This window comes from Dehalococcoidia bacterium, from assembly GCA_025060295.1.
Classification (GTDB): Bacteria; Chloroflexota; Dehalococcoidia; order Lucifugimonadales; family HRBIN23; genus HRBIN23.
The window spans coordinates 114,908-227,067 of the sequence record JANXCH010000011.1 but is presented as its reverse complement, the minus strand read 5'-3'; the positions used below and the strand labels follow the sequence as shown (position 1 = coordinate 227,067).

Below are 112,160 nucleotides of genomic sequence, written 5' to 3'. Positions count from 1 at the left end.
CCTGTGGCCAGAAGGGCGTAGGTCTTGGGGTCGTCCAGGGGTATGGCGGTGAGGTCCACCTCCAGGCCCCGTTGCTGGCGCACCAGGTCGCGCGCCTTCTGCAGGATGGTCAGGTTAGCCAGGCCCAGGAGGTCCATCTTCAGCAGGCCCAGGCGGGCGATGGGGTCCATACTGTATTGGGTCATGGCGATGCCGTGCTCTTGGCCGCGCACGGGGCGCTGCAGGGGCACATATTCCGTCAGGGGCTCCCCCGTGATGACGACCCCCGCAGCGTGGGTGCTCACATGGTGCACCAGACCCTCCAGGCGCTTGGCCGTGTCCAGCAGGTCGCGGATGATGCTGTCCTGGTCATAGAGCATCTGCAATTCGGGTTGGGCCTGGAGGGCTTCGTCCAAGGTGCGGGCGCGGGCGGGAATAAGGCGCGCTACCCGGTCCACATCGGCGTAGGTGAGGCCCTTCACCCGCCCCACATCCCGCACGGCGGCCTTGGGGCCCATCGTCCCAAAGGTGATGATCTGGGCCACCTGCTCCCGCCCGTAACGGCGCACCACATACTCCAAGACCTCGGGGCGCCGGTCGTCCTGGAAGTCCATGTCAATATCGGGCATCTCTTTGCGCTCCTCGTTGAGGAAGCGCTCAAAGACCAGGCCGTATTCCAGGGGGTCCACATCGGTAACTCCCAGGCAGTACAGCACGAGGCTGGCGGCCGCCGACCCCCGCACCCCATAGAGGATGCCCCGCTCGCGGGCGAAACGGGTGATATCCCACACCACCAGGAAGTAATTGGCGAAGCGCGTCTTGCGGATGACCTCCAGTTCATAGGCCAGGCGCTGGCGGTAGGCCGCAGGGGCGTGGGGTTTACGCCGTTCCAGGCCCTCAGCGCACAGGCGTTCCAAGTAGGTCTGGGCGTCGAGACCGTGGGGGACGGGGAAGTGGGGGAGGCGCAGGCCGCCCAGCCCCACATCGGGAGGCTGGCACTGCGCGGCGATGCGTAGGGTCGCCTCCACCGCCTCGGGCAGGTCGGGGAACAGGGCGGCCATCTCCTCGGCGCTCTTCAGGTAGAAGGAATCCCCCTCCATCTTGAGGCGCTTGGGGTCCTGGAGGGTGGTGCCCGTGTGGATGCAGATGAGAATCTCTTGCAGCGGAGCCTCGTCGGGGGTGGTGTAGTGGGAGTCGTTGGTGGCCACCAGAGGAATGCCCATCTCCCGGGACAAGAGGCGCAGAACAGGGTTGACCTTGTGAAGGTCAGCAACGCCGGGGTGCTCCTGGATTTCCAGGTAGTAATCCTCGCCGAACACCTCCCGATACCATCCCGCCACGCGGCGGGCGGGCTCAATGCCCCCCTCCAGGATGGCGCGGGCCAGTTCGCTGTTCAGACACCCCGACAGGCACACCAACCCCTCCCGATGCCGGACGAGGAGGTCTTTATCAATGCGGGGCTTATAGTGGAAGCCCTCCAGGTGGGCTTTGCTCACTAGGTGGATGAGGTTTTTGTAGCCCTGGGTGTTTTTGGCCAGCAGGGTCAGGTGGAAGGGGCTTTTCTCCTCGTTCCCCCGGCTGTGGCGCGAGGTCTTGGCCACATACACCTCACAGCCGATGATGGGCTTGATGCCCGCCGCTTGGCATTCCAGGAAGAACTCTATGGCTCCGTAGAGGTTGCCGTGGTCGGTGAGAGCCAGGGCGGGCATACCCAACTCTTTGGCTCTCCGCACCAGGTCCCGGATGCGGGAGAGGCCGTCCAGCATGCTGTATTCGGTATGGGTGTGCAGATGGACGAACATGGGCACAGCACCTAGCCCTATTATAGGGAGAGGGAGCACCTACGCCTATGGCCGACCAGACCGGAACACAGGCCTCTAGCCCCTCGGCGCTGCCCCCTGAAAAGGCCTTGACCGCCGCCGAAGCCCTCTTGACATTGGACGGGAGGCCTTTCCTGGGAGGACGCCTGCGGGTGGAGGTGGGGCCGACCAATCGGGTGGGGGCCCACTACTTTCGCCTGTGGTGGCTCACACCCAGCGGGGAGCCGACCCATCCCCCCCTGGTGGAGGGTCTGCACCACCGCGGCTCTTACCCCGCTACCAACTGGGTGGAGGTGATGACTTTGCCCTCTGTTGTGGAGGGGGCGGGGGTGCGCTTGGCCCTGGAGGGGGAGGCGCTGGTGGCCCTTTTGCGCCTGCTGCGGGCGCTCCTGCCCCCGGGGGGGCACATCATGGTGGAATACGAAGCCCCCCACCGTGCCGACACCCGCCGCGCCCTGGAGCGGGGCACCCCTCCCGAGGCTACGCCCCTGGGCCAGGCACTTCTCCAGGCGGGCTTCACGGGAGGCTTCCGCGACTGGTACTTCGCCGAGGGGTGGGCGGAAGGCCCGCGCAAACTCCAGGCCTTCCTGCCCTTCACGAAGCGCTAGGCCTGTTGACAATGTTCTCGGCGCACGGGCAGAGGGCCCCCGTGCTTTCGGTGCCCTTCGAGCCGGGATAAGACGGCCCCCTGAACGGAAGGTCAGGCCCGTGCCCCTTCCAGCGGGGCCATTCCCCTTCAGGTAGGACTTTCGGTGCTGGCCTTTCGGCCCTCTGTCTTTGTCCGTCTGGGTGGGGACGCCTATCCCTCAGGCCTTCTCTGCCCTTCGCCTGGGGAGGCCGATGCTAGACTTTTCCCGGGAGCGTGTGTTACACTTATCACAAGGATACGCTTGACAATGCCCAGCGCTAGGGCCCATTTTCCCTTTGTGTAGCGACACTGGCAGTGGGCATAACATAAGGAGGCACAATTATGCTTCGTCTGGCCCTTATTGGACTTGCCGTGGGTGTGGTGGTGTTCCTGACGGCATGCGGTGGAGGGGGCGCTGCTCAGCCCGCCCCCACACCAACCCCGCGCGCTGGGGTTACCCCTGCGGCGCGCACGCCTACTCCCGCTCGCACCGTGGCCGCTGGGGATGTGAACCGAGGCAAGCAAGTGTACGCGGGCACCTGTGCCGTCTGCCACGGCCAGAACGCCGAGGGGGTACAAGGGTTGGGTGTGGACCTGCGCAAGAACGAATTCATTCAACGCCTCACCGATGCCCAACTGCTGGACTTCCTGAAGGTGGGCCGCGCCGCCGACGCTCCCGATAACAGGACCAAGGTCGCCATGCCCCCCAAGGGCGGCAACCCCGCCCTCACCGACCGCGACCTGCAGGATGTCATCGCCTTCCTCAGGACTCTGCAGTAACGGCTGGTTCCCCCTCAAGGGGCACGCCCGCCAGGATGCCCGCCCCCTTTACCACCAGGGTGGCATAGGAGCCGGGGGGAAGGGCGAAGGCGATTCTTACCTTCCAGCGTCCGGGGAAGCGGTCATCGGGCTGGGCCTCCCCCACCCTCAGGTCGGCGGGGAACAGGAGCAAGGGGCGCTCCCCCCGCCCCAAGTAGGCGTGGGTGAGGTGGCGCGCTTTCAAGTCCTTCAGGGCAAGCCCCTCCTGGGCAAGGGTTTCGGCCATACTCCGCTCGGCTTGGTGGTCGGGGAAGGACATCTTGTGATGGGGAAGGGGGAGACTCATCTTCCGTAGGCGTTCCCGCAGGTCTGGCTCCCAAGCCTCATACAGGGGAAGGGCACACCCGGCAATGGTCAACCCCTCCACAACCGCACCTGTGGGTTCCAGCAGAGCCCGCAACCACCGCCCCACCGCACAGTTCCATAGCCACGCCTGGTAAGCGGAGAGAAACAGGGAGAGCAAGGCAGGGGCGATGCGGTCGACTGCCTGACGGAAGGCGGTGGGGTGGTCCTTCAGGTAGGTGAGGACGCTCCGCAGGGGCCCCCGAGGGGCGTGGGGCAGAAGGCGCTCCCACTGCCCCCAGTGCTGGCGCGCCAGGGTCTTGAAGGCGCGCACCCGCCTGCCTTCTCCCGGCAGGGGGGTGGCTAAAAAGAGGCGGAGGGCCTTCTCGCCGTCCCCGAGGAGCAAGGCTTTGCCGATGCACCCCTCCCCTGGGACGCAAGAGCCGAAGCGTTGGCTGTCAAAATAGTTGGGGAGGCCCTCTCTGGGGCGCCTTTCCAGGGCTGAGCGCAGGCGGGGGACTTCGTCTTGGCCCAGGTGGCGCAGGGTCAGGGTGAAGGCGTTGCCCTGCAGGTCGTGGGGCGAGAGGGGACGGGGTGCCCGCCCCACCCTTTCGGCCTCCCACCCCTCCCCGCGAAGGTGCGCCGGCCCCTCTCCCCGCACCGAGGCGAACTGGACGGCCACGGCTTGCCGATCCTTCTGGGCGGGGAAGACCACGTCCCGCCGCGAGAGGCCTAACCCCTGGGCAAGCCCTGCCTGCACCGCCAGGGTGGTAACGCCTACCTTGCGGATGCGGTACAGGGTGAAAGGGCCGGGAGCAAGGGGCAGGGCGATGCGCTCCTCCACGTAAAAGTCGTCGGGGCAAACCTTGAGGCGCACGCCCTCCCCTTGGGGCCGATGGATGGCGGCCTACTTGATGGCCTGGGGGTTGATCGGGGAGCCGACTGCCCCCGTGATGGGCAGGGGTGGGGCGCAGAAGAACATCGCATAGCGTCCGTCCTTGGCGCAATCCTCGGCCAAGGCGTCCAGGTCAAAAATTTCCCCCACCAGCAGGCCCATGTTGGGGATGGCGACCACGTGCCAGGGCTGGCGCACATCGGGCACCTCGTTGGGGCGCACCTCCACCCCCCAGGTGTCGGCGCAGACCGCTGCGACCTCCTTCTCGTAAATCCAGGGGATGGTCAAAAGGGAGAGGCCCGGCGCATCGCCCCCGGCGTAGTCGCCCCAGTCGCCCCGGGCGCGGCAGAGGGTGATGTGGCCCGTGCGCACCAGGAGGAAGTCGCCGCGGCGCACCTGCACCCCTTGCTGGCGCAGGCAGGCGTCCAGGTCTTCGGGATAAATAGGCGTCCCAGGCTCCAGCCAGCGGACGCCCTTACTGCGGGGGATGTCCAAGAGCACGGCACGCCCCACGATCCGTGCCCGCATCTTGTCAATGGAGTTTTTGGCGGCACCCTGGGCGGTAACCAGGGCGGCGGAGCGCCCGTTATACATCATCCCTTTGTAAAAGATGTGGGCCAGGCTGTCCCACTGGGTGGCACATTGCAAAGGCATGGTTACGATGTCATCACTGCCGGCCATAATGGGGGGTTCGCCCCCTTCGCCAGAGGCCAAAGCATCCGTCCCCGTGCGGAGCATGGTGTGGACGGGGTTGAAACGGCGGGTGTAGTGCCCGGGGCGCTGGGGGCCCAGGTGGTTAAAGTCAATAGCCAGGCTGAAGACCTTCCCGTCCCGTATGAGTGTGGCCGCCTCTCGCACCGTGTCCGGAGTAACGAAGTTAAGGGTGCCCAGTTCGTCCTCGGGGCCCCAGCGCCCCCAGTTGCGATACCGCTCGGCCAACTGCACCACAAAGGAACGGTCAAAAGTCGGCATACTCCCCCTCCTGGTAGTTGTCCTAGCCTAGCACAGTCTAATCCATGCCACCTAGCCACCGTAACACAGGCATGAGGCCCCGGTAGCACAGGTAGGAGATCCAGAGGTTCTTCACCAGTTTGCCACTGAACACCAGGGGATAGAAGAGGTGCAGGGGGTAGCGCAGGCTCCCCGCCGTAATGCCCACGATGTCAAACAGGGGGTTGGGGATGATGCAGGCCAGGAACAGCACCAGCCCCCCGCGGTAGCGCATCCAGGCGTAGAAGCGCAGGTAGTAAGGGTGCTTCTCCACCAGGGTGCGCCCCCCAATGCCGGCCAGGTAACCGCTGGTCTCGCCAATGGCCTCTCCCGCCGCTGCCAAAGCCGCCACCGCCCACAGGTTCAAGGCCAGCACCCCCGCCCCCGCACACACCGACGCCAACCCCGGTATGGGCACGAAGATGGACGCCGCCCCCACCAAACTCAGCAGGAAGATGCCCGGGTATGTGGCGGTGCGGATGGCCCAGAGGAAGTTGCGAAAGATAATCGCCCCCACGATGATGAGCGCTACAACCACCAGGGCCACTATGCGCTGAATCCGCTCGCGGCGGGTTGTCCCTGTCAAGCGGAGCAGGGCGATCCACTGATAGGGGCGCACCATACGTGGAGGCTCCGTGCCCTATGCTAGGGCGTGGTATGCCTCTGGTCAAGGCATAGGGAACCGCCCAGACCTGTCCCCCCCTACACCGGCCACCCCTCTTTCCGCCAGCCCATATCCCAAAACATCCACTCCAGGGTGCTGGTGATGACGAAGTGGTGGCGCATGGTCTCCCGCTGGGCGTCGGTGAGGGTTTCGGCGAGGGCATCGGTTACGGCGATGGTTCCCCGCACCACCTTCTCGTATTCGGTGCTGGCGTAGGTATCTATCCAGCGCTGGTACAGGGGCTTGGGGGAGCCCCGCCTCTCCAACGCCTTCCCCACCTCCAGGTAGATCCAGTAGCAGGGCAAGAAGGCGGCCACCCCTTCATAAAACGGGCGCTCATAGGCCACCCGCAGAAGGTAGGAGGTATACAGCAGATTGGTGGGGGCCAAGGGGGTGGCATACACCTGCTCCGGGGTCAGCCCCCAGTGGGCGAAAAAGGCCTCGTGCAGGGCACGCTCCACCTGCAAGGCGTCGCGGGCGTCCTGGGCGAACTTCATGAGCCAGGCATCCTGGGGGGCTTTGGCACCCAAAAGGGCCAGGCCCCGGGCGAAGTCCCGCAGGTAGAGGGCGTCCTGCACCACATAAAAGCGGAAGGCCTCTTCGGGGAGTGTGCCGTCCGTCAGGCCCTGCAGAAAGGGATGGGCCAGGATGCGCGAAAAGATGTCCTCTATGCTCCGCCAGAGGGTTGTGCTGAAGGCCATCGCCCACCTCCTGTGCTGTGTGGGGGGTGCGGGGTGCTCCAAAGTGCTATAGTAGTCGCAAAACCGCTTCTGCCCAAGGGGGGAGCCGTGAAAATCACTGGGCTCACCGTTCGGTTGGTCAAATGGGAGGCCCCGCCCTACCGTTCGGGGCGCAACACCTTCGGAGGGGTGAAGCAGTTGGGTGTTCTGGCCGTTCACACCGATGCAGGCGTGGAGGGGTATGCTTTCCTGGGCTCCCCACGCCAGGGGGCGGACGCCTTTGTCGGCCCTCTGATGGAGTTCCTAAAGCCCCTGGTAGTGGGGCGTAACCCCCTGGACATCGGGGCCCTCTGGGGGGAGATGTGGCGTTTGAACCGTGTCGTCTCCACCCAGGCCATCGGCGCAGTGGATATAGCCCTGTGGGACATCGCTGGGAAGGTGGCGGGCCTGCCCATTCACCGCCTGCTGGGCACCTGCCGGGAGAAGGTGCCCGCCTACGCCAGCTCCCCCTCCTGGCCTCGGGTGGAGGACTATGTGGAGGAGGCCCTGCGCTTCCGCGCCCGGGGGTGGACGGCTTACAAAATCCACCCCCATGGCAACCCCCAAATGGACATCGCCATCTGCCGCGCCGTGCGCCAGGCCGTGGGCGATACCATGACCCTTATGCTGGACTCCATGTGGGCCTACACCTACGAGGACGCCATTCGGGTGGGACGCGCCTTGGAGGACCTGGACTACTACTGGTACGAGGACCCCCTGGCCGAAGAGGACATCTACAACTACACCAAACTCTGCCAGAAACTGGACATCCCCATCATGTCGGTGGAGTGGGTGCCTGGGCGCTTCTACGGGACGCCCATCTGGATTCTGCAGAAGGCCACGGACATCCTGCGGGGGGATGTGGCGGTGTCGGGGGGCATTACCCCCTTGCTGAAAATCGCCCACCTGGCCGAGGCCTTCCGCATGAAGTGCGAAATCCATCACGGGGGCAACTCCCTCAACAATGTGGCCAATCTGCATGTGATCATGGCTATTCCCAACTGCGACTACTACGAGCACTTCCCCTCCACGGGGGCCAACGAGTTCGGCCTGGTGGAGGACATCCGTGTGGACAGCCAGGGCTATGTCCACGCCCCCACCAAGCCTGGCCTGGGCTATGAGATCGATTGGGAGCGCATCCGCCACGCCACCCTGCAGGTTCTGCAATAGGAGGTGCGTCGTGTTCAAATGGATTGACCACATCGTGGTGGCGGTGAACAACCTGGAGCAGGCAGTGCAGGACTATGAGAAGCGCCTGGGACTGAAGCCCACAGGGGAGGTGGGCAAGGCTCATCCCCACCTGGGCCTGCGCAACGCCTACTTCTACCTGGGCACCTCGGGGCGCTTCATTGAACTGGCCGAGCCCCTCGGCCCCGATACCCCCCTGGGGCGCACCCTCCAGCGGCGGGGCGAGGGGATTCACCTGGTGGCCCTGGCGGTGGAGGACCTGGCCCAGGCCCGCGACGCCCTCAAAAGCCGAGGAGTGCAGCTCATTGAAGCCGGGGGACTGGTGTTCATTCACCCCAAAGACACCCACGGCATCCTGTTCCAACTGGTGGAGCGCAAGGGGGAAAAGTAGGGCTTCTTGCGGGGGGTGGCCAGGATTTCCGGTGCACAGGCAGGGGCGGACGTTCTAGCGCACCAGGCGTTGGAACACCGTAGCCCCCAGCACCCCCAGGATGGAGAGGGGCACCGCAAAGCGCACCAGCCAGGTGCCCGACCACCCCACAAAGCCCCTCTGCACATCGGTTACCATCAGGCGCGTGGGGGCGAGCCACCCCAGCACCACCGCCGTTGCCAACACCCCCAAGGGCAGGAGCACCAGCCCCGTCAGGTTGTCCAGGATGTCCAGCACTGGGGCACCCGCCAGGCGCAGGCCGCCACCACTGTAACTGAGGGCGCTGGGCAGGCCCAGAAGCACCAGGGCCACCGCCACCAGGGGCAATGCGCGCCGCCGGGGTACCCCTATCCCCTCCTCTAGGCCCACCAGCGCCGTCTGCAACAGGGAGACCGAAGGGCCAATCCCCGCAATGCCCAACAGCAGGTAGAACAGCCCCGCCACCACCTGCCCCGTGGCCCCCGAAAACTGGCGGAACAGGTGGGGCAGAGTATCAAAGGCCAGGCCGGGGCCGGCCGCCGGCTCCCCGCCGTAGGAGAACACAATGGGGAACACCACAAACCCCGCCAGCAGGGCCGCCGACGCATCGGCCAGCACGATCCACAACGACGAGGAGGCGATAGGCTCCTTCTCCTGGGCGTAGGATCCGTAGGTAATCATCACCCCCATCCCCACACCCACCGAGAAGAAGACCTGTCCGAAGGCGGCGGCCCAGACCAAAGGATCGGCCAACGCCGAGGGCTTCGGGTACAGGTAAAAGACGATGCCCTCCCTCCAGCCTGGTAGGGTGGTGCAGAACACGGCCAGGCCCAGCACCAGCAGGAACAAAGTGGGCATCAGGATACGGCTGGCCAGTTCAATGCCCCGGCGCACCCCCAGCCCCACAATGCCCACCGTAACCCCGCACAGCACCAGGAAGAACAGCACCGAGTTGTAGCCGGAGGTATACGCACCGAAGGCGGGGAAGGAGCCACCCAGGCTGTGCACCAGGTAGCCCCACGCCCAGCCCACCACCACCAGATAGTAACTGAGAAGCAGGAAAGACGAGAAGGCGATAAAGGCCCCCACCAGCCCTGCGACGGGGCGCACCGCCCGGAAGGTGCCCACCACTCCCTGCCGAAAGCGCCTGCCCCCCGCCAGTTCCAGCATCAGGATGGGCAATCCACACAAGGCGATAGCCAGGAAGTAGGGCACCAGGAAGGCCCCGCCCCCGTTCATCCCCACCAGGTAGGGGAAACGCCACAGGTTCCCCACCCCGATGGCGGAGCCGATGGTGGCCAAAATGAAGCCCAGGCGGGACGACCACCGCTCCTGGGTAGAAGGCTTCTGCCCCTGCACGGCCTAACCCCGAGGCAGGCCCAGACCCCGCATGGCGATGATGTTCCTCTGCACCTCGCTGGTGCCTGCCCGAATGGTGTGGGAGAAGGAATCGGCCCATTCCAGTGCCAGGCGTCCGTCCCAGAAGGCCCACTTGGAGCCTTTGTCCAGAATCCCATACAGCCCCACCATCTGCACCCCAAAGGCGTAAATCTGCTGGGCCGTCTCGCTCCCCATCAGTTTGGAGAGGGACGCCTCTTTGTTGGGCACCTTCCCCTGGGACTGGAGCCACGCCACCTCATAGGCCACCAGGGTGCCCACCCGCACGCTGATGGCCAGATCCGCCAAGCGGTTGCGCACCAAGGGATTAGCACTCAAGGGCTTTCCCCCGAAGTGTGCCTCCCGCGCCAGTTCGGCCAGTTCATCCACCGCCCGTCGGTTGGAGGCGTGGCGCCCCACGCCCGACCGTTCAAAGTCCAAGGTTGTGGCCGCCACATACCATCCCCGGTTCTTTTCTCCCACCAGGTAGCGCTTGTTCACCCGCACCCCGTCAAAGAACACCTGGTTGAAGTAGTGCACCCCGAACATGTTCAGGATGGGGCGCACCGTAATGCCCGGGGCGTTCATGTCCACAATGAAGGCGCTGATGCCCCGATGCTTTTCGGCCGAGGGGTCGGTGCGGGCCAGCAGGTAGCAGTGGGTGGAGCGATGAGCCCCGGAGGTCCATATCTTGGAGCCATGGAGGATAAAGTCATCCCCGTCCTCCACCGCCCGCATCTGCAACGAGGCCAGGTCGGAGCCGGCTCCCGGTTCGCTGAACCCCTGGCAGAACAGGATTTCCCCGCGGCTGATGCCCGGCAGGAACTCCCGCTTCTGCTCCTCGGTGCCGTAGATCATCAGGGTCGGCCCCACGATGTGAGTGCCCGTGCTCACATCCCGGGTGGGCACCCGCCAATAGGCCGTCTCCTCCTGGTAGATGACCTGCTCCATCACGGAGCGCCCCTGGCCCCCGTATTCCTTAGGCCAGTGGAGGGTCAGCCATCCCCGTTGGGCCATCTTGGCCGTCAGCTGGCGAATGAAACGCCAGTTCTCTTCCACAAAGTAGGAGTCGGGGTCTATCCCCCGCCAATCGGGCGGCAAGACCTGGCGAAAGAACTGGCGCACCTCTTGGCGGAAGGCCTCCTGTTCGGGGGTGAAGCGGAAGTCCATGCCTGCCTCCTGGGCGCTCGCCCTGGTGGGGAAGCGTCTCCCCTGCTATCATAACACCAGTCCACACAGGAAGGAGGTGCGTGTGCATCCCGAGCAGAAGCTGCGCGAGATGGGCCTGACCTTGCCCCCACCCCCCACGCCTGCCGCCAACTATGTAACCGCCGTGCGCACGGGGAACCTGGTGTTCCTGGCTGGGCATGGCCCCCGCCGCCCCGATGGCACCTACATCACGGGCAAGGTGGGGCGCGAGATGACGGTGGAGCAGGCCTACGAGGCTGCCCGCCAAGTGGGCCTCAACCTGCTGGCCAGCCTGAAGGCTGCCATCGGCGACCTGGGCAAGGTGAAGCGGGTGGTGAAAGTGTTGGGGATGGTCAACGCTGACCCCTCCTTCACCGAGCACCCCCGGGTCATCAACGGGTGCTCCGACCTGTTCGTGGCCGTGTTCGGCGACAAGGGGCGCCACGCCCGATCCGCTGTGGGCATGGGGAGCCTCCCCTTCAACATCCCCGTGGAGATTGAGGCCATCGTGGAGGTGGAGGGCTAGGCCCCTCTCCTCTTGCCCCCGCCTCCGCTAGAATGGTGGGGTGCACACACCCTCAGGAGGAGATGCGCTATGGGAAGCCGAGCCGTTTTCCTTGTCCCCCCGGGGCATCCCTGGGCAGAGCGGGCCAAACGCCTGCCCGCCGACCTGGGCGTGCAGATTGTAGATATGACCCTTCCCGACGACCAAAAGGCGGCCCTCTGCAAAGACGCCGAGGTGCTGGTGCTGGGGGTGTCGGAGATTTCCCCAGACTTCGTGCGCCGTTTGCCCCGCCTCAAGTACATCCAACTCCTCTCGGCAGGGTTTGACCGCATGGATGTGCACACCATCTCCGAGATGGGTATCCGCATCTGCAACAACTCGGCGTCCATCGCCCCGTCGGTGGCCGACCACACCATCATGCTCATGCTGGCGTGCCTGCGCCACCTCATCCCCTCCTGGAAGAGCGTCCAGCACCGCCGGTGGGCGCAGGAACTGCAAGGCCTGGACAACCGGGAACTGACAGGGAAGACCATCGGCATCGTGGGGTTTGGGGCCATCGGGCGGGAGGTGGCCCGCCGCCTGCGGGGGTGGGATGTAACCGTGCTGTACCACGACATCGTTCCCGCCCCGCCCGAGGTGGAGCGGGACCTGCGGGTGCGGCGGGTGCCTCTGGAGGACCTCCTGCGCCAGTCGGACATTGTGACCGTCCATGTGCCCCTGAACCGGCGCACCCGGGGGATGATCAACGCTTCCTTCCTCTCCCTGATGAAGCCCACCGCCATCCTGATCAATACCAGCCGCGGGGAGGTGGCCGACGAGCACGCCCTCCTGCAGGCGTTGCGTCAACGGCGCATAGCGGGGGCGGGTTTGGATGTGCTGGCTCAGGAGCCTACCCCGCCCGATAACCCCCTGCTGGACCTGGACAATGTGGTCATTACCCCCCATCGGGCCGGCCCCAGCGTTGAGGTGTGGGAGCGCACCCTGGCCTTCCTCACCCAGAACCTGCGGCGCATGCTCAACGGCCAGGAGCCCCTGTCAGTCATCCGTATCCAGGACTAAAGCGGGCACGGGGCAGCCCCGAGCTTGCCCTGTGGAAAGGAGCCGAGGGATGGCGCAGCGAGAGGTGCCCGAGAGTATCCTGGAGCGCTTCCGCAAGGTCAGCACTGCGACGGTGTTCACCGCCCTTTGGGAGCGGGGCTACCAGCGGGTGCTCATGGAGGAGGTCTACTCCCTGACGCCGGGCCGGCGAATGGTGGGGCGTGCCCGCACTCTGCGCTTCTTGCCGTGGCGTCCTGACCTTGCGCAGGAGGTGCGGCGCGGCCCGGACTCCCCCGAATATCAGGCCATGCAGGCCTGCGGGCCGGGGGATGTGTTGGTGATTGACGCAATGGGCATGCCCTATTGCGCCGTGGGGGGCGATGTGAAGTTCCTCTACCTAAAGATGCGCCGGGCCGAGGGCCTGGTAACCGACGGGGCCATCCGCGACCTGGAGGGGGTGGGGGCCTATGGCTTCGGCATCTTCGCCCGCCGGCGGACGCCCGGCATCGGCCTCCCCTATGGCGACCCCTACCAGGCGGGGGTGGATATCCAATGCGGGGGGGTGCTGGTGCGCCCAGGGGATGTAATCGTGGCCGACGACGACGGGGTGGTGGTCTGCCCGGCCCACCTAGCCGAAGAGGTGGTGGCCTGGTGCGAGGAGCACAAGCAGGTGGAGGAGTGGATCAAGGGGCTGATTCAGAAGGAGAATGTGCCCCCAGGCACATACTACCCCCCCACCGAGGCGACAGTGCGCCTATTCCGAGAGCGGCGCACAACGATGCCCTAGCAGGGTAGCCTTCGGGCGTCCTGTCGCCCCCTCCCCAAGCCGTTGACACTCGCCCCAAGCGATTGCTAGAATTTCTATGTGGTGTTACGAAAACCACCTGCTTCGGGAGGGAGGGGAACGGTGCCGATCTACGAGTATGTCTGCGAGAGCCGCGCCTGTTCCCATCACTTTGAGCTGCGCCAGAGTTTTGACGCCGAGCCTATAGCCACCTGCCCTGTCTGCAATGGCCGTGCCCGGCGGCGCATCAGCCCCGTACCCATCATCTTCCGGGGCAGTGGGTGGTATGTAACCGACTACGCCCGGAAGAACCCCACTCTCTCTTCGTCGGAAGAGTCGTCCAAACCGAGCAACGGGGCCTCGGGCACGGCCGAGGCCAGCAAGGCCGACACGGCCCCCTCCGCCGCCAAAACCTAACTGCCTGTGCGTGCCCTTGTCCAACGCGTCCAGCGCGCCTGCGTCTCCGTCGGCGGGGAGACGGTGGGGGCCATTGGGCCGGGCCTGGTGGTGTTCCTGGGGATTGGCCAGGGCGACACTTTGGAGGACGCCCGCTACCTGGTGGACAAGGTGCTTACCCTGCGGGTGTTCCCGGATGCCGAGGGGCGTTTCCACCACTCGGTGCAGGAGGTGGGGGGCGGCATCTTGGTCATCAGCCAGTTCACCCTTTATGCCGACACCCGCAAGGGGCGACGCCCTAGTTTCACCCAGGCAGCGCCCCCCGCCGAGGCGCAACCCCTCTACGAGCAGGCGGTGGCCTTGTTCCGCCAGAGCGGGCTTGCGGTGGCCACAGGGCGCTTTCAGGAGCGGATGCTGGTGGAGGTGCACAACGACGGCCCCGTCAGCATCCTGATAGACAGCGCCGACCGCCTGAAGCCCAGGGGATAACCCCGCGCCCGAAGGATACTGCGGGCTTTCACCCGCTACCCGAGCAGAGCCGGGAGCAGGGTGCCCCACCCAGCCAGGAAGAGGATGCCCAGCACCAGGCTGAACACCCCCGCCACCACCCCCAGGGCGATGTAGAGCCAGCGCCGTCCCTGGGCACCCAGGAAGCCCATCGTGGTCGCCAGGGTAATGAGAGAGTTGGAGATCACTAGTCCCAGGGTGAAGGTGAACAGGAGCACACTGCCGGCTCCAGCGGCGCTGACCCCGGCCACCGAGGCCAGCAGAAGGGCCTGGCTCCCTGTTTCGGCCCCGATACCGTGAATCATGCCGATGTTCCAGGCCATCAGGGGGCCGGGGGTATCTATGGGCTGGCCCCCGCCCACGGGGACAACGGCAGGTTGACGCCGCAGGAGGGTTGTGAGGCGCCGGTAGAGCGCCCGTGCCCCCGCCAAAAGGAGCATCCACCGACTGCGCAGGCGAAACTCTTGGGGGCTTTGCCAGAGCGTCCAGAAGATCCACGCCCCCAACACCACCAGGGTCGCCCCCACCACCCGCTCCAGGTAGGCGTCCACCCACTCCGGGAGAAGGGTGCCGAACCACAAGGCCAACAGGCCCAGTACCACCACCACAAAGGCATGCCCCAACGCATACAGCGTCCCGATGATAAAACCCCGCAGGCGCGTAGGCTGGGCACCCGTGAGGTCGGCGATGGCAGCGATGTGGTCCCAGTCGACGCCGTGGCGCAGGCCCAAAAGGAGCGTCCCCAGGGCCAGTAGAAGCAGGCTCTGTTCAGGCATCGGCTCTCCTTGGGGAGGCGGGGGAGGCGCTATGAGCCAGGCATTCTTGGCAGAGGCCCTGCAGGGTAAAGTGGGCCATATCGGCCTGGAAGCCGTATTCCCTCCGAACCTCTTCCTGAAGGGCAGCCAGGAAACGGGTAGACATATCCCATGTGCTCCCGCAGGCGCGGCAGACCATATGGTGGTGGCGTTGGCCCTCCCGCACCAGTTCGTAGCGTGTTCCCTGGGGAGTGGCGATCTCCATCACCAGCCCCAAACCCTTCAGGAGGTTGAGTGTGCGGTAGATGGTGGCGATGTCGATATAGGGGTAAACCTTCTGCACCCGGGACAGCACCTCCTCCGCACCCACATGCCCCCCCGCCTCGGCGATAGCCTCCAGCACCATTAGGCGTTGGGGGGTGAGGCGGCGTCCTGTCCCCTTGAGGGTCTCCAGGGCCGCGCTGTGTCCACCCATCTCCGCCTCGTGCAACGATGTGCAATTGCACTATAGGGTTGTGGCAGGGCATCGTCAAGGGGCAGGGGGGGACCCCCCAGAGCGAGAAGGTGGCTGAGGATGGTGCCCAGCCTGCGCCCCGTGTGTTCGCACCTGCGCGCACAGGGTGCGCCCCAAGGGGCGCGACACCCTAGCGGAAGCGGGGCATCACCCGCCGGGCGAACAACTCCATCCCCCGCAGGGCTTGGGACAAGGGCATCCCCGGCCAGTGCATGCGGAAATGGGCGGAGCCGATGCCCAGTTCCGCATAGCGCTCCAGGACACGGGAGCAGTCGTCGGGGGAGCCGATTATGAAGCGGTCCTGGGCCAGGGCGTCCAGGCGCGTGCGGAAGGTCTCCTGGCCGGGAAGGGCCTTGTCCTGTCCCCACTGGGCGTAGGCCTGGTATTTGCCGTAAATGTAGGGCCCCACCTCCTCCCAGGCCTGTTGGGCGGTGGGGGCGCAGTAGAGCTCCCGCCCCATCGGGAGAGGGATGGTGGGGTCTTTCCCCGCCTCTTGGGCAGCCTGACGATAGAGGGCGACCTGGCGTTGAATGGTGGCCAAGGTGGCGTGGGGGTTGATGTTCCAGGGGAGGCCCATTCGCGCCGCGCGGATGATGGCGCTGTCGCTGTTCGCAGCAATCCACAGGGGCGGGTGGGGCTTCTGGAGGGGGCGGAGCACCACCGTGGCCCGCTCCAGGGTGAAGTGCTGTCCGTGAAAGGTAACCTCCTCCTCCGTCCACAGGCGCACCAAGCACTGCACACACTCGGTCATGCGGGAGACACGGCGCTTGGGGTCCACGCCGAAGGCGCGGTATTCCTCGTCCCGGTAGCCCAGGGCGCAACTGATGCCGATGCGCCCCCCGGAGAGCACATCCAGCGTGGCCAAGCTCTCGGCCAAGTCCACGGGGTTGTGGAGGGGGATAATCAGGGTAGTTACCAGGCGCATCTGCCCCGTTTCGGGGATAAGGCGGGCCAGCAGGGGGATGGGCTGGAACATCTGGTAGGGGCTGGTGAGGTAGTGTTGGCCCATCGTCAGGTAGTCAAAGCCCAGGTCCCGGGCGGCCCGCGCCCAGGTGAGGACCTCCTCCACCTGGCGGGAGGGGTCGGTGCCTTTGGGTTGTTGGGCTACGGCCAAGAGGCTGACGCCGAAGCGCACGGTGCACCCCTCGCGCGTGTAGTGGCACACCTAGTATAGCAGGGGGTGGGAGTAGGGGGGCGGTGTGTCCGCCCCGCCGCTGTTGTCCGGGGGGGCATGGTTTGGGATGTGGCCACGCAGCACGCAGGCAATAGAAAAGGCAGAGTAGCCCCACCCCTGCACGGGGTTGCCACGCGCGCAGGGTCGCGCCGGAGTGTCTATGGGAGGGTGGGGGAAATGCTCCAGCCCCCCAGGGGAGGCGCCCAAAGGGAGGCCCCATCCCACTCATGATGTCTGGGGAGGGGGCCGAGGGGCCACTAGCTGCGGGCGGAGGCGGTCTCCCGACAGCGGGTAACGATCTGGTCGTTCTCCACGTCTATGATGACGGTGTCGCCGGGCTTGAACTTGCCGGCCAGGAGTTCCTCGGAGAGGCGGTCTTCCACATGGGTTTGGATGACCCGACGCAGGGGGCGTGCGCCGAAGTTGGGGTCGTAGCCCTTCTGGCCCAGCCACTCCCGCGCCGCAGGGGTAATCTCCAGTTTGATGTCCTTCTCGGCCAGTTGCTTGTGCACTTGGGAGAGCATAAGGTCCACGATCTGCAGGATGTGCTCCCGAGTGAGGGCGTGGAACACCACGATGGCATCAATGCGGTTGAGGAACTCGGGGCGGAAGAAGCGTTTCACCTCGGTGGTAACCTTTTCCTTCATCCGCTCGTAGGCTTCCTGGAAGGTGCGGGCCTCCTCCTTTTTCACCTGGAAACCCAGGGCCGACTCCCTGCGAATCAGGTCGGAGCCCAGGTTGCTGGTCATGATGATGATGGTGTTGCGGAAGTCCACCTTACGTCCTTTGGCGTCGGTGAGGTGGCCGTCGTCGAAGATTTGCAGGAGGATGTTGAACACATCGGGGTGGGCCTTTTCTATCTCGTCCAGCAGGATGACCGAGTGGGGCTTACGGCGGATGGTCTCGGTGAGTTGGCCCCCCTCCTCGTAGCCCACATAGCCCGGGGGTGCGCCCACTAGGCGGGCGACGGTGTGGCGCTCCATAAACTCGGACATATCCAGGCGCACCATAGCGTCGTCGGAGCCGAACATGAACTCGGCCAGGGCGCGGGCCAGTTCGGTCTTGCCCACGCCGGTGGGCCCCAGGAAGATGAAGACACCCACGGGGCGACGGGGGTCCTTCAGGCCGGCGCGGGCGCGGCGGACGGCCTTGGAGACCACGGTGATGGCCTCGTCTTGCCCGATGATGCGTTTGTGGAGGTGCTCCTCCATCTTCAGGAGGCGCTCTGTCTCTTCCTGCTTGAGGCGGGAGAGGGGGATGCCCGTCCACATGGAGACCACCTCGGCGATGTCGTCGGCGGTAACGACGGGCTTCTCCTTCTCCTGCTCGGTCTGCCACTGGCGCTCCGCCTCCTCCACCTTGCGCATGAGGTTGAGTTCCCGTTGGCGCAGTTCGGCGGCGTATTCATACTGTTGGTTGGCGATGGCCTCCTCTTTCTCCCGGCGCACATTCTCCAGGAGTTTCTGCACCTCTTTGACTGAGAGGGGGGTGGTGGCCCGCTGGATGCGCACGCGGGAGGCGGCCTCGTCCACCAGGTCAATGGCCTTATCGGGGAGGAAGCGGTCGGGGATGAAGCGGGCGGCCAGGCGCGCGGCGGCGACCAACGCCTCGTCGGAGATGGTGAGGCGGTGGTGCTCCTCGTAGCGCCCCTTGATGTAGCGGAGGATTTCCACCGTGTCCTCCACGGTCGGCTCCTCCACCAAAACGGGCTGGAAGCGCCGTTCCAAAGCCGGGTCCCGCTCCACGTATTTGCGGTAGTCATCCAGGGTGGTGGCACCCACCACTTGCAACTCCCCCCGGGAGAGGGAGGGTTTGAGGATGTTGGCGGCGTCCACAGCCCCTTCGGCGGCGCCCGCCCCTACCAGGGTGTGCATCTCGTCGATGAACAGGATGATGTTGCCGGCGGTGCGGATTTCCTCAATGACTTTCTTGAGGCGCTCCTCAAACTCGCCCCGGTATTTGGTGCCGGCCACCAGGGCTCCCATATCCAGGGTAACCAGGCGTTTGCCCTGCAGGGTTTCGGGCACCTCGCCGGCCACGATGCGCTGGGCCAGGGCCTCCACGATGGCCGTTTTGCCCACGCCGGGCTCGCCGATGAGGACGGGGTTGTTCTTGGTGCGGCGGGAGAGGATTTGGATGACCCGCTGGATTTCCCGATGGCGTCCCCAGACGGGGTCCAGTTTACCCTGGCGTGCCAGAGCGGTGAGGTCCACCCCCAGTTGGTCCAGGGTGGGGGTGCGGGCGGTGGCGCGCCCCTCCCGGGCCTGGCCGGTGGTCTGGGAGAGGATGCGCTGGGTTTCGGCCCGCACCCGGTCCAGGCTCACCCCCAGGCTTTCCAGCACCCCGGCGGCCACGCCCTCCCCCTCCCGCAAAAGGCCGATGAGGAGGTGCTCGGTGCCGATGTAGTGGTGGCCCAGGCGACGGGCCTCGTCCACGGCCAGCTCAATCACCTTTTTGGCACGAGGGGTCAGGCCGATGCTCTCCTGGGAGACGGGGCGCTCGCCCCGCCCGATGATGAACTCGACGGCGGAACGGACCTTGTTGAGGTCTACACCCAGGTTGGCCAGGACGCGTGCTGCAACCCCTTCCGTCTCTCGTACCAGGCCCAGGAGGAGGTGCTCGGTGCCGATGTAGTTATGGTTGAAGCGGACGGCCTCCTCTTGGGCCAGGGATAAGACCCTGCGGGCTCTTTCTGAGAACTTTTCAAATCTGCTCGTCATGGCTCACCGTCCTTGCCGAGGCTCTGGGTTACAAGGCCAGTTCCGCCTGGGCCTGGCGCAGGCTTAGGGCGATGCGCTTCCGCTCCGGTTCAATGCGGAGGACTTTGACCGTGACACTGTCCCCCTCGCGCACGGCCTGGCGGGGGTCGGTGAGGGGGCGGTCGGACAGTTCGGAGATGTGAATCAACCCCTCTATGCCATCCTCGAGACGGGCGAAGGCACCAAACTCGGTGAGGCGGGTGATGGTGGCGGGCACCAGTTGGCCCACCTGATAACGGGCGGCGACGGTCTCCCAGGGCTGGGGGAGCAGACGGCGCAAGGAGAGGCTGATGCGCCGGTTCTCCCGGTCCACCTTCAGCACATACACCTCTACCTCCTGCCCCACCTGCAGCACCTCCTCGGGGCGGGTCACCCGCGTCCAGGAGAGTTCGGAGAGGTGGATAAGGCCATCGGCCCCCCCCAAATCCACGAAGGCCCCAAAGGGGGACAGGCTGGACACACGCCCTTTGCGCACTTGGCCCTCCTGCAGCTCCTGGAGCAGGCGTGCCTTTTGGGCCTCCCGCTCCTCCTGCCAGACGGCCCGCTCGGAGAGGATGGCCCGTCCCCGTTTGCGCTCCACCTCCAGCACTTTGAGGTGGAGGGTTTTGCCCACCCGTTGGGCCAGATCGCTCTCCCCTTGGGGAGGTTTGGGGTTGGGGGCCACCTGGGAGAGGGGGACAAAGCCCTGAACGCCCTCCACCTCCACCACAAGCCCACCTTTATTATAGCCCGTGCAGCGTGCTGTGATCCTTTTGCCTTCGGCCAGGGCCGCTTCCAACAGACGCCACCCCTTTTCGCCGTGGGCGCGGTCTACGGAAAGGAGAGCGGGGCCCTCCGCGTCCTCGGGGCGGAGCACGGTGGCGAGGATGGTATCACCCACTTTCACGCTCTTGTCGGCCAGGGTGCGCATCTCCCGCAGGGGGACAAACCCCTCCGATTTCCCCCCCACGCTGACCAGCAGGCCGTCGGAGTCCACCCGCATCACCAGACCCTCTACGATTTCACCCCGACGCAGAGTGCGCCACCCCTCCGTGTGGCTGAGCCAGTCAGACATACTGGGAGGGGTAGGGGGAGTGGGAGTGCCCTGGCCTGGCGCGCTCACGGCTGCCCTGTCCTTTCCGGGGGGTGGCTACCCTCATGATAGGGGCTCGTTGCAGTGCTGTAAAGGGCGGGGGGCAACACCCCACGAACCTCTTTTTTGTGGGATGGGCTTCCACACGGCTGGCCGTCTGCCTCTGCGGAGTGGGATAATACCCTGGAGGGGGCAGCATGCGGGTGCACATGCATGTGGAGCGTCCCGTTTTCCTGTGTGTGGAGTCGTCCCTGTGGGGGTGGGTGATCTCCCACGAGTGCCGTCCCGACCGGGTGGAGCCGTGCTCCGAGAATGTGGTGGGGGATACGGTTATTCTGCCCTATGTGGAGGATCTGCTGGCGGAACTGCGCCGCCGAGGGGTGTCGGAGGGGGATGTGGCCCGTGTCTGGGCGGCGGCGCAGGGCACGGGGGCCTGAACCCGTAGTATACTGGGAAAGGCGATGAGCACGGCACGGGACATCGTGGAGGGCTTTCGGCAGGTCGTGCGCGACCTGCTAATCCCCGAGTTCAAGGCCCTGCAGGCCGAGGTGCGCCTGTTGGGCGAGCGCCTGGACCGCCTGGAGAAGGTCTTGGAGGAGCGCTTCGCCCAGGTGGAGCAGCGGTTCGGCCAGATGGAGCAACGCTTTGGCCAGTTAGACCAGCGCTTCGTTCAGATAGAGCAGCGGTTCGCCCAGGTGGACCAGCGCTTCGCCCAGGTGGACGCCCGCTTTGAGGCCCTGACGCGGGAGATGAACGAACGCTTCGCCCGGGTGGACGCCCGCTTTGACGCTATGCACAAGGAAATTCTGGACTTGGCCAAGGCGGTCTCGGCCATTGATGGGAAGATGGATATCCTCATGCGTCAGATGGCCACCCTTACGGATGTGGCGCGCCTGACGGTGCGGGTGGAGAACCTGGAGAAGCAGGTGAGCACTCTAGCCGAGACGGTGCGCCAGTTGACGGCCAGCCGCTCCTAGCGCCCTGTAATCTCCCGCAAAGCCTCGTCCACCAGGGCGTCGGGCACGTCGGCCCGCACCACCGCCCGTCCGATGTCGGCCAGGAGCACCCACCGCAGGCCCTTTCCCGCCCGCTTCTTGTCCACAGCCATGGCGGCCTTGAGGGCCTGGGGGTCTACCCCCGGGCAGGCCGTCGGGAGGCCGAAGCGCTCCAGCACGCGCCGCTGGCGCTCCAACCCCTCGGCGGACAGAAGGCCCATCCGCTGGCTGATGCGTCCCTCGGCCATCATGCCGATGGCCACTGCCTCCCCGTGCAGGTAATCCGTGTAGCCCGTCGCCTGCTCTAGGGCGTGGCCGACGGTGTGCCCATAGTTGAGGAGGATACGCAGGCCTTTGGTCTCTTTCTCATCCTGGGAGACCACCGCGGCCTTGATGGCCATGGACCTGCGGAGCACGGGCACTGTTACCTGCCTGTCCAGGCCCAGGAGGGCCTCGGCCTGCTCCTCACAAGTGCGGAAGAGGTGGGCATCCAGAATGAGCCCATGCTTGATGGTCTCGGCCCATCCCTCTCGCAGGGCGCGGGGGGGAAGGGTGCTCAAGGTTGCCGCGTCGGCCAGCACCATGCGGGGTTGGTGAAAGGCCCCCACCAAATTCTTCCCCTCAGGCAGGTCCACACCTGTCTTGCCACCGATGGCGGCGTCCACCATTGCCAGGAGGGTGGTGGGCACCTGGATGAAGGGCATGCCCCGATTGTAGGTGGCGGCGACGAAGCCTGCCAGGTCGCCCACCACACCCCCGCCCACGGCCACGATGAGGTGGCCCCGCTGGGCCTTCAAAGATGCCAGCCACCCATACGCCAGGCGCACGGTGTCCAGGGTCTTGGACGCCTCGCCCGGCGGAAAGGTGAAGATGTGGGTCGGGATGTCGGCCTCCTCCAGGGCGGTTTGCACCTTGCGCCCCCAGGTATAAAAGACCGCCCGGTCGCTCACCAGGTAGGCGGTGGAGGCGAGGCCGATGCGCTGGAGCCTCTGTCCCAGGGTGGGGATGAGGTTCCATCCGGCGTAAATAGCGTAGGGGCCGGCGGAGGTGTGCACGATGGCAGCCAGGTCAGCATCGGCGTCGGCGGGCTGGGGGAAGCGCCGGCGGGCCAGGTCGTAGCCCCGCACCACCTCGTGGGCTGCCTCGTCCACGGAGAGGTGGTCGGTGTGGACGGTCCAGTCGGCGAGGGCGTAGAGGGGCTGGCGCTGGGCCTTGAGGGTGCGGATGCGTTCCAGGGGTTGGGGGCCCGCCAGCAGAGGGCGCACCTCGTCCTCGGCCTGGACGAGGCGCTGGAGGATGGTGTCGGGCCGGGCCTCCAGGCAGATGACCACCCCCGCCTGGGCCATGTGTTGGCGGTTGGCCTCGCGGAGCACTGCCCCCCCGCCGGTGGCGATGACGGTGGGCTGGGGGGAGGCGAGGGCGTCGGCCAGGACCTGGGTCTCCAGGGTGCGGAAGGCCTCTTCCCCCTCTTGGGCGAAGATAGCAGCGATAGGCTTGCCGGCCCGTCGCACTATTTCTTGGTCGGTATCCACGAAAGGCCATCCCAGGAGGCGGGCGACCTCCCGTCCTATGGCGGACTTGCCGGTGCCCGAGAAGCCGATAAGGATAAGGTGGGGCTTCATGGAGAACGCTCTTTCTGTGTGTCTCTCCGTTGGGAATTGGCGCAACGCGTGCAGAGATATCGTAACAGATCGGGAAGGGGTGTTCCGACGGGGGCACTGCACACAGCGACTGTCCGTGACCCCTACTAGGCCTGCTCCAGCCCGCGCCATCCCGCCTTACAGGGTTCTCCTCACCTAAAGCACCCGCTCGTCCTGTCAGAGGCGACGCACAAAGGGGCGCTCCCGCATCGGTGCACACTCTTTGGGGATGTACCAGAGCACATCCATATCCACAGGGACGGCCAGCAACCCATACAGGCGTGGCACCCGCTCCACGAACCCTTCGCGGGTGCGCACGATCACCACGATGTCCAAGTCGGTGCCCAGGTCGGCCCGCCCGAGGGGCGTAGGAGCCTCCTAGGCTCACCCTCTCCCCCTCCGGCAGAGACGGAAGGATGGCGACGATGGGGTTTAGGGTCTGTCTGCGGTCCTCCCGCGGGAGGCCTCCTGCGGGCGAGCCAGGGCATCGGCATTCGCGTGCCTATCCACGCCGTCCCCGAGGGCCGATGGTCTGGAGATAAGCCTGGTAGTTGCGCCGCACCTCCTCCAGGTGGTCGCCCCCGAACTTCTCCAGGAAGGCGTCGGCTAGCACCAGGGCCACCATCGCCTCGCCGATGACACCCGCGGCGGGCACCTGGCACACATCGGAGCGCTCGTAGTGGGCCTGCACCGTCTCCCCCGTCCACAAATCTACCGAGGGCAAGGGTTTGGCCAGGGTGGAGATGGGCTTCACCGCAAAGCGGGCCAGCAGGGGCATGCCGTTGGTCATTCCCCCCTCGGTGCCCCCGGCGCGGTTGGTCTTGCGTTGCCAGGGGCGGGCGGGGTCGGTTACCGGCTCAATGACATCGTGCACCTGGCTCCCCCGCAGGCTGGCCGATTCCCACCCGTCGCCGATGGAGACGGCTTTGACGGCGTTGATGGACATCAGGGCCTGGGCGATGCGCCCGTCTATGCGTCGGTCCCACTGCACGTGGCTCCCCAGGCCGATGGGCACCCCCTCGGCCACCACCTCCACAATACCCCCCACTGTATCCCCCGCCTCACGGGCGGCGTCGATGGCGGCGATCATCCTTTTTTCGGCCTCGGGATCGGCACAGCGCACCGGGGACGCCTCCACCCGCTCCCAATCTATGGGCGGAGTGGGCTTGGCCCACACGCCCCCGATGTTGAGCACGTGGGAGTGGATGGTGATGCCGAACTGGGCCAGGAACATCCTGGCCACAGCCCCTGCGGCCACGCGCGCTGCCGTCTCCCGGGCGGAGGCGCGCTCCAAGATGTTGCGCACATCGTGCTGGTAGTATTTCATGGCCCCTGCCAGGTCGGCGTGGCCGGGGCGGAGACGGGTCACGGGGGGGACGGCCTCGGCCACAGGGGCGATGCTCATCTGGGTCTGCCAGTTGGGCCAGTCGCGGTTCCAGATAAGCAGGGCGATGGGGGAGCCCAGGGTCAGGCCGTGGCGCACGCCCGACAGGATTTCGGCGCGGTCTTGCTCAATCTGCTGACGGGCGCCGCGCCCATAGCCCCCCTGACGGCGGCGCAGGTCTTTGGCGATGGCGTCTTCGGTGAGGGGGAGCCCCGCCGGCACCCCCTCCACGATGACCACCAGCCCGCGCCCGTGGGACTCGCCCGCCGTGAGCCACCGGAGGTGGGTCATGCTCGGGCCTCCTGCACAGCAGAGCGGACGGCGCGCCACATAACTTCTATAGGTGCCGGCCGCCCCGTCCACAGTTCAAAGGCCAGCGCCCCCTGGTGCACCAGCATCCCTAGCCCTCCCACCGCCCGTGCCCCCGCCCGCTGCGCCTCCCGCAGAAGGGGTGTCTGCTCGGGCGTATAGACCAGGTCGTAGACCACCACAGAGGGGGGAATCTGCTCTGCCCTTAGGGGAGTATCCCCCGCCGCGGGGGTGTGGGCCATGCCCAGGGGCGTGCAGTGGACGATGAGGTCGGCCCCCGCGGCGGCACGGGTCAGGGCCTCCTCCTCCCAGGGGATGCACACCACGGGCACCGTCAGGAGGCGGGCGATGGCATACGCCCGATCGGGCGTCCGCGCCGCAATGGTCAGGGATCCCACCCCCGCCTGAGCGAGTGCATAGGCTACAGCGCGGGCCGAGCCCCCCGCTCCTAAGATGAGGACACGCTTCCCTTGGGGGGGACAGCCCGCCTCCTGCACCGCCCGCAAAAATCCCGGGGCGTCGGTGTTCTCCCCGAGGAGGGTGCCGTGGCGGTGGACGATGGTGTTCACCGCTCCGATGGCACGGGCGGTAGGGGTCAGGGTATCCAGCAGGGGGAGCACCGCCTCCTTGTGGGGGATGGTTACATTGGCCCCCAGGATGTCCCCGTTGCGCAAGGACTGAATGCGCTGGGGCAAGACCTGGGGAGGCGTCTCCCACGCCTCGTAGCGGATGTCCAAGCCCAGGGCAGAAAAGGCCGCCTGATGCATGCGAGGCGACAGGGAGTGGCCCACAGGGTAGCCGATGATGCCGACGCGCAAGGACATGGTACCTGCATCAGGAGGGGCGCTCGGCGAGGCGCTGGGCGAGGGCATCCACCCGCTTCTCCAGCATCTCCAGACGCACCGTAACCTGGGTGAGGGTCTTGAAGTCCACGATGTGGCTCAGGAGCAGGTCCAGTTTGCCGTTCACGGTAGCCATATCGGCGCGCAGGTCGGCGATCTGTTGCTCCACTTTCAGGAAGCGCTCATCTACTCGGGCGAAGCGCTCCTCTATGACCTTCTCCAGTGTGTCCAAGCGCTCGCCGAGGAAACGCACCTCAGTCTGTAGAGCCTTGCACTCGGGGATCAGGAGGTCGCGCACCACCTCCCGAAAGCCCTCCACGATCTCCCGTGCCATGCCCATTGTGGCCTCTCCTTATGCCCTAGGGCCAGTGGCTCTGCTGCGTCTGACTGCCCCTATCCAGGAGGCAAGGGCACTCTCGGCCGGCGGGTGGGGATGGTACGCCGTTCTGCTCCGCACGGCCCAAAGGCCTATCCCCACACCCCTCACGCTCCTGGGGCGTAGCGCTTCGCCTTAGACAGCCTCACCGCCAGTATAACACCCCTTATACTAGCAGGAGAACCCTGTGGAGGACGCGTGTTGGGCGTTGTCTCGTCTCTGCGGGCAGGAGAGGGTGTGTCCCTCGGCCAGCGGGCGCTCGCCTACATCCTTGTGCTCAAGCCCCGGGAGACCCTTCTCCTGGCTCTAATGGGGTGGACGACAGCCCTGGTGGCTGCCGACCTGCAGCCAACGCCGATGCGTTTCCTCTGGACGGCGCTGGCGGTGCTCCTGGGGAGCGCGGGGGCCAATGGGCTGACCAACTTCCTCGACAGGGGGGTGGACGCCCGCATGCGCCGCACCCAAAGGCGGGTGCTCCCGCGGGGCCTCCTACGCCCCGCCGAGGCAGGTATCTGGGCGGCGGGGCTGGTGGCCGTGTCCCTGGGGATGGCGTGGGTCTTGCACCCTCTCGCCTTCGGAGCGGGGGCGCTGGCGGTGGTGTGTGCCCTGGTGGCCCGCAAGACCTGGGCGACCCATTTCTTGGGTATCGTCTCCTCCTGCGGGCCGGTGTGGGTGGCCTGGTTCGCCATGCACCCCCAGATGACCCCCCTTCTGGGCCTCCTGACCCTGCTGGTGGCCCTGTGGGTGCCGGTGCATGTGTGGACGCTGATGCTGGCCTATCGGGAGGACTACCTGCGGGCGGGGGTGAACATCTTTCCTCTGGACAAGGGGCGGGGGCTTGCGCCCTGGCTGTGCTTTGCCCTGTCGGTGGCCCTGCTGGGGGTGGTGGTGGTGATGGCCCTTGTGGGGCGGTTTGGCCCTCTGTTCTGGGTGGGGGCGGGCCTCACCGGCCTGCTTCTGGCCTGGGCCTGCTGGCGGATGGCGCGCTCACCGCTACCGCCTTTGGCCATCCGCCCCTTCCGCCTGTCGGCCTATCCGTTTCTGGGGGCCGTGTTCCTGGGGATGCCGTTGGACCGCTGGCTGATGGGATAGGCTGATGAGCGCCTTTGCCTTTCAGGTGGAAGCCACCTGCGCCTCTGCCCGCGCCGGCTGGCTCTTGACCCCCCACGGCCGTGTGCCCACTCCTGCCTTTATGCCTGTGGCCAGCCAGGCCTCAATCAAAGCCCTTACCCCCCAGGAGGCCCGCGCCTGCGGCACCCACATCCTCATCTGCAACGCCTACCACCTGGCCCTGCGGCCGGGGGCGGAGGTGGTGCGAGCCTTCGGAGGCCTGCACGCCTTTATGGGCTGGGACGGCCCCCTGTTCACCGACTCGGGGGGGTTCCAGGTCTACTCCCTGGGCGACCTGCGCCGCACCACCGACGAGGGCATCCTGTTCCAGTCCCACCTGGACGGCTCCACCCGCTGGCTGACACCTGAGGAAGCCATCCGCATCCAGGAGGCGCTGGGAGCCGATGCCATCACCTGCCTGGACGAGTGCCTACCCTATGGGGCCTCCTCCGATGCCCTCCGGCGAGCGGTGGAGCGCACCCAGCGCTGGGCCGAACGGTGCGTCCGCGCCCGCACCCGCCCCGACCAGGCTCTGTTCGCCATTGTCCAGGGCGGGCACGACCTGGCCCTGCGCCAAGCCTCTGCTCAGGGCCTTGTGTCCCTGGACTGCGAAGGATACGCCGTCGGGGGGCTTTCCGTCGGGGAGGACAAGGCCCTGTTCCTGCAGATCGCCCAGGGCACCGTCGCCTTCCTGCCCGCCCACAAGCCCCGCTACCTCATGGGCGTGGGCGCACCCGACGACCTGGTGCACTGCATTGGCATGGGGTATGACCTGTTTGACTGTGTGCTCCCCACCCGCACGGGGCGCACGGGGGGCATCTACACCCGCCAGGGGCGTATAGACATCACCGCCGCCCGCTGGCGTCTGGAACGGGGGCCTCTGGAGGAGGGGTGCGACTGCTTCACCTGCACCCATTTTGGGGCAGGGTACCTGCACCACCTTTTCCGCGCCCAGGAGCTGCTAGCCTTCCGCCTGGCGACTGTGCATAACCTGCGCTTCTACCAGCGCCTGATGGCTCAGGCACGCCAGGCTATCGTGGAGGGACGCTTTCCCCAGTGGCAGAGGGCCTTTTTGGATACCTACCAGCCCACTGACGAGGAGGCCCGCCTGGCTCAGCACCAGCAGAGGCTCCGCCGCCAAGCACGCTCCCACGAGGAGACCTGGCACTGAGGGGACAAGAGGGCTACGCCACCGGCTCCAAGCGGGCGGGGAGCACCGACAGCCCCGGCACCGCCAGCATGGGATCGGGGGCTTCGGAGGAGGCCAACTGCACCGCCAACTGCCCGAACAGGCCGGTGATGCTCACCATCCCTGGGACCGTCCCCGAGGTCTGCACCCGCGCCCTCTGCCGCCCCTGGGGGGTTACCACATCCACCATGGCCCCATCAGATAGGCCCAGGCGTTGGGCATCGGCGGGGTGCACCTCCACCACCTCGTCCCTCTGGATGGTGTTCAGGCGTCCGCGGCGGACAATGTGCATCTCCCGCCCCTCCTGCAGGAGCACCCGCCCGACTGCCAGGGCCAGGGGGAACTCGGGGGTGCGCACATCGGCGGGGTCGAGCGCCGGCAGGGGTAACAGGCGCGTGCGCTGGGGCGTCAGGGGCCATACCCCGCCCAACCGCCCCGGCCCCAGGTCGGCATAGGCGGGCACTGCACTTGCCATCTCCCGCCACACCTCCTCCCACGAGCCGAAGGCGAAGCCCGCCCCCCCCATCCGTTGGGCCAAGGCACTGAAGACCCACCAATCGGGGCGCTCCTGGCCCCGCAGGGGCACCGCCCCCCGCACCCGTTGCACCCGCCGCTCCAGGCTGGTGTAGGAGCCGTCCCGCTGGGCGAAGGTAGCCGAGGGGAAGACCACATCCGCCACCCGCGCCAAAGGCGATAGCAGGTGGTCGTGCACGACGATAAACTCGGCCGCGGCCAAGGCGTTGACGGCGGGCGTATCCAGGGCGGGGCTGTTGCCCACGATCTGCACGGCCCGCACCCGCTTGCTGGCGATTCCCGCCAGGATGCCTGGGAAGTCCACTGCGGGAGCCGAGGGCACCTCGGCCCCCCACATCTGGGCCAGGCGCTGGCGCGCCGTGGCGTCTCCCAGGCGGGCGTGGCCCGGCAGGTAGCCCGCCACGGCCCCCACATCCAGCAAGCCCTGCAGGTTGGTGCCCGGGGGCAAGGGGAAGAGCCACCCCTCGTTGCCCGTGAGGAGGGCCAGGTTCACTAGGGCGCGGGCGACCGCCTCCCCATGGGCGGGGGGCAGGTTGTCCAGGCTGTAAAGGATGGCAAGGGGACGCACCCCGCCCAGCAGGCGCACCGCCTTCCGCAGGGCATCCAGGGGCACGCCCGAGCGCAGGGCAACCGCATCGGGGGCGAAGGCCTGCAGGCTCTGGCGCAAGGCGTCCAAGCCCTCCAGGTTCGCCCCGTCCTTGGGGGCCAAGCCCTCCTCCAGGAGCAGGCGCACCAGGGCACCCACCACCAGGTGCTCGGTCCCGGGGAAGGGGCGAAGCCAAAGGTCGGCATAGCGGGTCAGTTCCACTTCGCGGGGGTCGAGCACCACCACCTGGGCGGTGCCCGCCTTCTTGGCCCGCTTGATGGGCACCGCCGCCACATTGTGCTCCTCGGTGATGTTGCTGTTCACCACGAGCACGGCGCGGGCGTCTTTCAGAGCTGAGAGGCTCCCCGTGGCGGCGTAGGCCCCCAGGGCCTCCTCCAGGGGGGTGCGCAGGAAGGGGCGGGTGGGGTAGGCGGCGTCAATGGCGTTGGATGCCATCACCAGGCGGGCGAACTTCTGGGCCAGGTAGGCATCCTCGGTGGTGGCCCGCAGACCCAGGAGCACCGCATAGGAGCCTTTATACCCCGCCAGGCGCTGGGCGGTGTAGTCCAGCGCCTCCTCCCAGGACGCCTCCCGCAGGTGGCCGTCCTGCCGCATAAGGGGGGTGCGCAGGGCGCTGGGAGCGTTCACAAACTCCAGGCCGAACTTCCCCTTGTAGCAGAGCATCCCCCCGTTGAAGGCGTTCCAATCCCCGATGGCGCGGATGAGGCGTCCCTTGCGGTCCACCTCCACCTTCATCTGGCACCCTACGGGGCAGTTGGGGCAGGTGGTGAAAGTGGTGGAGACCGCCTTCTCCCACTTCCACGCCCGCTCCACGAGGGCACCCACAGGGCACACATCAATGCACGCTCCGCAGAACTCGCACCCCGACTCCAGAAGGGAGGTGCCCCGGGAGGTGCCCACCAGGGCCGTGCCCGACCGCTCCACCATGCAGATGGCGTTGTCGCCCCGCAGTTCCTCGCACGCCCGCACGCATCGGGCGCACACGATGCACAGGTTGTAGTCCCGGTCGTAGAAGGGATCCCGCACCTCAATGGGGAGGTTGCGGTAGTTGTAGGGGAGGGGCGTCTCCATCGGGACGCCCACAAAGCGCACCGTGTCCTTCAGTTCGCACCGCTCGTTCTTGGGGCATACCACACAGCGGTCGGTAACACGGATGTGGCGCAAACAGACATCGGTGGGGCCGCACAGTTCAATGCGGTGGCAGGTGAGGCACCCGTGGGGATGTTCCGAGAGGAGCAGTTCCAGAATCCCCTGGCGCAGGGATTGCAGGAGGGGGCTATTGGTCTTCACCACCATCTTATCGGCCACGGGTGTGGTGCAGGAGGCGGGGGTGCCCCGCCCCCCCTCCACCTCCACCACGCACATCCGACACGCCCCCCACGGCTTCATCCCCGGGAAGTAGCACAGGTAGGGGATGTAGATGCCGTTGTCCAGGGCCACTTGCAGGATGGTCTGGCCGGGGCGGGCGGTAACCTGCTTCCCGTCAATGGTGAGCGTAAGAGTGTCGGGCATACCACCCCCCTACAGGTTCGGGACGCGTCCGCTTGGGGAGGGAAAGGCGCGGCTCACACGCCCCTGTGGGACAGCGCCGCTCTTCCAAGTGGATGCGGAAGTCCTCGGCGCAGAAGCGCAGGGCCGAGTGCACTGGGTTGAAGCCCAACTGCCCGTGCCCACACAGGGAACCCAGGCTCATAGCTTGGCCGATGGTGCGCATAGCCTCCAGGTCGCTGGGGCGCCCCTGGCCGGCAGCGATGCGGTCCAGCACCTCCAGCATATGGGTGAACCCCAAGCGGCAGGGGAAACACTTGCCACACGACTCAAACTGGCAGAAGGCCACCAGGTTGCGCACCAGGTCTACGGCGCAGGTGGCAGTATCGGCGACGATGATGCCCCCCGAGCCGAAGATGGCCCCCGCCTGGGCCATGCCGTCAAAGTCCAGGGCGATGTCCAGGCGTTCGGCACCCAGCACGCCGCCCAGCGGCCCCCCTGTTTGCAGGAGTTTGACGGGGCGTCCGGTGCCGGTGCCCCCGCCGATGTCCTCCACCACTCGGCGCAGGGTTAGGCCGAAAGGCACCTCATACCAGCCGGGACGGGCGACCTGCCCCGAAAGGCAAACGATGGCCGTGCCTTTGCTCTTCTCGGTGCCGATGGAGGCGAACCAGGCCCCGCCCCGCGCCACAACCTCGGGCACATAAGAGAGGGTCTTGACATTGTTGATGTTGCTGGGCTTGCCCCAGAGGCCCACTTGGGCAGGGAAGGGGGGACGGGAGCGGGGCATAGCCCGCTTCCCCTCAATGGCCTCCATCAGGGCCGTCTCCTCGCCCGATACATAGGATTCTCCGGTGAGGGCCACCTCCATATCAAAGGAGAAGGCACTCCCCAGGATGTTTTTGCCCAGCAGGCCCGCCTTGTAGGCCTCCTGGATGGCCTTGCGGGTGAAAGTGATAGGGCCTTCGTGCCCGTGGCGGATGAACACATAGCCCTTCGTGGCGCCGGTGGCGTAGCCGGCGATGGTGCACCCCTCAATGAGGGTGAACGGGTCGCTCTCCAGGATACCCTTATCGTTGAAGGCGCCCGGGTCGCCCTCCTCGCAGTTGACCAGGATGTACTTGACGGGGCCGGGGGCGCGGGCCAGGAAGTTCCACTTGGCGCCGGTGGAGAAGGCGGCGCCGCCCCGTCCCCGTAGGCCCGACTTGGTAACCTCCTCAATCACCTGGGCGGGTTTCATCTCGGTCAGGGCTTTGGCCAGGCCCTGGTAGCCCCCGTTGGCGATGTAGTGGGCCAGGTTGGCAGGCTCCACCGTGCCACAGTTGCGGGTGGCGATGCGCACCTGGGGTTTCCAGGCGGGGTGCTCCTCCAGGGGGGCGATGCCCTCTACCCGTCCCCCCAGAGTGCCCAGGGCCAGGTCGGGGCGGGGGTTGTCCTGCAGCAGGTAGTCCTCCACCAGGGTTGCGGCCAGGTGGGGGGTAACCTTCTGGTAGAAGATGCGGGGGCGGCCGGGCTTTTGGATGTCTACCAACGGCTCGGCGAAGCACAACCCGATGCACCCCACAGGGGTCACGGTGGCGGGGATGCCCCGGCGCTCCACAGCGCGCCGTAGGGCGTGGAGCACCTCTTGGGCACCCGCCGCCTTCCCACAGATGGCGGTGCCCACCCGAATCCAAGGGCGTTCGTGTAGGGCAGCCCAGTGGGCGCGGGCCTCTTGGGCCAGGGTGGCGTAGGTGGTCATGGGGCCTCCTGGTGGGGGGCAGTGTGGTTCAGGCCCTGCAGGAGGCGGCGCGCCTGCTCGGGCGTGACCCGCCCGTAGAGGTGGTGGTCCAGGAGGAGGGCGGGGGCTTGGGCGCAGGCCCCGAGGCAGGTGTTCAGTTTCAGGGAGAAACGCTTATCGGGGGTATCGCCCTCGCCGGGCAGGCCCAGCGCCTCCTGCACTGCCCGCAGGATAGCTTGGGCACCCAGCAGGTGGCAGGTAGGCCCCCAGCACACCTCAATGGTGTGGATCCCGGGCGGGGTGAAGCGGAAGTTGGTATAAAAGGACGCTACGGCCCACACATCGTTAACGGTGGCGCCCGTGTGGCGGGCCACCTCTTCTATGGCCTCGGGGGGGAGCCAGCCCACCGCATCCTGCACCGCTAGGAGGGACGACAGGACAGTTACCGTAGGCTGGGGCTGGCTGGCGATGGCCTGGCGGATGCGCTGGCGGAGGGCCTCATCGGAGGAGGACACCACACCACCTCGTGAAAGTCGCAACTATCACAAGGATGGTAGCATGGTTGCCCCGCCTCTGCAAGGGGGAAGGGGTGTGGCGGTGTCCCTAGAAAGGGCTAACCTTGAGCGTCGCCAGGAGGGGCAACGGTGCCGTCGGTAACCTGCCACACCTGCATCGTCCGCGCTGCCTGGGAAGCGTCGGGGGCCACCCACGCCCCCGCCACGACGGGCACCGCCTCCAGGCCCGCTGCGGACAGGATATCCGCCCGCTTCCGTGCCTGCACCACATCCTCCAGCCCCACGCCCCAGGAGACCTCCACCACCAGGTAGACCTCCCGCCCATCCCTGCGCCATCGCCCCCGCACCAGCAGGTCAGCCTCGGCCAGCGAAGCCACCTGCTGGTGGGTGAGACGCCCCGCCGCCTCCAGGTCTTCCAGAAGGTGCATCACCTCTTCGGTGGTGAGGACATGGGTGCGCCGCACCAACTCCCGTAGGTAGGCGGGGGCATAGGTGCGGTAGCGGGCCTCGGCTGCCCAGCCCTTCACCTGCCCTAGGTCGGACGCCATGCGCTGCTGCACCTCCACCAGGGTGCGCATCTGCTCTGTCAGCTGGTCCATCCGACGGGTGAGGGTTTCTACCTGAGCTGTAAGATCATCCACCCGCTGGGTGAGGGTGTCCACCCGTGCCGTCAGGGCGTCCAGCCGTTGCGTAAGGGTATCCACTCGCTCGGTGAGGGCGTCCACTCGCCGGGTGAGGATGATGAGGTCTTGGGCGAGGGCGTCCACCCGTGCGGTGAGGATGTCCAGCCGTTGGGTGAGGTCGTCGACCCGCTGGGGGAGGGTGTCCACCCGTGCGGTGAGGGTGTCCAGCCGTTGGGTAAGGTCATCCACCCGCTGGGTGAGGATGACGAGGTCTTGGGCGAGGGTGTCCACCCGCTCGGTAAGGGCGTCTATCCGCTGCGTCAGGTGGACCAGGCCCTGGGCGAGATCTTCTACCCGTTGGGTGAGGCGTTCCTGGTGCTCCGCCAGGCGGGCCAAGTGCTCCTGGGTACGCTTTTGGGCTTCGGCCAGCGCCTGCACCACCGGGGGCAACGCCAACACCTCCTCCGTCAGCACCCAACGGCGCAATTCCTCCCGCCACTCGGGGTGCTGGCGGAGCAACTGTAAGAGATCTCCGAACTGTTGGGGGGATGTGCTCATCGGGGACCACCCGAAGCCAGTATAGCATGCACCCTAGTGCAGCCGCGACGCAGGGTGCACGGAAAGGCGCTTGGCGTGGGGAAGGGGCACCTGCCCCTAAGAGAGGACGGGGTCGTAGGCGTAGCCCGTCAGGCCCACTCTTCGGCCGAGGTGATGCTGTCGGGGATGGCTGGACGGGGCAACTTCCCCTGCACGGGCAGGCCGTAGTCCTTCAGAAGCATGCGGGCCACTTTCCGCCCCAGGCGCACGCTGTAGTTGGTCCCCCGGTCCTCGGGGTAAATCTGGGTGGTGTTGGCCAGGTAGAGACCTTTGATGGGCGTGCGATGGGACGGGATGCGGCGGGAGTAGTGGGTGGTAATGATGGGCTGGGCGGCCTCCTCCCGATGGTAGTAGCTCTCCTCAATCCAGGATGGGTCAAAAGCGGGGTTGAGGCGGCGCAGGTGGGGCAGATAGGTCTCCAGCAACTCGTGGTGGCTCATACGCGCCAGAGGGTCGTTTTTGTCCAGGTAGTTGGAGATGTAGACGATGTGTTTCCCCCCGTAGTGCTGCGGGGGGATGTAGTTGGTGTGCTCAATGATCGCCACAAAGGGGATGCTCCGGTCGGCGATGTTGAGCCAGTAGATAGAGGAGAGGGGACGCCGCAGCACCAGGACGATCAGCACGGCCGCCAGGTAGGTAACACCTGTCAGGCGCTCCAGGTATGCCGAGGGCAAAGATGGCACCAAACGGGGGAAGATGAAGGACGGCACTGTGGCGATAATAGCGTCAAAGGCCTCTTGGCGTGTACCGTTGGGGGAGTCCACCTCCAGCCCCACGGCCCGCTCCCCGTCCACTAGCACGCGGCGCACGGCGGTGGCCAGGTGCACCTGCCCCCCGTGCTTTGTAACCTGCTCCCCCACGATGTCAAACACCTCCCCGAAACTGCCCATGGGGTAGCCCAGGCGCTCCTGGGCCATCAACCGCCCTCGGGAGGCGAAGCGCAAGGCGATTTTCCCCCAGAACCAGGCCAGGCCGATCTCCTGGTAGTGGCGCCCGAACTTGCCCCGTAGGAGGGGCTCCCACACCACCTCGTAGGGGCGTTGCCCCACCAAGCGGGGGAGGCGCTGGGTGGCGGTGTAGGGTTCCAGGGCGCGCCAGTTGCGATAGCGTTGCAGAGAGAGGCTGATGAGGCCCAGGCGCAGGCGTTGCGGAAGGGTCAGGGGGGCGAAGCGCAGAAGGTCTGTGGGGGTGGTGAAGTTCCAGATGCGCCCTCCATAGAACAGGCCCACTTTAGACGGAATCCACGCCAACCGCTGGCCCAGGCCCACCTCCCGGATGAGCCACACCATGTCCACATCGCTGGTGAACAGGTGGTGGTAGCCCCGCTCCAAGCGCGCCCCGCCCACAGTGAAGGTGCTGGCCTGCCCCCCCAGGAAGGTGGCCCGCTCAAAGACCACCGCCTGGTGGCCCTGGCGCACCAGTTCGTAAGCGGCTGCCAGCCCCGCCGCCCCCCCGCCGATGATGCCCACGCGCATGCCTACCCCCTGCCTTCACTGCTTCGTGCCGAGGAGATCACCATCTCGGGGCGTTGGCTCTCCCGAGCCAGGCGCATTAGGGAGATGTTCTCCGCCCACAGGTAGATCAGCCCCAGAAGGATTACCGGGACCAGGAGCGCCATGTGGGCGACCAAGGCGAAAGCCGCCGCGCTACTGGCCGGGGCACCCAAGATGGTCAAGGTGGCGGCGGCGAAGAACTCGAAAGGCCCCACACCACCCCCCGTGGAGGGGATGGATAAGGCCAAGTTGGCCACCACCACGGTGAGCACCATAGCCGCCCCTAACGCGCCCCATCCCCCCAACTCCCCCTCCAGACCAAAGCCCACGCCGATGACCGCAAACATGGACGCCTCGGCCAGCCACACGGGCAGGGAGAGGCCGAGGATCATGCCCCACCGCTGAGGGCTTTTGAGCACCGCCAGGCCGTTGAGGAAGCGTATCCCGAGGCCCAAGGCGGGGGTCCGCAAACGGGGGGGGAGCCCACGGCCCACGGCGAGCAGCCCCCTGACCGTGCCCTTGGGGAATAACGCCACCACGACCAGCACCCCCACCGCCACGAAAAAGGGAACGCTCAGCCCCAGGGTCAGCACCAGCCAATTGATGCCCGTCTGGGCGCCCAGGGATTGCAGGATGGTGGCCATGGGCATAAACGACCACATCAGCAGGGCCAACAGGAGCAGAGTCAGGCCATCAAACACCCGCTCCACCACGATGGTGGCCAGGGCGGAGGTGGCGCTGATGCGCTCCTTCTCCCAAAGGAAGTAGGACCGCACCAGTTCTCCCAAGCGCACAGGTAAGAGGTTGTTGGCCATATAGCCCACCGTCAGCACCGTCCACAGACGCCCCAGGGAGGGACGCCCCAAAGGGTGCAGGATAACCCGCCAGCGCAGGGTGCGGAACCAGAGGGCCACAAAATACAGCCCCACTCCCGGGAGCACATACCAGTAGTTGGCCTGGCGCAGGGCATGGAGCATCTGGGGAATGTCGGCCCGCCAGAGGAACAACCCAAGGAACAGCAGGCTCCCCCCGATGCCTAACCAAAAGCGGGGGGCACGGAGCATGCACCCTCCTTGAGGGTAGGATAAGTTATGGGATATCCCTTGACAATCCCATGCTAGCAGACGGGGCCTACATCTCCGCCGAGGTGGTGCCGCGCAAGGTCTCCGCCTCCTCCAACAAGCGCTCCAGCAGGATGTAACTGGAGGGCTTGCGGAAGTCCAGGCAGGAGATGGCGATGGCCCGCCACAGGACGCCCGTGGACACCTCTGCCTGCACCTTCTGGCCCAGAGGGGGCACGGGCACCCCCAGCGCCCGGGCCACAAACACCGCCGCCTGCATGCCGTTGCGGGACAGGGGGCAGACGGTAAGAGCCCGCCCCCGGTGCAGGAGGGTTACCCCTCCTTTCCCCTGCCGCAAGGTAACACTCAGGTGGGCGCGGGGCGTGGCCAGCACCTTCTCGGCATAGGCCAGAGCACGCTTGCGGGAGAGGGCCATAGACCTAAACAGTGAGCCGGCGATACAGGAAGGGCAAACGCTGGGGCAAGGAGTAGATGTCCGCCAGCACCTCGTAGCCGATGTCGGCGCACATGGTCTTGAGGTAGTCGTGCCCGTTCTTGTCCACTGTGAGGCAGAAGGGGATGATGTTCTTCTGCTTGGCCTCTAACAGGGCCTTGTGGGTGTCGTGGACAGCGTATTCTTTCTCCACGCCCTCTCGGCTATAGCCCCGGTCCTGGGGGCGGCCGTCGCTCAGGAGGAACAGCACCTTGGTCTTGGCCTCCACGGCTTCCAGTTTGGTGATGGCGTGGCGGATGGCGGGTCCCATGCGGGTGGCGTGGAGGGGGGATATCTTGTCGATGCGCCGTTTCACGCAGTCGCCGAAGGCCTCCTTGATGTCCTTGATGGCGTAAAACTCCACGTTCTCCCGCCCGTAGCCCGAAAAGCCGTAGATGCCATACTGGTCGCCCAGGGTCTGAAGGGCCTGGATCAGGATGACCAGGCTCTCCTTCTCCAGGTCTATGATGCGCTTATAGGTGCGGCGGGGGTGCTCCCCGCGGCGGGTGCGGAGCCATAGCATATACTCCACCGGGTCGTCGGGGGCGTCCCAGGACTCCTGTTTGCTCTCCTCAATCGCCTCGGCGGTGGAGGCGCTCATATCCAACACGAACACCACCGCCACATCCCGCTCCACCTTATTGCGTCGCCAGTAAACCTTTTCCGAGGGGGTGAGGCCGGCGCGCCGGTCCACCATCGCCTCCAGCACTGCGTCCAGGTCAAACTCCTCCCCGTCCTTCAAGCGCTTAATCTTGCGGAAGGTCTCGGGCACCACCAGTTCAAACTGCTTGCGCACCTGGTTCACCAAAGCGGCGTAGGTCTGAAGGGTCTGGTCCCAGAAGGCCGTATCCCCTTCGGCCATGCTCTTCTCCCGCACCATGCACCACCGGGGCTTATAGTCGCCGGCGCGGAAGTCCCATTCGTCGTAGAGGTAGGTATGGGGCTCGGTGGTCTCCAGGGGGCCCCCCTCGTCGTCTATGTGCATAAGCGGGCCCTGGCCAAAGGCGGGGACAGGTGGGGGTTGGGCGATGCCCGCCTCCCGCATGAGGTTGTTGGCGAACATGCCCACCGTTTGGGAGATATTGCCCTGCTCCGCCTCCAGTTCGGCGCTCTCCTTGAGCAGTTGCTCCAGAAGCTCGCGGGTGATGGCGTCGGAGGCGGATTGGTTTTGTCTCTGCTCCCCCGTTTGCTTCAGTTTGGCCAGCAGTTGCACCAGTTCGGGCTTGAACTCGCCCCGATAGTCCACCTGCTTGGGGGATTGATAGGGCTGTTCGTGGGGCTGGCGCTCGGGGCGATCCTGGGGGGAGAGGCTTTGGAGCACCTGGTGGAGGGAGGTGTCTTCCTGCTGCTCCTGCTCCTCCTGCTCCTGGTTGTAGTCCTGCTCCTGCCACTGCTCCTGGGGGAGGTGCTCGTTGGGGACGCGGGAGATGATGGCATAGGCGCGGAGGGTGGCTTCGGCGGTGTCCTCCACCGTGGTGGCGGGACGGGTCAGGATGCGGACCAGGCGGGCCAGGGCACGGGCCTCCTTCAGGTACGGAAAGGGGGTCGGGAGGCGATACTGCTGAAGGGTCAAGCGCACCAGCAGTTCCACCAGGGCCTCCCGGGCGGGCAGGCTCTCCAGAGGGGGGCGTTGGGCCAGGGAGTCCTCCTGCACCCGCTGGTAGGGGGTGCGGATGCCGGCGTATTCCCGTTTGACCCGGGCGTCCAGGCGCCCGTCCTCCAGCACGGTGAAGATATCCAGGGCCAGGCGCTTTTCCGGAAAGAGGGCGAAGAAGCGCTGCATATCGGTGAGCCAGGCCTCTTGGGTTGGGAGGGAGGGGGGCTTGAGAGTGGGGCGTAGGTCTTTGAAGCAGGTGGAGGGGCGGTGATAGGCGAAGGTGAAACTGCCGAACTCCAAGTGGGCCACCTGGTGGGTGGCGATGACTTTATACCAGGCGAAGTTTTCGGCCTTGCTGGGGTAGCGGTCGGCCAGGGGGGGCAGGTAGACAGTGGTGCCCTCGGTGGTGGGCTTCTCTTTGTCCACCCAGCCGATGCCCTTCTGAACCAGTTCCTGGGAGGAGGCGATTTCCACCTGGGAGCCGGCCAGAGCGCGACAGTACAGGCGCATAAGGTCTTTGACCCGCCCCAGTTCTACGGCCGAGGAGAGGGCCTCCAGCACCTGCTCGGCGCGGACGGTCTCCAGGCGGAAGTAGGCCAGGCCGGCCTCTTTGTGGGTGCGCAGCAGGCGCACCCCCTCGGCAAACCACGCCTCCATCTGGGGGAGGGTGATGCGCTCCAGCACTGCGGGGGCGTTCTTGAGAAAGTCGGGGAGGGCCTCCGGGGCCACTGCCTGGAGGGCCTCGGCCATACCCAGCAGGGTGGCGTGGGCGGAGGCGTCCACCTGGGCCAGGGCCTCCGAGGCCTCCAGCAGGAAGGTGGAGAGGTTGGCATACCCGCTCTTGGCCAGGCATTCGGCCAGGCGCAGGAAACGCCCCCGTTGGGACCTCTCCAGGCGAGGCAGGGCGCGGGCGGCCGCCTCAAAGCAGGCCTTCACCTCTCGCCAAGAGGCCGTCTCCGAGAGGGCGGAGAGGAGGGCTACGAAAGCATCCCGATGCTCCCCTATCTTGGGGAACACCTCCTCCCCGAGAACCAGACACTCGGTGGCTAAATCGTAGGAGCGGGTGGTAAGGCGCTCCAGGAAGGCCACGAACCGCTCCAGGTCGGGGAAGGGGAGAGACGCCAGAAGGGAGGGGCTGGCCTCAAAGAAGCGCACCGCCAAGGCGGTAGATTTCCAGGTGCCCTTGTAGAAGCGCTGGCCCAGACTTACCCATTGGGGGATGCGGGAGGGGCGGATGTGGGGGACACTGGCCGGCCCGGCGCGGAAGTAGGCGACGGCCATGGACGGGGACTGCTGGCAGAGGTCATAGCCCCCTTGTGCCCAGAGGGGGAACTGCTCCCAGGTGAGCACGGGGAGCACGGTGGGGCTGGCTTTGAAGTACTCGGCGGCGGCCTCCCAGGAGCGGGGGGCTTGCTGGGCCAGGGCGAGGCCGTGCCGTGCCCACCACAGGAGGCGCTCCCCATTAGCCATCCGGCTCATCTCCCCCAGGGCGCGGGTGTATTCCTCCAGCACGGCCGGGGGGTAACGTTGGAGGTCTAAGGAAATCTGCGTCAGGGTGAGCGGTGTGTGCCCGTCCATGGTGGCTCCCTTCCCAGGGCTTGGCTGGCGATGGTCAGGAAGGCGGTTAGGATGCGGGCGGTGGCCCCATAGACCACCCGCCCACGGTAGGCATAGGAGAGGTGCTGTTCCACCCGTCCGTTGTCCACATGGGTTTCGTGGCGCAGAATGGTCGGGTCCAGGAGGGCAGGCACGGGGAGTTCCACCACCTCGGCGATCTCCACCGGGCTGGGGCGGAAGGGGTACGGGTAGGGGATGATCCCCACAAAGGGGAAGATGGCGAAGCGGGAGCGGGTGCGCACCCAGGGCAAGGCCCCCAGCACCTGCACATCGGCGGGATGGATCCCCATCTCCTCCTGGGTCTCTCGGAGGGCGGTGGCCAGCAGGTCCTTATCCTCGGGGGCGGCGGCCCCGCCGGGGAAGCACATCTCCCCCTTGTGGTGAGCGACCAGGTCGGTGCGCCTGTTCAGGAGCAAGTGGGGCAGGCCCTCTTTGCTATAGAGCACCAGGAGCACCGCCGAGGGGGCCAGCCCCTCATCGGGGATGGTCAGGGCCCCGGGGGGGTGCAAAGAGGCGTGCAGACGCTGGAAGAAGGGGGTAGTCTCCATCGGTTAGGCCTCTACTCAAAAATGGAGGCCACGACCTCCTCAATGCTCCGCTGGATAGGGGCGTCGTCGGTGAGGGCCCATACGACCGCCACCTGGCAGGCACGGCGCGGGGGGATGCCCTTGGCGATGAGTTTGCCGGCGTAGATGAGCAAGCGGGTGGAGACGCCCTCTTGCAGGCCGTGCTCCTTCAGGTTGCGCACCTTCTCCCCCAGTTTGGCCAGACGCCACGCCACCTCCGGGGACACCCCCGCCTCGTGTTCAATGACCTTGGCCTCCAGTTCCTTGGGCGGATAGGTGAACTCTATGGCGATGAAGCGCTGGCGGGTGGACTGCTTCAGGTCTTTCAGGGCGCTCTGGTAGCCGGGGTTATAGGAGATGACCAGGAGGAAGCCGTCGTGGGCCTCTAGGAGGATGCCCCGCTTCTCCACCGGGAGGATGCGCCGGTGGTCGGTGAGGGGGTGAATGAGCACCGTGGTGTCCTTGCGGGCCTCCACGATCTCGTCCAGGTAGCAGATGGCCCCCGAGCGCACGGCGCGGGTGAGGGGGCCGTCTATCCAGCGGGTGCCCTCCCCCTCAATGAGGTAGCGTCCCACCAGGTCGCTGGCGGTCAGGTCTTCGTGGCAGGCCACTGTAACCAGGGGGATGTTGCGGCGCGGGGGGGAGTCGTCCTCGGTAGGCTCCTCGCCCAGGGGGGCTTCCCCCTTGTCGGCGGGTTTCACCACCACCAGGGGGCGGCTAAGGCGGTAGGCCATGTATTCCACGAAACGGGTCTTGCCACACCCCGTGGGGCCCTTCAGGAGAACGGGAATCTTCTGGTAGTACGCTGTTTCGAAGAGTTGCACCTCGTCGCCCTGGGGGAGGTAGAAGGGCTCGTCCCGGACGACATACTCTTCAATGCGCAGTTCTCTGTAGAGGGTGGGTTTGCGTGCTGTGGGCATTGTGCTCACCTTCGTGTAACGATGCGTTCTTGCCAAAGGGTTTCTAGGCGTCGGCGCAGGTCTTCCAGCGACCCTGCGTTGTCAATCACCACGTGGGCACGGCGGATGCGCTCCTGCGGGGGCATCTGGGCACGCACCCGCGCCAGAATGGCCTCCCGCGGCAGGCCCGTGCGGGCCTGGGCACGCTCCACCGCCACCGCCTCGGGGGCCGTGACCACCCAAATTTCGTCCACCAGAGGGTCCCAGCCCGCCTCCAGCAGGATCGCCGCCTCCAGAACGATAACCTGGTGCCCTTGCGCCTTGGCCTGCTGGATGCGCTCCTGGGCCATGCGGAACATCTTGGGGTGCATAATGGCGTTGAGGCGGGCCAAAGCCTGGGGGTCGTTGAACACGATGGCACCGAGGCGCTTGCGGTCCACCTCCCCGCTGGGGAGGAGGATGTCTGTGCCGAATGCCTCCACCACCTCCTGCCAGGCCTGGGTGCCTGGACGGTAAGCCTCGTGGCCCAGGGCATCGGCGTCAATCACCACCGCCCCTAGCTCCCGCAGGATGCGGGTGACGGTGCTCTTGCCCGTGCCTATGCCCCCTGTAACGCCGATAACCACAGGCAATTCTACAATACTCCCCTTTCAGGATAAATGCAATGGTAGCCCCTTGGGGACGGGAGCGTCAAGCCCCACGCCCCCTTGACACCCTTAGGAGGCTTGTCTACACTGCTTGCGGGTTGGGCCGATTGCTGGTTCGGAGGTGCCCACATGGCCCAGGCTCCTTTGCTCACAGAGGAACAGCGACGCTCCCTTATCGGCAAGGAAAGTCGCCCTGTCTCCACCCTCGTGGAGAAGGGGCACATCCGCCGTTTTGCCGAAGCCATAGGGGATCCGAACCCGCTCTTTACCGACGAGGCTGCTGCGCGGCGCACCCGCTACGGGGGGATCATCGCACCCCCCACCTTCCTGCGGGCGGTGCGCACCGAGATGGTGGCCCTGGACCTGCCGGGCAGTCGCCTGCTGGACGCTGGGAGCGAGTGGGAGTATTTTGAGCCGGTCCGCCCCGGGGATGTGATCACGGCGGTGGCGCGTGTCGTGGATGTGCGGGAGCGCCCCCTGCGGGTGGGGCAGGCTCTCTTCGTGGTGCAGGAGATCACCTATACCAATCAGTTCGGGCAGAAGGTGGCCACCCAACGCTCTACCCTCATTCGTTACTAGAGGGTGGCCAACCTGTTCACCCGAGAGGGGGAAAGGATGACGCTCACCGCCCAGGTGCACACCGCCTTGCAAGCCCTCCAGAAGGCGGTGGGGAGTGTCTCGGAGCCGGTAACTTATGAGGTGGAGGCGGGGCACATCCGCCGTTTTGCCGAGGCCATAGGGGATCCGAACCCGCTCTTTACCGACGAGGCTGCTGCGCGGCGCACCCGCTACGGGGGCATGGTCGCACCTCCCACCTTCCTGCGGGCTTTCCCCCCCAATCCCCTGCCCGTTCCCGACTTCCCGCTCGCCCGTCGCCTGGACGGGGGGAGCGAGTGGGAATACCATGAGCCCATTCGCCCCGGCGACCGCATCACCGTAGTCCAACGCCTCGCCGATGTGCGCCTGCGGGAGGGGCGCCTGGGGCCAATGCTGTTCATCATTCGGGACATAATCTATACCAACCAGTTTGGACAGGTGGTGGCCACCCAGCGGGCCACCGGCATCGCCTACTAAGCCCAGTTAGCAGAGCGAGGAGGCGCTATGGGCAAGGTGCTCTATTGGGAGGATGTGAGCGAGGGTCAGGAGATACCCCCTCTGGTGAAGCATCCCACCACCCAACAACTGGTTAAGTATGCGGGGGCGTCGGGGGACTTCTATCAAATCCATTACGATAAAGACTTCGCTTTGGCCAACGGCTTGCCGGGGGTCATCATCCACGGGGCGCTGAAGAACGCCTGGCTGGGCCAACTCATCACCGACTGGATCGGCGAATACGGCACCCTCAAGAAGCTCTCCTGCCAATATCGGGGGATGGATGTGCCGGGCGATACCCTCACGGCCAAGGGGCGGGTTACCCGCAAGTATGTGCAGGATGGTCAGCACTTTGTGGAGTGCGAGATTTGGATTGAAAACAGCAAGGGGGAGCGCACCACGCCCGGCTCGGCTACGGTGATTCTGCCTAGTCGCGCCAACCCCCTGGGGGCGTAACCCCCATCCGACGCAGCGAAAGGAGGTCAGACAGGATGCCAGACACCTTGAAAGATAAGGTTGCTGTGATTACGGGGGCAGGGCGGGGCATCGGCCGGGGTATCGCCCTGTTTTTCGCCCAGGAGGGGGCGAAAGTCGTGGTGAACGACCCCGGCGTGAATGTGGACGGCACCGGGGGCACCACCTCAGTGGCCGATGCAGTGGTGGAGGAGATTCGCAAGGCGGGGGGACACGCCGTCGCCAACTACGACAGCGTGGTCACGATGCAGGGCGGGGAGAACATCATCAAGACCGCCCTCAACGCCTTCGGCAAACTGGATATCGTGGTTACCTGCGCCGGCATCCTGCGCGACCGGATGGTCTTCAATATGACCGAGGAGGAGTGGGATGCGGTCATCGCCACCCACCTGAAGGGCACCTTCACGGTGGTGAAGCCCGCCTGTGTTATCTTCCGTCAGCAGAGGTCGGGGCGCATCATCACCTTCTCCTCCGAATCGGGCCTCATCGGCAATTCGGGGCAGGCCAACTACGGGGCGGCCAAGTCGGGCATCGCCGGCTTCACCAAGGTGGTGGCACGCGATATGGGGCGCTATGGGGTAACGGCCAACTGCATCGCCCCCCGCGCCCTTACCCGCATGACGGCGGGCATTCCCGAGGCGGCACGGCAAATTCGTGCCCAGCGGGGCATCGCCGGCATAGAAGAGGAGGAGGGCATCGCCCAGTGGCAGCCGGAGGATGTGGCTCCCTTTGTGGCCTACCTGGCCAGCGACTTCGCCGCCCATATCAACGGGCAGATTTTCCTGGTGTATGGCGACACCATCGCCCTGATGTCCCAGCCCCGCCTCATCAAGACCATTTATAAGCCCACAGGCTACTGGACGGCGGAGGAACTGCGGGAGGTGCTCCCCAAGACTTTGACGAAGGGTCTGGTCAATCCCGCACCACCCCAGCCCCCTCAGCCGGCCCCCACCCAGCCTACACGCTAACAACCCGCAGAAAGGAGCGCTATGGCGAGGCTTCTGGAAGGGAAAGTTGCTGTGGTTACCGGCGGTGGCCGGGGCATCGGTCGCGCCGTGTGTTTGGCCCTGGCCAAGCACGGGGCTAAAGTGGTGGTCAACGACCCCGGCGTGGCAGTGGACGGCACGGGCTTCTCCCAGGCACCCGCCCAGGAGGTGGTGGATCTCATTCGTGCCCAGGGGGGGCAGGCCGTCCCCAACTTTGACACCGTGGCCACGATGCAGGGCGGGGAGAACATCATTAAGACCGCCCTGAACACCTACGGCACCATTGACATCCTGGTTACCTGCGCCGGCATCCTGCGCGACCGGATGATCTTCAATATGACCGAGGAGGAGTGGGATGCGGTCATCGCCACCCACCTGAAGGGCACCTTCACGGTGGTGAAGCCCGCCTCCATCGTGATGCGCCAGAAGCGCTACGGGCGCATTATCACTTTCTCCTCGGTGTCGGGCCTGTGGGGCAACTCGGGCCAGGCCAACTACGGGGCGGCTAAAGATGGCATCGCCGGCTTCACCCGCGTCATCGCCCGCGACCTGGGGCGCTATGGCGTTACCTGCAATGTCATCTCCCCTGGAGCCGAGACCCGCATGACCCAGACGGTCCCCGAGAGTGCCCGCCAACTGCGCGCCCAGCGGGGTATCGTCTCCTCTAGCACCGTTGTGCCCCGCACCTTCCCCCGTCCCCCCGAGGCGGTGGCCGAGGTGGTGGTGTGGCTGGCCTCGGACGAGGCGGCCCACGTGAACGGGCAGATTTTCCACGTGGCGGGCAACATCGTGGGGCTGATGAATAACCCCGCCGTGGTGAAGGAACTGCGCCGGCCGGGCGGGGGGCGCTGGACAGTGGAGGAGATCGCTGCCCTGTTCCCGCAGGCGTTAGGAATGGACCTTGTCAACCCCGCACCGCCCCAGCCTCCGCCGCAACCCGCCGGCCAGCCCGCTCCCACGGCCCAGGCCCCCGCACCTGCCTCCTAGCCGTCTCTCCCTTGTGCTGATGAAGGGGCAGGGGAATTCCCCCTGCCCCTCGGTTTTTCACTGGCTACGGGGCGTTATGCGTACCACCAGGACGGTAACATTGTCGGTGGTGTTACGGGTCAGGGCCTCCTCGACCAGGTGGTGGGCCGCCTGGTGAGCGTCGGCGTGCCCTGCGGCGAGGGCGCCCGCCTCGGCATCGGAGACCACATCCCACAGGCCGTCGCAGGCCACCACCAGGGTGGTCTCCTGGTGGGGTGGGGGCAAAAAGCCCACCTCGGGAGTGGGGATGACGAAGCGGGCGAAGGCAGGGTCGCCCAGAGCGCGCGCCACGGCCAGCCCCCTCCCATCCGGGAGCACTACATACGGCCCCCAGAACTGGGCTCCCAGGGCTTGCAGGCGGGCGAACTCTTGGGGGTCGCGCACCCGATGGTCGCGGGTGAGGCGGTGCACCTGGCCCCCAGCCACACGGACGATACGGGAGTCGCCCACATGGGCATGCCACACCCCATGAGGGGTAACCCACAGGGTGGCGGCGGTGGTGCCGGAGGCGGTCTGGGAGCAGATGCGCTCCGAGGCGGTGGTGTAGGCGTGGACGAAGGCGTGGGGCACTGCCTCCGGGGCGCCAGGGGGCTGGGCGGCCAGGGCCTCCAGGAACAAGCGGGGGAGCAGGTCGGCAGCCAGGCGCGCCGCCTCGGCCCCCCCGTGCCCATCAAACACCCCTGCGAAGAGGGTGCCTGGCCGTCCCCCCAGGGCGGGGAGCACGCACCAGGCGTCCTCGTCCGTCGGACGGGGCCCCTGGTGGTGCGCCACACCCCACGCCAGAGCGAAAGTCGCCATCGGTGCGCCCCTCCGTTGTGCAGGCTAGGCCATCGGTTCGTGCCCCCCGTCGGGGCGGGTGCGCAAGGGAATTTCCCGCAAAAAGAGCACCAGCAGGAGGGCCACACCCAGCACAATAGTGGCCACCAGGAACACATCGCTGATGGCGACGGCTAGGGCGTGGCGCAGGGCCTGGGCAAGCCCCTGAGCCACAAGGGGGTCGGGGATGGAGGTGAGGGGGCCGCCTCCGGAGAGGTCTCCCCGCCCCAGAAGGGACTGGGGGTTACGGGTAAGGTTGTCCAGGAGGACGGGGGGGAGGCGGGATGCTACCGGGGGCGGAAGGGCATCAGCAAAGGCGTGGGTGAAGCGTTGGGTAACCAGCGCCCCCAGCAGGGCCAACCCCACCGTCCCCCCCACCGAGCGGAACAGTTGGGTGGCCGAGGTGGCGATGCCCAACACCTCTTGGGGAACGGCGTTCTGCACGGCGATGGTGAAGGCGGGGAAGGTGATGCCCAGGCCCAGCCCTATCACCACCACGGTGCCCACCGCCCAGGGATAGGAGGTGTCTGGCCCGAAGCGGGAGAAAATGAAAGTCCCCACGCCCATAATGGCGATGCCCACCAGCCCGTGCAGGCGGTAATGCCCCCCCAGGCGGGAGAGGGCCTGCCCCGACAGGGTCGCACCCGTAATGACCCCCAACATCATGGGCGTCAGGAAACTGCCACTACTGGTGGCCGAGGCCCCCAACACCCCTTGAAAGAACAGGGGCACGAAGATAATGGCACCGAACATGCCCAGGCCGGTCAGGAAGATAGCCCCCAGGCAGATGCTTACGATGCCGTTGCGGAATAGGGCCGGGGGGATGAGGGGATTCTGCGCCCGCAGTTCTACCCAAATGAGCAGGAGAGCCATCGCTGCGGCGAAAACCAGTGCCCCCACCACCTGGGGGGAGGCCCAGGGGTAGTCCACCCCACCCCAAGAGAGGCCCAACAGCAGAGGCACCATGGTCAGCACCAGGAGCACCGCCCCAGGGATGTCCAGGCGGGGGCGCTGGGCCATCCCGCCCGACTGGGGGAAGAAGCGCACCAGGATGGCCAGCACAGGGATGCCGATGGGGATGTTGATGAAGAAGATCCAATGCCACGACAGGGCGTCGGTGATGAACCCGCCCAGGGTGGGGCCCACAACGGACGCCAACCCGAACACGGCGCTCATGAACCCCTGGTATTTGCCCCGCTCGGCGGGGGCAAACAGGTCGCCGATGATGATGAAGGCCACAGCCAGCATTACCCCAGCCCCCAGGCCCTGCACGGCACGGGCCAGAATCAGTTGGGTCATGGTCTGGCTGAGGCCGCACAGGGCCGAGCCCACCAGGAATACGGCGATGGCCCCCAGGTAGAACCCCTTGCGCCCATAGTAGTCGGTGAGGCGGCCCACGATGGGCACCACCGTGGTGGAGGCGAGCATGTAGGAGGTGGCTACCCAGGTGTAGCGCTGGAACCCGCCCAAGTCCTGCACGATGCGGGGCAGGGCAGTGCCCACGATGGTTTGGTCCAGGGCGGCCAGGAACAATCCCAGCATCACCCCCAGCATTGTTACCCCAACGGTGGATCGCCTGGACCCTGGAGGGTTAGACGGCGAGGCGACTGCTGAAGGCTTCATTTGCGTCCCTCCGACGTATGACCACCCTGTGGGGGTGTTACCTTTACTTCATAATACTCCTGGGCACCCCGCTGAACGGGGGGCTGTCAGGTGCTGTGTGGGGGGATGCCTGCAGGGGCCGTTGGCACGGTGCGCTATCTGAAAAACAGCCCTCGGCATCGGCTTGGGGGTGGGCCCTCGCAACAGAGTGCATCCCCCAAGGGGTTGTTTGCGGTTGCGTTGCTGCCTCCGGTGCCAGAGGCCATTTGACAGCCCGCGGCCGTTCTGGGATGATAAATGTAAGGCGTCTCTCTTGAGTCGCCGGCGCTATGGAACGACGACAAACCCTCAGGCCTCCTTCGGGGGGCCTGAATGAGCCCGCTCCAGCGGGCATTCTGACCCCCGTTGCCCCCGCACGGCCCATCCCCACCATCGCTTCTGGGTGGCCCCTCATCGCTGCGGCGTGGACGGTGTTCTTGCTGGGGTTGGCGGTTCTGTGGCACGCTAACGGTATCTTTCTGGTGGAGTGGGAGCGCACCTTCGGGTGGGGGCGAGGTCTGATCGCTGGGGCGTTCTCGTTGGGGGGGGCGCTGTCGGCTTTAGCCACCCCCCTCATCGGTCGGCTGGCTGACCGCTACAGCGTGCATCGCCTCGTCATCGCCGGGGCGCTAACCATGGGCGGGGGATTGGTGCTCATCGCCCTCATTCGGGCACCCTGGCACCTGTACCTCAGTTACACCCTGGCTTATCTGGGCTTTACGCTGATGGGGCATGTGCCCATGGGGGCAGTGTTGGCCCGCACCTTCCCCCGTCGGAGGGCGCTGGCCATCGGCATCGCCCACACGGGCATGGGGAGTGGGGGCATCCTGCTGGCTCCGCTCATTCCTTTGCTGATCACAGTGATGGGGTGGCGGTGGACGCTGGTGCTCTTTGGGGTGGTATCGGCAGGGATATTGGTCTTGTTAGGACACACCCTCTTCCGAAGGGCAGCCTCGCCTCCCGTTGCCCGGAGTGGACGCACCGAGCGGGGCACCAGCCTGGGCGACGCCCTGCGCAGCCGAGAGTTCTGGGTGCTGGCGTTGGCCTTCGTGTCGGCCAACCTGGCGCTCAGCGGTATTGGCGCCCACATGGTCCCCTTCCTGGCCGACCGGGGCGTCTCCCTGCAGAGGGGGGTGTGGGCCATTGCGCTGCTGGCCTTTTCCCATGTGGGGGGGAAGTTGGGGCTGGCGCTCCTGTCGGAGCGCTTCCGCCCCCACTATCCGTTGGCGGTGGCCTATGGGCTGGGGGCGCTGGCGGTGCTCCTGCTGGTGATGGTGGGCGCGCCCTGGACGGCCTATGTATCGGCAGCCCTTGTAGGGCTGGCCATGTCGGCCACCACGGTGTTCCAGCCTATCCTGGGGGCGCTCTATTTCGGCACCGCTGCCCTGGGGGCCATCCTGGGGGTGCTGTTTGCCATCACCTTCTCCTTGGCCTCGGCGGGGGGAGCGGTGGCAGGCCTCCTGTATGACACCACAGGCACCTACCGCTTGCCCTTCCTGCTGTTCCTGGGGCTTCTACTGGTGGGGAGCCTACTGGTGCTGGTGGCGGGGTGGCGGGTGCGCCCTGCTACCTCTGCCCCAGCGCCTCCCGTATCTGTGCCGGGGCATCGGTCTTGAGGAAGTCCACACCCCACTCCACCAGGGTGCGGACCACCTGGGGGTCGTTGACCGTCCAGGCGTCCACCCAGAGGCCGGCGGCGTGGGCCTTCTCCACCATCTCCCGGGAGATGGCCGTCCAGTGGGGGTGAAGCACCTCGGCCCCGGCGTAGCGGGCCAGGGCCACATGGTCGCCCACATCGGCGCTGTAGCACACCCCCACAGGGATGTGGGGGGCCATCTGCTTAAAGCGCCGCACGCAGGGATGGTCAAAGGAGAACACCTCCACCTGCTCCTCCATATCCCAGCGTTGCAGGAGCACTAGCACCTTCTCCTCTATGCCGGGGTAGCGCATGGGGAGGGTCTTCAGTTCAATCTTCAGGTAGGCACGCCCCTGTGCCCACGCCAGCACTTCCCCCAAGGAGAGGATGCGTTGGCCGGCGAAGGCGGGGTCAAACCACGCCCCCGCGTCCAGGGTGCGCAGGGCCTCAAAGGTGTGGGCGCTCACCAGCCCCTTGCCGTTGGTGGTGCGCTCTAAGGTGTGGTCGTGGATGACCACGGGGATGCCGTCTTTGGACAGGTGCACATCCAGTTCAATCACCTCGGCCCCCTGCTCCAGGGCCAGGGTGAAGGCGGCGATGGTGTTCTCGGGGGCGAAGGCCATAGCCCCCCGATGGGCTACGACAACGGGACGGCGCTGGCGGACGAACTCCCGATAGGGCAGGCGGGGGGAGATGCGCATAGCACTCCTTTCAGGGCGTAGCGGGGACGGGCGTCCCCACGAGACGCTCTACCTGTTGGCGAGGGAGCCATTCCAGAAAGGCCCCCAGGTGCTCGGCAAGGCTCCGGGCGACCAGGGCTTTGACCTCTCCCATGTCCACAGGACGCCCCAATACCTTCACGATGGAGGTTACCCCGGCATCGGGCATCCCGCAGGGGACGATGGCCGAGAACCAGGAGAGGTCGGTGGAGACATTCAGGGCGAAGCCGTGCATGGTGATGGCGCGGCTGACCCGCAGGCCGATAGCGCACACTTTCTCCTCGCCCACCCACACCCCCGTGAGGCCGGGGCGGCGAGTGGCCCCAATGCCCAGCCGTTGCAAGGCGGTGATGAGGGCCTCCTCCAGCAGGCGGACGAAGGCCACCGGCCCCAGGCCCCGTTCCCGCAGGTGGATAATGGGGTAGCCCACCAGTTGGCCGGGGCCGTGGAAGGTGGCCTGGCCGCCGCGGTCTACGGGAATCACCTCTACACCCTGGATGGAGAGGGCTTCCAGGGGCACCCGCACATCATCCAGGGTGCCTCTGCGCCCTAGCGTGATGACGGGGGGATGCTCCACCAGCAGAAGGAGGTCGCCCACCCGTCCCTGGGCGCGCCCCTCCAGAAGCCTGTGCTGAAGTGTCCAGCAGGGGCGGTAGGGCATGGTCCCCAGGTCGGCGACCCACAGGGGGGAAGACAAACGCATAGGTGGGATACCCTTCTAGTAAAGGGGTGTCTGGGGGCCCATGCTCTCCAGGCGGCGCTTCACCGCCTGGGTGAAGGCCCCTATTTGATGCCCGTCCAAGATACGGTGGTCAAAGGTAACAGTGATGTTCATCATATGGCGGATGGCGATGGCGTCGTCCACCACCACGGGGCGCTTGACCACCCGCTCGGTGGTGAGGATGGCCGCCTGGGGGTAGTTGATGATGGCCTGGGAGAGCACCGAGCCTAATGCCCCCGTGTTGTTGACGGTGAAGGTGCCCCCATGCACATCGTCCAGGGTAAGGCGGTTGGCCCGCGCCCGCTGGACCTTGTCGTGAATAGCCTTGGCCAGGCCGGCGATGCTGAGGCGGTCAGCGTCGTGAATGACGGGTACCACCAACCCCTGGGGTGCCGCCACCGCAATGCCGATGTGGATGCGCTTTTTGAGGATGATCTTGTCCCCTCCCCAGGTGGCGTTGACCAGGGGGTTCTCCTTGAGGGCCTCCACCACCGCCTTCACCACAAAGGGGAGGAAGGTGAGTTCCACCCCCTCCTTCCGCTCAAACTCGTCCTTGATGGTTTCCCGCCAGCGGGCCAGGGCCGTGACATCCACCTCCACCATGCTCCAGGCCATGGGGATTTCCCGTGCGGCGCGGGCCATGTTCTCGGCGATGGTGCGGCGCACGGGGGTGAGGGGCACCACCTCCTCATCGGCCCCCGGGGTGGGGCGGGCCGGGGCGGGGGCTGGGGGTGGGGAAGCGGGAATGGGTGCAGGCGGGGCGGCGGGAGCGGGCGCAGGGGTGGGGGCAGAACGGGCCTCCAGGTAGCGCAGGATGTCCTGCTTGGTGATGCGCCCGCCCAGGCCCGTGCCCTGAATGCTCTCGAGTTCCTGCGGGGTAATGCCGTGCTCGGCCACCAGGCGCTGCACCACCGGGGAGAGGGGTGGGCGCTCCCGCCCTGCCGTGGGAGCAGGGGGGGTGGGCGCAGGCTCCTCCCGCGGGCGTAGGCCCGTCGGCCCCAGCACCATGCTGGGGGACGGCTCCTCCATCACGGCGGGGGGGGGCTTGGGCGCAGGGGGCGCAGCCGGCGCAGGGGCTTCGGCCGTCTCTATCTCGCAAATGGCGCTCCCCATGGGGACGGTGGCCCCCTCGGGCACCAAGTGGCGCACCAACACCCCGTCCACCGGCGAGGGGAACTCCATCGTTACCTTGTCGGTAACCACCTCTGCCAGGGGCTCGTACTTCTTGACCCTTTCCCCCGGCTGTTTGAGCCACTTCTGGATGACCCCTTCGGTTACCGATTCCCCCACATGGGGGAGTTCAATGCGCACAGGCATAGGGCGAGCCTCCCCCGCGCTAATAGCGGGCCAGGTTGCGCATGGCCTCGATGATCTTCTCGGTGGTGGGCATGAAGGCCTGCTCCAGGGTGGGGGCGAAGGGCATGGCGGGCACATCGGGGCCACACAGACGGCGGATGGGGGCGTCCAGGTCGGTGAACCCCTCCTCGGCGATAATGGCAGACACCTCGGCCCCCACGCCCCCTGTCAGGTTGTCCTCGTGCACAATGAGGGCTCTCCCCGTCTTCTTCACCGAGGCCAGGATGGACTGCTTGTCCAGGGGCTTGACGGTGCGCAGATCCACAACCTCTACCTGGATGCCCTCTTTGGCCAGGGCCTCGGCGGCCTGCAGGCAGTAGTGCAGGGTAAGGCCATAGGAGAACACCGAGAGGTCGCGCCCCTCCCGCTTCACATCGGCGACGCCGATGGGGATGGTGTAGTCGCCGTCAGGGACCTCGCCCCGCACGGTGCGGTAGGTGCGCTTGTGCTCAAAGAACAGGACAGGGTCATCGTCGCGGATGGCCGATTTGAGCAGGCCCTTGGCGTCGTAGGGGGTGGAGGGGCAAACGACCTTCAGGCCGGGGCAATGGTAAAAGAAGCCCTCGGCGCTCTGAGAGTGGTAGAGGCCCCCCCGCACCATGCCCCCATAGGGGGAGCGGACAACGATGGGGACACGCACCTGGCCGTTGGTGCCGTAGTGGTGGCGGGCAGCCTCCCCCACCAGTTGGTTGACGATGGGCCAGATGAAGTCGGTGAACTGGATTTCGGCGATGGGGCGCAGGCCGTTGAGGGCGGCCCCCACGGCGATGCCCACGATAGACGCCTCGGCCAGGGGGGTATCAATCACCCGCTCCTCGCCGAACTCGTCAATGAACCCCTCGGTGGCCAAGAACACGCCCCCCCGTCGCCCGATGTCCTCTCCCAGGATGATGACGCGGGGGTCGCGGCGCATCTCCTCCCGCATAGCGTCGCGGATGGCCTCCAGAACCGTCTTCACCGGCATGGTTACACCCCCTGGCGGCCGGGCGGGGTGGCCCACATGTGGTCCAGCAGGGTAGAGGGGTCGGGATAGGGGGCCTTGTCGGCGACCTCGGTGGCCTCGTCCACCTCGGCCTGCGCCCGCGTCCAGATAGCCTTGTCCTGGCTCTCGGTGAGGATGCCCTCGCTCTGCAGGTAGGTGCGGAAGCGCTCTATGGGGTCGCGGGCCTTGGCCTTTTCCAGGTCGTCCTTCGGGCGGTAGCGGCGGTCATCGTCGTCGCTGGTGTGGGGCATGAGGCGCTCCACCTTAGCCTCGATAAGGGTGGGGCCACCCCCACTCCGCGCCCGTTGAGCCGCCTCCCGTGTGACCTTCAGCACCTCTAAAGGGTCTGTGCCGTCCACCACCACGCCGGGGAAGCCATACCCCTGGGCGCGGATGGCCACATCGGGGATGGCCATCTGCTTATGCTGGGGGACGGAGATGGCCCAGCGGTTGTTCTGGCAGAAGAAGAGGATGGGCAGACGATGCACCCCAGCGAAGTTGAGGGCCTCGTGCCACTCCCCCTGGCTGGTGGCACCGTCGCCGAAGGAGACGAAGACGACGGTGGGGTCTTTGCGTATCTTGGCGGCCAGGGCTGCGCCGACAGCTTTGGTCATCTGGGCCCCCACCACATTGGAGAGGTTGATGACCCGATACTTGGGGTAAACGCCGTGCCCAGGGAACATGCGCGCCCCACTCATGGGTTCACCCGCTTTGGCCATGTAGCCCAAAAGCATCTCCTTGGGGGTAATGCCCAGGGTGAGCAGAGCGCACAGGTCGCGGTAGAAAGTAAAGAAGAGGTCGCGGGTTCTGTCCATCGCCCAGATGGCCCCCACCTGAGCCCCTTCGTGGCCGGTGCAGGAGCCGACGATAGCCACCTTCCCCTGGCGGTTGAGGGCCCACACCCGCTGGTCCAGAACACGGGTGAGCACCATTTTGGCGTACATGTCCAGGAGGTCTTCGGGGGTGAGGCCGAGGGTGCGGTGCTTGCCGGGGGCAATTGATGCAGTGCTCTGGCTGTCGCCCATGCTCCCTCCTTGGGGTGAAGATGGAGCACCGCAGGGGTAACCCTATTCTAGCAGAAGCCCCTGCCGGCCCGCCAGGCCCGCGAAAAAGTCCCGCCCCCGTACCTCTTGACATCGTGTCTGGAAGACCCCGTGGGAGCGCTAGGGCTCTTTAGCGTGGCTGTGACTATTGGGGCAGGTGGGCGGACGGGCTTAGGGGAAACCCGCATCGTCGCCCCCCACGGGGGTGCTATGCGTGGCGGTGCTGCCGGTCAAGCGGGAATGTGTATGGAGAGGCGGCGGGCCGTCGGGGCCAGCCACCGGGGCACTATGGCCCTGCATGTGCTCCCCACTGTGGTGGCCCCCTTCTCATCGTGGAGGCGGTGCAGGTGGGCAACCCCATCCTGTGGGAGCCCCCTCAGTTTTCTGGGGCTGGGGGGTGCCCCCGCCCCACTCCTCCTGGGGGCGTATGCTCACGGGCGGTACCCAGCAGTTCGCCCAGACCGCTCGGTGGCTTGTCATCTTCCCCGGGGCGGCCATGCCTGCTGGCGCTGGGCTTCACCCTGGTCGGGGATGCCCGGCGGGATGTGCAGGACCCCAAGGTGCGGGGGCGCTAGGCCCCTCCCTTGTCCTTGACAGAGCCTTGCCCTGTGCTATGCTAGAGGCGCAGGTTGCCTGAGGGTGAGGTGTGCCAAGAGGGTGTGATGAGAAGCGAGACGGCGAGGAGAAATCTCTATGCGGTTCGAATGGACTCCCCAGCAGAAGGCCCTGATTGAGGAGGTGCGGGCGTTTATTCGGGAGCATGTGACTCCGGAGGTATTGCAGGAGCTCGAGGATGAGGGGGCTGACGCCGGGCGCGGCCCCCGGTACCTAGAACTGCGCCGTAAGATCTATGAGCGGGGGTGGATCGGCATCGCCGTCCCCAAGGAGTACGGGGGCCAGGGGGGGAGCCGAGTAGACCAATACCTGGTGGAGGAGGAGTTCGCCCGCGCTGGCATCCCCATTGAGGTGGTGGGGAGCGGGGTGCCCGCCATCCTGGCCGCCGGCACCGAGGAGCAGAAGAAGTACTACATCCCCCGCATCTTGAAGGGGGAGTTCGTCTTCGCCCTGGGCTTCACCGAGCCCCAGGCCGGGGCCGACCTGGCCGGCTTGCAGTGTCGCGCCGTGCGGGACGGGGACTTCTACATCATCAACGGCCAGAAGATGTTCACCTCGGCTGCCCACTACGCTACGCACATCTACATGATGGTGCGCACCGACCCCAACGCCGAACGGCATCGGGGCATCTCCATCCTTATCGTCCCTATGGATACCCCCGGCATCACGGTGCGCCCCTTGTGGACCATTCAGAATAACCCCCGTGCCCCCCGGGGCACCACCTACGGCACTGCCCGCACTAACGAGGTGTTCTTTGACAATGTGCGGGTGCCCGTGTCGTGCCGCCTGGGGCCGGAGAACCAGGGCTGGTATATCGGGGCGGCGGGCCTGAACCTGGACCGGGTGGGGGCATGGCGCTACCTCATCTCGGTGAAGCGGGATGAGGACATCATCAACTGGGCCAAGGCCCACCGGGATAACGGCCACCCCGTCGCCCGCAGGATAGGAAGCGACCCCGCCATCCGCGACCGCATCGCCGAGCTGTGGATAGAGGCCCAGGTGTGCCGCCTGATGACCTTGCGGAGTATGGCCATCGTGGAGCGGGGCGGGAACTTCACCTATGAAGGCTCGGCCGAAAAGGTGTGGGCACCCGAGCACGGCGTGCGCACCACCGAGACTATCGCCCAAATCCTCGGCCCCTATGCCCAGCTGATGAACGGCTCCCCCCTCAACATTGAGAAGGGCATCTTCGCCCACAACCTGTTGGGGGCCTTCCAGTCGGGCATCAACCACGGGAGCGTCCAGGTCATGCGCGATCAGGTGGCCCGTCGCGGTTTGGGCCTGCCCCGTGGCTGACGGATCTCCGTATCACCTCCCACCATTGCTGTAAGGGGAAAGGCTATGGATGTCCTGCCCAATGAAGAAGAGGAGATGCTCCGACGCTCCGCCCGGGAGGTGCTGGAGCGGGAATGCCCCGTCTCCCTGGTGCGGGCTATGGAGAAGGACGAGAAGGGTTATTCCCCCGACCTGTGGCGGAAGATGGCCGAGTTGGGGTGGCTGGGCTTGGCCCTGCCCGAGGAATACGGGGGGGCAGGCTTGCCCCTCACCCATTTGGGCCTGGTGATGGAGGAAATCGGGCGCGCCATCGCCCCCGTGCCCTTCCACTCCACTATGACCGCCGCCCTGACCATCGCCCGCGATGGCACCCCCGAGCAGAAGCGGACTATCCTCCCCGCCGTGGCCCGGGGGGAGGTGATTCTCACCTGGGCCTTCCAGGAGGCCGACCCCCGCCTGGTGCCCGAGGCGGTGCAGATGCAGGCTGTTCCCCAAGGGGATGGCTTCCTCCTCACGGGGAGCAAGGTGTTTGTGGACAACTTTCACATTGCTGATTACTGTTTGGTGGCGTGTCGGACCGCCCCCCCGTCGTCGGAGGCGGCCGGCCTCACCCTCTTTCTGGTGCCCACCAAGGCCCCTGGTATCTCCCTGACGCCCCTCATCACCCTGGCGCGGGACAAGCAGTTCCAGGTTACCTTTGCGGGGGTGCGGGTGCCCCGCACAGGGGTGGTGGGGGCGGTGCACGGGGGGTGGCCCATCATTGAGCAGATGCTGGACCGGGCCACTGCTTTGCTGTGCGCCCAGATGGTGGGCGCTGCCCGCAAGGATGCCGAGATGGCGTGGGAGTATTCCAAACGGCGCATCGCCTTCGGGCGCCCCATCGGCTCCTTCCAGGCCCTCCAGCACCTGATGGCTGATATGCTCATCTGGCTGGACGGGTGCCAGCTCCTGACCTATGAGGCCCTGTGGCGGTTGGGGGAGGGTCTGCCCGCTAGCGTGGAGGTGTCCCAGGCCAAGGCCTTCTGCAACGAGAAGTGTCAGGCTGTGGTGCGCTCCTCCCAGCAGATTCACGGGGGCATCGGCTTCATAGAGGAGTTCCCCCTGCACCTGTGGTATCGGCGGGTGGCGGCCTGGACCATGCGCCTGGGCACTACCTTTGAACATCGGGCACGGGTCGCCCGTGCCCTGCTGGATACCCCCGGCCCTGTGCGGTTAGGGGTCTCCCCGTCCGAGGCGATCTCCAGTTCTGTATAAGACACCCCGCAACCAGGCAGAGGGAGGCGTCCTATGGCTCGGGACCCCGTCTGTGGCAAGGAGATAGATGAGAAGGCCGTTCAGCAGGCCAGCGGGATGACCATGTTCGGTGCCGCCGAAATCACCGCCGAGAAAGGCACGCGGATGTTCTACAACGGCCAGTGGTTCTATTTCTGTGGGGTGGAGTGCCGCAGTAAGTTCCTCTCTGCCCCCCAGGTCTATCTGGAGAAGCCCAAAGGGTAGATTCCCGCGGCACGCGGTAAAAAATGGCAGAAGGAGGGTTGTATGGCTCAGCGGAAGTGGCCCCGGGTGGAATACAAAGAGGAGGGGATGCGGGAGGGGATGCAGATTGAGGACATGAACATCCCGGTGGAAGATAAGGTGGCCCTGATCGACGCCCTTGCGCAGACGGGGCTGAAGACTATCGTCATCGGTTCCTTTGTGAGCCCCCGCTATACGCCCCAAATGGCGCGCATAGAGGAGATCGTCTCTCGCATCAAGCCCCCGCCCCCTGGGGTGAAGTTCACGGCCTTGGTGGCCCCGGGGCGTTATCAGGAGCAGGCCCGCAAGTTCAGCCCGCCCCTGACCCTGGAGCGGGAGGTGCCGAGCACCATGTGCCACATGTGTGATGTGTTCGTGCGGCGCAACTGGAACCGCACCCAGGAGGACGAAATTCAGCAGTGGCCCCAGGTCGTCGCCCGTGCTCAGGAAGCCGGGGCCAAGCAGGCGGGCATCGGGGTGAACGCAGCGTGGGGCTCCAATTTCGTGGGGCCCTTCACCCAGGACGAGCGCATGGCCCTGCTGGAGCGTCAGTATCGCCTCTGGGAGCAGGCGGGAATCCCCGTGACCCATGTGTTCCTGGGGGACCCTATGAGTTGGTGCCGGCCCGATGTGGTGGAGGCGCAAATCTGGGCCATCAAGGAGAGGTGGCCCTCCATCACCACCTTCAACCTCCACCTGCACAACGCCCGGGGCATGGCCCTCACCAGTGCCTACGCCGCCCTGCGTGTCCTGGACGCCGATCGGGATACCCTGCAGATTGATGGCACCATCGGGGGGATTGGGGGATGCCCCTACTGTGGGAATGGGCGCGCCACTGGCCAGATGCCCACCGAGGATGTGATGCATATGCTCCAGGATATGGGCATTGATATGGGCGTGAACCTGGATAAACTGATTGAATGCGTCTGGATGCTGGAGGAGGTTACGGGGCGTCCTGCCCTGGGGCATGTCTCCAAGGCGGGCCCCCGCCCCACCCACGACCGCCTCTATGACCCCAACGCCCCCTTCATCGAGACCTTTGAGCAGGCCAAGCACTTCCTCAAGGGGCCCAAGGTCTATGAAGGAGGGATTAGCCCCTGGCGGGAGCCCATTCGCAGTCCCCAGCGCCCCGATACTATGCGGGGCTAGCACCTCAAAAAAGCCTCGCCCTACACTGGTGGAGGGGAAGGAGGGGTAGACACCCCTCCTTCCCCGTGATAGGTAACCACCGCCATGCCTGCTGGTCTGCTGGAAGGCGTTACTGTCCTAGACCTGTCCCAGGGCATCGCCGGCCCCTTCTGCGCTCGCCTATTGGGCGACTACGGGGCGGAGGTGCTCAAAGTTGAGCCCCCTGCGGGAGACCCCCTCCGCCACACCGGCCCCTTCCTGCACGACGATCCCCATCCCGAAAAGAGCCTCTTTTTCCTGGTGCTGAACCTGAACAAGCGGGGCATCACCCTGAACCTGGAGACGGCTCTGGGGCAGCGCTTGTTCCTGGAGCTGGTGGAGCGTGCAGATGTGGTGGTGGAGAGCTTCCCGCCGGGGTATTTGGGGCGTTTGGGGCTGGACTATCCCCGCCTGGCCGAGCGCAACCCCCGCCTGGTGCTCACCTCTATTACGCCCTTCGGGCAGACAGGCCCCTATAGTCGCTTCGCCGGCGAGGAGATTGTCGCCTACGCCATGTCGGGCATCATGTTTATCAGCGGGACGGCCGACCGGGAGCCCCTCAAGCACGGGGGCAACCAGGCCCAGTATGACGCAGGCCTTTTCGGGGCAGCAGCCACCGCGGTGGCCCTCCTGTCGGCCAGCACCACGGGCCAGGGGCACCACCTGGACATCTCCATCACCGAGGTGGTGGCCTCCACTCTGGTGAGCACCCTGCCCATTTACGCCTTTATGGGGGGTGTGCCGGGGCGACGCCCGCCCCAAGGCACCATGCTGGCAAACCCCATGCCCTGCAAGGATGGGTGGGTGATTCTGCAGACGGGGGGCGGAGCCACCTGGGACGATATCGCCGACTTTTTGGGGAAGCCCGAACTGAAGGACGCTCGCTTCGCTACCACCGAGGGGCGGCGGGTGCACGGGGAGGAGGTGGACGCTTTGGTGTTGGATGCTATCAAGGAGCGCGGGCGGTGGGATATCTTCCGGGAGGCGGCGCGACGGCGCATTCTGGCGGGTATCGTGCAGGATGCTCGGGACCTCGTGGAGTGCCCCCAACTGGCGGCCCGCCAGTTCTACCGGGAGGTGGAGCATCCGGTGATGGGGCGGGTGAAGGTGCCGGCGGTGCTGTGCAACCTCTCCGCCACCCCGTATGCGTTGCGGCGTCCTGCCCCCCTCCTGGGCCAGCATAACGCCGAGGTCTACTGCGGGCAGTTGGGCTACAGCCGGGAAGACCTGGTGCGCATGCGCCAGGTGGGGGCCATTTAGGAGGGTGCTGGTATGGAACGCCTCCCCTTCAGTGGTGTGCGGGTGCTGGATTCCACCTATGTGTTCGCTCTGCCCTATGCGGGGGGGCTGATGGCTGACTTGGGGGCCGAGGTCATCAAGGTGGAGGGCCCCGGGCGCATTGATGTTACCCGCGTGGGGGCGCTGAGCGGGGCCTTCCCCGAGAACATCCCCGGAGAGGACTGGTGGAATCGCTCCTCCATTTACAATGTGCTCAACCGGGGGAAGATGTCCCTGACCCTGGATCTGAGCAAGCCCTCTGGGCGCGCCCTGTTCGCCGAGTTGGTGAAAATTTCCGATGTGGTGATGGAGAACTACACGCCCCGCGTGATGAAGGGGTGGGGGCTGGACTACCCCAACCTGCGCAAACTGCGCCCCGATGTCATTATGGTCTCCAACACGGGCTACGGGCACGGCGACGGCCCCTACTCTGACTACCCGGCCCAAGCCACCACCCAGGAGGCCACCCACGGCCATTGCGGCGTTACGGGCTACATTGGCGGCCCGCCCTCCAAAGCAGGGCAATCCTTTGTGGACTTTCTGGCGTCGTGGACGGCCGTGTTCACCGTGGCAGCGGCGTTGCGCCTGCGCCAGCGCACCGGCCAGGGCCAGTGGATAGACATCGGGATGTACCAGTGTGGGGTGATGTTTCTCTCGGAGTTTCTGATGGATTACATCGGCAACGGGCGGGTGGCCCCGCGCATGGGCAACCGTCACCCCTTCCGGGCTCCCCAGGGGGTCTACCCCGCCCGGGGCGATGACCAGTGGATTGTCCTCTCTGTGGGCACCGATGCCCAGTGGCGCGCTCTGTGCGACCTGATGGGCAAGCCCCACCTGGCCCACGACCCCCGCTTCGTCGATTCCCTCTCCCGTCTGAAGAACCACGACGCCCTGGATACCCTGATCGCCGAGTGGACACGCGGGCACGACCGCGACGACCTGATAGAGCGTCTGCAGGCGGTGGGCATCCCGGCTGGCCCCGTGTTCCATGCCCGGGATATCCATCTCGATCCGCACTACGCGGCGCGGGGCTTCCTGGAGTGTGTGGAGTATCCGCCGGAGCGGGGGATGGGGCGGCGTCCCCTGATCGGCCGTCCCTTTAAGGCGGCCACCATCCCGGCACGCATCCAAGGGCCGGCCCCCCGATTGGGGGAGCATAACGAGGCAATCCTGGTGGGGCTTCTGGGCTTGACGCCCGAGGCTGTCCGCGACTTGGAGAAGGAGGGGATTATTGCCCAGGTGCCTCGGGATGCCCGGTTGGAGCCCCGGGTGTCGCCCGAGGAGATGGTGCGGAGGGGGGCGCTGGCTTTCTGGGACCCCGAGTATCGCCGGCGCCTCGGGGTAGAGGGGTAATGCCCGCCTACACCTTCCAGATATAGCCCCCGTCGTGCACTAGGTCTACCTTATGGATGACCTCTGCCTGCCAGCCCCGCTCTTGGAGCCACTTCTCCAGGGGGGCCTGCTCGGGGCCGTCGCACTCCAGCACGATGCGTCCCTGGGAGAGGATGCAGGAGGCGCGGAGGATGGTGTGGCGGGGGTCGATGCGCCACTTACGCACCTGGTCTAGGGCGTTGCGGAACTGGGCTTCGGTGATTCCCGGGGCGTTCACGATAGCGAGGAAGCGTGGCACGGTCTACTCCTTGGGCGGGATGAAGGGGTAAGGGATGGGTTTCCCCCCGCGGAGGGGGAGGACGACGGTGGCGGTGCCGGGCATACTTTCAATTCCGTCCTGGTTCTTCATGCCGATCTCCAGGTCCACGAAGCCCATCCCCTCCTTCACGTACTTTTTGATGACTCTGCCCCAGACGATGAGGATGTCGCCGGGGACGAGCATGGCGCGGTGCTGGAAGCTGGCTTTCCAGAACCAGCCGTTGGGGCGCACCCAGTCCTTCAGGTAGGAGGGGATGATGCTCTGCTTCCAGGAGCCCTGGACAAGGATGCTGGGGAGGCGGTCGTGGTGAGTAGCGAAGGCCAGGTCATAGTGGATGCGGTGCCAGTTTTCAATGGCGGCGCTCCAGCGGAAGATGTGGGTGGGCGTCATGGGGCCGTAGATGTATTTGGGCAGTTCCATGCCCTCGGTAACATCCTCGTAGTAGCGCTGTTGTTGGGTGCGCAGTTGTTCCACGGTGGGCTTCTCGTTGTGTTTGAGCATCTCTTCGGGAGGCAATTTGAGGAGTTGCTCCAGGGGGAGTGCCATGCTCTTTCTCCTGTGGGGGGTGAGGTTAGCGACGGATGGTGGCGGCCCGGGTGATGCAGAGGAGTTCGCCCTTCTGGTTCCAGTAGCGGGTTTCGGTGACGACGGTGAGGAAGGGGGTGCCATCGCGCCCGATGTGGGCTTGGATATCTTTATACATGCTCTGGTAGCGGATTTTGTCGCCGATGCTGGGGAACTTGTAGACCTCTATGTCGTTGCCGGCGTTAAGGATGCGCACCAGTTTGGTGGGGATGGGGGGGAGGCCGCCCCGCTGGCGCACGCCGCCGATGCCGTCGGACATGGGGTTCTCCCGGAAGGCGCGGGTGACGGGGTCCTCCTCCCCTGGGGGGAGTCGGTTGGGCAGGTAACTGACCATAATCGGGGGGGTGATGCGTTCACCATAACGGCTGGCGCGGGCGTACTCCTCGTCCCAATAGAGGGGGTCGGGGTCCATAATGGCCTGGATGAAACGGCGCAGGTACTCCTCGTCTACAGTGCCCCAACATTCCACTATTTCACCCTTGACGCCTATCATAGCCTTGACTTCGGGGGTCAAAACCGATTCCAGAGAGGCTTGGGTCATTCAGATACCTCCACAGGGGTGTGCCGTAACCTCCTGGCCTTCGGCCCGCTACTGTTATAGCCCCCGTCTGTGGTTCTGTCAAGGGGTTGGAAGAGGGCCTCACTGTGTGCTCCTCTCTGTGGGGGGTGCGCTTGCCGAGCAAGGGGGGTGGGTGAGGGGTCGGGCGTGGCAGAGGGCCTTGGGGTGGGCCGACTGTGGTGGGGGGGTGTTCCGTGTGTCCCTGGGGTGTGCTCCACACACAGGGGCGGACGCTGGTGTCCGCCCCTGCTGTGGCCTCGCGTGGAGAGGGGTGTGGGACCCGATTTAGCGGGGGGTGAGGACCAGGATGTCTAGGGTCTGGTCGTCGGGGGTGGTGTAGATGGCCACCTCCTGGTCAGCCACCGCCGCCGCCTTGTGCCCGAAGGGGAGGGGACGCCCCAGCAGTTCCTGGGCTAAGATAGGGGGCAGGGCTATGCCCCCCTTCAAGGTCTTCTCGTCGGCTATAATCTTATGCTCTTTCCTCCACAGCATCATGGGTTGCCTCCTTCCCGCCCTGGGGGGCGGGGCACGGCCCTGGGGGGCCGTTCCATGCCCAGGGTAGAGCAAAGCGACGATATTCGTCAAATTACTAAAAACAGTCCCAGGAGGCCAGGAGGAAGGCGACGAAAACCGTCTCATGGTTTTGGGGGACAGCCCGGGCTCCAGGCCAAAGGTTTTGTAACGAAAATCGCAAGATATTCTCTGGCCTGCACCTTTACATCTCCTTCGCCGACGGGGTCTGCCTCAGGGAATGGGGGTTTTTCCCCTACCCTCGGGGGCTTGGCGCGCCCCCCTCTGCGCCTTGACACAGTAGGAGCGTGAGGCTACACTACCCCTGGCCCGACCGCTGATATCGCTGTGCAGGAGGCTTGCATGGATTTGCGCCGTGCGGCTGCGATTGTGGGGGTTTACGAACACCCCACCCGCTACGCTCCCGACAAGAGTGAGCAGTTGATCATCGCCGAGAGCATAATCGGCGCCTTGAACGACGCCGGGCTGGAGAAGAAGGATGTGGACGCCCTTTTTGTGGCGGCCATGCCCCCCGGGATCACCGGCTATGGCTTGTGCGATTACCTGAACCTCTACCCTCGCTGGGTGGACAGCACCAATGTAGGGGGCGGTTCCTTTGAGTTTCACCTTTCCCACGCCCTGACGGCCATCGCCGCGGGACGCATTCAGTGTGCTGTCATCGCCTATGGGAGCACGGCGCGCTCGGGGGGTGTGGCCGTGGGCACTGGCGGGGCCACCCGCTGGGGCCAGGCCCGCATCGCCCCCGTCCCCGACTCCTTCGAGGACATCTACGGCACCACCACGGTGGGCCTGTACGCCATGGTGGCCCAGCGCCATATGCACGAATACGGCACCAAGCCCGAACAACTGGCCGAGATCGCCGTTACTATGCGCTACCACGCCTCCATGAACCCCCACGCGATGTATCGCGACCCCATCACGGTGGAGGATGTGCTCACCTCGCGGATGATCTCGTCTCCCCTGCACCTGTTGGATTGCTGTGTCATCTCCGATGGGGGTGGGGCGGTGGTGGTGGCCTCCCCGTCCCTGGCCCGCTCGGCGAAGAAGAAGCCCGTGTGGGTGCTAGGAGTGGGGGAGAGCATCGCCCACCAGGGCGGGGGCTGGCGCGACCTGATGGAGATGGCCGCTTACCAATCGGCCCCCCAGGCCTTCCGCATGGCCGGCGTTACCCACCAGGATGTTGATATGTGTATGATCTACGATTCCTTCACCATCACGGTGCTGATGACCTTTGAGAACCTGGGGTTCTGTAAGCGGGGGGAGGGGGGAGCCTTCGTGAGCGGGGGGCGCCTACGCATTGACGGGGAGATGCCTACCAACCCCGACGGGGGCGGCCTCTCCAGTAACCACCCGGGCATGCGCGGCATCTTCTTGCTCATTGAGGCCACCAAGCAACTGCGGGGCGACTACGCCGGCACACCCCGCCAGGTGCACGCCCGCCGTAACCGCTCCGAACCCCCCTCTATTGCCCTGTGCCACGGCACAGGGGGGGCTTTGGGCTCCCGCCACAGCGGGGGCACCGTGATCCTCGGCCGCGACTAATTCCCCAGGAGGACGCCCGATGACCACCGCACCGCAGCAATATAAGAAGCTCCTCCCCGCCATTAGCGGGGAGACCCGCCCCTTTTGGGAGGCCTGTAAGCGGGGGGAACTGCTCATCCAGAGGTGCGCCAAGTGCGGGAAGTACCAGTTCTACCCCCGCGGCTTCTGCTCCCACTGCTGGGCTGCCGAGCCTCCCCAGTGGGTCAAGGCCTCGGGCAAGGGGAAGGTATATACCTTCACCATCACCTACCAGAACCGCTCTCCCGGCTATGCCGAGGAAGTGCCCTATGTGCTGGCTCTGGTGGAACTGGAGGAGGGGGTGCGAATGTTCACCAACATCGTGGACTGCAAGCCCCAGGATGTGCACATCGGCATGCCTGTGGAGGTGGTGTTCCGGAAGGCCACGGAGGAGGTTACTATCCCCTACTTCCGCCCCGCCAAGCCGTAAGGAGCTGTATGGCCGATGTGCTGTTCGTCTGCGTCCATAACGCCGGGCGGAGCCAGATGGCCAAGGCCCTGTTCAACCACTTGGCTCAGCAGAGGGGGCTGCCCTTCCGCGCTCTAGCAGCGGGCACCGAGCCCGCCACCCGTCTCCACCCCGAGGTGGTGCAGGTGATGGCCGAAGTGGGGCTGGACCTGTCGGGGGAGCGCCCGCAACTGCTCACCGATGCACTGGTGCGTGGGGCACGGCGGGTGGTGGTGATGGGGTGCGCCGTGGACGCCCAGGCGTGCCCCGCCCTCCTGCTGAAGGAGGTGGAGGATTGGGGCCTTCCCGACCCGAAAGGGCGTCCCCTCCCCGAGGTGCGCGCCATCCGCGAGGCCATTCGCCAAAAGGTGGAGGCGCTGCTGACCGCCCTGGAGCGGGAGGGGGTCGCCTCGACGGCGTAGGAGGGGGGCATGGCCCCGGTGGTGCGCCAGGAGCGAGAGGGGGCGGTGGCTCTCCTCACCCTTGCCCGCCCCCAGGAGGGCAACCCCATTGACCCCCCGCTGGTGCACGCCTTGGGCGACGCCCTGGATGCTTTGGCCCACGATGAGGGGGTGCGGGTGGTGCTGGTGCAGGGGGAGGGGGCGGTGTTCTCGGCAGGGCCGTTTCCTCCACCGGGGCTGTTGCCCCTTCCCAGCGACCCCACCCAGGCGGTCCGCCACCTGCAGGAGTGGCAGGCGGGACGGCTCCTGCAGGCATTCCCCAAGCCGGTGGTCGGGGCGGCCAACGGCCCTGCCATCGGCCTGGGGCTGGAGCTGTTTCTGACGTGCGACCTGCGCCTGGCCAGCACCAGGGCCGTGTTCCAGATGCCTCACCTGCGCTATGGACTTCTTCCCTGGGACGGAGGGAGCCAACGCCTCTCCCGCATCGTGGGGCGCGCCTGGGCACAGGACATGCTCCTCACCGGGCGGGAGGTGGACGCAGCGGAGGCCCTCCGCCTGGGGCTGGTGCACCGCGTCGTGGCTCCCGAGGCCTTGCCGCAGGAGGCCCGCACCCTCGCCCACGCTCTGGCCCAGATGGCCCCCATCGCCGCACGCTACGCCAAAGAGGCCGTGTGGCAGGGGCTAGACCTGCCCTTAGAGCACGCCCTGCGCCTGGAGGCCGACCTGAACATCATCCTCCAGAGCACCCGCGACCGCGCCGAGGGCATCCGCTCCTTTGTGGAGCGACGCCGTCCGACCTACGAAGGGAGGTAGGTGGGTGCGTATTCTGGTCATTGCTATGGGGACGGGGTTTGTGGTGAACCTGGTGGTGGGGTGGGTGGCGTTCCGCTCGGTGGGGATGGCCGTGGGGTTTGCTCTGCTGGGGATGCTGATGGGGGGAGCCTTGGGGGCGGTAGAGGTGTGGCTCCGCCGCCGCCAGCAGAGGGGACGCCGATGAGCGCTTTCCAGACCATCCGCTTCACCAAAGAGGAGGGTGTGGCCACCCTGACCCTGTGGCGTCCCCAGGTGATCAATGCCTACAACATCCAGATGCGGGACGAGGTGTGGGAGGTCCTGCACGCTTTGCGGGATGACCCGGAGGTGCGGGTGGTGGTGGTGTGCGGGGCGGGGGAGCGGGGCTTCTGCGCCGGAGCGGACCTCACCGAGTTCGGCACTGCCCCTTCGCAGGTGATCGCCCGCTGGGTGCGCTTCATCCGCCCCGTGTGGGAGACCTGGGCGAGCATCCCCAAGCCCTTTGTCTGTGCTATCCACGGCTGGTGCCTCGGCTCGGGGGTGGAGATGGCGCTCCTGTGCGACCTGCGCGTGGCTGGGGAAGATGCGGTGTTCGGTATGCCCGAGGTGGCCTTGGGCATGATCCCCGCTGCGGGGGGCACCCAGACCCTGCCCCGCCACATCGGCCCCTCCCGCACCCTGGAGATGCTGCTGACAAACCGGCGCCTGTCGGCCCGGGAGGCGTGGGCGTGGGGTGTGGTGCAGAGGGTAGTGCCTAAGGGCCAGCACCTGGCGGAGGGGTATGCCCTCGCCCGCGCCCTCGCTCGCCTTCCCGTGGAGGCCGTCGCTCTCTTGAAGGAATCCCTGGGGCGCGGGGCTGACCTGCCAATGGAGGAGGCCCTGCGCTACGAACAGCGCCTGGCCCTGCTGGCTCTGGGGCGTGCCCACTAAACCCCCGTGCTCCCCACGGCGCCCTGCGCTATCATAAGGGCGAATCCCAAGGGGATAAGGGCTATGCCCCTGCGCGCCGCCAGTGTGTTGGACCTCATCGGCAATACCCCTATGATCCCCTTGCGGCGTTTGCCAGGGGCGGGGTCGGCAGAGGTGTGGGTGAAGGTGGAGGGGCGCAACCCCGGGGGGAGCATCAAAGACCGCCTGGTGCGGGCCATTCTGGAGGAGGCCGAGAAAGAAGGGCGCCTGCGCCCCGGGGATACGGTGGTGGAGGCCAGCGCGGGCAATACCGCTGTCTCCCTGGCCCTGCTGGGGGCAGTGAAGGGGTATCGGGTGGTGCTGGTGATGCCCGAGACGGCCCCCCTGGAGCGACGGCGTCTTTTGGCCCGTTTCGGGGCCGAAATCCGCCTCACCAGTGGGGGGGAGGGGATGGCGGGTGCCCATAAGGTAGCCGCACAACTGGCCGAGCGCAACGGCTTTTTCCTCCTCCGCCAGTTTGAGAACCCTTCTGGAGTGCGTGCCCACCGGGAGGGCACCGGCCCTGAGATCCTGCAGACCGCCGAGGGGAAGGTGGACGCCTTCGTGGCGGGGATAGGGACGGGGGCCACCTTCACGGGCGTGGGGCAGTGCCTGCGCCAGCACAACCCCCAGGTGCGCCTGGTGGCGGTGGAGCCGGCTCGCTCCCCCCTCCTCTCCAAAGGACGCCCCGGGGATCACGGCATCCCCGGCCTGGGCCCCGACTTTGTCCCCCCCATTTTGGACCGCTCCCTCGTTGACGAGGTCATAGCCGTCACCGACGACGATGCCATTCGCACCATGGGACGCCTGGCGCGGGAGGAGGGGTTGCTGGTGGGCATCTCGTCGGGGGCGAATGTGTGGGCAGCACTCAAGGTGGCCCAAGCCCTGGGGGCGGGCAAGCGGGTGGTTACCATCCTCCCCGATACGGGTGATAGGTACCTGGCGTTTCCCCTCTAGGCCCGCTCTATCCGCAGCACACCCACTACCCCGTGGCAGTGGGAGACGGTGGCCACCAGCGCCCGCACAGGCCCCTCTTGGCGAAATCTCTGCACCAAGCTGTCTCGCGCCTGGGGGAACAGGGGGGCGGGGATGGTGGCGATGCCATAGGCCAGGTGGCGCACGGGGAAGATGCACCACTGGCGCACCCCCTCCTGGGAGGGGGCGAAGGCCTCCAGGGTGGGAGCCAGGCTCCAATCCCGCGCGCCACGGGTATGGGGGCAGAGGTCCGGCTCGATGCAGGTGGGGGGGCAGCGCCAGGTGGCGTAGGAGACGTAGGTCTGCCCGTCGGGGGCGTGGTAGACGAAGGGGATGGGGGGCTGAAGGGGAAGAGGCTCGGCCATCACCCGGGCGGAGGGCGCTAGAACCTCCTGCACTGCCCAGGCCAGCCAGCGCAGGGCCAAATGGGGGGTGAAGGGGGCGGGGACGAGGTGGGCATCAGGCGGGGGTGCCCACAGCCACGGGCGCAGGAAAGCCTCCCACTCCTGGCAGATGAAGGCGAAGTGGGGGTCGCCCGTTAGGCGCTGGACGGCCCGACAGGCGGGGTTGCGGTCTACCACGATGACCCGCGCCTGCAGACGCCCCGCCCGGCACGCCTTCAGCAGTTGGCCGGCGTGGTAGGTGCCGTAGCACCCCCCGCCGATGACCACGATGTCCATCCTACCCCCAGAGCGCTGGGTTGGCTCCCTCGTCCAGGCCGGCCACCCTCCACCCCCCGACGGTGTGGGCCCAGAGGGCTGCCTCCCGGGGGATGCTCTCCTCGGGGGTGAGGGCGACTCCATCATACCCCTTGCGCTCCACGGCCGTCTGGATGCCCAGGGCAGGGTCGGGGAGGGTGACGGGAGCGTCGGAGCCGAAGGCCAGGGGCACCCCCGCCCGCCACAGGGAGCCGATGGGGTAAAGGAACGGTATCTTTTCGGGGGGCACCGTGGCCCGATAGCGCGGGCCGGAGTGGTAGAGGAACAGGGGGTTGGTTACCACCCATGCTCCCGCTGCCTTGATCTCCTGTACCAGGGGGGGAGGGCATTCGGCGGCGTGCTCGATGCGGTGGGGCTGGCGTCCCGGTGGGGGGCCGACCCTGCGCAGGGCCTGCACCGCCAGGGCCACCGCCTCCTCCTCCACGGCGTGGATAGCCACCGCCCAGCCGAGTTTTGGGGCGTCGGCTATCTGCTCGGTGAGTGCGGCCAGGCTGGGCAGACGCCCCGCCGTGGAGGGGGTAAGCATAATCTTGGCCTGGCCGATGACCATCCCCCTCCCCACGGGGCCGGGGCGTAGGCCCTCCCGCGCAAAGGCCTCCAGGTGGGCAATGCCGGGCATGAACACGATACCCACTGTGAGCAGGCCCCGCTCCTGGGCACGCCGGAGGAGGTGGAAGCGCTCCAGGTCGTTGGTGTGGGTGGCGTCGTGGACGAGGGCGATGCCCTGGGAGACGAGGAGGGCGTTGACACGGCGCAGGCCTTCGTCTAGGGCGTCGGGGGGCAGGGGTGGTAGGCGGGAGTCCAGCCACGCCTCTAGGCCCACCAGCACGCCTGTCGGCTCGCCGTCCAGGTCGCGCTCCAGGAGGCCCTCGGGGGGGTCGTCGGTGGCGCGGGAGATGCCGGCCAGGCGCAGGGCCAGGGTGTTGAGCACCGAGGCGTGGCCCGAGCGATGCACCAGGCGGACGGGATGGTGGGGGGCGGCGGCGTCCAGGTCGTGGCGAGTGGGGTGGCGTCCCAGGGCGAAGTCGTCGTAGCCCCAGCCCCGAATCCACTGGCCCGGGGGAAAGGTCTGGGCATACCTGCGCAGGCACTCCTGCAGGGCGGGGATGCTGACCACAGCGGGAGGAGCCACCTCCACCCCCACCAGGCGGGAGGCGAGGGCCAGCAGGTGCAGGTGGGCGTCTACACAAGGGGAGTACACGGGTGCCTGCCGCGGGGGTGAAGGCTTCAGGTTGGGGAGAGGCCCTGTAAAGTTATGCCTTTTCGCAGTCCTGGGGGGAGCGCCCCAGGGCCTTGAGGGCTGCCTCCAGGCTTGCCCCCTTATCGGGGAGGTTGTCCCTGGCCCGCCACGCCCGGCACAGCCATTCTACCGCTTCGGCGGTGCGCCCGAGGTAGGCGAGAGTCACACCCACACCGTACCACGCTTGGGGGATGTCAAGCTGGAGGGCGAGGGCCTGGGTGTAGGCGTGCAGAGCGTCCTCATAGCGCCCCAGGGCAGCCAGGGCGTTGCCCTTGTTGTTCCATGCTTTGGGGGATTTGGGCTTGAGGGCGAGGGCTTTGTCAAAGGCCTGAAGGGCCTCCTCGTAGCGCTTTAGGTTAGCCAGGGCGATGCCCTTGTTGTTCCAGGCTTCGGGAAACTTACGGTTATGTTTAAGGGCCTCATCGTATGCTTGCAGGGCCTCTTGGTAGCGCTTCAGGTGCACCAAAACATTGCCCTTGTTGAACCACGCCTCGGGGAACTTGCGCTTGAGGGCGATGGCCTCGTCGTAGGCTTGCAGGGCCTCCTGGTAACGCCCCAGGCGGGCGAGGACATCCGCCCGCTCCCGTTGGACGGCGGCATCTTTGCGGAGTGTGGGGAAGCGCTTGATGCCCTCTTCATAGGCCCACAGGGCCTTCTCCCACTCCTCTAGGCTCGCCCACAGGCGGGCGATGCCCAGCCAGTCGCGCGCCTTATAGGCATCGGGGGGGATGGTCAACATCAACTTCAGGAATGCCCTCGCCTTTTTGTCCCAGCCCTGCTCCTTAAGGCGGTCCCTGGCCTCGGGGGTGGGCCACGCCTCGGGCATGGCGAAGGGCGCTGGGGTCACGACAGTCTGTTCACTCTGGGCAAGGGTGAGGGTCTGGGCCATAATACCCTCCCTCTACTGGCGGGGCGAGCCGAAGCCTTTTTTCGTCTTGGTCTCTGCTACTTGTTTGAGGAGGCGTTCCATCAGAGGACGCGCTATCCGCAAAGCCAATCTGTGGTATTCATTGATAAGGGCCTGGGACCAGGCTTCGTATTCCTGTGATGCCTCTTGCACCTGCTGTTGGAAGTATGAATGCTCTGACGGGTCGTTAGACTGGTGAAGGAGCCTCTGCAAAGCCTCCAGACGATAGCCCCGCAACACAGTCAGTTCACGCAGGACCTCCCGCTCCCGGTGCTCACGGTATTGGCGCAGGGCCGGCAAAAGGTTCCAGAGGGCGAAAACGGCCAGGGCAACCGTTGCAAGCGCCCCCACGAGCGTGGCCCCCACCAGAAGCCACTCGCGGATGTCCACCGGGGACATGGCTCGGGCTTGGCTCCACACGCATTATACCTGGATTATAAGGGGGTGTGCACACCGTGCCAAGGGGAGTATGATAGTGCATGCGGGGTGCGCCGATGACCGCGACCGTTGAGCGTCGCCTGCCCGAGTGGTTCAAGGTGCGCTTCCCCGGGGGGCCTAACTACCTGGAGCTGCGGGCCCTCCTGCGGGGGAGCGCCCTGCATACCGTCTGCGAGGAGGCCCACTGCCCCAACATCGGCGAGTGTTGGGAGCGCCGCACCGCCACCTTTATGATTCTGGGAGACCTGTGCACCCGCCGATGCCACTACTGCGCCGTCAAGACGGGCAGGCCCCAGGGCCTGGATCGGGAGGAGCCCTACCGTTTGGCCGAGGCCGTCCGTCGCCTGGGGTTGAAGTATTGTGTCATCACCTCCGTCAACCGCGACGACCTGCCCGACGGGGGGGCCAGCATCTTCGCCGAGTGCATCCGCCAGGTGCGCCAGGCAGTGCCGGGCTGTCAGGTGGAGGTGCTCATCCCCGACTTCTGCGGCAACGGGGACGCCTTGCAAATCGTTTTGGACGCCCGCCCCGATGTGCTCAACCACAATATTGAGACGGTGCGGCGCATCTTCCGGCGGGTGCGCCCTAAGGGGGATTACGACCGCAGTCTGCGCCTGCTGGCTGAGGCCAAGCGCCGCTGGCCCGCGTGTGTTACCAAATCGGGGATGATGGTGGGCCTGGGGGAGACCTACGAGGAGGTCTTGGAGACCATGCGCGACCTGCGGGCGGTGGACTGCGACCTGTTCACCATCGGCCAATACCTACGCCCTTCGCCCATTCACTACCCCATCGCCCGCTTCTACCACCCGCGGGAGTTTGAGCAGTTGCGGGAGGAGGGGGAGCGGATGGGCTTTCGGCATGTGGCAGCAGGGCCGTTGGTGCGCTCCTCCTACCACGCCGACATCCAGGCCCACGCTGCAGGCGTGGCCCGCGGGGGAGGCCCTACCGCCGCCCGCTGAGAACCCCCCACAGCCCCACAGCCGCCGCCACCACCCCGACGAGGATCAGCACGAAGCCGATGAGGCGCAACAGGATCTCGACCAGACGGGCCGTGAACCCCGAGGAGAGGAGAAGCCCCGTCAGGATGAGGATAACCCCCAGCAGGAGGAGCCATCCCCCACGCATATCTGCCTCCTGGGTTGGGATGGGAGGACGGGCGGCCAGACGCCCTAGGGTGGGAAGGAGGGCTGCGTGCACGCCGGGGCACGGGCAGACCCATTCCCCGCCCCCGTGGGCGTGGCATCCCTTCCCCTTGACAGCATCCCTATGTTCAATGCTAGCATGGGGGGCCAGCACAGGCTTATGAAAACGAGCGACTGTGTGTGCGAACTGTAACCCTGTCTCCGCTCCTTCCCAGAAAGTTCCCCCGCTTATCCGACGGAATCTGCTTCTCATCACCCTCTCCCAGGCGATGGTGGGGGTGGGCTTCCAGATGGTGCCCGCCCTCACTCCGTTGATGGTGGTGCAGTTGTCCGGTTCTCCTGCTCTGGCGGGGATCGGGGTCAGCATTTTGGGGGCCAGTCGCTTCGCCGTGGGCTATCCCTTCGGCAAGCTGACGGACATGATCGGGAGACGCCCGGGGCTGGGTTTGGCCATTGGCGTGGGGCTGGTGGGGGCGGTGCTTATCGGCATCGCGATGGCGATGCGCTCCTTTTACCTCTTTCTGGGGGCGCTGATGGTGTTCGGGGCGGGCATGGGGGCTGCCCAGCAGATGCGGTTGGCCGCTGCCGAGATGTTCCCCGCCAGTCGGCGCGCCGAAGGGGTGGGGTTTGTGCTCACGGGTTCCCTGGTGGGGGCGCTGGTGGCTCCCTTACTAGTGCGCGCCGCCCAGGGGGCCTCGGCCCAGGTGGGGGTGGATGGTTTGGCCCTGGCGTGGTTGCTGGTGCCTTTGGCGCTGGCTCCCGCTTTGGGTGCGTTGTTCCTCGTGCATCCAGACCCCAGGTTCATCGCCACCCACCTGGACCGCTATTGGCCGGGGTTAAAGTCATCCCCCCCTCCATCCCCTGCACGCAACGAAGCGGGATTTTTGGACTACTTCCGCCGTTTCCCCACTCTGGTGGCCTTCATCTGTAGCATGGTCTCCCAGGGCAATATGGCGATGATCATGGCCTTGACCACGCTGGCTTTGAGCCACCACGGCCACTCCCCCACGGCCATTTCGGTGTCGGTGGCCATCCATGTGGTGGGGATGTTCGGGTTGTCGTTGCCCTTGGGGCGGTTGGCCGACCGCATCGGGCGGAAGGCGGTGCTGCTGTGGGGGCTGGTGATCTCCGCGGTGGGGTCAGCCCTGGTGCCCCTCACCCCCCACTACTGGGTGATCACCACGGGCACCTTCCTGGTGGGCGTGGGGTGGTCGTTCGTGAATGTGGGGGCCACGGCCCTCATCGCCGATGTGGTGCATCCCAGCGAGCGGGGGCGTGCCATCGGAGCCAACGACACCTTCAGCAACGCCTCGGGCATTGTGTTGCCATTGGTGTTGGGGGTGGGTGTGGCTACCCTGGGGCTGGGGGTGTTGGGGATCGTGGGGGTGGGGATGATGGTGCCTGCCCTTCTGCTGGGCCTGCGCCTGCGGGAGCCCCGTCTGGCCCCCCGTCCAGCCCCCGCCAGTGGCGGCAACGGCTCCGGCTGACCGCTGCCGTTGACTCCTTCTCCCCCCTACGGTAGCATAAGGGAAGCGTGCATTTGGGCTCCAGATATTCCACCGATGGTCTCTATCTTTGACCTGCATGTGCACACCACCAAGGGTAGTAGCGATAGTAGCCTCACCCCTGAGGAGCTGGTGCGGGAGGCGCGACGCATCGGATTGACGGGTGTATGCCTCACGGAGCACAGCGGATGGACCGACCGCCACGATTTTGAACGCTTCGCCCGCCAGCAGGATATCGTCCTTATCCGCGCCTTGGAGATTGATACCGACTACGGGCATATCCTCGTATTCGGGTTAGACGGCTACCTGCCTGGGGTGACCCGTGTGCGCGACCTGCGGAAGGTGGTACAGGCCCTGGGGGGCTATATGGTGGCAGCCCACCCCTTCCGCAACCTGTTCAACCCCCCGCCCTATAACCACAACCTCCTGTTTAAGGACCCCCGTTGCTACCCCAAGACGCCCCGGGAGGCGTGCGAGCACATGCTCTTTGACCTGGTGGACGCTCTGGAGGTGGTCAACGGGGCCAACACCGACCAGGAGAACCGCTTCGCCCTGGAGGTGTGCCGCCGCCTGCGCAAGCCGGGCACAGGGGGGAGCGATGCCCACTCGGTGCACGGCTTGGGGAAGGGGGTCACCCTCTTTGACGGCCCCATCCGCAACGAGAAGGATCTCCTGGAGGCCCTGCGGGCGGGGGCCTATCGGCCGGCCGAGGGCTTCCATGTGGGCAACTTGCGTATCTTCGGCGAGGAGATCGCCGAGACGGGCGCGTTTGGGCGGGAGCTGGGCCAGCCCGACCTGTAAGGCGCTGGCTCTCCCCGCGCTGTTCCGCCCAAGAGGACCGCAAGGGGGGTAGTGATGAAAGCGGTCTACATCCAACAGCACGGTGGCCCTGAGGTGCTTACCTATGGGGAGGTGCCCGACCCTGTCCCCGGCTGGGGGGAGGTGAAGGTGCGGGTGCGGGCGTGCTCCCTCAACCGTTTGGATGTGTGGATACGCACGGGGTTGCGGGGCACCCGTCGGGAGTTCCCCCAGCCCTTCATCCTGGGTCTGGACATTGCGGGGGATGTGGTGGAGGTGGGGCCAGGGGTGCGCACCCTTAGGGGCGGGGAGCGGGTGGTGCTAGACCCCGTGCTCTCCTGCGGACAGTGCGACTTCTGCCGGGCCGGCCAGGACGACCTGTGCCCCTCCCGGGGGATGTTAGGCTCCACCGTGAACGGGGGGTATGCGGAGTATGTGGTGGCCCCTGCCGCCAACGCCTACCTTATCCCCCCCAACTTGTCCTACGAGGAGGCGGCGGCTATGCCCACCACCTTTATGCCCGTGTGGCACATGCTGGTGCGGAAGGGGGCGGTGAAGCCCTGGGAGACGGTGCTGGTGCTGTCGGCCTCGGCGGGGGTGGGGACGGCGGCTATCCAGGTGGCCAAGCGGGTGCTGGGGGCGCGGGTCATCGCCACCACCAGCACCCCCGACAAGGCCCAGCGCGCCCGCTCCCTGGGAGCCGACGAGGTCATCATCTATACCCAGGAGGATCTGGAGAAGCGGGTGTTGGAGGTGACGGGCGGACGGGGGGTGGACATGGTGGTGGACCACGTGGGAGCCGAGTTCTGGCCCAAGGCCTATGCCGTGCTGGCGCGGGGCGGGCGCTATGGGGTGTGCGGGGTTACCACGGGCTACCGCACCGAGTTGCACATGGGGCAACTGTTCAGCAAGCAGGTGATGGTGTTCGGGGTGAGCATGGGGAACAAGGAGGACTTCCGCCAGGTGGTGGATGCGGCCCGTCGGGGGCTGGTGAAGGGGCTGGTGGATAAGGTCTTTCCCCTCGCCGAGGCCCGCCGCGCCCACGAAACGATGGAGAGCCGGAGTTTCTTTGGAAAACTGGTGCTGCAGGTGGGGTAAAGGGGATCGGTTGTGTCTGTCTACCGTTACTTCCCGGCCACAGGCACGTCGGAGGAGCTGCAGCCGGTGGATTGCCAGGCGGAACTCACTGTGGTATGCACCAGGAGGATATGCTCCAACGCCTTATCGCCAAAAACCCCGGCTTGGTGGCCGAGGCGGTGAGGGGGTAAGGAACTGTGCACCTCAGCGCGAGAGGTAACCTGCAGGATATGGCGGTGGATGTGCTGCTGGCCTCGCCGACGGGGTGCCTGATCTTGACGGAGTGCAAACTCCCCCAGAACCCCCAGAGACGCCGAAGGGTGGTGGGACAGGTGTTGGAGTATGCGGCCCTGGCCCCCGTCTAGTGGAATGGACAGTAGAAGCGCTCGAGGCAGAGTTGCAGGGGCAGGGACAGGAAGACCCCTCAGGGCGGTGGGCCGCCTGCAGGCACCCTCCAGGGGGCAAAGGAGCGGGGTGTGGCCCAGGCCCCACCGGGTCCCACAAGCCTCACGGTGAATGTGGGCAACAGACAGGGCGACCTGCCGGCCGAGGTCTGTGGCGATGACCGCTTACATTAGCTCTCCACTTGGTATTCTCCCAGAAGGCCGTTGGCGATGCCTTATCCTCGACGCCTGCGGGTGCGCCAGTGGTGGAACAGGTATAGTTGGGCGTAGCCGGCATAGTGTCCCCACCGCTGCACTGCCCACTCCCGCAAGCGCCTGTAGGTGTGGGGTGGGGGGATGGAATAGCCCTCCCGGAGGGCACGGCGCACCCAGACATCTATGGGGAAGGCCTCGGTGCGCCCATACCCCAGCAGGAGCACACAGTCGGCCACCTTGTCCCCTACGCCCGGCAGGTCCCGGAGGCACTGGCGCAGGTCCTCGGTGGGCAGGGAAGCCAGGGCTGCCAAGTCCACCTCCCCTTGGGCGATCTGACAAGCCGTCTGCCACAGGTGGGGGGCGCGGTAGCCGAGACCCAAGGCGCGGAGCACCCCTTCCCCCGCCTGGGCTATGGTGTGGGGTGTGGGGAAGCGCCAGAGCACCCTCTCCATGAAATGCACAGGTTCTCCCAGGTGTCTGGCCAGGGCGTGCACCATGCGGGTGATGCGGGGGATGTTGGCTTGCGCGGAGCAGATATAGGACGCCAGGGCGTGCCAGGCGTCCAATCGGAGGAGGCGCAGGCCCTGCCAGCGCCGCATCGCTTGGGCCACCGGCCCGTCCTCCGCCAGTGCGCGGTGCACTGCCTGTAAGTCGTCGTCCAAGCGAAAGTAGCATCGGAGGCGGGCGGCGGTCTCCTCCGCCGGCAAAGGGGAGTGGGCCTCCAAAGCGGTGCGCACAGGGCGCAAGAGGACGGGGGCATCCCCCAGCCAGCCTACATACCCGTCCCCTTCCGGCTCCCAGCGGAAGTCCTGCCCGCTGAAGAGGGTGGTCTGGAGGTCCAGAGGGGACTGGAGGGGTACGACGGCCCGCGTCACCCGGCAAGCCATTGCCCCACCACCTGGGAGATACTGGCTGTGGGGACGCGCTGCAGGGGGCAGGGGGGTAAAGAGCGCAAAAAGAGGGGGCCATAGGAGCGGGTCAAAAGACGGCTGTCCAGGACCACCACTGCCCCGCGGTCGGAGCGGCGGCGCACCAGGCGTCCAAACCCCTGGCGGAAGCGCAGAACGGCCTGAGGCACCGCATAGTCGTGAAAGGGGTCTGGATACAACTGGGAGCGGGCAGCGAAGAGGGGGCTGGTGGGCACGGGGAAGGGCAGGCGTGCCAGCACCACCACTTTCAGGCTCCCGGGCGGGAGGTCCAGTCCCTCCCACAGGCTGGCGGTGGCCAGCAGGACAGCCTTCCCCTCCTGGATGAACTGCTCGGTTACCTGTTGGGGGGTGCCGTCTAGACCCTGGGCCAGCACACGGATGCCCTGGGGGGCAAGGAGGGGGCGCAGGGTGTCGGCGATATGGCGCAGGGTGCTGTGGGAGGTGAACAGCACCAGGATGCGCCCGTGGGCCACTTTCGCCAGGGACGCCAGCACCTGGGGCACCCGCAGCATATAGTCCGCCCCGTCAGGGTCGGGCAGGTCGGTGGGCACCACCACCATCACCTGCCGTCGGTAGTCAAAGGGAGAGCCGACGATCAGGTGCTTGGCGTCGGTCAACCCCAGGTCGGTGGCTGTGGGGAGCATATCCCCAGCCACTGCCAGGGTGGCGCTTGTGAGCACTGCCCCCTCCAGACCTGTGAACAGGTGCTCCTGCAAGAGGTTCCCTACCTGCAAGGGGGCGCACACCAAAGCCCCCTCCCCCTCCTGGGCCTCCAGCCAGTAGACCGTATCGGTGTGGTGGGGGCCGAAAAAGGTGGTGAGGCCCGCCAAGACCTCCCCTATCTCCTGCAGACGGCTGTGCACCTCGGCCAGCACGGCTTCATAGTTGGCCAGACCGGTGTTGTGCAACCCCTCCAGGGAGGCGAACAGGGCCAGGAGGGCTCGCTCCACGTCCCTCAACGCGGGGTATACGCGGTCCCAGGTCGCTGCCAGAGAGGCCCAGAGGCGTTCCCGTCTGCGTTCGGGGGTAACGGCCACCTCTATGCCCGTCTCCCCCCTGCCCTCCCGGTGCTGGTGGGCGAAGGCCACAGCCGCATGCCACAAAGCCTCCCACGCCTCGCGGGCGGTGTGCACGGCCCGTTGTAAGGCCTGGGCCGCAGCCTCGGTCTGTTGGCGGCGTTCGCGGCTGGCGCGGGAGGGGGTGTAGGCCACCACCGCGGTCTGGGCCAGCCCTGTGGGCCCCGCTAGGCGCTCCAGGAGCATGTCCACCCCTCTCCGCTCCACACGCACACCGAACTGGCGGGTGGCCTCGTCGGCCAGGTGGTGGGCCTCGTCCACCACCAGGTAGCGGAAGGGGGGGAGAAGCCCACCCCCCGCCGCTGCCGCCCGCAGAAGGAGGGCATGGTTGACCACCAGGATGTGGGCATCCTCAGCGCAGGCGCGGGCGGCCGCCAGGAAGCAGGGGCCCCGCCCGTCCGGGCAGGCTACGGATGCTTGGGCTGACAGGTCGCCCCACAGGGCTGCCTGGCGAGGGGAGAGGCGTAACTCGCCCCGGTCGCCGGCGGCTGTGGAGTTGAGCCAGAGGGTTACTTTGGCCAGCAGGTGGGCCATGTCTGGAGTCAGGGTGGGGGCGCTGCGCCAATAGCTGAACCGCCGCAGGCAGAGGTAATGCCCCCTCCCCTTCAGGAGCGCCCAGCGCACGGGGGGTGCACCCAGGGCTTGCAGGGCCTGGGAGAGGAGGGGGAGGTCCTTCTGCACCAACTGCTCTTGCAGGCTGACGGTGGCGGTGGAGACCACCACGCGCTCCCCCCGCTGGAGCGCGAAGAGGGCGGCGGGCACCAGGTAGGCCAAGGTCTTACCGACGCCGGTGCCCACTTCGGCCAGCAGGACGCCTCTCTCGGTGAAGGTGCGCAGGACCGCGCGGGCCATCTCCACCTGTTGGGGGCGGTGTTCCCATCCCGGCACAAGGCGGGCACACGGCCCTCCCGGTTCCAGGAAAGCCAGCACCGTCTCCTCGGTGGCGGGTGGAGGGGGATGGGGGTCTTTGGGCGCAGGGGGGCAGGCCAGGCGTTGGGCAAGGGCGTCGGTATCAACGCCCCCGGGGCCGAAGCGGGGGCGCAGGCCCCGTTGGGTTTGCAGGGCCTCCACGACGGCCAACAGCCTCCCCACGGGACGCCCTCCCAGGGTCGCCAGACGTCGCCACTCCGCCACTTGGGAGGGGTCTAGGGCCAGCAAGCGCTCCCATAAGACTCCGCACAGGTGCGCCGTGGTCAGGGCATCGGGCAGGGCGCGGTGGGCAGTGGTTACAGGGATGCCCAACGCCGATGCCAAAGCCCCGAGCCCATACGGGCCGCGGGGGAACAGCACCTCTGCAAGTTCCTGAGTGTCCGCTGGCAGGGCTGAAGGGCGCACTCCTGCCCGCTCCAAAAAGGCCAGGTCAAAGGCCAGGTTGTGCCCCACAATAACAGGGGCATCGCCCAGAAAGTCCAACAGTTGCCCTGCCACCAGGGCAAAGGGTGGAGCGGTGGCTACGGCGCGGGAGGTGATCCCCGTCAGGCGCTCCACTTCAGGGGGGATGGGGCGATAGGGGTTCACCAGGCTGGTGAAAGTGTCCAGCACCTTTCCGCCCTGGAAGCGCACCGCCCCCACCTCAATGATGGCGTCGTGGGCCGTGTCCAGGCCGGTGGTCTCCAGGTCCAGGGCGACCCAGGGCCGCGAGAGAAGGGCGTCGGGATGGTCCAGCACAAGTATCCCCCTGCCCATGCTAGCAGGGGCAGGGGGGTGGGTGGTATGGGACGGCGTGGTCTAGGCCGAGGGGAGGCGGGCCTGCACCCCCGCCAGTTGCTCCAACGCCTTGATGTAAGCCTGGGTGCCCTCTTCTCCGAGGCCTTGGCGCTCAAGAATGTGGAACACCTGGTTGACGATGGGGGTGGTGAAGAGGGGCAGGTGCCACTCCCGTGCCGATTCCAGGATGATGCGCAGGTCCTTCTGCTGGAGTTTGACCATAAAGCCGGGGGCGAAGTCGCCCTTCAGGATGCGGGCACCCAGGTTCTCCAGTTGCCAGGAGTTGGCGGCCCCGCCCGTCACGGCCTGGAAGACGGCCTGAAGATTGGCACCTGCCCGGGCTGCGAAGACCAGCCCCTCGCACACGGCCGCCAGGGTGCCGGCGACAATGATTTGGTTGACCGCCTTGGCCACCTGGCCCATGCCGTTGCCCCCGCAGTGGGTGATGCGCTTGCCCATGGCTTGCAGGACAGGCATGGCCCGCTCCAGGACGGCCTTCTCGCCCCCCACCATGATGGAGAGGGTGGCGTTGATGGCTCCCCAGACGCCCCCACTGACGGGAGCATCCAGCATATGGATGCCCTTCTCCTTCAGGCGTTGGGCGATGGTCTGGGTAACTTTGGGGGAGATGGTGCTCATGTCCACGAGGATGCTGTCGGGGCGGGCACCGTGGATGATCCCCTGAGGCCCCAGCACCACCTCCTCCACATCGGGGGAGTCGGTCACGCAGGTGATGGTGATGTCGGCCTGACGGGCGGCATCGGCGGGGGAAGGGGCCCAGCGCGCCCCTTCTTGCAGAAGGTCCTGGGCCTTGCTGGGGGTGCGGTTCCAGACGGTCAGGGGGAAGCCGGCCTTCAAAATGTTGCGGGCCATGGGCTTTCCCATCAGCCCCAAGCCGACAAAGGCAACCGGTGCGGGCATTCTTTCCCTCCCTGTGGTACAACACGATTAGGCACCGACGACGGCGATGCCCTCCACTTCCACTAGGAAGTCGGGGGAGGCCAGTTGGCAGATGACGGCCAAGGTGGAGGCGGGAGGCTCCTGGGCGAGGTAGCGGGAGCGCACCTCGCGGAAGGCGGGGATGTCCTCGGCCCGTACCAGGTAGACGTTGATCTTCACCAGGTCGCGCAAGGAGCCCCCGCAGGCCTGCAGAACGGCCTGGAGGTTGCGGAACACCTGGTCGGTTTGGGCGCGGATGTCCCCCTTGCCGACCAGGGTGCCCTGGGCGTCCAGCGCCACCTGGCCGGCGATGTAGACGGTGTTCCCCACCTTGACGGCGTGGGAGTAGCCACGGCCGATGGGGGTGTGCACTGTGGGGGGGTTGATAATCTGTTTGGGCATAGTGTCCTCCTTGCTGGGTGGGGGTGTATGGTGCGTGCCCCGCAGGTTAGAGGCGGGCGAACTTCAACAGTTGGCGTCCGGGGGCCACCTCGGCCAGGTAGATATCGCCGCGGGCGTCCACGGCGAGGGCGTGGGGGGCGGCGATGGTGGGGCACTGCTCCTTGCTCCAGCGGGCGAGGCACTGGCCGTCCAGCGTCCAGATGCTCACCCCAGGGGGGCCGCTGCGGCTCCCCAACTCGGCCACATAGAGGGTGCCCTGGGCGTCCAGGGCCAGGCCCGCCGGGCGGGGGATGCCTGTCCACTGCCCCAGGAAGCGCCCCTCCTGGTCAAAAATCTGGATGCGGTCGTTCTCCCGGTCGCACACCAGCACCCGCCCTCTGGGGTCCACGATGAGGCTGTGCACCAAAGCGAACTGGCCGGGGCCAGTGCCGGGCTCGCCCCAGGAGAGGAGGAGGGTGCCATCGGGGGCGAACTTGTGGACACGGCGGTTGCCATAACCGTCGGCCACGAAGAAGTGGCCCGAGGGGGCGAAGGCCACCTTGGCGGGCATGTTGAAGGGGCGGCCGAACAGGGTGGGACTGGGGGCGTCGCGGGTGCCCAGGGTCTTGAGCAGGCGTCCCTCGGGGGTATACTGGAGCACCACATGGGAGTCCCGGTCGACCAGGTAGAGGGTGCCGTCGGGAGCGAAGGTGAGGCCGTGGGGGTTGCGGAACTGGCCCTCGCCCCACGAGGAGACGAAGCGCCCATCCCGTTCCAACACCAGGACAGGGTGTGCCCCCCGACAGTAGACGAATACCAGCCCCTCTGGGCTGATGGCCACATCGGCCACCTCGCCCATCTCCCACCAGCGGGGGAGGTGTGCCCACCCCTCCACCAGACGATAGGTGTACGGCCGCGTGCCCACCTGCACCATAGGCGTCCTCCCGGGCAAGTCTGGGGGTATGATGGCATAAAGAAGCGGGATAAGGCAAGGGGAGGCGCCCTATGGGGAATACACACGGCTTATGGGTGGGGAAACTGCCCGCTCCTCTGCTGGAGCGCCTGCTGGGCATGGCCCAGGGCACCGACCCCCGCGTCCTCGTCGGCCCCGGCGTGGGGGCCGATGCTGCGGTGGTGGAGATGGGGGGGCGCCTGCTGGTGGCCAAGAGCGACCCCATTACTTTCGCCACCGACCGCATCGGGTGGTATGTGGTGCAGGTGAATGCCAATGATATCGCCTGCATGGGGGCCCGTCCCCGCTGGCTGGTGTGTACCCTTTTACTTCCCGAGGGATGCACTCCTGCCCTGGCCGAGGACATCTTCCGCCAGGTGGTGGAGGCGTGCCGCGCTTTGGACATCACCCTCATCGGGGGGCATACGGAGGTAACCTACGGGTTGACGCGCCCTTTGGCCATCGGGGCCATGCTGGGGGAGGTGGAGCGGGAGCGCCTGGTGCGCCCGGGGGGTGCTCATCCCGGTGACCTGATTCTCCTCACCAAGGGCATCGCTCTGGAGGGGACGGCCTTGCTGGCCCGGGAGGCGGAGGAGGCTCTCCTGCGGAGGGGCCTGACCCGAGACCAGGTGGCCCAGGCCCAACGCCTCCTAGTGGAGCCTGGCATTAGCATCGTGCGGGAGGCGTTGGCAGCGGCAGCAACGGGGCAAATACACGCCCTCCACGACCCCACCGAAGGGGGGTTAGCCACCGCCCTCTGGGAGCTGGCCCACCCCGCCGGCGTGGGATTGGAGGTGGATGCAGAGGCTATCCCCGTCCTGGAGGAGTGTCGGGCGGTGTGTGGGGCGTTGGGGTTAGACCCTTTGGGGATGTTGGCATCGGGTGCCCTGCTCATTGTGGTGCCCCCCGAGGCCGAAAAGGGTGTGCGGCAGGCGGTAGAGAAGGAGGGTATTCCCTGTGCCGTCATTGGGCGGGTGCTGGGCAAGGGGGAGGGGTTGTTCCTGGTGCGTGGGGGGCATCGGGAGCCCCTGCCCACCTTCCCGCGGGATGAAGTGGCCCGTTGGTTCAGCCAGCCCGCCGAAGGGTAGAGGCCGGCGTGGGCATTTCCGTTTCCTCCGAGGTTCGCGGCCCCCCTGGGCATCGGGATGCTGCTACCTATGGGGCGTTGGTGGCGGGGGTGCTGGCGGTCTCCAGCGCGGCGGTGCTCATTCGCTTGGCCGATGCCCCTGCTCTGACCGTCTCCACCTGGAGGACAGGGGTGGCGGCGCTGGCGTTTCTGCCCCTGGCGTGGGCCCTGCACGGGCGTGTCCTGCTGCACATGGGCTGGCGCACAGGGGGGCTACTCGTCCTTTCGGGCGTGGCGTTAGCCGTGCATTTTGCCTTTTGGATCGCCTCCCTGGACTACACTACCGTAGCCAGTTCGGTGGTCATCGTAACATCTAATCCCCTTTTGGTGGCGGTGTTGGGGTGGGTGTTCCTGGGGGAGCGGCCGGGGAGGCGTGTGCTCGTGGGGATAGGGGTGGCCCTGGTGGGGGGGCTGGTGTTGGGATGGGGCGACTTCCGCCTGGGGCGGAGGGAGCTGCTGGGGGATGGGTTGGCCCTTCTGGGGGCGGTGGGCGTGGCGGTCTATTACACCATTGGCCGGGCGGTGCGCCCCCACCTGCCCTTGCTGGCCTACATTGGGCCGGTGTATGGGACAGCGGCGCTGGTGCTGGTGGGGGCCAGCCTGCTGGGGGGTGCGCCCGTGTGGGGCTTCACATTGCGGACGTTGGGCTTCCTGCTGTTGGTGGCGCTGCTCCCCCAAATGGTGGGGCACACTCTGCTCAACTGGACCCTGGGGCGCTTGCGGGCGGTGGTGGTGTCGGCGGTGGTCATGACGGAGCCGGTGGTGGCCACCGTTTTGGCATGGCTGGTGCTGGGGGAGACGCCGTCCTCCACCACCCTGGTGGGGGGTGCCCTTATTCTAGGTGGGGTGTGGGGTGTTGTGGGGAAAAGATAGCAGGGTGCTCCCGGGGGGCTAGCCAGGGGGCTGGGCCCCCTTGACAAGGGGCGGGGCCGTGCTATAGTAGGGAATTGCAAACTGATTGGGCACGGGATGGACGAAGGCTCTTCGCCGCGTCGTGGTCCCACACGCCAGCGCTTGGGGCCGCCGGCCTCCACCGAGGTCGGGGGTTCTTTTTTTGCCGTTGGCCATGCCCAGCGTGGAGAAAGGGGGTGATTGTCGTGAAGGGTAAGCCCGAGCCCAAGAAGAAGTAACACCATCCCCGCTGGGAGATCGTTCAGGGGGCGGGTCCTGGGAACGGGGCCCGTCTCCCTTTTGTGGGGGTGTGGGGAGGAGCCCCTGCTGATGTGCGGGGGAAATTCGGCCAAATCGTGGAGGGGATAAAAATTGCGCCCCAAACCCCTTGACAAAGAGGGTCTGTTTGCTACTGTAAAAACAGGGCAGGTTGCGGGAGAAGATGGACGACGCATCGTCCCCCAGGGTCTTGGTAACGCCTACGGCACGGCCCGCCGACGGTGAGGCGTCGGGGGCCGTTTTTGGTGTCCGTAGGGGAGCCCACCACCGCACAGAAAGGGGGTGACGCAGGTGAAGGGCAAGCCCGCTCCCAAGAAGAAGTAAAGCCGTGCGCTGGTAGATGGGCAAGGGGGGCGGGTCTCTGCGGGGGCTCGCCCCCCGTTTGGTGTCGGGGAAATTCCCGGGGGGCACCCCTTGACAGGGGGCGTGGGGTGGCCTATAATGAGCGATGGGTTGGGGGGACAGCCCCCTGACCCGACGGGGCACCTTAACAAGCGGAGAACGGGAGGAAGGTAAGGTTCCTCTGGAGAGTTTGATCCTAGCTCAGGGTGAACGCTGGCGGCGTGCCTAATGCATGCAAGTCGAGCGGAGGGGGGCAACCCCCTCAGCGGCGAACGGCTGAGTAACGCGTAGGTAACCTGCCCCCCAGGGGGGGATAACCTCGGGAAACTGGGGCTAATACCCCATACGCAGGCATCCCAGAAGGGGTGCCTGGAAAGGCCGCAAGGCCGCTGGGGGAGGGGCCTGCGTCCTATCAGGTAGTTGGTGGGGTAACGGCCCACCAAGCCGATGACGGGTAGCTGGTCTGAGAGGACGGCCAGCCAGAGGGGCACTGAGACACGGGCCCCACTCCTACGGGAGGCAGCAGCAGGGGATCTTGGGCAATGGGGGAAACCCTGACCCAGCAACGCCGCGTGGAGGATGACGGCCTTCGGGTCGTAAACTCCTGTTGTGGGGGAGGAGGACGGACAGTACCCCACCAGAAAGCCCCGGCCAACTACGTGCCAGCAGCCGCGGTAACACGTAGGGGGCGAGCGTTACCCGGATTTACTGGGCGTAAAGGGCGTGTAGGCGGCTCTGTAGGTCCGGTGTGAAAGCCCTCGGCTCAACCGAGGAAGCGCGCCGGAGACCGCAGGGCTGGAGGGGAGCAGAGGCGGGTGGAATTCCCGGTGGAGCGGTGAAATGCGTAGAGATCGGGAGGAACACCGGTGGCGAAGGCGGCCCGCTGGGCTCTTCCTGACGCTGAGGCGCGAAAGCGTGGGGAGCAAACCGGATTAGATACCCGGGTAGTCCACGCCCTAAACGATGGGTGCTAGGTATGGGGGGTATCGACCCCCTCCGTGCCGCAGCCTACGCTCTAAGCACCCCGCCTGGGAAGTACGGCCGCAAGGCTAAAACTCAAAGGAATTGACGGGGGCCCGCACAAGCGGCGGAGCGTGTGGTTTAATTCGATGCAAAACGAAGAACCTTACCAGGGCTGGACATGCCGGTGGTAGAAGGCCGAAAGGCCGACGACCCCGCAAGGGGAGCCGGCACAGGTGTTGCATGGCTGTCGTCAGCTCGTGCCGTGAGGTGTTGGGTTAAGTCCCGCAACGAGCGCAACCCCCGCCCGCTGTTAGGATGTCAGCGGGGACTGCCCCCCACAAGGGGGAGGAAGGTGGGGATGACGTCAAGTCAGCATGGCCCTTATGCCCTGGGCTACACACACGCTACAATGGGCGGGACAATGGGGAGCGAAGGGGCGACCCGGAGCCAATCCCAGCAAACCCGCCCCCAGTGGGGATCGGAGGCTGCAACCCGCCTCCGTGAACGCGGAGTCGCTAGTAACCGCAGGACAGCCGACTGCGGTGAATACGTTCCCGGGCCTTGTACACACCGCCCGTCACGTCATGGGAGCCGGCAACACCCGAAGCCGCCACGCTAACCCGCAAGGGGGGCAGGCGTCTAGGGTGGGGCCGGTGACTGGGACGAAGTCGTAACAAGGTAGCTGTACCGGAAGGTGCGGCTGGATCACCTCCTTTCTAGGGAGTGCGCGTCAGCGCAGTCCTAGGTCGGTGGGTAGGAGCCTGGGGGATCTCCCCCAGAGGCGTTGCCCCCTCCAACGCCATCGCTCCTGCTCAGAGGGGCCTTCCTGCAGAGACCATACCCTTCCTCCCGTTCTCCGCTCCGTAAGGTGCCCCGTTCTGGTCAGCCCACGGGCTGGCCGTTGTTTTTTCCTCTTATTCCCCTTCGGCTTCACCCCGGGGGGAAGCCGTCTCCTGTGCCGGGCGCGCCTCCGCCACCAGCACCCGCCGCGTCTGCGGCGTTACCCGCGCCCAATGGGCGATGCGCACGCCGAGCACCCACGCAATGCCCTCCCGCCCCTCCAGAAGCGCTAACCGCTCCCGCCACCGCCGCGGAATGTGGGCATCCACCAGGAAATCGTGCAGGCGCTTGGGGCCAGGCATCCCCAAAGGCCAGAAGCGGTCGCCCGGCCGGCGCGTCCGCAGGCGCAAAGTCATCCCGACGGCATCGGCATCTAAGTAGGCCTGCAGGGGGCCCGCCTCCCGATAGGGCACGGGGGGCTCCACGCAACGGGTGTGCACCTCCCAGCCGTCCAGGGGGGTCGTGCCGGGGATGCGGAGGATAACCTCCCCCGCCACGGTGGGCAAGGGGCAGGGCACATCCCTCCGCACAAGCCACGCCCGCCCATACCCGCACTCCAGGACGATGCCCCTCGGTAAGGCCAGCCGCCGCCCCGCTGGGCCTCCCAAAAGGGTAACCATGCTCTCGACATGGGCCTGGGTGAGGCCCTCCGGGGTGCCGGCCACCTCTCCCCACAGGGTGCGGAGGAGGTGCCGTTGCAAGGCGGGGTGCAGATCCCGCCAGCGGGTGGTGTCCACCCCCACCCCAGAGGGCACGGGAGATACCACCTCCTCCCGCACGCGGGCGACCTGGGAGTCTAAGTAGTCCAGCACCTGCTCCGCCGTGCGGGCCAGGCGCACCAGGGCCTCCTCTACCTGGGGGTTGAGGGCGCGCAGAGCCGGGAGCACGCCCCAGCGCACCCGGTTGCGGGCAAAGCGCAGGTCCCGATTGCTTTCGTCCACACAGGGGGTCAGCCCCCACCGTTGGCAGAAGGCCTCGGTTTCCCTGCGGTGGCACTCCAACAGGGGGCGAAAGGCTTGAACAGGGCCGACCGGGGTGGGCAGGGGGGAAAGAACACGCATCCCCCGCAGGCCTGTCAGCCCTGCCCCCCGTGCCATGTGCAGAAGGAGCGTTTCCGCCTGGTCGGTGGCGGTGTGGCCCAGGGTGAGGGCATCAGCCCCTCGCGCACGAAGGGTCTGAGCCAGCAGAGTATAGCGCACCTCCCGCGCCGCCTGCTCCAGGGTGAGGCGATGGGCGCGCTGGTAGGAGCGCACATCGGCGGTGAGCACCTGGCAGGGGAGGCCCAGGGCCTGGGCGTGCTGGGCCACCACTTGGGCCTCCTGGGCGCTGGTGGGGCGCAAACGGTGGTCTACGGTGCCCACGAACAGGCGCAGGGCATACCTCTCGCCTAAAGTGTGCAAGGCGTAGAGCAATGCCAGGGAATCGGGCCCGCCGGAGACGGCCACGAGGAGGGCTTTTCCCCCCATGCCCGCCCCCTCCAGGGAGCGGGCCACCTTCCGCACCAGGGAATCGGACGGGTCAGGCCTCATGGGGAGGGGCCGCCGTATCCCGTAGGTTGAAGGCCTCCAGCACCCACTGTCCCTCCCGCCCACGGGCCAAAACCACAATGCCCCCCAGGTCCAGGTGGAAGTGGCGGAAGCCCTGAAGGGGGAGGCCCAGGGCGCGGGTCAGCAGGGCCAGGATGGTGAAGTTGTGGCTCACGGCCACCACGGTCTCGTGGGGATGGCGGTGCAGGAGGTCCTCCAGGGCGTGCCACGCCCGCTCCTGAACCTCCTGGAGGCTTTCACCCCCGGGGGCAACAGCACGGGCGGGATCGGCTCGCCATGCGCTCATAAAGGCGGGGTAGCGCTGCTGCAGCTGGGCCACCGTGAGGCCGTCCACCTCTCCCAGGTGCATCTCGGCCAAGGCGGGCAAAGGGAGGGGCTCCAATCCCAAATGCTGGGCGATGATGCGGGCGGTCTGCCGGGCACGGGGCAAAGGGCTGGTATAAAGGGCGGTGGGGGCATAGCCCTTGAGCAGACGGGCGGCGCTGTGGGCCTGGTGCTGCCCCAGCGGGGTGAGCCCTTCGGGGCTGTGGCCCTGCACCCGCCCGTCCCGGTTAGCGGGGGTCTCGCCGTGGCGGACCAGGAGCAGGCGCATGTCAGGACACCTCGTGGCGTGCGATGGCAGGGAGGGGCTCCCCTTTACGCACCACATAGATGCGGGAGACCCGCGCCCCTTCCGTGCGCGCCACCACAAACTTGAAGCCTTGGTATTCTACGCCGTCGCCCACCTTAGGCACACGTCCCAACACCGTCATCACCCACCCCGCCAGGGTGTCGTAATCCCCGGGGGGGATGGACAGGCCCAAACGCTGGTTGACCTCGTCCACCGGGAGGCTGCCATCCACCTCATACACATGGGGGCCGACGGCGGAGATGGCCTCTTTCCCCTCATCGCCCATGACGCCCACAATAGCCCGCACGATTTGCCCCCAGGTCACCATCCCCGCCACCCCTCCAAACTCGTCCACCACAATAGCCAAGCGCTGGCCGCTTTGGCGGAACTGTTGCAGGAGCGCTCCGATTTGGGCTGTCTCGGGGATGAAGATGGGAGGCGTGGCCAGGGTAGTGATGTCGCTGTGGGGGTGCAGGGTGCCCTGGGCGAGGCCCCGTAGGATGGTGCGGATATCCACCACACCGATGGGGTTGTCGGGGGTGCCCTCGTAGACAGGGTAGCGGGTGTGGGGCTCCTTCAGGTAGAGGGTGAGGAAGTCGGCCAAAGAAGTGCCTTTGGCGACCCATTGAATGGCCGTGCGGGGGGTCATGACCTGGCGCACTTGGCGGTCACACAGGCGGAAGATGTTGGCGAACAGGTGGGCCTCCTCCTCTTCCACCACCCCTGCCTCTTTGCCAATCTGGATCACGGTGTGCAGCTCCTCCTCCGTGAAGGGGGGGCGGGAGGTCTTGGCCCCCATCAGGCGCACCACACCCCGGCTAATGCGCTGGAGCACCGCCGCCACCGGGTACACAATGCGCTCTGCCCACTCCACCAAGGTAACCAGGCGCAGGGCGGTGCGTTCGGGGTTGCTGGCGGCCAGGCTTTTGGGCACCAGGTCGCCTAACACGGCCAAGATGGCGGCGATGCTGGCTGTGGCCACCGCCACACCCCAGCCCTCCGAGCCCAGGAGCAGAATAAGGGCTGCCGTGCCCACCGAGGCGGCAGCGGTGTTGACCGTGTTGTTGCCCAATAGCACAGTGGCCAGCAGGCGGTCAGTGCGCTCGGCCAGGGCCAGGGCGCGCTGGGCACGGGGGATGCCCTTCTCTACCAGGGTGCGCAAGCGTAAGCGGGAAACCGACAGGAACGCCGCTTCCGAGTAGGAGAAAAAGAAGGAGAGGGCCAGGCACATCAGAAAAAGGGCGAGGTACGTGCCTATGGACGGGCCTGGCATGGGAGTTGCCCCCTGGGGGAGAGAGTAGCCCTAGCGCAATGGTAACATACGGCTAGGAGGGCGTCAAAGGTTGTCCCCGCAGCGCCGTTGAAGTATGCTGGTGTGCGGCGCCCCGCGTGCGGGCGCGGCACGGGGAGGACGGGTGTTCCAGGAGGAGCGCATCCGTCGGGCCGTCCGGGAGATTCTGGAGGCGGTGGGGGAGGACCCCCAGCGGGAGGGCCTCCAGGAGACACCCCAACGGGTGGCCGAGATGTTGCGGGAACTGTTGAGGGGGCTGCAGGAGGACCCCCAGGCGTTCCTTGCGCTGGGCTTGCCCCCAGAGGGGGCGCACGGGCTGGTGCTGGTGCGGGACATTCCTTTCTACTCCTTGTGTGAGCACCACCTGCTCCCCTTCTTTGGCCACGCCCACATCGGCTACCTGCCCCGGGAGCGCATTGTGGGGGCCAGCAAACTGGTGCGGGCGTGGGAGGCTTTGGCCCGTCGCCCCCAGCTGCAGGAGCGCCTCACCAACCAGATGGCCGATGCCCTCTACCAGGCCCTCCAGCCCCGGGCCGTCTTTGTGGTGGTCGCCGCCGAGCACCTGTGCATGAGTATGCGCGGCGTTCAGAAGCCGGGCACCCGACTGGTTACCCAGGCGTGGCGGGGCGATGCGGCCTGCATCCAGGAGCAGGTGCGGGAATTCCTTGCCCTCCTGCGCCAGGGGGGATAGTGCACCGTCCTCCGCCACACCGTATCCTAGAGAAAAGGGTGTCGGCACGCACGGGTGAGAAACAAGGAGAGCGCGCTTGTGTCAGGCGTTGACGGTGCGGGCGGTGCGGGAGTCCTGGACCTCGGTGCTCCCGGTGTGGGAGGAGGCCCTGGCCCGCTCTCCTGGAGATACCCTCTTCTTGACGGCGCTGTGGCAACGCATCTGGTGGAAGCACTTTGGGCAGGGGGGGGAGCCTCTGCTCCTCTCTTTCTGGGCCGGGCAACGCCTTCTGGGAGTAGCCCCCCTTTGCCAGAGAGGAGATGCACTCGCCTTTCTGGGGGAGACAGATCTCTTTGACTACCACGATTTCCTGGTCCCCCAGGGGGAGGAGGGGGCTTTTTACCCCGCCCTGATGGACACTTTGGCCACCCTGTCCTGGGAGCGGGTAGTGCTTTTGTCGGTGCGGGAGGGGTCGCCCACGCTGGAGCACATACCCCCTCTGGCGCGCCGACAAGGATGGGCCTGCCTGGTGGAGCAGGAGGATGTGGCACCGGGGATGCCCTTGCCTGCCACCTGGGAGGCCTACCTGCAGGGGCTGGACCGCCACGACCGCCACGAGATACGCCGCAAGATTCGCCGCCTTTCCCCCGAGGGCTTGCCCCACTTCTATACCCTCGAGGACCCCAACTACCTATGGGGCTTTCTGGACGAGTTCTTCGCCCTGATGCGGCAAAGCATGGAGGAGAAGTCCCGCTTCCTGACACCTCAGCGGGAGGCCTTTTTCCGGGATGCGGGGATGGCCCTGGCGGAGCGGGGCATCCTGCGCCTTTTCTTCCTGGAGCATGTGGGGAAGCGGGTGGCTTCCGCTTTGTGTTTTGATTACAGGGGCCAGCGCCTGCTATACAACAGCGGGTTTGACCCCGCCTATGGGCATTGGAGTGTGGGCCTGGTGCTGAAGGCGTTAACCATCAAGGACGCCATAGAGCGGGGGCTGGTTTATTACGATTTCCTGCGGGGAGATGAGGACTATAAGTTCCGCCTGGGGGGGCGCTCCCGGAAACTGTATCGCCTGACCCTTTTGCGCTCCCCGAAGCGTGCGGGCTAGGGGCGGACTGTGCGCATCGCTGTTCTTTCGCACCACACCTGCCCGCTGGTGGGCATGGGGCGAGCCCGCTTCGGCGGGATGAATACCTACCTGCGGGGCATGTGCACCGCTCTGGTTAGGGCTGGGGTGGAGGTGCATCTGTTCACCCGCGCGCACGATGCGCCCCACGAACTGGTGGAGATGCCCCCTGGGGCGAAGGTGATGCATATCCCGACCGCACCCTCCTCCCTTGCAGGGAGCATCCAGGCCTTTTGGCAAGGGGTGGCGCAGGCCGCGGCTGAGCGCTATGCCCTTGTGCACGGCCATTACTGGACAAGTGGTCTGGCGGGCTTGCACTTGGCCCGCCTCTGGGAGGTGCCCCTGGTGGTTACCTTCCATACCACTGCCCTGGCCAAGCGCCTGTTCTTGGACAGCCGTGCCGAGCCTGCTTCCCGCTGGCGCGCCGAGCGTCTGCTGGCACGCCAGGCCCAGGGTCTGACGGTCTCCAGTCCCCACGAGGTGGATCTGCTGGTAAAGGGCTACGGGGCGGATCCCCACCGCGTGGTTTTGGCCCCGCCGGGGGTGGATCTGGAGCGCTTTCACCCGCACGAGGGCCTGGCGGCACGGCGGCTGTTTGGTCTGCCCGATGTACCGCTCGTGGTGGCGGTGGGACGCCCCGATCCCATCAAGCGCTTCCCCTTGGCGGTGGAGGCCCTGGCCCATATGGAGGTGGGACATTTGGTGATAGCAGGGGAGCACGATGGTGTTCTGCGGGGGTTGGCGCACCGTCTGGGTGTAGCGGAGCGGGTGCATTTGTTGGGGCCGGTGGCGGGGCGGGCTATGCCCCACCTGTATGCCGCAGCCGATGTGGTGGTGGTGCCCTCTGCCTATGAGAGTTTCGGGATGGTGGCTTTGGAGGGGATGGCCTGCGGGAGGCCGGTGGTGGCGGCGCGAGTGGGGGGGTTGGCCAGCCTGGTGGAGCACGGGCGGACGGGATACCTGGTGGAACGGGGCTGTCCCCAGGCCTATGCTCTACGGGAGGAGGCGTTGCTGGCCTCCCCCTCTCTGCGCCAGGTTATGGGGGAGCAGGCTCTCCAGCGCGCCCGCACCTTCACCTGGGACGCCTGGGTGGAACGTGTGCTATGCTGGTATCAACATCTGGTCGGGTAAAGGGGCGGCGGCGTGTTCCTTTTCTCCTGGGTGCGGAAAGCCCTTGTCCGCCTGGAGCATCACCTGCGGCGCAACATCCTGACGGGCTTGGCCGTTCTGGTGCCGGCCGTCATCACCTACCTGGTGGTGCGCTTCGTGGTGGAGTTTGTGGATGGCCTGTTGCGCCCGCTGACGGGGCGGCTATTCCATGGGGTGGTGCCGGGGTTGGGGTTGGCCATCACTGTGGTGGCCCTGTACATTATTGGGCTTGTGGTAACGACGGTGGTGGGCCGCCAACTGGTGCAGATGTGGAACGGGCTGATGGAGCGGGTGCCTGGGATTCGGGTGATATACCGCACCGCCCGCCAGGTGGCTGATGTGTTCAACTCCCACTCCGCGGCGCGCTATCGGCGGGTGGTGTTTTTGGAGTTCCCGCGCCCTGGCCTGCGTTCCATCGGCCTGGTTACCGGCGAGTGGCGGGAGCGTGATGGGCGGGTACATCTGGTGGTCTACATCCCCACGGTGCCCAACCCCACCTCGGGTTTTCTGGTGGTGGTGCCCGCCGACCAGGTGGAGGAGACCTCCATGAGTGTGGAGGACGCTCTGAAGGTGGTGGTGTCGGCGGGGGTGCTGGCGGAGGAGGTGGCGCGCCGGGTGCCCGCTGGGGAGGTCAGCGGCCGCTAAATGCCCGTCTGCCGAAACACGTCGTGGGCTACGCTCAGGGCGTTCAGAGCTGCGGGCAAGCCGCAGTAGAAGGCCGTGTGGCACAGCACCTCCACGATTTCCTGCTGAGAGAGGCCCACGTTCAGGGCGGCGCGCAGGTGGCGAGCCAGTTGTCTCTCTTTGCCCAGGGCGGTGAGGGCGGCCAGGGTGCAGACGGCCCTCTGCTTCAGGTCCAGGTCGGGGCGGTAGTAGACCTCCCCGAACAGGTAGGCATCTACCAGGCGCACAAAGTCGGGGGCGAGTTCCTCGGCGGCGGCAACGCCGCGACGGGCCTCGGCCTCGCCCCACAGGCGTCGGCGCATCTCGTTGCCCTTCTGAATCCGCTCCTCCAGGGTGGCGGGGCGCGGAGGGGCAGGACGTTGAACGGCCTTCTGCCATTCGGGCCTTTCGGCGAACACCTCCCCCGCCACTTGCAGGGCGTTGAGGGCGGCGGGCAGTCCCCCGTAAAAGACCAGGTGGGCCATGGCTTCGGTGATGGTGGCTGGGGAGAGGCCCAGGTTCAGGCCGTTGCGCACATGCACCTTCAGTTGGGGGAGGCGTTGCAGGACGGTGAGCACCGAGATGGTGGCCAGGCTTCGGTAGCGGATGTCCAACTGGGGACGGCTCCAGATGGCCCCGAACAGGGCTTCGTCCACGATGCGGGAGAGGCCGGGAGCCAGGTCCTGCGCCCCGGGCTGGGAGCCGACAAAGGTGCCCCCGCCTGCAAAACGCCGGCGAATCTCCTGTCCCTGGGCGTACAAGGCATCCGATGTGGTCATTGTGCCTCCTTTAGAAGTGGGGGTAGCGGTTGACGATGGGCATGCGCCGGTCGCGCCCGAAGGCGCGGGGGGTGATTTTGATGCCCGGCGGGGCCTGACGGCGTTTGTATTCGTTGCGGTCTACCCAGCGGATAATGCGTTTCACCACCTCCGCATCGTAGCCCATAGCCACGATTTCCTCAAAGGTGCGGTCCTCCTCCACATAAGCCTTGAGAATGGGGTCCAGGAGGCGGAAGGGGAGGCGTTCCTCCTCGGTGCGCTGGCCGGGGCGCAGTTCAGCGCTGGGGGGCTTTTTGAGGACGCTGGGAGGGATGGGGTTGGGCGGGGTGCCGTGGGCGTTGCGCCACTCGGCCAGGCGATACACCAGGGTCTTGGGCACATCCTTGAGCACTGCATACCCCCCCGCCATATCCCCATACAGGGTGCAGTAGCCAGTGGCCATCTCGCTCTTGTTGCCCGTGGAGAGCACCAGCATGCCGAACTTGTTGCTGATGGCCATGAGGATGTTGCCCCGGATACGGGCCTGGATGTTCTCCTCCGTTACATCGGGGGGCAGGTCTTTGAAGTGGGGGGCCAGCATGTCCAGGTAGGCGGCGTGGGCGGGTTCGATGGGCACCACCCATAGGTCCACACCCAGGTTCTGGGCCAGGGCGCGGGCGTCCAGGATGCTCCCCTCGCTGGAGTAGCGGGAGGGCATGGAGATTCCCAGCACATTCTGGGGCCCCAGGGCATCTACCGCCACACAGCAGGTCACGCTGGAGTCTATCCCCCCCGATAGGCCGATGACCACCTTCTGGTGGCCCGTCTTGCGCACATAATCCCGCACCCCCAGCACCAGGGCGTGGTAGACCTCGCCGATGGGGTCGAGAGGCTCTTCTGTGCGGGGGGTGATGGGGGGGCGCTCTCGGGGGCTGTAGGCGGACACGTGGATGCGTTGGGCAGTGCCGATGTGTTGCAGGAAGGGGGCATCCTTGCGGGGGCGGGGATCGCGCAGGCGCTGGCGGAACACGGACTCTACCGGCAAATCCACCACCAGCAGGTCCTCCTGGAACTGCTTGGCGCGGGCCACCAGGTCGCCGTTCTGATCAAAGACCATGCTGGCCCCGTCAAAGACCAGTTCGTCCTGCCCGCCCACGGTGTTGACATAGGCGATGAACAGGAGGTTGTCGCTGGCGCGGGTGGCCAGCATCTTTTCGCGGAAGAGGCGCTTGCCCATGTGGTAGGGGGAGCCGTTGATGTTGACGATGACCTCCGCACCCGCCTCCCTCTGCACGGCCACGGGGCCGATGGCGTACCAGATGTCTTCGCAGATGTTGATACCCAGGGGGGTGCCGTTGAGGACGAACACGGGGCACACCCTGCCCGGGCGGAAGTAACGGTCTTCATCAAAGACGCCGTAGTTGGGCAGGTAGATTTTGTGGTAAACGCCCACGATGCGCCCTTCGGCGGCCAGGGCGGCGGCATTATAGACCTCGTTGTCCCGCATGTCCACAAAGCCGAAGAGCATGGGGATGCGGGTGCTGGCCGCAGCCAGCTCCTGGGCCACTTTCAGGTTGTCCCGGATGAACTGGGGTTTCAGGAGGAGGTCTTCGGGGGGGTAGCCGGTAACCACCAGTTCGGGGAAGGCCACCAGGTCGGCCCCCTGGGCGGCCGCCTCGCGGGCGAAGCGCAGAACCAGGTCGCGGTTGCCCTGCAGGTCGCCCACGGTGGGGTTCACCTGGGCCAGGGCGATACGGAAGGTGCGCATGCGCCTTTGCTTTCTCCCCTTGTGCAGTAGTATACACCAGCAGAGGTGGCCGGAGGCACGGCCATTCCCCTTGCGCGGTGCTCCATCCCTGTGGTAATGTGTTATTTTAGAAGCCAAGGGCTAACAGCCGACAGCCTTTAAAGGACAGCCCCGTGAGGCTGGCAAGGCGTCGGGCACAGGTATGGGGCGGAGTATGCGCGTCCCGCCTGCCAGCTGGGGCAGGCGGGTTTTTTGTGTGCCCTGCGGGAGGCAGTGTGGCAACGGAACGGGTGATTTTGACGGCCGAAGACATCCGCCGCGCGCTGTCGCGCATGGCCCACGAAATTTTGGAGCGCAACAAGGGTGCCCACGCCCTGCTCCTGGTGGGGATCCTGACGCGGGGGGTGCCCCTGGCCCAGCGCCTGGCCGAGCGCATCCAGCGGTTTGAGGGGGTAGAAGTGCCCGTGGGGAGCCTGGACATCTCTTTCTACCGGGACGATATCCACCTGCGCCGGCCCCTGCCCGCCGGGGCGACCCACATCCCCGTGGATGTCACGGGGCGCCACTGCATCCTGGTGGACGATGTGCTGTTCACGGGGCGCTCGGTGCGGGCGGCCATGGATGCCCTGACCGACTGGGGGCGCCCCAAGTCGGTGCAACTGGCGGTGCTGGTGGACCGGGGGCATCGGGAACTGCCGGTGCGGGCCGACTATGTGGGGCGCAATATCCCCACCAGTGTGCGGGAGGAGGTGCAGGTGCGCCTGGAGGAGGTGGACGGGCGGGATGAGGTGGTCATCGTCCGCTCGGATTGAATAGGGGCTTGGCCAACACACAAGGAGAAGGGGGCCTATGCAGAAGGTAGAAACAACCCCAGCACGCCGTAAGGCGGGGAGCGCATCTGTCCCCTGGCCCCATCGCCACATCTTGGATTTGGATACCTTTGCGCCCCAGGAGATTTCCCTGGTGCTGGACCTGGCAACCAGCATGAAGGAGGTGCTGGGGCGGGAGGTGAAGAAACTCCCCTCCCTGCGGGGGAAGACGGTTATCACCTGCTTCTATGAGCCCAGCACCCGCACCCGCATCTCCTTTGAGACGGCGGGCAAACTCCTCTCGGCCGATGTGATCAATATGCAGGCGACCGGCTCCAGTGTGGAGAAGGGGGAGTCTCTGGTGGATACCCTTCTCACTCTGCAAGCCACCGCCTGCGATGTGCTGGTTTTGCGCCATCCCCACGCGGGTGCTCCCTACCTGGCTGCCCGCTGGCTGGGACGCACGTCTGTTATCAATGCCGGCGACGGCACCCACGCCCACCCCACCCAGGCCCTGCTGGATCTCTTCACCCTGCGGGAGCATCTGGGCACCCTGGAGGGGCGCACCATCGTCATCGTGGGGGACATCGCCCACAGCCGTGTGGCCCGCTCCAACCTGTGGGGGATGACCAAGATGGGGATGCGGGTGGTGCTGTGCGCCCCACCTACACTGCTCCCCTGGGATCTTCTCAAGGGGCGACGGGAGACCCCCGGCCACCCCTTCGCCTCGGTGGAGGTGGAGACGGACCTGGACAAGGCCCTGGAGGGGGCCGATGCGGTGATGGCCCTGCGCTTGCAAAAGGAGCGCATGGAAGCCGGGCTGATCCCCAGCCTGCGGGAGTATATCGCCCTGTATCAGGTGAACGAGAGGCGGTTGCTGCGGGCGCGCCCGGGCGCTCTGGTGCTCCACCCCGGGCCTATGAATGAGGGGGTGGAGATTAGCCCCGCCGTCGCCCACGGCTCCCAGTCGGTCATTCAGGAGCAGGTTACCAACGGGGTGGCGGTGCGAATGGCCCTGCTGTATCTGCTGTGCATGCCGGCGGGAGGACGCCCATGAGGCCCCTGCTGGTGCGGGGCGGGCGGGTGGTGGACCCCTCCCAGGGGGTGGACGCCACCGCCCATGTGTTGATTCGGGAGGGGCGTGTGGAGGCGGTGGGCCCATCCCTGGCCCCGCCCGATGAGGCGTTGGTGCTGGACGCCACAGGGCTGGTGGTCTGCCCCGGCTTTGTGGACCTCCACACCCACCTGCGGGAACCCGGGGAGGAGGAGAAGGAGACCATCGCCACCGGCGCCCTGGCGGCGGTCAAAGGGGGCTTCACCACCGTGTGCGCTATGCCCAATACCCAACCCCCCATTGACACCCCCGCCCTGGTGGAGGCGGTGCGTCGGCGGGGGGAGGCGGTGGGGCTGGCGCGCGTTCTGCCCCTGGGGTGCATCAGCAAGGGGCGACAGGGGCGGGAACTGGCCGAACTGGCCGATTTGGCCCAGGCGGGGGTGGTGGGCTTCTCCGACGACGGGGCACCTGTGGCCAACGCCTTCCTGATGCGCACGGCCTTGCACTACAGCACCCTCATCGGCCTTCCGATTATCAACCACCTGGAGGAGCCAGCCCTGGCGCGGGGTGTGGCCCACGAGGGGTGGGTGGCCAGTCGGCTGGGCCTGCCGGGGGTGCCTCCCCAGGCGGAGGAGAGCATGGCCAGTCGGGATATCGCCCTGTGCGCCCTGACAGGGGGGCGTCTGCACTTGGCCCACATCTCCACGGCGGGCACGGTGGAGGTGGTGCGCCGGGCCAAGGAGCGGGGCCTGCCCGTGACGGCCGAGGCGACACCCCACCACTTGTGTTTGACGGATGCGTGGCTCTTGGGGGAGCACGGGGAGGGGTCGCCCTTTGCCCCCCTCTCGGCGCGGGCGTATGACACGGCTTGTAAGGTGAACCCGCCCCTGCGCAGTGCGGAGCATCGGGACGCCCTCCAGCAGGCTTTGCGGGAGGGGGTGATTGACGCCATCGCCACCGACCACGCCCCCCATACAGCGGTGGATAAGATGGGCACCTTCGCCGAGGCGGCCTTCGGCATCAGCGGGTTGGAGACGGCCTTCGCCCTGTGCTACACCGCGTTGGTGGTGCAGGGGGGCTTGCCCTTCCGACGCCTGGTGGAGGCCCTGACCATCGGGCCGGCACGGGTGCTGGGGGAGCGGGGGAAAGGGCTGGGAAGCCTGCGCCCCGGGGCGTGGGGTGACCTGGTGCTCCTGAACCTAGCGGAGCGGTGGACGGTGGATCCCGACCGCTTCGCCTCCAAGGGCAAGAACACACCCCTGGCGGGGGTAACACTCCAAGGGCGGGTGGTGGGCACGGTGGTGGGGGGCAGGGTGGTCTACGACGCCCGCACAGCCGCGCCCGCAGGAGGGGGGAGCCTATGAGGGCCCTGGTGCCACCCCGGCGTGCGTGGGGTTTGATGGCTCTGGTGCTGGCGGGCGACCTGCTGTCGTTTGGGGTGTTTGCGGTGTTGGGACTGATGAGCCACCAGACGGCTGTAACCCTGCAGGGTATCCTGCGCAATGCGGTGCCGTTGGCGGTGGCGTGGCTGATAGTGGGGGGTGTGTTGGGGGCCTTTCACCCCTCGGCCGTCAGCCACCCGCGGGTGGCGTGGTGGCGGGTTGTGGGGCCGTGGCTCGTGGCGGGCCTGGTGGGGCTGTGGCTTCGGAGCGAGTGGCTCCACCGGCCCCTGGTGGTGCCGGTGGTGGTCATCTTCCTGGGGGGCAATGCCCTCCTGCTGATGCTGTGGCGGGTGGCGGTGAGCCTGTGGCTGGTGCGCCGCCCCCTGGCGACAAAGGAGACATAACATGGGCAAGCGAGGCTACCTGGTGCTGGAAGACGGCTCGGTGTTTGAGGGGGAGGTGTTTGGGGCGGAGGAGTCGGCCTATGGGGAGGTGGTGTTCAACACCTCCATGACGGGCTATCAGGAGATGCTGACCGACCCCTCTTATGCGGGGCAGATTTTGGTGCCCACATACCCCATGCAGGGGAACTACGGCATCAATCGGGAGGACTTTGAGTCGCGGCGGATTCAGGTGGCGGGGATGGTGGTGCGCCAGTGGTGTCCCCAGCCCAGCCATCCGCGAGCGGAGATGACCCTGGACGCCTTCCTGAAGGCCTACGGGGTGCCGGGGCTGACGGAGGTGGATACGCGGGCGTTGACCCATCGCCTGCGCACGCGGGGGGTAATGATGGGAATTCTGGCGTGCGACGAAGGCCCCGAAAGCGCCCTGGCCCGCCTGCGGGATGTGCCCCCTTATGGCAATGTGGACTTTGTGCAGAAGGTTACCACAGGGAGCCTGTACACCTGGCCCGCCACCACCGCCGAGCGGTGGCATATCGTGGCCTTCGACTGCGGGTTGAAGTACAACATCATGCGCCTGTTGAACCGTCGGGGGTGTCGGGTAACGGTGGTGCCTTCTACCTTTACGGCAGAGCAGGTGTTGGCCCTGCGCCCGGATGGGGTGGTGTTCTCCCCCGGGCCGGGCGACCCCGCCCTGCTGGACGGGGTGGTGCAGACGGCGCGGGGGCTGGTGGGGCGGGTGCCCCTTCTGGGCATCTGCCTGGGGCATCAGGTGCTCGCCCGCGCCTTCGGGGGGCGCACCTTCAAACTGAAGTTCGGCCATCGGGGGGGCAATCACCCCGTCCGCGACATGCGCACAGGGCGGGTGTACATCACCGCCCAGAACCACGGGTATGCGGTGGATGCGGACTCCCTCCCGCCCGACCTGGAGGTGAGCCACATCAATCTGAACGACGGGACGGTGGAGGGGATGCGCCACCGCTCCCTGCCTCTGCTGACCATTCAGTATCACTCGGAGGCGTCCCCAGGGCCGCGGGACAACGAGTACCTGTTTGACCAGTTTATGGAGATGGTGCGAGGGAAAGCGGGAGAGTAATGGCACGTTTGTGCCTGGAGGTGCGTGGTGCGAACAACCGTCAGCATAGACGCCAAACTGGTGGAGGAGGTGCTGCGGGTCACGGGGGAGAAGCGGAAAAGCAAGGCTCTCGCTAAGGCCCTGGAGGAATACATCCGCTGGAAGCGTATAGAGGAGTTGCGGGCGATGGCGGGCACCATAGACCTGGGCGACGACTGGTACGACCTGCGCCATATGGATGCACCCCGGTAAGGGCTATGGTCATCGTAGATACCTCCGTATGGGTGCAGTTCCTGCGCGCCCTTGGGTCGCCAGAGCACCGCGCTGTGGATTATCTCTTGGCTCAAAGGCAGGTTCTGATGGTAGGGCCGGTGTTGGCAGAACTGCTTCAGGGGGCACGGACTCCCCAGGAGTTCGCACCCTTACAGAGCCGTTTGATCGCCCTCCCTTACGCTACGGAGACCCACGGGACTTGGCTTCGTGTTGCTGAGCTCTCCTATCAGTTACGCCAACGGGGCCAAAAAGTGGGGCTCACTGACCTCCTCATCGCCGCCCTAGCTATTGAGCACGATTGCCCCGTCTACACCCTGGATGCTCACTTCCAGCGCATCCCAGGGGTGCGTCTGTATGAGCCCCAAGGGAGGTGAGGCTCCTATGCGCCCTCGCCTAGCCCCGCTGGACGACCACCACGCCCGTGCACTTGCTGTGGCCTGGGCCTTGCTTCGCGTCAAGGGCAGGCCCAGGGTTGGGTATCGGCCCTCTAGGGTCAGGTGCGTCGGTTCGTCCAGGAAGGCCCCGTACGCCACAGGAGGTGTCCGTTGGCCAGTGCCGCCAGCCGTCCCAAGTCGTGGGTGCGGGGAGGGGTGGTGCCCGTCGCCTGGGCCCCCAGCCCCTTCACCCTCTGCTCCAACGCCCGGTGGCAGAAAAACACCACAGACCGATACCGACGGCTACGGAACATGGCCTGTGCCGTCTCCCCATCGTACTCCACCTGGTCATACCAGTAGCGTGTGTCCTTCTCCATGCCGGGTCCCACGATAGCACAGATGGAGGGGGAAAAGGCGGTGCGCCCCGTCGCAAAAGCGTGGCTGCGCCAAAGCCAAGCCGACTGGGAGGGCGCTCAAGCGAGTGCAGGGGCAGGGCGCTACGAGTGGGCCTGCTTCCAGGCCCAGCAGTGCGCCGAAAAGGCCCTTAAAGCCTTCCTCTATCAGCACGGGCGCACCTCTATCTTGACCCAAGCCTTGGATGACCTGGTGCGGGAGTGCCAGAGGATAGACCCCACTTTCGCCCAGGTAGCGGAGCAGGCCCATCTGTTGGCTCTGTTCTACATAACGACACGCTATCCCAACGCCCTGGGCGGGCACCAGGCTCCCGCCGACTTCTTTACGGCCCAGGATGCCCAGCGATGCCTCACCGCCGCCTTTGCCATTCTCACCTTCGTGCAGAGCAAACTCCCCCAGGAGGGGGCATGAGCAAGGTCGTGCGCATAGACCTAGATCGCTTGGAGGAGTACGCCCAGCGCCTGGAGGCCTTTGTGCGCCTCCTCAAGGCTACCTACCCCGTGCAGAAGGTCATCCTGTTCGGCTCCTTCGCCCGTGGGGAGGTGCACGAGGGAAGCGATATAGATCTGGTCATCATCGGCGACTTTGGGGAGCGTTTCCCCTACCGTGCCGATGCCATCCTGCGCCTGGCGGGCGACCTGCCCATAGAGCCGCTGGTCTACCCCCCCCAGGAGTGGGAGCAGATGCTTCGGGAAGGGAACCCCTTCGCTGAGGAAGTCCTGCGCACAGGAAAGGAGTTGTGATGGCTTTCAAACCCTCTAAAGTGCTGGTCATCGGCTCTGGTCCTATTGTCATCGCCCAGGCGGCCGAGTTTGATTACGCCGGCGCCCAGGCGTGCCGCTCCCTGCGGGAGGAGGGGGTGATCACCGTCCTGGTCAACCCCAACCCCGCCACCATCATGACGGACGAGGACATCGCCGACATCGTGTACATTGAACCGCTCACGGTTGAGGTGTTGGAGCGGATCATCGCCCGGGAGCGCCCCGATGGCCTGTTGCCTACTCTGGGGGGGCAGACGGGCCTCAACATGGCGGTGGAACTGGCCGAAAAGGGCATTTTGGACAAGTATGGGGTGCGCCTGCTGGGCACGCCCCTCATGGCCATCAAGCGCGCCGAGGACCGGGAGCTGTTCCGCCAACTTTTGCAGGAGATTGGCGAGCCCCAGCCCCCCAATACCACCGTTACCTCTGTGGCCGAGGCGCGCCGCTTTGCCGAGGAGGTGGGCCTGCCGTTGGTGGTGCGCCCCGCCTATACCCTGGGGGGCACGGGCGGGGGTATGGTGCGCCGGTGGGAGGAGTTGGAGGAAATCGTGCAGCGGGGCCTGCACGCCAGCCCCGTGCACCAGGTGCTCCTGGAGCGCTCCGTGGAGGGCTGGAAGGAACTGGAGTACGAGGTGATGCGGGACGGGGCCAACAACTGCATCACCGTGTGCAACATGGAGAACATGGACCCCATGGGCGTCCACACGGGGGAGTCCATTGTGGTGGCTCCGTCCCAGACCCTGTCCGATAAGGAGCACCAGATGCTCCGCTCGGCGGCGCTCCGCATCATCCGCGCCCTGGGGATAGAGGGGGGATGCAACATCCAGTTCGCCCTGGCCCCCCATCCCATCGTGGCCGAGGCCCTGCCCGAAGCGGCCCGTCCCAAAAGCCCCCTGGACTACTATGTGATTGAGGTCAACCCCCGCGTCAGCCGTTCCAGCGCCCTGGCCTCCAAGGCCACAGGCTACCCCATCGCCCGTGTGGCCGCCAAGATAGCCATCGGCAAGCGATTGGACGAGATTCCCAACGCCGTTACCCGCAAGACCCTGGCGTGTTTTGAGCCGGCCTTGGACTACTGTGTGGTGAAAATCCCCCGCTGGCCCTTTGACAAGTTCCCCTATGCCGACCGCACCCTCACCACCCAGATGAAGTCCACGGGGGAGGTGATGGCCATAGACCGCACCTTTGAGGCGGCCCTGCAGAAGGCCGTGCGGGGGCTGGAGCACCAGGCCAAGAACCTACTGTGGGAGGCGCCGGCGTGGCGGGAGCGCAAGGACTGGCGGGATATTCCCCTCTTCCCACCCCACGATTTGCGCCTGTGGGCCATCGCCGCTGCCATTCGCCGTGGGGCCACTCCCGAAGAGGTCTCCCGCACCTCTCTCATAGACCCCTGGTTCACCCGTGCCATTGGGCGCATCATGCAGATGGAACAGCGCCTCCTGAAGGAGGAGTTGACCCCTGCCCTCCTGCGGGAGGCCAAGCGCATGGGCTTCTCGGATGCCACCATCGCCGCCCTGGGCCATGCCCAGGGCCTGCCGGAGCGGGTGCGCGCCTTGCGCCAGCAGTGGGGCATCCGCCCTGTTTACAAGATGGTGGACACCTGCGCCGCCGAGTTTGAGGCGGTTACCCCCTACTTCTACTCCACCTATGAGCAGGAGAACGAGGCCCCCCCCCTCCCGGGGCGCAAGGCCTTGGTCATCGGCTCGGGGCCCATCCGCATCGGGCAGGGGATAGAGTTCGACTACTGCTCGGTGCACGCGGCGTGGGCGCTGCAGAAGGCGGGCTGGAAGGCCCTGATGGCCAACTCCAACCCCGAAACTGTCTCCACCGACTTTGACACCTCCGACCGCCTGTACTTTGAGGCCCTGGACGAGGAGGCGGTGCGCGACCTGCTGGAGAACGAGGCGGCCGAGGAGGGGCCCCCGCCCACCGTCGTCCAGTTCGGGGGGCAAACGGCCCTCAACCTCTCCCAGGGGGTGGACCGGGCGGGCCTGCCCATCCTGGGCTCCTCGGCCAAGGCCATTGACATCGCGTCCGACCGGAGCAAGTGGGAGGAGTTTCTGTCCAGTTTGGGGATTCCCCAACCGCCGGGGGCGGCGGTGCTCTCGGTGCAGGACGCCTTGGAGGTGGCCGAGCACATCGGCTACCCCGTGCTGGTGCGCCCCAGTTATGTGCTGGGGGGGCGGGCGATGGAGATCGTCTACACCCCCGAGGAACTGGAGCAGTATGCCCGCTCGGCGTTGGAGGTCTCCCCCGGGAAGCCCCTGCTGGTGGACAAGTATATGGAGGGGAAGGAGTGTGAAGTAGATGCCGTGTGCGATGGGGAGGAGGTGCTGATTCCTGGGATGATGGAGCACATTGAGCGGGCGGGCGTCCATTCGGGGGATGCTATCACCGTCTATCCGGGGGTAACCTTGACGCCCGAGGAGGTGGAGACGCTGGTGGATTACACCCAGCGCATCGGGCGGGCACTGGGGGTGGTGGGGCTGATGAATGTGCAGTTCATCGTGATGGGGGGGCCGCCCTACCGCACGCCCCGTCAGCCCCCGAGCGAGCCCTTCAAGTCCACTGTGTATGTCATTGAAGCCAACCCGCGCGCCAGCCGCACCATCCCCTTCATCAGCAAGGTAACGGGGGTGCCTATGGTGCGTCTGGCCACCCACGCCATGCTGGGCATCAGCCTGCGCCGGCAGGGGTGGCAGGGGGGCCTCTATCGGCGGATGAAGCTGGTGGCCGTGAAGGCCCCGGTGTTCAGTATGAGCAAACTGACGGGGGCCGATACCTACCTGGGGCCGGAGATGAAGTCCACGGGCGAGGTGATGGGGATTGACCACGACTTCCACGCGGCGCTGACCAAGGCGTTGATGGCGGCGGGGATGCACCTGCCCCCTAAGGGGAACATCCTGCTGAGCCTGTCCGACCGCACCAAGCCCGAGGGGGCCGAGATCGCCCTGGCATTGGCACGGCAGGGGTGGGGTTTCTATGCCACCGAGGGGACGGCGCGCTTCCTGCGGGATGTGGGCATCAGCCATGTCAAGACGGTGAGCAAGCTGACCCACAGCACCCCTGACCAGCCCAGTGTGGTGGATGTGATCAAGGCGGGGTTGGTAGATGCGGTGGTGAACACCCTCTCCGGCGGGCGGGACCCCCTGCGGGATGGCTTTTACATTCGGCGGGCGGCGGCCGAAAGGCGTATCCCCTGCTTCACCTGGCTGGACACGGCACGGGCGGCGGTGGAGGCCCTTATTAGCAACGGGGGGCGCTATACCGTGCGTCGTCTGCCCGAGTATCGGGAGGGGCCACCCCCCACGCCTGCGGGGTAATCCACCCTGGGGGTTACAGGGGGGGGACGGGGATGCGCTTCCCCTCCCGCTGGGAGCGGAAGAGGGCCTCGGTTATCTGGCAGACCCGTAGGCCGTCCATCCCTGTGGCGGGGGGATCGCCCCCCTCCAGGATAGCCTTCTGGAAGGCCTCCACCTCGGCCTGATACATATCCCCGGCGGTATAGGCGATGGTGGTCTGCACCTGCTGGGTCTCCACCTCTAAACGGCCGGTCAGGGTGGTGCCCAGGGTGTTGATGCTTACTGCCCGTCCGTTGACCCCGTACACCACCAGGTTGTTGAGGGAGTCGGGTATACGGCGGGAGCAGACGAGGGTGGCGTAGGCTCCGCCCGAGAGGGCCAGGAGGGCGATGGCCAGGTCCTCCAGCGGTTTGGCCTCGGACTGGCCGTCGGTCATGGCAGTAACTTGGATGATCTCCTGCCCGCTGACGAAGCGCAGGAGGTCCATAATGTGGACGCCCATGCCCATGACGGCTCCGCCGCCGGCCAAGTCGGGGTCGCTCCACCAGGCGCGCAGGCCTGTGGCGGGGGGGACGGTTTTCTGGCCCCGCGTGCCCCGTGCCCATTGCCCCTGCAGGAGCACCAGGTCGCCGAGCACGCCGTTCTGGACGAGGCGGCGCACCTCCTGGTGGGCGGGGTGCTGGCGTGCGTGGAAGCCCACACCCAGTTTGACTCCTCGGCGTTGGCACTCCTCTATCATGGCCCAGCAGTCGGGCACTGAGAGGGCCATGGGCTTCTCCACCAGGACGTGTTTGCCCGCCTGGGCGCAGGCGATGGTCTGCTCCTTATGCAGGGCGTTGGGGGAGGCGATGAACACCGCATCCAAGCCGGGGTGGCGCAGGAAATCGGGGAGGGAATCGTAGGCCCCGGGGGCACCGTGCTTGTCGGCGAAGGCGCGGGCGCGTCCCTTGTCGCGGCTGAGCACTGCCACCAGGCGGGCCCCTTTGGCCTTGCTGATGGCGGGGGCGATGAAGCGGTCGGCGTGCTGGCCGATGCCGATGATGCCCCAACCGATGGTGGTCATGCTGTGCTTTGCTCCTTTCTGGGCGTGGGGCCCGTGTGGGTTTAGGTGTGGGGGAGATGTTCGGTGATGTAGCGATAGGCGGAGAGGGCGGCGGTGATGCCGTCCCCCACGGCGGTGCCTAGTTGCCGGTCGGAGAACTGGCGCACATCCCCACAGGCGAACACGCCGGGGATGGCTGTCTCCATGCGGATGGTGGTGATGACGTGGCCGGCGGGGTCCATGGGGATGCCGCTGCCCTTGAGGAAATCGGTGGCGGGGTGGAAGCCGATGTAGATGAACACCCCTTTCGTGGGGAACTCGTAGGTCTGACCTGTTTTGAGGTCTTTGAGGAGCACTCGGTCCACGGAGGTGTTGCCGCGGATTTCCTGGACGATAGTGCTCCACTTGAACTCCATTTTGGGGTTGGCGAAGGCGCGCTGTTGGAGGATTTTGCTGGCGCGCAGGTGGTCACGTCGGTGGACGACGGTTACTTTTTGGACGATGCGGGTGAGGTAGAGGCCCTCTTCAATGGCAGCATCTCCGCCTCCGACCACGACGACGGGTTGGTCGGTGAAGAAGTTGCCGTCGCAGGTGGCGCAGTAGGAGACGCCGCGCCCGGCGAACTCCTCCTCGCCGGGGACGCCCAGTTTGTTATGCTCGCCGCCGGTGGCCAGGATGAGGGCTGTGGCGGTGAGGGGGCCACTGGAGGTGTACACGGTTTTGGGGTGGCCCTGCACGTCCACCCGTTCCACCACATCATAGAGAATGTCGGCGCCGAACTTGCGGGCCTGCTCCTCCATGGCGCGGGCGAGGAGGGGGCCTTTGATGCCGTCGGGGAAGCCGGGGTAGTTTTCGATGATGTCGGTGGTGAGGATTTGGCCGCCGCAACCGAGTTTTTCGATGACGAGGGTTTTCAGTTGGGCGCGGGTGGTGTAGATGGCGGCGGACAGTCCGGCTGCCCCGCCGCCGATGATAATGACGTCGTAGGTGGGCATAGGTGATGTTCCCCTGGGTGTAGTGCTTCTTAAGAGTAGTATAGCGGAGGGGAGGAAAGGGGGAAAAAAGAGACGGCCCCGTGGGGGTATCCGCGGGGCCGTGGGAAGTGGCGTTGGTAGCGGGGGGTGGACTCGAACCACCGACCTTCGGGTTATGAGCCCGACGAGCTGCCGCTGCTCCACCCCGCGATGGGAGGGAAGAGGGGGGGCGTGGGGTCTCGGCCCTGCAGTGGGGGAAGGCCTCGGCCGATGCGCGCCGGTCGGCTCCAGCGGTTGCCCGCCTTCCACCTCCGGCCGCTTAAGCAGGTCGTCTCCCTGCGGCCTTACCGGCTTGGTGCCGTGGGAGGCCTCGTCTTGGGGTGGGCTTCGCGCTTAGATGCTTTCAGCGCTTATCCCGTCCCGACATGGCTACCCGGCGGTGCCCTGGGCAGGACAACCGGGACACCAGAGGTCGGTCCATCCCGGCCCTCTCGTACTAGGGACAGCCCCCCTCAAGCCTCCTACGCTCGCGGCAGATAGAGACCGAACTGTCTCACGACGTTCTGAACCCAACTCACGTACCCCTTTAACAGGCGAACAGCCTGACCCTTGGGAGCTCCTTCACCCCCAGGATGGGACGAGTCGACATAGAGGTGCCAAACCGCGCCGTCGATGGGAACTCTTGGGCGCGATCAGCCTGTTATCCCCGGAGTAGCTTTTATCCGCTAAGCCACGGCCCTCCCACGAGGGACCGTAGGATCACTTGGCCCGGCTTTCGCCTCTGCTCGGCTTGTGGGCCTCGCAGTCAACCCCCCTTCTGCCCATGCACGCTGCAGGCGATGTCCATCCGCCTTGAGGGGAGCTTGGGACGCCTCCGTTACCTTTTAGGAGGCGACCGCCCCAGTCAAACTGCCCACCAGGCACGGTCCCCCGACTTCCCCACCGGGGTTAGGACCGAAGCCGCGGAAGGGTGGTATTTCACCGTTGGCTCCACGGGAGCTGGCGCCCCCGCTTCGTCGCCTCCCACCTATCCTACACAGCCACGACCCCAGTCCAGTGCCAGGTTGCAGTAAAGCTTCACGGGGTCTTTTTGTCCCGCCGCGAGTCGCCCGCATCTTCACAGGCCCTGCAGCTTCACCGAGCCCCCCGCTGAGACAGTCCTCCAGTGGTTCCGCCTTTCATGCGGGTCGGAACTTACCCGACAAGGGACTGCGCTACCTTAGGACCGTTAGAGTTACGGCCGCCGTTCACCGGGGCTTCAGTTTGGGGCGTGTACCCCTCCCCTTAACCTTCCGGCACTGGGCAGGCGTCGCCCGCTATACGTCGGGTTTCCCCTTCGCAGCGAGCTGTGTTTTTGTTAAACAGTCCCCAGAGGTGCTGTGCTGCGGCCCCCCGGGGCTCCGGGGGCGTGCCCCTTCACCCCAGAGGGCGCCCCTTATCCCGAAGTTACGGGGCCCGTTTGCCTAGTTCCTTAGCGAGGGTTCGCTCGTGCGCCTTGGGGCGTTGCCCCCAGCCCACCTGTGGCGGTTTGCGGTACGGGCACCCACCCCCCTCCGGGGAGGGCTTTTCTTGGAGGCGTGGGCTCGGCAGAGTTGCCCGGGGTTGCCCCCGAACGTCTCTCCCCCCTTACCCGGGGGGGCTACAGGGGAGAACGCCCCATGTCCATTGGGGGCGCTCTGCCTACCCTTCCCCGTCCCCCTCCCGTTCGCCGGGAGGTGGGTGGTGCTGGAATCTTGACCAGCTCTCCATCGCCTACGCCTTGCGGCCTCGGCTTAGGCCCGACTGACCCTCCGCCGAACAACGGTGCGGAGGAACCCTTGGGCTTTCGGCGGGCAGGATTTTCACCTGCCTTGGCGCTACTCGTTCCGGGATTCGCACTCCCCTGCCCTCCAGGGAGGCTTCCGCCCCCCCTTCAGCGGACAGGGGACGCTCTCCTACCGCGTGCCCCTGCGGCGCAGGGGCACACCCGTGGCTTCGGCGGCAGGCTTAGCCCCGCGACATTTTCGGCGCAGGACCCCTCGACCGGTGAGCTGTTACGCACTCTTTAAAGGATGGCTGCTTCTAAGCCAACCTCCCGGCTGTCTGGGGAGCCCCACTTCCTTTCCCACTGAGCCTGCACTTGGGGGCCTTAGCCGACGGTCTGGGTTGTTCCCCTCTCGGGAATCGGGCTTATCCTCGACCCCCTCACTCCCCGGGAGCACCCCACGGTGTTCGTGGTTTGGTCGGGTTTGGTAAGCTCGCGCCCCCTAGCCCGTCCAGAGCCCTACCCCCGTGGGGCTTCCCCGAAGGCTGCACCCTCATGCATTTCGGAGAGAACAAGCTAGCTCCAGGTTCG

At 66.4% G+C, this 112,160-nt stretch carries 110 protein-coding genes, 1 tRNA gene and 2 rRNA genes (2 of these 113 running past the window's edge); 54 read left to right on the top strand and 59 right to left on the bottom strand.

Translation table 11 applies throughout. From position 1 onward, the window contains the following. Positions 1-1,781, bottom strand: partial view of a DNA polymerase III subunit alpha gene (locus NZ951_06205; GenBank protein MCS7207509.1) — the 5' portion only. 1,777 nt of this gene lie to the left of the window's left edge; 1,781 of the gene's 3,558 nt are visible here — the first part of the coding sequence; it begins with the start codon at positions 1,779-1,781; its stop codon lies beyond the left edge, outside the window. A gap of 47 nt (positions 1,782-1,828) precedes the next feature. Here NZ951_06205 and NZ951_06200 point away from each other — a divergent pair, with 47 nt between their 5' ends. After that, on the top strand, positions 1,829-2,407 hold the full coding sequence (locus tag NZ951_06200) for a DUF1122 family protein (protein ID MCS7207508.1): 579 nt from the start codon (positions 1,829-1,831) through the stop codon (positions 2,405-2,407). Positions 2,408-2,769: 362 nt separating this feature from the next. Further along, positions 2,770-3,207, top strand: coding sequence for a c-type cytochrome (locus NZ951_06195; protein ID MCS7207507.1), 438 nt, complete (start codon positions 2,770-2,772; stop codon positions 3,205-3,207). Here the strand turns inward: NZ951_06195 and truD are convergent. From truD to tenA, 4 genes are all read right to left on the bottom strand, one after another. Beyond that, positions 3,191-4,405, bottom strand: coding sequence for a tRNA pseudouridine(13) synthase TruD (gene truD / locus NZ951_06190; protein MCS7207506.1), 1,215 nt, complete (start codon positions 4,403-4,405; stop codon positions 3,191-3,193). The two genes, NZ951_06195 and truD, sit on opposite strands and share 17 nt — an antisense overlap. A 30-nt stretch (positions 4,406-4,435) precedes the next feature. Further along, positions 4,436-5,395 carry a cyclase family protein gene (locus NZ951_06185; protein MCS7207505.1) on the bottom strand — a complete coding sequence of 320 codons (960 nt, stop codon included), beginning with the start codon at positions 5,393-5,395 and terminating at the stop codon, positions 4,436-4,438. A gap of 37 nt (positions 5,396-5,432) precedes the next feature. Next, positions 5,433-6,035, bottom strand: a complete 603-nt coding sequence (locus tag NZ951_06180; GenBank protein ID MCS7207504.1) for a VTT domain-containing protein — start codon at positions 6,033-6,035, stop codon at positions 5,433-5,435. A gap of 80 nt (positions 6,036-6,115) precedes the next feature. Continuing rightward, positions 6,116-6,778 (bottom strand): thiaminase II, encoded by a 663-nt coding sequence (gene tenA / locus NZ951_06175; GenBank protein ID MCS7207503.1) that lies wholly within the window; start codon positions 6,776-6,778, stop codon positions 6,116-6,118. An 87-nt stretch (positions 6,779-6,865) separates the two neighbouring features. On the opposite strand from tenA, the gene NZ951_06170 reads away from it, so the two are divergent. Further along, complete coding sequence (locus NZ951_06170) at positions 6,866-7,966, top strand: mandelate racemase (protein ID MCS7207502.1); 1,101 nt, start codon at positions 6,866-6,868, stop codon at positions 7,964-7,966. Positions 7,967-7,976: 10 nt separating this feature from the next. Further along, positions 7,977-8,375 (top strand): VOC family protein, encoded by a 399-nt coding sequence (locus NZ951_06165; protein ID MCS7207501.1) that lies wholly within the window; start codon positions 7,977-7,979, stop codon positions 8,373-8,375. A gap of 54 nt (positions 8,376-8,429) precedes the next feature. Here NZ951_06165 and NZ951_06160 read toward each other — a convergent pair whose 3' ends face one another. Together NZ951_06160 and NZ951_06155 are read right to left on the bottom strand one after the other, a co-directional pair. After that, positions 8,430-9,752, bottom strand: coding sequence for a sodium-dependent transporter (locus NZ951_06160; protein ID MCS7207500.1), 1,323 nt, complete (start codon positions 9,750-9,752; stop codon positions 8,430-8,432). Between the two features lie 3 nt (positions 9,753-9,755). Further along, positions 9,756-10,940 carry an acyl-CoA dehydrogenase family protein gene (locus tag NZ951_06155; protein MCS7207499.1) on the bottom strand — a complete coding sequence of 395 codons (1,185 nt, stop codon included), beginning with the start codon at positions 10,938-10,940 and terminating at the stop codon, positions 9,756-9,758. 82 nt (positions 10,941-11,022) lie between these two features. On the opposite strand from NZ951_06155, the gene NZ951_06150 reads away from it, so the two are divergent. The 5 genes from NZ951_06150 to dtd all read left to right on the top strand — a co-directional run bounded on the left by NZ951_06150 (position 11,023) and on the right by dtd (position 14,170). Then, positions 11,023-11,484: a RidA family protein gene (locus NZ951_06150; GenBank protein ID MCS7207498.1), complete on the top strand. Its 462-nt coding sequence runs from the start codon at positions 11,023-11,025 to the stop codon at positions 11,482-11,484. 69 nt (positions 11,485-11,553) lie between these two features. Next, positions 11,554-12,522, top strand: coding sequence for a 2-hydroxyacid dehydrogenase (locus tag NZ951_06145; GenBank protein MCS7207497.1), 969 nt, complete (start codon positions 11,554-11,556; stop codon positions 12,520-12,522). A 49-nt stretch (positions 12,523-12,571) separates the two neighbouring features. Continuing rightward, positions 12,572-13,288: a ribonuclease activity regulator RraA gene (locus tag NZ951_06140; GenBank protein ID MCS7207496.1), complete on the top strand. Its 717-nt coding sequence runs from the start codon at positions 12,572-12,574 to the stop codon at positions 13,286-13,288. A 120-nt stretch (positions 13,289-13,408) separates the two neighbouring features. Then, positions 13,409-13,702, top strand: coding sequence for a hypothetical protein (locus NZ951_06135; protein MCS7207495.1), 294 nt, complete (start codon positions 13,409-13,411; stop codon positions 13,700-13,702). Between the two features lie 6 nt (positions 13,703-13,708). Next, positions 13,709-14,170: a D-aminoacyl-tRNA deacylase gene (dtd, locus tag NZ951_06130; GenBank protein ID MCS7207494.1), complete on the top strand. Its 462-nt coding sequence runs from the start codon at positions 13,709-13,711 to the stop codon at positions 14,168-14,170. A gap of 35 nt (positions 14,171-14,205) precedes the next feature. On the opposite strand, the gene NZ951_06125 is transcribed toward dtd, so the two are convergent. The 5 genes from NZ951_06125 to NZ951_06105 form a co-directional block, all read right to left on the bottom strand. Further along, positions 14,206-14,964, bottom strand: a complete 759-nt coding sequence (locus NZ951_06125; GenBank protein ID MCS7207493.1) for a hypothetical protein — start codon at positions 14,962-14,964, stop codon at positions 14,206-14,208. Further along, complete coding sequence (locus tag NZ951_06120) at positions 14,957-15,418, bottom strand: transcriptional repressor (protein ID MCS7207492.1); 462 nt, start codon at positions 15,416-15,418, stop codon at positions 14,957-14,959. The genes NZ951_06125 and NZ951_06120 overlap by 8 nt, the downstream gene beginning before the upstream one ends. A gap of 169 nt (positions 15,419-15,587) precedes the next feature. After that, on the bottom strand, positions 15,588-16,592 hold the full coding sequence (locus tag NZ951_06115) for an LLM class flavin-dependent oxidoreductase (GenBank protein ID MCS7207491.1): 1,005 nt from the start codon (positions 16,590-16,592) through the stop codon (positions 15,588-15,590). Between the two features lie 296 nt (positions 16,593-16,888). After that, positions 16,889-19,351: an ATP-dependent Clp protease ATP-binding subunit gene (locus NZ951_06110; GenBank protein ID MCS7207490.1), complete on the bottom strand. Its 2,463-nt coding sequence runs from the start codon at positions 19,349-19,351 to the stop codon at positions 16,889-16,891. Positions 19,352-19,379: 28 nt separating this feature from the next. Continuing rightward, positions 19,380-20,492 (bottom strand): S1 RNA-binding domain-containing protein, encoded by a 1,113-nt coding sequence (locus tag NZ951_06105; GenBank protein MCS7207489.1) that lies wholly within the window; start codon positions 20,490-20,492, stop codon positions 19,380-19,382. Positions 20,493-20,659: 167 nt separating this feature from the next. On the opposite strand from NZ951_06105, the gene NZ951_06100 reads away from it, so the two are divergent. Beyond that, entirely contained in the window at positions 20,660-20,899 is a 240-nt protein-coding gene (locus NZ951_06100) for a hypothetical protein (protein ID MCS7207488.1), read from the top strand. 24 nt (positions 20,900-20,923) lie between these two features. Beyond that, a complete protein-coding gene (locus NZ951_06095) occupies positions 20,924-21,439 on the top strand; it encodes a hypothetical protein (GenBank protein MCS7207487.1) in 516 nt (171 codons plus the stop codon). On the opposite strand, the gene aroB is transcribed toward NZ951_06095, so the two are convergent. From aroB to NZ951_06070, 5 genes are all read right to left on the bottom strand, one after another. Beyond that, positions 21,436-23,079: a 3-dehydroquinate synthase gene (gene aroB / locus NZ951_06090; protein MCS7207486.1), complete on the bottom strand. Its 1,644-nt coding sequence runs from the start codon at positions 23,077-23,079 to the stop codon at positions 21,436-21,438. The two genes, NZ951_06095 and aroB, sit on opposite strands and share 4 nt — an antisense overlap. A gap of 195 nt (positions 23,080-23,274) precedes the next feature. Then, positions 23,275-23,433 (bottom strand): hypothetical protein, encoded by a 159-nt coding sequence (locus NZ951_06085; protein ID MCS7207485.1) that lies wholly within the window; start codon positions 23,431-23,433, stop codon positions 23,275-23,277. A gap of 166 nt (positions 23,434-23,599) precedes the next feature. Continuing rightward, positions 23,600-24,772 (bottom strand): chorismate synthase, encoded by a 1,173-nt coding sequence (gene aroC, locus NZ951_06080; GenBank protein MCS7207484.1) that lies wholly within the window; start codon positions 24,770-24,772, stop codon positions 23,600-23,602. After that, positions 24,769-25,614 (bottom strand): shikimate dehydrogenase, encoded by an 846-nt coding sequence (locus tag NZ951_06075; GenBank protein MCS7207483.1) that lies wholly within the window; start codon positions 25,612-25,614, stop codon positions 24,769-24,771. Before NZ951_06075 ends, aroC begins: the two co-directional genes overlap by 4 nt. A 10-nt stretch (positions 25,615-25,624) precedes the next feature. Next, positions 25,625-25,972, bottom strand: coding sequence for a hypothetical protein (locus tag NZ951_06070; protein ID MCS7207482.1), 348 nt, complete (start codon positions 25,970-25,972; stop codon positions 25,625-25,627). Positions 25,973-26,245: 273 nt separating this feature from the next. On the opposite strand from NZ951_06070, the gene NZ951_06065 reads away from it, so the two are divergent. Further along, entirely contained in the window at positions 26,246-27,100 is an 855-nt protein-coding gene (locus NZ951_06065) for a UbiA family prenyltransferase (GenBank protein MCS7207481.1), read from the top strand. A gap of 4 nt (positions 27,101-27,104) precedes the next feature. Next, entirely contained in the window at positions 27,105-28,289 is a 1,185-nt protein-coding gene (gene tgt / locus NZ951_06060; GenBank protein MCS7207480.1) for a tRNA guanosine(34) transglycosylase Tgt, read from the top strand. A gap of 13 nt (positions 28,290-28,302) precedes the next feature. Here the strand turns inward: tgt and NZ951_06055 are convergent, their stop codons facing one another. The 11 genes from NZ951_06055 to coaE all read right to left on the bottom strand — a co-directional run bounded on the left by NZ951_06055 (position 28,303) and on the right by coaE (position 42,743). Next, positions 28,303-30,960: a molybdopterin-dependent oxidoreductase gene (locus tag NZ951_06055; GenBank protein ID MCS7207479.1), complete on the bottom strand. Its 2,658-nt coding sequence runs from the start codon at positions 30,958-30,960 to the stop codon at positions 28,303-28,305. Next, on the bottom strand, positions 30,932-32,677 hold the full coding sequence (locus NZ951_06050; GenBank protein ID MCS7207478.1) for an SLBB domain-containing protein: 1,746 nt from the start codon (positions 32,675-32,677) through the stop codon (positions 30,932-30,934). Before NZ951_06050 ends, NZ951_06055 begins: the two co-directional genes overlap by 29 nt. Then, positions 32,674-33,171, bottom strand: coding sequence for an NAD(P)H-dependent oxidoreductase subunit E (locus tag NZ951_06045; GenBank protein MCS7207477.1), 498 nt, complete (start codon positions 33,169-33,171; stop codon positions 32,674-32,676). The genes NZ951_06050 and NZ951_06045 overlap by 4 nt, the downstream gene beginning before the upstream one ends. A gap of 98 nt (positions 33,172-33,269) precedes the next feature. Beyond that, entirely contained in the window at positions 33,270-34,352 is a 1,083-nt protein-coding gene (locus tag NZ951_06040; protein ID MCS7207476.1) for a hypothetical protein, read from the bottom strand. A 128-nt stretch (positions 34,353-34,480) separates the two neighbouring features. Continuing rightward, on the bottom strand, positions 34,481-35,866 hold the full coding sequence (locus NZ951_06035; protein ID MCS7207475.1) for an NAD(P)/FAD-dependent oxidoreductase: 1,386 nt from the start codon (positions 35,864-35,866) through the stop codon (positions 34,481-34,483). 2 nt (positions 35,867-35,868) lie between these two features. Beyond that, positions 35,869-36,948 (bottom strand): flippase-like domain-containing protein, encoded by a 1,080-nt coding sequence (locus NZ951_06030; GenBank protein MCS7207474.1) that lies wholly within the window; start codon positions 36,946-36,948, stop codon positions 35,869-35,871. Positions 36,949-37,015: 67 nt separating this feature from the next. Further along, complete coding sequence (locus tag NZ951_06025; GenBank protein MCS7207473.1) at positions 37,016-37,381, bottom strand: hypothetical protein; 366 nt, start codon at positions 37,379-37,381, stop codon at positions 37,016-37,018. A 4-nt stretch (positions 37,382-37,385) separates the two neighbouring features. Further along, a complete protein-coding gene (locus NZ951_06020) occupies positions 37,386-40,613 on the bottom strand; it encodes a VWA domain-containing protein (GenBank protein ID MCS7207472.1) in 3,228 nt (1,075 codons plus the stop codon). Then, a complete protein-coding gene (locus tag NZ951_06015) occupies positions 40,586-41,200 on the bottom strand; it encodes a CoA pyrophosphatase (GenBank protein MCS7207471.1) in 615 nt (204 codons plus the stop codon). Before NZ951_06015 ends, NZ951_06020 begins: the two co-directional genes overlap by 28 nt. Positions 41,201-41,211: 11 nt before the next feature. Continuing rightward, positions 41,212-42,138 carry a CbbQ/NirQ/NorQ/GpvN family protein gene (locus NZ951_06010; GenBank protein MCS7207470.1) on the bottom strand — a complete coding sequence of 309 codons (927 nt, stop codon included), beginning with the start codon at positions 42,136-42,138 and terminating at the stop codon, positions 41,212-41,214. Between the two features lie 5 nt (positions 42,139-42,143). After that, positions 42,144-42,743 carry a dephospho-CoA kinase gene (coaE, locus tag NZ951_06005; GenBank protein ID MCS7207469.1) on the bottom strand — a complete coding sequence of 200 codons (600 nt, stop codon included), beginning with the start codon at positions 42,741-42,743 and terminating at the stop codon, positions 42,144-42,146. 99 nt (positions 42,744-42,842) lie between these two features. Between coaE and NZ951_06000 the strand changes: the two genes are divergently transcribed. The 5 genes from NZ951_06000 to NZ951_05980 are packed head-to-tail and all read left to right on the top strand — an operon-like array spanning position 42,843 to position 46,303. Beyond that, positions 42,843-43,343, top strand: coding sequence for a MaoC family dehydratase N-terminal domain-containing protein (locus NZ951_06000; GenBank protein MCS7207468.1), 501 nt, complete (start codon positions 42,843-42,845; stop codon positions 43,341-43,343). 36 nt (positions 43,344-43,379) lie between these two features. Continuing rightward, positions 43,380-43,838 (top strand): MaoC family dehydratase N-terminal domain-containing protein, encoded by a 459-nt coding sequence (locus NZ951_05995; GenBank protein MCS7207467.1) that lies wholly within the window; start codon positions 43,380-43,382, stop codon positions 43,836-43,838. Positions 43,839-43,865: 27 nt separating this feature from the next. Further along, positions 43,866-44,312: a MaoC/PaaZ C-terminal domain-containing protein gene (locus NZ951_05990; protein ID MCS7207466.1), complete on the top strand. Its 447-nt coding sequence runs from the start codon at positions 43,866-43,868 to the stop codon at positions 44,310-44,312. 35 nt (positions 44,313-44,347) lie between these two features. Further along, complete coding sequence (locus NZ951_05985; GenBank protein ID MCS7207465.1) at positions 44,348-45,298, top strand: SDR family oxidoreductase; 951 nt, start codon at positions 44,348-44,350, stop codon at positions 45,296-45,298. A 21-nt stretch (positions 45,299-45,319) separates the two neighbouring features. Continuing rightward, positions 45,320-46,303: an SDR family oxidoreductase gene (locus NZ951_05980; protein ID MCS7207464.1), complete on the top strand. Its 984-nt coding sequence runs from the start codon at positions 45,320-45,322 to the stop codon at positions 46,301-46,303. Positions 46,304-46,360: 57 nt separating this feature from the next. Here NZ951_05980 and NZ951_05975 read toward each other — a convergent pair whose 3' ends face one another. Together NZ951_05975 and NZ951_05970 are read right to left on the bottom strand one after the other, a co-directional pair. After that, complete coding sequence (locus NZ951_05975) at positions 46,361-47,140, bottom strand: protein phosphatase 2C domain-containing protein (GenBank protein ID MCS7207463.1); 780 nt, start codon at positions 47,138-47,140, stop codon at positions 46,361-46,363. 24 nt (positions 47,141-47,164) lie between these two features. Next, positions 47,165-48,712, bottom strand: coding sequence for an MFS transporter (locus tag NZ951_05970; GenBank protein MCS7207462.1), 1,548 nt, complete (start codon positions 48,710-48,712; stop codon positions 47,165-47,167). A gap of 377 nt (positions 48,713-49,089) precedes the next feature. On the opposite strand from NZ951_05970, the gene NZ951_05965 reads away from it, so the two are divergent. Continuing rightward, positions 49,090-50,415, top strand: coding sequence for an MFS transporter (locus NZ951_05965; protein MCS7207461.1), 1,326 nt, complete (start codon positions 49,090-49,092; stop codon positions 50,413-50,415). Here NZ951_05965 and NZ951_05960 read toward each other — a convergent pair. The 5 genes from NZ951_05960 to NZ951_05940 are packed head-to-tail and all read right to left on the bottom strand — an operon-like array spanning position 50,366 to position 55,211. Then, the gene (locus tag NZ951_05960) at positions 50,366-51,136 is read right to left on the bottom strand and encodes a glycerophosphodiester phosphodiesterase (GenBank protein MCS7207460.1); all 771 of its coding nucleotides are present in this window, start codon (positions 51,134-51,136) and stop codon (positions 50,366-50,368) included. The two genes, NZ951_05965 and NZ951_05960, sit on opposite strands and share 50 nt — an antisense overlap. Before the next feature lie 10 nt (positions 51,137-51,146). Then, positions 51,147-51,857: a lipoyl(octanoyl) transferase LipB gene (lipB, locus tag NZ951_05955; GenBank protein ID MCS7207459.1), complete on the bottom strand. Its 711-nt coding sequence runs from the start codon at positions 51,855-51,857 to the stop codon at positions 51,147-51,149. Between the two features lie 15 nt (positions 51,858-51,872). Next, the gene (locus NZ951_05950; protein MCS7207458.1) at positions 51,873-53,192 is read right to left on the bottom strand and encodes a 2-oxo acid dehydrogenase subunit E2; all 1,320 of its coding nucleotides are present in this window, start codon (positions 53,190-53,192) and stop codon (positions 51,873-51,875) included. A gap of 19 nt (positions 53,193-53,211) precedes the next feature. Further along, the gene (locus NZ951_05945) at positions 53,212-54,195 is read right to left on the bottom strand and encodes an alpha-ketoacid dehydrogenase subunit beta (GenBank protein MCS7207457.1); all 984 of its coding nucleotides are present in this window, start codon (positions 54,193-54,195) and stop codon (positions 53,212-53,214) included. A gap of 2 nt (positions 54,196-54,197) precedes the next feature. Beyond that, positions 54,198-55,211, bottom strand: coding sequence for a thiamine pyrophosphate-dependent dehydrogenase E1 component subunit alpha (locus NZ951_05940; protein ID MCS7207456.1), 1,014 nt, complete (start codon positions 55,209-55,211; stop codon positions 54,198-54,200). A gap of 738 nt (positions 55,212-55,949) precedes the next feature. On the opposite strand from NZ951_05940, the gene NZ951_05935 reads away from it, so the two are divergent. The 6 genes from NZ951_05935 (at position 55,950) to NZ951_05910 (ending at position 62,459) form a co-directional block, all read left to right on the top strand. Then, positions 55,950-57,167, top strand: a complete 1,218-nt coding sequence (locus NZ951_05935; protein MCS7207455.1) for an acyl-CoA dehydrogenase family protein — start codon at positions 55,950-55,952, stop codon at positions 57,165-57,167. A 45-nt stretch (positions 57,168-57,212) separates the two neighbouring features. Further along, positions 57,213-58,400, top strand: a complete 1,188-nt coding sequence (locus NZ951_05930; GenBank protein ID MCS7207454.1) for an acyl-CoA/acyl-ACP dehydrogenase — start codon at positions 57,213-57,215, stop codon at positions 58,398-58,400. A gap of 33 nt (positions 58,401-58,433) precedes the next feature. After that, positions 58,434-58,643, top strand: coding sequence for a hypothetical protein (locus NZ951_05925; protein ID MCS7207453.1), 210 nt, complete (start codon positions 58,434-58,436; stop codon positions 58,641-58,643). Positions 58,644-58,685: 42 nt separating this feature from the next. Further along, positions 58,686-59,810 (top strand): citramalate synthase, encoded by a 1,125-nt coding sequence (locus NZ951_05920; protein ID MCS7207452.1) that lies wholly within the window; start codon positions 58,686-58,688, stop codon positions 59,808-59,810. 84 nt (positions 59,811-59,894) lie between these two features. Continuing rightward, positions 59,895-61,088 (top strand): CoA transferase, encoded by a 1,194-nt coding sequence (locus tag NZ951_05915; GenBank protein ID MCS7207451.1) that lies wholly within the window; start codon positions 59,895-59,897, stop codon positions 61,086-61,088. Between the two features lie 12 nt (positions 61,089-61,100). Beyond that, positions 61,101-62,459, top strand: coding sequence for a CoA transferase (locus tag NZ951_05910; protein MCS7207450.1), 1,359 nt, complete (start codon positions 61,101-61,103; stop codon positions 62,457-62,459). 7 nt (positions 62,460-62,466) lie between these two features. On the opposite strand, the gene NZ951_05905 is transcribed toward NZ951_05910, so the two are convergent. The 4 genes from NZ951_05905 to NZ951_05890 all read right to left on the bottom strand — a co-directional run bounded on the left by NZ951_05905 (position 62,467) and on the right by NZ951_05890 (position 64,396). Continuing rightward, positions 62,467-62,736, bottom strand: coding sequence for a hypothetical protein (locus tag NZ951_05905; protein ID MCS7207449.1), 270 nt, complete (start codon positions 62,734-62,736; stop codon positions 62,467-62,469). A gap of 3 nt (positions 62,737-62,739) precedes the next feature. After that, a complete protein-coding gene (locus NZ951_05900; GenBank protein MCS7207448.1) occupies positions 62,740-63,303 on the bottom strand; it encodes an acyl dehydratase in 564 nt (187 codons plus the stop codon). A gap of 25 nt (positions 63,304-63,328) precedes the next feature. Further along, positions 63,329-63,883 carry a MaoC family dehydratase N-terminal domain-containing protein gene (locus NZ951_05895; protein MCS7207447.1) on the bottom strand — a complete coding sequence of 185 codons (555 nt, stop codon included), beginning with the start codon at positions 63,881-63,883 and terminating at the stop codon, positions 63,329-63,331. Positions 63,884-64,186: 303 nt separating this feature from the next. Next, the gene (locus tag NZ951_05890; GenBank protein ID MCS7207446.1) at positions 64,187-64,396 is read right to left on the bottom strand and encodes a hypothetical protein; all 210 of its coding nucleotides are present in this window, start codon (positions 64,394-64,396) and stop codon (positions 64,187-64,189) included. Between the two features lie 378 nt (positions 64,397-64,774). On the opposite strand from NZ951_05890, the gene NZ951_05885 reads away from it, so the two are divergent. The 7 genes from NZ951_05885 (at position 64,775) to cysK (ending at position 69,538) form a co-directional block, all read left to right on the top strand. Further along, positions 64,775-65,974, top strand: a complete 1,200-nt coding sequence (locus NZ951_05885) for a hypothetical protein (protein MCS7207445.1) — start codon at positions 64,775-64,777, stop codon at positions 65,972-65,974. 19 nt (positions 65,975-65,993) lie between these two features. After that, a complete protein-coding gene (locus tag NZ951_05880; protein MCS7207444.1) occupies positions 65,994-66,422 on the top strand; it encodes a Zn-ribbon domain-containing OB-fold protein in 429 nt (142 codons plus the stop codon). 8 nt (positions 66,423-66,430) lie between these two features. Beyond that, positions 66,431-66,862 (top strand): arsenate reductase ArsC, encoded by a 432-nt coding sequence (locus tag NZ951_05875; GenBank protein ID MCS7207443.1) that lies wholly within the window; start codon positions 66,431-66,433, stop codon positions 66,860-66,862. A 9-nt stretch (positions 66,863-66,871) separates the two neighbouring features. Next, positions 66,872-67,654 (top strand): enoyl-CoA hydratase/isomerase family protein, encoded by a 783-nt coding sequence (locus NZ951_05870; protein ID MCS7207442.1) that lies wholly within the window; start codon positions 66,872-66,874, stop codon positions 67,652-67,654. 4 nt (positions 67,655-67,658) lie between these two features. Further along, entirely contained in the window at positions 67,659-67,838 is a 180-nt protein-coding gene (locus tag NZ951_05865; GenBank protein MCS7207441.1) for a hypothetical protein, read from the top strand. Then, a complete protein-coding gene (locus tag NZ951_05860; protein MCS7207440.1) occupies positions 67,835-68,563 on the top strand; it encodes an enoyl-CoA hydratase/isomerase family protein in 729 nt (242 codons plus the stop codon). Before NZ951_05865 ends, NZ951_05860 begins: the two co-directional genes overlap by 4 nt. Positions 68,564-68,626: 63 nt before the next feature. Continuing rightward, positions 68,627-69,538 carry a cysteine synthase A gene (cysK, locus tag NZ951_05855; GenBank protein MCS7207439.1) on the top strand — a complete coding sequence of 304 codons (912 nt, stop codon included), beginning with the start codon at positions 68,627-68,629 and terminating at the stop codon, positions 69,536-69,538. Here the strand turns inward: cysK and NZ951_05850 are convergent. The 4 genes from NZ951_05850 to NZ951_05835 are packed head-to-tail and all read right to left on the bottom strand — an operon-like array spanning position 69,535 to position 72,821. Then, positions 69,535-70,236: a hypothetical protein gene (locus NZ951_05850; protein ID MCS7207438.1), complete on the bottom strand. Its 702-nt coding sequence runs from the start codon at positions 70,234-70,236 to the stop codon at positions 69,535-69,537. The genes cysK and NZ951_05850 overlap by 4 nt on opposite strands. A gap of 1 nt (position 70,237) precedes the next feature. After that, entirely contained in the window at positions 70,238-71,476 is a 1,239-nt protein-coding gene (locus NZ951_05845) for an amidohydrolase family protein (GenBank protein MCS7207437.1), read from the bottom strand. 52 nt (positions 71,477-71,528) lie between these two features. Then, complete coding sequence (locus tag NZ951_05840) at positions 71,529-72,404, bottom strand: tetratricopeptide repeat protein (GenBank protein MCS7207436.1); 876 nt, start codon at positions 72,402-72,404, stop codon at positions 71,529-71,531. A gap of 12 nt (positions 72,405-72,416) precedes the next feature. Beyond that, a complete protein-coding gene (locus NZ951_05835; protein MCS7207435.1) occupies positions 72,417-72,821 on the bottom strand; it encodes a hypothetical protein in 405 nt (134 codons plus the stop codon). 95 nt (positions 72,822-72,916) lie between these two features. Here NZ951_05835 and lipA point away from each other — a divergent pair, with 95 nt between their 5' ends. Further along, positions 72,917-73,819 carry a lipoyl synthase gene (gene lipA / locus NZ951_05830; protein ID MCS7207434.1) on the top strand — a complete coding sequence of 301 codons (903 nt, stop codon included), beginning with the start codon at positions 72,917-72,919 and terminating at the stop codon, positions 73,817-73,819. On the opposite strand, the gene NZ951_05825 is transcribed toward lipA, so the two are convergent. Then, positions 73,803-73,985 (bottom strand): hypothetical protein, encoded by a 183-nt coding sequence (locus NZ951_05825; GenBank protein MCS7207433.1) that lies wholly within the window; start codon positions 73,983-73,985, stop codon positions 73,803-73,805. The genes lipA and NZ951_05825 overlap by 17 nt on opposite strands. Before the next feature lie 193 nt (positions 73,986-74,178). Between NZ951_05825 and NZ951_05820 the strand changes: the two genes are divergently transcribed. The 4 genes from NZ951_05820 (at position 74,179) to NZ951_05805 (ending at position 77,747) form a co-directional block, all read left to right on the top strand. Beyond that, complete coding sequence (locus tag NZ951_05820) at positions 74,179-75,489, top strand: MFS transporter (GenBank protein MCS7207432.1); 1,311 nt, start codon at positions 74,179-74,181, stop codon at positions 75,487-75,489. 75 nt (positions 75,490-75,564) lie between these two features. Then, positions 75,565-76,308 carry a CehA/McbA family metallohydrolase gene (locus NZ951_05815; protein ID MCS7207431.1) on the top strand — a complete coding sequence of 248 codons (744 nt, stop codon included), beginning with the start codon at positions 75,565-75,567 and terminating at the stop codon, positions 76,306-76,308. Between the two features lie 54 nt (positions 76,309-76,362). Further along, positions 76,363-77,403: a zinc-binding dehydrogenase gene (locus NZ951_05810; GenBank protein MCS7207430.1), complete on the top strand. Its 1,041-nt coding sequence runs from the start codon at positions 76,363-76,365 to the stop codon at positions 77,401-77,403. Between the two features lie 209 nt (positions 77,404-77,612). Beyond that, positions 77,613-77,747 (top strand): hypothetical protein, encoded by a 135-nt coding sequence (locus NZ951_05805; GenBank protein MCS7207429.1) that lies wholly within the window; start codon positions 77,613-77,615, stop codon positions 77,745-77,747. Between the two features lie 254 nt (positions 77,748-78,001). Here the strand turns inward: NZ951_05805 and NZ951_05800 are convergent, their stop codons facing one another. From NZ951_05800 to NZ951_05780, 5 genes are read right to left on the bottom strand one after another with little or no spacing between them, the layout of a single operon-like run. Further along, positions 78,002-78,868, bottom strand: coding sequence for an 8-oxoguanine DNA glycosylase (locus NZ951_05800; GenBank protein ID MCS7207428.1), 867 nt, complete (start codon positions 78,866-78,868; stop codon positions 78,002-78,004). Further along, positions 78,853-81,654 (bottom strand): exonuclease domain-containing protein, encoded by a 2,802-nt coding sequence (locus tag NZ951_05795; GenBank protein MCS7207427.1) that lies wholly within the window; start codon positions 81,652-81,654, stop codon positions 78,853-78,855. Before NZ951_05795 ends, NZ951_05800 begins: the two co-directional genes overlap by 16 nt. A 60-nt stretch (positions 81,655-81,714) precedes the next feature. Next, positions 81,715-82,614 (bottom strand): NAD(P)-dependent oxidoreductase, encoded by a 900-nt coding sequence (locus NZ951_05790; protein MCS7207426.1) that lies wholly within the window; start codon positions 82,612-82,614, stop codon positions 81,715-81,717. Between the two features lie 27 nt (positions 82,615-82,641). After that, positions 82,642-83,034, bottom strand: coding sequence for a RidA family protein (locus tag NZ951_05785; protein ID MCS7207425.1), 393 nt, complete (start codon positions 83,032-83,034; stop codon positions 82,642-82,644). Between the two features lie 46 nt (positions 83,035-83,080). After that, complete coding sequence (locus NZ951_05780; protein MCS7207424.1) at positions 83,081-83,947, bottom strand: peptidyl-alpha-hydroxyglycine alpha-amidating lyase family protein; 867 nt, start codon at positions 83,945-83,947, stop codon at positions 83,081-83,083. A gap of 71 nt (positions 83,948-84,018) precedes the next feature. On the opposite strand from NZ951_05780, the gene NZ951_05775 reads away from it, so the two are divergent. The 3 genes from NZ951_05775 to NZ951_05765 all read left to right on the top strand — a co-directional run bounded on the left by NZ951_05775 (position 84,019) and on the right by NZ951_05765 (position 88,282). After that, entirely contained in the window at positions 84,019-85,053 is a 1,035-nt protein-coding gene (locus NZ951_05775) for an AIR synthase family protein (protein ID MCS7207423.1), read from the top strand. 8 nt (positions 85,054-85,061) lie between these two features. Then, complete coding sequence (locus tag NZ951_05770) at positions 85,062-85,964, top strand: DMT family transporter (GenBank protein ID MCS7207422.1); 903 nt, start codon at positions 85,062-85,064, stop codon at positions 85,962-85,964. Between the two features lie 817 nt (positions 85,965-86,781). Continuing rightward, positions 86,782-88,282 (top strand): 16S ribosomal RNA (locus NZ951_05765). Between the two features lie 198 nt (positions 88,283-88,480). Here NZ951_05765 and tilS read toward each other — a convergent pair. Genes tilS through NZ951_05750 form a run of 3 tightly spaced genes read right to left on the bottom strand, consistent with a single transcriptional unit; the run spans position 88,481 to position 91,836 of the window. After that, a complete protein-coding gene (tilS, locus tag NZ951_05760; protein ID MCS7207421.1) occupies positions 88,481-89,935 on the bottom strand; it encodes a tRNA lysidine(34) synthetase TilS in 1,455 nt (484 codons plus the stop codon). Next, a complete protein-coding gene (locus NZ951_05755) occupies positions 89,925-90,545 on the bottom strand; it encodes a histidine phosphatase family protein (GenBank protein MCS7207420.1) in 621 nt (206 codons plus the stop codon). The genes tilS and NZ951_05755 overlap by 11 nt, the downstream gene beginning before the upstream one ends. 1 nt (position 90,546) lies before the next feature. Further along, the gene (locus NZ951_05750) at positions 90,547-91,836 is read right to left on the bottom strand and encodes a hemolysin family protein (protein MCS7207419.1); all 1,290 of its coding nucleotides are present in this window, start codon (positions 91,834-91,836) and stop codon (positions 90,547-90,549) included. A 94-nt stretch (positions 91,837-91,930) separates the two neighbouring features. Here NZ951_05750 and folE point away from each other — a divergent pair, with 94 nt between their 5' ends. The 4 genes from folE to NZ951_05730 all read left to right on the top strand — a co-directional run bounded on the left by folE (position 91,931) and on the right by NZ951_05730 (position 95,441). Further along, a complete protein-coding gene (gene folE / locus NZ951_05745) occupies positions 91,931-92,545 on the top strand; it encodes a GTP cyclohydrolase I FolE (GenBank protein ID MCS7207418.1) in 615 nt (204 codons plus the stop codon). Between the two features lie 76 nt (positions 92,546-92,621). Beyond that, positions 92,622-93,629: a GNAT family N-acetyltransferase gene (locus NZ951_05740; GenBank protein MCS7207417.1), complete on the top strand. Its 1,008-nt coding sequence runs from the start codon at positions 92,622-92,624 to the stop codon at positions 93,627-93,629. A 9-nt stretch (positions 93,630-93,638) separates the two neighbouring features. After that, entirely contained in the window at positions 93,639-94,778 is a 1,140-nt protein-coding gene (locus NZ951_05735) for a glycosyltransferase (protein MCS7207416.1), read from the top strand. Positions 94,779-94,790: 12 nt separating this feature from the next. Next, positions 94,791-95,441, top strand: a complete 651-nt coding sequence (locus NZ951_05730; GenBank protein ID MCS7207415.1) for a DUF502 domain-containing protein — start codon at positions 94,791-94,793, stop codon at positions 95,439-95,441. Here NZ951_05730 and NZ951_05725 read toward each other — a convergent pair. Continuing rightward, on the bottom strand, positions 95,438-96,238 hold the full coding sequence (locus NZ951_05725; protein ID MCS7207414.1) for a carboxymuconolactone decarboxylase family protein: 801 nt from the start codon (positions 96,236-96,238) through the stop codon (positions 95,438-95,440). The genes NZ951_05730 and NZ951_05725 overlap by 4 nt on opposite strands. A gap of 10 nt (positions 96,239-96,248) precedes the next feature. Continuing rightward, positions 96,249-97,985 (bottom strand): NAD+ synthase, encoded by a 1,737-nt coding sequence (locus tag NZ951_05720; GenBank protein MCS7207413.1) that lies wholly within the window; start codon positions 97,983-97,985, stop codon positions 96,249-96,251. Positions 97,986-98,239: 254 nt separating this feature from the next. Between NZ951_05720 and pyrR the strand changes: the two genes are divergently transcribed. Genes pyrR through NZ951_05685 form a run of 7 tightly spaced genes read left to right on the top strand, consistent with a single transcriptional unit; the run spans position 98,240 to position 103,332 of the window. Further along, complete coding sequence (gene pyrR, locus NZ951_05715) at positions 98,240-98,776, top strand: bifunctional pyr operon transcriptional regulator/uracil phosphoribosyltransferase PyrR (protein MCS7207412.1); 537 nt, start codon at positions 98,240-98,242, stop codon at positions 98,774-98,776. Positions 98,777-98,813: 37 nt separating this feature from the next. Further along, entirely contained in the window at positions 98,814-99,830 is a 1,017-nt protein-coding gene (locus NZ951_05710; GenBank protein ID MCS7207411.1) for an aspartate carbamoyltransferase catalytic subunit, read from the top strand. After that, positions 99,827-101,191: a dihydroorotase gene (locus tag NZ951_05705; GenBank protein MCS7207410.1), complete on the top strand. Its 1,365-nt coding sequence runs from the start codon at positions 99,827-99,829 to the stop codon at positions 101,189-101,191. The genes NZ951_05710 and NZ951_05705 overlap by 4 nt, the downstream gene beginning before the upstream one ends. Further along, complete coding sequence (locus tag NZ951_05700) at positions 101,188-101,613, top strand: DUF3054 domain-containing protein (protein MCS7207409.1); 426 nt, start codon at positions 101,188-101,190, stop codon at positions 101,611-101,613. Before NZ951_05705 ends, NZ951_05700 begins: the two co-directional genes overlap by 4 nt. A 1-nt stretch (position 101,614) precedes the next feature. Then, complete coding sequence (carA, locus tag NZ951_05695; protein MCS7207408.1) at positions 101,615-102,706, top strand: glutamine-hydrolyzing carbamoyl-phosphate synthase small subunit; 1,092 nt, start codon at positions 101,615-101,617, stop codon at positions 102,704-102,706. Positions 102,707-102,730: 24 nt separating this feature from the next. After that, complete coding sequence (locus NZ951_05690; protein MCS7207407.1) at positions 102,731-102,937, top strand: type II toxin-antitoxin system VapB family antitoxin; 207 nt, start codon at positions 102,731-102,733, stop codon at positions 102,935-102,937. Between the two features lie 5 nt (positions 102,938-102,942). Then, on the top strand, positions 102,943-103,332 hold the full coding sequence (locus NZ951_05685; GenBank protein ID MCS7207406.1) for a PIN domain-containing protein: 390 nt from the start codon (positions 102,943-102,945) through the stop codon (positions 103,330-103,332). A gap of 119 nt (positions 103,333-103,451) precedes the next feature. Here the strand turns inward: NZ951_05685 and NZ951_05680 are convergent, their stop codons facing one another. Beyond that, the gene (locus NZ951_05680; GenBank protein MCS7207405.1) at positions 103,452-103,709 is read right to left on the bottom strand and encodes a HEPN domain-containing protein; all 258 of its coding nucleotides are present in this window, start codon (positions 103,707-103,709) and stop codon (positions 103,452-103,454) included. 40 nt (positions 103,710-103,749) lie between these two features. On the opposite strand from NZ951_05680, the gene NZ951_05675 reads away from it, so the two are divergent. From NZ951_05675 to carB, 3 genes are read left to right on the top strand one after another with little or no spacing between them, the layout of a single operon-like run. After that, positions 103,750-104,157, top strand: coding sequence for a HEPN domain-containing protein (locus NZ951_05675; protein ID MCS7207404.1), 408 nt, complete (start codon positions 103,750-103,752; stop codon positions 104,155-104,157). Next, positions 104,154-104,489 (top strand): nucleotidyltransferase domain-containing protein, encoded by a 336-nt coding sequence (locus tag NZ951_05670; GenBank protein ID MCS7207403.1) that lies wholly within the window; start codon positions 104,154-104,156, stop codon positions 104,487-104,489. Before NZ951_05675 ends, NZ951_05670 begins: the two co-directional genes overlap by 4 nt. Then, entirely contained in the window at positions 104,489-107,830 is a 3,342-nt protein-coding gene (gene carB / locus NZ951_05665; GenBank protein ID MCS7207402.1) for a carbamoyl-phosphate synthase large subunit, read from the top strand. Before NZ951_05670 ends, carB begins: the two co-directional genes overlap by 1 nt. Positions 107,831-107,843: 13 nt before the next feature. Here the strand turns inward: carB and NZ951_05660 are convergent, their stop codons facing one another. From NZ951_05660 to NZ951_05645, 4 genes are all read right to left on the bottom strand, one after another. Continuing rightward, positions 107,844-108,872 carry a Gfo/Idh/MocA family oxidoreductase gene (locus tag NZ951_05660; protein ID MCS7207401.1) on the bottom strand — a complete coding sequence of 343 codons (1,029 nt, stop codon included), beginning with the start codon at positions 108,870-108,872 and terminating at the stop codon, positions 107,844-107,846. A gap of 41 nt (positions 108,873-108,913) precedes the next feature. Continuing rightward, positions 108,914-109,846: a thioredoxin-disulfide reductase gene (gene trxB / locus NZ951_05655; protein ID MCS7207400.1), complete on the bottom strand. Its 933-nt coding sequence runs from the start codon at positions 109,844-109,846 to the stop codon at positions 108,914-108,916. A gap of 114 nt (positions 109,847-109,960) precedes the next feature. After that, positions 109,961-110,035 (bottom strand) — tRNA-Met (locus tag NZ951_05650). Between the two features lie 41 nt (positions 110,036-110,076). After that, a 23S ribosomal RNA gene (locus NZ951_05645) occupies positions 110,077-112,160 on the bottom strand; it runs 871 nt beyond the window's last position.

Excerpts from the sequence above, each read along its gene's own strand:
- NZ951_05755 (MCS7207420.1), bottom strand. The coding sequence starts at position 90,545 with ATGCGCCTGCTCCTGGTCCGCCACGGCGAGACCCCCGCTAACCGGGAC.
- NZ951_05970 (MCS7207462.1), bottom strand. The coding sequence starts at position 48,712 with ATGCTGGGGGTGATGCTGGGATTGTTCCTGGCCGCCCTGGACCAAACC.
- NZ951_05815 (MCS7207431.1), top strand. The coding sequence starts at position 75,565 with ATGGTCTCTATCTTTGACCTGCATGTGCACACCACCAAGGGTAGTAGC.
- NZ951_05915 (MCS7207451.1), top strand. The coding sequence starts at position 59,895 with ATGCCTGCTGGTCTGCTGGAAGGCGTTACTGTCCTAGACCTGTCCCAG.
- NZ951_05945 (MCS7207457.1), bottom strand. The coding sequence starts at position 54,195 with ATGCCGGTGAAGACGGTTCTGGAGGCCATCCGCGACGCTATGCGGGAG.
- NZ951_06010 (MCS7207470.1), bottom strand. The coding sequence starts at position 42,138 with ATGCCCACAGCACGCAAACCCACCCTCTACAGAGAACTGCGCATTGAA.
- NZ951_05990 (MCS7207466.1), top strand. The coding sequence starts at position 43,866 with ATGGGCAAGGTGCTCTATTGGGAGGATGTGAGCGAGGGTCAGGAGATA.
- carA (MCS7207408.1), top strand. The coding sequence starts at position 101,615 with ATGGGCAAGCGAGGCTACCTGGTGCTGGAAGACGGCTCGGTGTTTGAG.
- NZ951_06095 (MCS7207487.1), top strand. The coding sequence starts at position 20,924 with ATGAGCACGGCACGGGACATCGTGGAGGGCTTTCGGCAGGTCGTGCGC.
- NZ951_05995 (MCS7207467.1), top strand. The coding sequence starts at position 43,380 with ATGACGCTCACCGCCCAGGTGCACACCGCCTTGCAAGCCCTCCAGAAG.
- NZ951_05925 (MCS7207453.1), top strand. The coding sequence starts at position 58,434 with ATGGCTCGGGACCCCGTCTGTGGCAAGGAGATAGATGAGAAGGCCGTT.
- NZ951_05980 (MCS7207464.1), top strand. The coding sequence starts at position 45,320 with ATGGCGAGGCTTCTGGAAGGGAAAGTTGCTGTGGTTACCGGCGGTGGC.
- NZ951_05890 (MCS7207446.1), bottom strand. The coding sequence starts at position 64,396 with ATGATGCTGTGGAGGAAAGAGCATAAGATTATAGCCGACGAGAAGACC.
- NZ951_05825 (MCS7207433.1), bottom strand. The coding sequence starts at position 73,985 with ATGCGTGGGGGATGGCTCCTCCTGCTGGGGGTTATCCTCATCCTGACG.
- aroC (MCS7207484.1), bottom strand. The coding sequence starts at position 24,772 with ATGACCCACCTCCGGTGGCTCACGGCGGGCGAGTCCCACGGGCGCGGG.
- NZ951_06155 (MCS7207499.1), bottom strand. The coding sequence starts at position 10,940 with ATGGACTTCCGCTTCACCCCCGAACAGGAGGCCTTCCGCCAAGAGGTG.
- NZ951_05975 (MCS7207463.1), bottom strand. The coding sequence starts at position 47,140 with ATGGCGACTTTCGCTCTGGCGTGGGGTGTGGCGCACCACCAGGGGCCC.
- NZ951_05965 (MCS7207461.1), top strand. The coding sequence starts at position 49,090 with ATGGAACGACGACAAACCCTCAGGCCTCCTTCGGGGGGCCTGAATGAG.
- tilS (MCS7207421.1), bottom strand. The coding sequence starts at position 89,935 with ATGAGGCCTGACCCGTCCGATTCCCTGGTGCGGAAGGTGGCCCGCTCC.
- NZ951_05780 (MCS7207424.1), bottom strand. The coding sequence starts at position 83,947 with ATGGTGCAGGTGGGCACGCGGCCGTACACCTATCGTCTGGTGGAGGGG.
- NZ951_05725 (MCS7207414.1), bottom strand. The coding sequence starts at position 96,238 with ATGACCACATCGGATGCCTTGTACGCCCAGGGACAGGAGATTCGCCGG.
- NZ951_06180 (MCS7207504.1), bottom strand. The coding sequence starts at position 6,035 with ATGGTGCGCCCCTATCAGTGGATCGCCCTGCTCCGCTTGACAGGGACA.
- NZ951_06145 (MCS7207497.1), top strand. The coding sequence starts at position 11,554 with ATGGGAAGCCGAGCCGTTTTCCTTGTCCCCCCGGGGCATCCCTGGGCA.
- tgt (MCS7207480.1), top strand. The coding sequence starts at position 27,105 with ATGAGCGCCTTTGCCTTTCAGGTGGAAGCCACCTGCGCCTCTGCCCGC.
- NZ951_05870 (MCS7207442.1), top strand. The coding sequence starts at position 66,872 with ATGGCCCCGGTGGTGCGCCAGGAGCGAGAGGGGGCGGTGGCTCTCCTC.
- NZ951_06125 (MCS7207493.1), bottom strand. The coding sequence starts at position 14,964 with ATGCCTGAACAGAGCCTGCTTCTACTGGCCCTGGGGACGCTCCTTTTG.
- NZ951_05935 (MCS7207455.1), top strand. The coding sequence starts at position 55,950 with ATGCGGTTCGAATGGACTCCCCAGCAGAAGGCCCTGATTGAGGAGGTG.
- NZ951_06185 (MCS7207505.1), bottom strand. The coding sequence starts at position 5,395 with ATGCCGACTTTTGACCGTTCCTTTGTGGTGCAGTTGGCCGAGCGGTAT.
- NZ951_05880 (MCS7207444.1), top strand. The coding sequence starts at position 65,994 with ATGACCACCGCACCGCAGCAATATAAGAAGCTCCTCCCCGCCATTAGC.
- NZ951_05660 (MCS7207401.1), bottom strand. The coding sequence starts at position 108,872 with ATGACCACCATCGGTTGGGGCATCATCGGCATCGGCCAGCACGCCGAC.
- NZ951_06110 (MCS7207490.1), bottom strand. The coding sequence starts at position 19,351 with ATGACGAGCAGATTTGAAAAGTTCTCAGAAAGAGCCCGCAGGGTCTTA.
- NZ951_05850 (MCS7207438.1), bottom strand. The coding sequence starts at position 70,236 with ATGGACATCGTGGTCATCGGCGGGGGGTGCTACGGCACCTACCACGCC.
- lipA (MCS7207434.1), top strand. The coding sequence starts at position 72,917 with ATGACCGCGACCGTTGAGCGTCGCCTGCCCGAGTGGTTCAAGGTGCGC.
- NZ951_05705 (MCS7207410.1), top strand. The coding sequence starts at position 99,827 with ATGAGGCCCCTGCTGGTGCGGGGCGGGCGGGTGGTGGACCCCTCCCAG.
- NZ951_06070 (MCS7207482.1), bottom strand. The coding sequence starts at position 25,972 with ATGGGCATGGCACGGGAGATCGTGGAGGGCTTTCGGGAGGTGGTGCGC.
- NZ951_06050 (MCS7207478.1), bottom strand. The coding sequence starts at position 32,677 with ATGACCACCTACGCCACCCTGGCCCAAGAGGCCCGCGCCCACTGGGCT.
- NZ951_06200 (MCS7207508.1), top strand. The coding sequence starts at position 1,829 with ATGGCCGACCAGACCGGAACACAGGCCTCTAGCCCCTCGGCGCTGCCC.
- NZ951_05700 (MCS7207409.1), top strand. The coding sequence starts at position 101,188 with ATGAGGGCCCTGGTGCCACCCCGGCGTGCGTGGGGTTTGATGGCTCTG.
- NZ951_05835 (MCS7207435.1), bottom strand. The coding sequence starts at position 72,821 with ATGTCCCCGGTGGACATCCGCGAGTGGCTTCTGGTGGGGGCCACGCTC.
- tenA (MCS7207503.1), bottom strand. The coding sequence starts at position 6,778 with ATGGCCTTCAGCACAACCCTCTGGCGGAGCATAGAGGACATCTTTTCG.
- NZ951_05805 (MCS7207429.1), top strand. The coding sequence starts at position 77,613 with ATGGCGGTGGATGTGCTGCTGGCCTCGCCGACGGGGTGCCTGATCTTG.
- NZ951_06195 (MCS7207507.1), top strand. The coding sequence starts at position 2,770 with ATGCTTCGTCTGGCCCTTATTGGACTTGCCGTGGGTGTGGTGGTGTTC.
- NZ951_05985 (MCS7207465.1), top strand. The coding sequence starts at position 44,348 with ATGCCAGACACCTTGAAAGATAAGGTTGCTGTGATTACGGGGGCAGGG.
- NZ951_05920 (MCS7207452.1), top strand. The coding sequence starts at position 58,686 with ATGGCTCAGCGGAAGTGGCCCCGGGTGGAATACAAAGAGGAGGGGATG.
- NZ951_05790 (MCS7207426.1), bottom strand. The coding sequence starts at position 82,614 with ATGCCCGCACCGGTTGCCTTTGTCGGCTTGGGGCTGATGGGAAAGCCC.
- NZ951_05960 (MCS7207460.1), bottom strand. The coding sequence starts at position 51,136 with ATGCGCATCTCCCCCCGCCTGCCCTATCGGGAGTTCGTCCGCCAGCGC.
- NZ951_06025 (MCS7207473.1), bottom strand. The coding sequence starts at position 37,381 with ATGGCCCTCTCCCGCAAGCGTGCTCTGGCCTATGCCGAGAAGGTGCTG.
- NZ951_05785 (MCS7207425.1), bottom strand. The coding sequence starts at position 83,034 with ATGCCCAAACAGATTATCAACCCCCCCACAGTGCACACCCCCATCGGC.
- NZ951_05840 (MCS7207436.1), bottom strand. The coding sequence starts at position 72,404 with ATGGCCCAGACCCTCACCCTTGCCCAGAGTGAACAGACTGTCGTGACC.
- NZ951_05930 (MCS7207454.1), top strand. The coding sequence starts at position 57,213 with ATGGATGTCCTGCCCAATGAAGAAGAGGAGATGCTCCGACGCTCCGCC.
- NZ951_05860 (MCS7207440.1), top strand. The coding sequence starts at position 67,835 with ATGAGCGCTTTCCAGACCATCCGCTTCACCAAAGAGGAGGGTGTGGCC.
- trxB (MCS7207400.1), bottom strand. The coding sequence starts at position 109,846 with ATGCCCACCTACGACGTCATTATCATCGGCGGCGGGGCAGCCGGACTG.
- NZ951_05800 (MCS7207428.1), bottom strand. The coding sequence starts at position 78,868 with ATGGCTTGCCGGGTGACGCGGGCCGTCGTACCCCTCCAGTCCCCTCTG.
- carB (MCS7207402.1), top strand. The coding sequence starts at position 104,489 with ATGGCTTTCAAACCCTCTAAAGTGCTGGTCATCGGCTCTGGTCCTATT.
- cysK (MCS7207439.1), top strand. The coding sequence starts at position 68,627 with ATGCCCCTGCGCGCCGCCAGTGTGTTGGACCTCATCGGCAATACCCCT.
- lipB (MCS7207459.1), bottom strand. The coding sequence starts at position 51,857 with ATGCGTTTGTCTTCCCCCCTGTGGGTCGCCGACCTGGGGACCATGCCC.
- NZ951_05775 (MCS7207423.1), top strand. The coding sequence starts at position 84,019 with ATGGGGAATACACACGGCTTATGGGTGGGGAAACTGCCCGCTCCTCTG.
- NZ951_05810 (MCS7207430.1), top strand. The coding sequence starts at position 76,363 with ATGAAAGCGGTCTACATCCAACAGCACGGTGGCCCTGAGGTGCTTACC.
- NZ951_06015 (MCS7207471.1), bottom strand. The coding sequence starts at position 41,200 with ATGGAGACTACCCCCTTCTTCCAGCGTCTGCACGCCTCTTTGCACCCC.
- folE (MCS7207418.1), top strand. The coding sequence starts at position 91,931 with ATGCTGGTGTGCGGCGCCCCGCGTGCGGGCGCGGCACGGGGAGGACGG.
- NZ951_05895 (MCS7207447.1), bottom strand. The coding sequence starts at position 63,883 with ATGACCCAAGCCTCTCTGGAATCGGTTTTGACCCCCGAAGTCAAGGCT.
- NZ951_06020 (MCS7207472.1), bottom strand. The coding sequence starts at position 40,613 with ATGGACGGGCACACACCGCTCACCCTGACGCAGATTTCCTTAGACCTC.
- NZ951_05710 (MCS7207411.1), top strand. The coding sequence starts at position 98,814 with ATGCAGAAGGTAGAAACAACCCCAGCACGCCGTAAGGCGGGGAGCGCA.
- NZ951_05750 (MCS7207419.1), bottom strand. The coding sequence starts at position 91,836 with ATGCCAGGCCCGTCCATAGGCACGTACCTCGCCCTTTTTCTGATGTGC.
- NZ951_05680 (MCS7207405.1), bottom strand. The coding sequence starts at position 103,709 with ATGGAGAAGGACACACGCTACTGGTATGACCAGGTGGAGTACGATGGG.
- NZ951_05875 (MCS7207443.1), top strand. The coding sequence starts at position 66,431 with ATGGCCGATGTGCTGTTCGTCTGCGTCCATAACGCCGGGCGGAGCCAG.
- NZ951_06100 (MCS7207488.1), top strand. The coding sequence starts at position 20,660 with ATGCGGGTGCACATGCATGTGGAGCGTCCCGTTTTCCTGTGTGTGGAG.
- NZ951_06120 (MCS7207492.1), bottom strand. The coding sequence starts at position 15,418 with ATGGGTGGACACAGCGCGGCCCTGGAGACCCTCAAGGGGACAGGACGC.
- aroB (MCS7207486.1), bottom strand. The coding sequence starts at position 23,079 with ATGAAGCCCCACCTTATCCTTATCGGCTTCTCGGGCACCGGCAAGTCC.
- NZ951_06040 (MCS7207476.1), bottom strand. The coding sequence starts at position 34,352 with ATGAGCACATCCCCCCAACAGTTCGGAGATCTCTTACAGTTGCTCCGC.
- NZ951_06035 (MCS7207475.1), bottom strand. The coding sequence starts at position 35,866 with ATGCGCGTGGGCATCATCGGCGGGGGGGCGGCGGGGCTGGCAGCCGCT.
- NZ951_05910 (MCS7207450.1), top strand. The coding sequence starts at position 61,101 with ATGGAACGCCTCCCCTTCAGTGGTGTGCGGGTGCTGGATTCCACCTAT.
- NZ951_06140 (MCS7207496.1), top strand. The coding sequence starts at position 12,572 with ATGGCGCAGCGAGAGGTGCCCGAGAGTATCCTGGAGCGCTTCCGCAAG.
- NZ951_05685 (MCS7207406.1), top strand. The coding sequence starts at position 102,943 with ATGGTCATCGTAGATACCTCCGTATGGGTGCAGTTCCTGCGCGCCCTT.
- NZ951_05900 (MCS7207448.1), bottom strand. The coding sequence starts at position 63,303 with ATGGCACTCCCCCTGGAGCAACTCCTCAAATTGCCTCCCGAAGAGATG.
- NZ951_05885 (MCS7207445.1), top strand. The coding sequence starts at position 64,775 with ATGGATTTGCGCCGTGCGGCTGCGATTGTGGGGGTTTACGAACACCCC.
- NZ951_05950 (MCS7207458.1), bottom strand. The coding sequence starts at position 53,192 with ATGCCTGTGCGCATTGAACTCCCCCATGTGGGGGAATCGGTAACCGAA.
- NZ951_06055 (MCS7207479.1), bottom strand. The coding sequence starts at position 30,960 with ATGCCCGACACTCTTACGCTCACCATTGACGGGAAGCAGGTTACCGCC.
- NZ951_05720 (MCS7207413.1), bottom strand. The coding sequence starts at position 97,985 with ATGCGCACCTTCCGTATCGCCCTGGCCCAGGTGAACCCCACCGTGGGC.
- NZ951_05670 (MCS7207403.1), top strand. The coding sequence starts at position 104,154 with ATGAGCAAGGTCGTGCGCATAGACCTAGATCGCTTGGAGGAGTACGCC.
- NZ951_06075 (MCS7207483.1), bottom strand. The coding sequence starts at position 25,614 with ATGTCCTTGCGCGTCGGCATCATCGGCTACCCTGTGGGCCACTCCCTG.
- NZ951_06030 (MCS7207474.1), bottom strand. The coding sequence starts at position 36,948 with ATGCTCCGTGCCCCCCGCTTTTGGTTAGGCATCGGGGGGAGCCTGCTG.